Source organism: Pseudarthrobacter cremeus (assembly GCF_051857465.1).
GTDB lineage: Bacteria > Actinomycetota > Actinomycetes > Actinomycetales > Micrococcaceae > Arthrobacter.
This window is the reverse complement of the sequence record NZ_JBPZHC010000004.1, coordinates 57,672-171,814: the sequence shown is the minus strand read 5'-3', so window position 1 is coordinate 171,814 and position 114,143 is coordinate 57,672. Positions and strand designations below refer to the sequence as shown.

102 protein-coding genes, 2 tRNA genes and 1 riboswitch (2 of these 105 cut by a window edge) are annotated in these 114,143 nt (G+C 65.1%); of the genes, 61 read left to right on the top strand and 43 right to left on the bottom strand.

Going from position 1 to position 114,143, the window contains the following annotated elements; all coding sequences use genetic code 11:
* Positions 1-271: the 5' portion of an LLM class flavin-dependent oxidoreductase gene (locus ACS5PJ_RS09320; RefSeq protein WP_439434625.1), read on the bottom strand. Its footprint begins 770 nt before the window's first position; the window shows 271 of its 1,041 coding nt (coding positions 1-271); it begins with the start codon at positions 269-271; its stop codon lies beyond the left edge, outside the window.
* Between the two features lie 131 nt (positions 272-402).
* On the opposite strand from ACS5PJ_RS09320, the gene ACS5PJ_RS09315 reads away from it, so the two are divergent.
* The 6 genes from ACS5PJ_RS09315 (at position 403) to typA (ending at position 10,046) form a co-directional block, all read left to right on the top strand.
* Positions 403-2,175: an ABC transporter family substrate-binding protein gene (locus ACS5PJ_RS09315; RefSeq protein WP_439434624.1), complete on the top strand. Its 1,773-nt coding sequence runs from the start codon at positions 403-405 to the stop codon at positions 2,173-2,175.
* Positions 2,176-2,436: 261 nt separating this feature from the next.
* Positions 2,437-4,122 carry a peptide ABC transporter substrate-binding protein gene (locus tag ACS5PJ_RS09310; protein ID WP_439434623.1) on the top strand — a complete coding sequence of 562 codons (1,686 nt, stop codon included), beginning with the start codon at positions 2,437-2,439 and terminating at the stop codon, positions 4,120-4,122.
* Positions 4,123-4,248: 126 nt separating this feature from the next.
* Positions 4,249-5,178, top strand: coding sequence for an ABC transporter permease (locus ACS5PJ_RS09305; protein WP_354146105.1), 930 nt, complete (start codon positions 4,249-4,251; stop codon positions 5,176-5,178).
* On the top strand, positions 5,168-6,112 hold the full coding sequence (locus ACS5PJ_RS09300; RefSeq protein WP_439434622.1) for an ABC transporter permease: 945 nt from the start codon (positions 5,168-5,170) through the stop codon (positions 6,110-6,112). Before ACS5PJ_RS09305 ends, ACS5PJ_RS09300 begins: the two co-directional genes overlap by 11 nt.
* 11 nt (positions 6,113-6,123) lie before the next feature.
* Positions 6,124-7,830 (top strand): dipeptide ABC transporter ATP-binding protein, encoded by a 1,707-nt coding sequence (locus tag ACS5PJ_RS09295; protein WP_439434621.1) that lies wholly within the window; start codon positions 6,124-6,126, stop codon positions 7,828-7,830.
* A gap of 287 nt (positions 7,831-8,117) precedes the next feature.
* Positions 8,118-10,046, top strand: a complete 1,929-nt coding sequence (typA, locus tag ACS5PJ_RS09290) for a translational GTPase TypA (RefSeq protein ID WP_439434620.1) — start codon at positions 8,118-8,120, stop codon at positions 10,044-10,046.
* Positions 10,047-10,142: 96 nt separating this feature from the next.
* On the opposite strand, the gene ACS5PJ_RS09285 is transcribed toward typA, so the two are convergent.
* On the bottom strand, positions 10,143-10,382 hold the full coding sequence (locus ACS5PJ_RS09285; RefSeq protein ID WP_439434619.1) for a putative acetyltransferase: 240 nt from the start codon (positions 10,380-10,382) through the stop codon (positions 10,143-10,145).
* A gap of 134 nt (positions 10,383-10,516) precedes the next feature.
* Here ACS5PJ_RS09285 and fdxA point away from each other — a divergent pair, with 134 nt between their 5' ends.
* The 3 genes from fdxA to ACS5PJ_RS09270 all read left to right on the top strand — a co-directional run bounded on the left by fdxA (position 10,517) and on the right by ACS5PJ_RS09270 (position 13,518).
* Positions 10,517-10,840: a ferredoxin gene (gene fdxA, locus ACS5PJ_RS09280; RefSeq protein WP_108600463.1), complete on the top strand. Its 324-nt coding sequence runs from the start codon at positions 10,517-10,519 to the stop codon at positions 10,838-10,840.
* Positions 10,841-10,853: 13 nt separating this feature from the next.
* Complete coding sequence (gene dapC / locus ACS5PJ_RS09275; protein WP_439434618.1) at positions 10,854-12,002, top strand: succinyldiaminopimelate transaminase; 1,149 nt, start codon at positions 10,854-10,856, stop codon at positions 12,000-12,002.
* Between the two features lie 229 nt (positions 12,003-12,231).
* Positions 12,232-13,518 carry a citrate synthase gene (locus tag ACS5PJ_RS09270; RefSeq protein WP_439434617.1) on the top strand — a complete coding sequence of 429 codons (1,287 nt, stop codon included), beginning with the start codon at positions 12,232-12,234 and terminating at the stop codon, positions 13,516-13,518.
* Positions 13,519-13,667: 149 nt separating this feature from the next.
* On the opposite strand, the gene galE is transcribed toward ACS5PJ_RS09270, so the two are convergent.
* On the bottom strand, positions 13,668-14,681 hold the full coding sequence (galE, locus tag ACS5PJ_RS09265; RefSeq protein WP_439434616.1) for a UDP-glucose 4-epimerase GalE: 1,014 nt from the start codon (positions 14,679-14,681) through the stop codon (positions 13,668-13,670).
* Positions 14,682-14,746: 65 nt separating this feature from the next.
* Here galE and ACS5PJ_RS09260 point away from each other — a divergent pair, with 65 nt between their 5' ends.
* Both ACS5PJ_RS09260 and ACS5PJ_RS09255 read left to right on the top strand, forming a co-directional pair.
* Positions 14,747-15,367, top strand: coding sequence for a TetR/AcrR family transcriptional regulator (locus ACS5PJ_RS09260; protein WP_439434615.1), 621 nt, complete (start codon positions 14,747-14,749; stop codon positions 15,365-15,367).
* Between the two features lie 107 nt (positions 15,368-15,474).
* Entirely contained in the window at positions 15,475-16,086 is a 612-nt protein-coding gene (locus tag ACS5PJ_RS09255) for a hypothetical protein (RefSeq protein WP_439434614.1), read from the top strand.
* A gap of 24 nt (positions 16,087-16,110) precedes the next feature.
* On the opposite strand, the gene ACS5PJ_RS09250 is transcribed toward ACS5PJ_RS09255, so the two are convergent.
* Together ACS5PJ_RS09250 and dapD are read right to left on the bottom strand one after the other, a co-directional pair.
* On the bottom strand, positions 16,111-16,968 hold the full coding sequence (locus ACS5PJ_RS09250; RefSeq protein WP_439434613.1) for a transglycosylase SLT domain-containing protein: 858 nt from the start codon (positions 16,966-16,968) through the stop codon (positions 16,111-16,113).
* Positions 16,969-16,975: 7 nt separating this feature from the next.
* A complete protein-coding gene (gene dapD / locus ACS5PJ_RS09245) occupies positions 16,976-18,004 on the bottom strand; it encodes a 2,3,4,5-tetrahydropyridine-2,6-dicarboxylate N-succinyltransferase (RefSeq protein ID WP_439434612.1) in 1,029 nt (342 codons plus the stop codon).
* 50 nt (positions 18,005-18,054) lie between these two features.
* Between dapD and dapE the strand changes: the two genes are divergently transcribed.
* The gene (dapE, locus tag ACS5PJ_RS09240; protein ID WP_439434611.1) at positions 18,055-19,191 is read left to right on the top strand and encodes a succinyl-diaminopimelate desuccinylase; all 1,137 of its coding nucleotides are present in this window, start codon (positions 18,055-18,057) and stop codon (positions 19,189-19,191) included.
* Between the two features lie 74 nt (positions 19,192-19,265).
* Here the strand turns inward: dapE and ACS5PJ_RS09235 are convergent, their stop codons facing one another.
* The 4 genes from ACS5PJ_RS09235 to ACS5PJ_RS09220 form a co-directional block, all read right to left on the bottom strand.
* Entirely contained in the window at positions 19,266-20,114 is an 849-nt protein-coding gene (locus ACS5PJ_RS09235) for an amino acid ABC transporter permease (protein ID WP_439434610.1), read from the bottom strand.
* Positions 20,111-20,761, bottom strand: coding sequence for an amino acid ABC transporter permease (locus tag ACS5PJ_RS09230; protein WP_439434609.1), 651 nt, complete (start codon positions 20,759-20,761; stop codon positions 20,111-20,113). Before ACS5PJ_RS09230 ends, ACS5PJ_RS09235 begins: the two co-directional genes overlap by 4 nt.
* 92 nt (positions 20,762-20,853) lie before the next feature.
* A complete protein-coding gene (locus tag ACS5PJ_RS09225) occupies positions 20,854-21,741 on the bottom strand; it encodes a glutamate ABC transporter substrate-binding protein (RefSeq protein ID WP_439434608.1) in 888 nt (295 codons plus the stop codon).
* Positions 21,742-21,814: 73 nt separating this feature from the next.
* Positions 21,815-22,570 (bottom strand): amino acid ABC transporter ATP-binding protein, encoded by a 756-nt coding sequence (locus ACS5PJ_RS09220; protein ID WP_439434607.1) that lies wholly within the window; start codon positions 22,568-22,570, stop codon positions 21,815-21,817.
* Between the two features lie 116 nt (positions 22,571-22,686).
* Here ACS5PJ_RS09220 and ACS5PJ_RS09215 point away from each other — a divergent pair, with 116 nt between their 5' ends.
* The 4 genes from ACS5PJ_RS09215 (at position 22,687) to ACS5PJ_RS09200 (ending at position 25,610) form a co-directional block, all read left to right on the top strand.
* On the top strand, positions 22,687-23,469 hold the full coding sequence (locus ACS5PJ_RS09215) for an LOG family protein (RefSeq protein ID WP_439434606.1): 783 nt from the start codon (positions 22,687-22,689) through the stop codon (positions 23,467-23,469).
* A gap of 36 nt (positions 23,470-23,505) precedes the next feature.
* Entirely contained in the window at positions 23,506-23,961 is a 456-nt protein-coding gene (locus ACS5PJ_RS09210) for a DivIVA domain-containing protein (RefSeq protein WP_439434605.1), read from the top strand.
* The gene (locus ACS5PJ_RS09205) at positions 23,958-25,208 is read left to right on the top strand and encodes a putative hexosyltransferase (protein WP_439434604.1); all 1,251 of its coding nucleotides are present in this window, start codon (positions 23,958-23,960) and stop codon (positions 25,206-25,208) included. Before ACS5PJ_RS09210 ends, ACS5PJ_RS09205 begins: the two co-directional genes overlap by 4 nt.
* A gap of 234 nt (positions 25,209-25,442) precedes the next feature.
* Positions 25,443-25,610, top strand: a complete 168-nt coding sequence (locus tag ACS5PJ_RS09200) for a DUF3117 domain-containing protein (protein ID WP_009357720.1) — start codon at positions 25,443-25,445, stop codon at positions 25,608-25,610.
* A gap of 79 nt (positions 25,611-25,689) precedes the next feature.
* Here ACS5PJ_RS09200 and ACS5PJ_RS09195 read toward each other — a convergent pair whose 3' ends face one another.
* Positions 25,690-26,322, bottom strand: a complete 633-nt coding sequence (locus ACS5PJ_RS09195) for an O-methyltransferase (RefSeq protein ID WP_439434603.1) — start codon at positions 26,320-26,322, stop codon at positions 25,690-25,692.
* Positions 26,323-26,550: 228 nt separating this feature from the next.
* Between ACS5PJ_RS09195 and sigE the strand changes: the two genes are divergently transcribed.
* The 3 genes from sigE to ACS5PJ_RS09180 all read left to right on the top strand — a co-directional run bounded on the left by sigE (position 26,551) and on the right by ACS5PJ_RS09180 (position 28,508).
* On the top strand, positions 26,551-27,168 hold the full coding sequence (gene sigE, locus ACS5PJ_RS09190; RefSeq protein WP_439434602.1) for an RNA polymerase sigma factor SigE: 618 nt from the start codon (positions 26,551-26,553) through the stop codon (positions 27,166-27,168).
* 8 nt (positions 27,169-27,176) lie between these two features.
* Positions 27,177-28,022, top strand: a complete 846-nt coding sequence (locus tag ACS5PJ_RS09185) for an anti-sigma factor (protein WP_439434601.1) — start codon at positions 27,177-27,179, stop codon at positions 28,020-28,022.
* Positions 28,023-28,091: 69 nt separating this feature from the next.
* On the top strand, positions 28,092-28,508 hold the full coding sequence (locus ACS5PJ_RS09180) for a twin-arginine translocase TatA/TatE family subunit (RefSeq protein ID WP_439434600.1): 417 nt from the start codon (positions 28,092-28,094) through the stop codon (positions 28,506-28,508).
* A gap of 8 nt (positions 28,509-28,516) precedes the next feature.
* Here the strand turns inward: ACS5PJ_RS09180 and ACS5PJ_RS09175 are convergent, their stop codons facing one another.
* From ACS5PJ_RS09175 to ACS5PJ_RS09165, 3 genes are read right to left on the bottom strand one after another with little or no spacing between them, the layout of a single operon-like run.
* Positions 28,517-29,644 carry an Mrp/NBP35 family ATP-binding protein gene (locus ACS5PJ_RS09175; RefSeq protein WP_439434599.1) on the bottom strand — a complete coding sequence of 376 codons (1,128 nt, stop codon included), beginning with the start codon at positions 29,642-29,644 and terminating at the stop codon, positions 28,517-28,519.
* A gap of 11 nt (positions 29,645-29,655) precedes the next feature.
* Positions 29,656-30,468 (bottom strand): DUF1003 domain-containing protein, encoded by an 813-nt coding sequence (locus ACS5PJ_RS09170; protein ID WP_439434598.1) that lies wholly within the window; start codon positions 30,466-30,468, stop codon positions 29,656-29,658.
* Entirely contained in the window at positions 30,449-31,732 is a 1,284-nt protein-coding gene (locus ACS5PJ_RS09165) for a magnesium transporter MgtE N-terminal domain-containing protein (RefSeq protein ID WP_439434597.1), read from the bottom strand. Before ACS5PJ_RS09165 ends, ACS5PJ_RS09170 begins: the two co-directional genes overlap by 20 nt.
* Positions 31,733-31,808: 76 nt before the next feature.
* Between ACS5PJ_RS09165 and ACS5PJ_RS09160 the strand changes: the two genes are divergently transcribed.
* Positions 31,809-32,735, top strand: coding sequence for a YflT domain-containing protein (locus tag ACS5PJ_RS09160; protein ID WP_439434596.1), 927 nt, complete (start codon positions 31,809-31,811; stop codon positions 32,733-32,735).
* Positions 32,736-32,910: 175 nt separating this feature from the next.
* Here ACS5PJ_RS09160 and ACS5PJ_RS09155 read toward each other — a convergent pair whose 3' ends face one another.
* The 4 genes from ACS5PJ_RS09155 to ACS5PJ_RS09140 all read right to left on the bottom strand — a co-directional run bounded on the left by ACS5PJ_RS09155 (position 32,911) and on the right by ACS5PJ_RS09140 (position 38,013).
* The gene (locus ACS5PJ_RS09155) at positions 32,911-33,744 is read right to left on the bottom strand and encodes a carbohydrate ABC transporter permease (protein WP_439434795.1); all 834 of its coding nucleotides are present in this window, start codon (positions 33,742-33,744) and stop codon (positions 32,911-32,913) included.
* An 83-nt stretch (positions 33,745-33,827) separates the two neighbouring features.
* Entirely contained in the window at positions 33,828-34,814 is a 987-nt protein-coding gene (locus tag ACS5PJ_RS09150) for a carbohydrate ABC transporter permease (RefSeq protein WP_439434595.1), read from the bottom strand.
* 33 nt (positions 34,815-34,847) lie between these two features.
* Complete coding sequence (locus ACS5PJ_RS09145; protein ID WP_439434594.1) at positions 34,848-36,212, bottom strand: ABC transporter substrate-binding protein; 1,365 nt, start codon at positions 36,210-36,212, stop codon at positions 34,848-34,850.
* A gap of 214 nt (positions 36,213-36,426) precedes the next feature.
* Complete coding sequence (locus ACS5PJ_RS09140) at positions 36,427-38,013, bottom strand: aminopeptidase P family protein (RefSeq protein WP_439434593.1); 1,587 nt, start codon at positions 38,011-38,013, stop codon at positions 36,427-36,429.
* A 121-nt stretch (positions 38,014-38,134) separates the two neighbouring features.
* Here ACS5PJ_RS09140 and ACS5PJ_RS09135 point away from each other — a divergent pair, with 121 nt between their 5' ends.
* Complete coding sequence (locus ACS5PJ_RS09135) at positions 38,135-38,998, top strand: PHP domain-containing protein (protein ID WP_439434592.1); 864 nt, start codon at positions 38,135-38,137, stop codon at positions 38,996-38,998.
* Positions 38,999-39,092: 94 nt separating this feature from the next.
* Entirely contained in the window at positions 39,093-39,476 is a 384-nt protein-coding gene (locus ACS5PJ_RS09130; protein ID WP_439434591.1) for a hypothetical protein, read from the top strand.
* A 30-nt stretch (positions 39,477-39,506) separates the two neighbouring features.
* Here the strand turns inward: ACS5PJ_RS09130 and ACS5PJ_RS09125 are convergent, their stop codons facing one another.
* From ACS5PJ_RS09125 to thiE, 4 genes are all read right to left on the bottom strand, one after another.
* Complete coding sequence (locus ACS5PJ_RS09125; RefSeq protein ID WP_439434590.1) at positions 39,507-40,385, bottom strand: DNA-methyltransferase; 879 nt, start codon at positions 40,383-40,385, stop codon at positions 39,507-39,509.
* 8 nt (positions 40,386-40,393) lie between these two features.
* Entirely contained in the window at positions 40,394-42,109 is a 1,716-nt protein-coding gene (locus ACS5PJ_RS09120; RefSeq protein ID WP_439434589.1) for a DEAD/DEAH box helicase, read from the bottom strand.
* A 289-nt stretch (positions 42,110-42,398) separates the two neighbouring features.
* Positions 42,399-43,895: an RNB domain-containing ribonuclease gene (locus ACS5PJ_RS09115; RefSeq protein ID WP_439434588.1), complete on the bottom strand. Its 1,497-nt coding sequence runs from the start codon at positions 43,893-43,895 to the stop codon at positions 42,399-42,401.
* 78 nt (positions 43,896-43,973) lie between these two features.
* The gene (gene thiE, locus ACS5PJ_RS09110; protein WP_439434587.1) at positions 43,974-44,732 is read right to left on the bottom strand and encodes a thiamine phosphate synthase; all 759 of its coding nucleotides are present in this window, start codon (positions 44,730-44,732) and stop codon (positions 43,974-43,976) included.
* A 27-nt stretch (positions 44,733-44,759) separates the two neighbouring features.
* A riboswitch (TPP riboswitch) is annotated at positions 44,760-44,880 on the top strand.
* Here thiE and thiO point away from each other — a divergent pair.
* The 4 genes from thiO (at position 44,875) to ACS5PJ_RS09090 (ending at position 47,930) form a co-directional block, all read left to right on the top strand.
* Entirely contained in the window at positions 44,875-46,146 is a 1,272-nt protein-coding gene (gene thiO, locus ACS5PJ_RS09105) for a glycine oxidase ThiO (RefSeq protein WP_439434586.1), read from the top strand. (Overlaps the previous riboswitch by 6 nt.)
* Positions 46,143-46,379, top strand: a complete 237-nt coding sequence (gene thiS, locus ACS5PJ_RS09100) for a sulfur carrier protein ThiS (protein WP_439434585.1) — start codon at positions 46,143-46,145, stop codon at positions 46,377-46,379. The genes thiO and thiS overlap by 4 nt, the downstream gene beginning before the upstream one ends.
* 4 nt (positions 46,380-46,383) lie before the next feature.
* Positions 46,384-47,205 carry a thiazole synthase gene (locus tag ACS5PJ_RS09095; protein WP_439434584.1) on the top strand — a complete coding sequence of 274 codons (822 nt, stop codon included), beginning with the start codon at positions 46,384-46,386 and terminating at the stop codon, positions 47,203-47,205.
* 59 nt (positions 47,206-47,264) lie between these two features.
* Positions 47,265-47,930, top strand: coding sequence for a 4a-hydroxytetrahydrobiopterin dehydratase (locus ACS5PJ_RS09090; protein ID WP_439434583.1), 666 nt, complete (start codon positions 47,265-47,267; stop codon positions 47,928-47,930).
* Positions 47,931-47,982: 52 nt separating this feature from the next.
* On the opposite strand, the gene ACS5PJ_RS09085 is transcribed toward ACS5PJ_RS09090, so the two are convergent.
* The 3 genes from ACS5PJ_RS09085 to ACS5PJ_RS09075 are packed head-to-tail and all read right to left on the bottom strand — an operon-like array spanning position 47,983 to position 49,236.
* Positions 47,983-48,285 (bottom strand): hypothetical protein, encoded by a 303-nt coding sequence (locus ACS5PJ_RS09085; RefSeq protein ID WP_439434582.1) that lies wholly within the window; start codon positions 48,283-48,285, stop codon positions 47,983-47,985.
* 12 nt (positions 48,286-48,297) lie between these two features.
* Entirely contained in the window at positions 48,298-48,522 is a 225-nt protein-coding gene (locus ACS5PJ_RS09080; RefSeq protein WP_354146065.1) for a DUF3107 domain-containing protein, read from the bottom strand.
* A gap of 51 nt (positions 48,523-48,573) precedes the next feature.
* Entirely contained in the window at positions 48,574-49,236 is a 663-nt protein-coding gene (locus tag ACS5PJ_RS09075; protein ID WP_439434581.1) for a TetR/AcrR family transcriptional regulator, read from the bottom strand.
* Between the two features lie 84 nt (positions 49,237-49,320).
* On the opposite strand from ACS5PJ_RS09075, the gene moeB reads away from it, so the two are divergent.
* Positions 49,321-50,520: a molybdopterin-synthase adenylyltransferase MoeB gene (moeB, locus tag ACS5PJ_RS09070; RefSeq protein WP_439434580.1), complete on the top strand. Its 1,200-nt coding sequence runs from the start codon at positions 49,321-49,323 to the stop codon at positions 50,518-50,520.
* Positions 50,521-50,679: 159 nt separating this feature from the next.
* On the opposite strand, the gene ACS5PJ_RS09065 is transcribed toward moeB, so the two are convergent.
* The gene (locus ACS5PJ_RS09065) at positions 50,680-51,993 is read right to left on the bottom strand and encodes a glutamyl-tRNA reductase (protein ID WP_439434579.1); all 1,314 of its coding nucleotides are present in this window, start codon (positions 51,991-51,993) and stop codon (positions 50,680-50,682) included.
* Between the two features lie 157 nt (positions 51,994-52,150).
* Here ACS5PJ_RS09065 and hemE point away from each other — a divergent pair, with 157 nt between their 5' ends.
* Complete coding sequence (gene hemE / locus ACS5PJ_RS09060) at positions 52,151-53,269, top strand: uroporphyrinogen decarboxylase (protein ID WP_439434578.1); 1,119 nt, start codon at positions 52,151-52,153, stop codon at positions 53,267-53,269.
* Between the two features lie 4 nt (positions 53,270-53,273).
* Positions 53,274-54,770, top strand: coding sequence for a protoporphyrinogen oxidase (gene hemG, locus ACS5PJ_RS09055; RefSeq protein WP_439434577.1), 1,497 nt, complete (start codon positions 53,274-53,276; stop codon positions 54,768-54,770).
* Between the two features lie 324 nt (positions 54,771-55,094).
* On the opposite strand, the gene ACS5PJ_RS09050 is transcribed toward hemG, so the two are convergent.
* Positions 55,095-55,520: a hypothetical protein gene (locus ACS5PJ_RS09050; RefSeq protein WP_439434576.1), complete on the bottom strand. Its 426-nt coding sequence runs from the start codon at positions 55,518-55,520 to the stop codon at positions 55,095-55,097.
* Positions 55,521-55,822: 302 nt separating this feature from the next.
* Between ACS5PJ_RS09050 and hemQ the strand changes: the two genes are divergently transcribed.
* The 7 genes from hemQ to hemL all read left to right on the top strand — a co-directional run bounded on the left by hemQ (position 55,823) and on the right by hemL (position 63,150).
* A complete protein-coding gene (gene hemQ, locus ACS5PJ_RS09045; RefSeq protein WP_439434575.1) occupies positions 55,823-56,524 on the top strand; it encodes a hydrogen peroxide-dependent heme synthase in 702 nt (233 codons plus the stop codon).
* Positions 56,525-56,589: 65 nt separating this feature from the next.
* Positions 56,590-57,786: a ferrochelatase gene (locus ACS5PJ_RS09040; protein WP_439434794.1), complete on the top strand. Its 1,197-nt coding sequence runs from the start codon at positions 56,590-56,592 to the stop codon at positions 57,784-57,786.
* Positions 57,783-58,766, top strand: a complete 984-nt coding sequence (gene hemC, locus ACS5PJ_RS09035; RefSeq protein ID WP_439434574.1) for a hydroxymethylbilane synthase — start codon at positions 57,783-57,785, stop codon at positions 58,764-58,766. Before ACS5PJ_RS09040 ends, hemC begins: the two co-directional genes overlap by 4 nt.
* Positions 58,753-59,625, top strand: a complete 873-nt coding sequence (locus tag ACS5PJ_RS09030) for a uroporphyrinogen-III synthase (protein WP_439434573.1) — start codon at positions 58,753-58,755, stop codon at positions 59,623-59,625. Before hemC ends, ACS5PJ_RS09030 begins: the two co-directional genes overlap by 14 nt.
* Positions 59,622-60,602 carry a porphobilinogen synthase gene (gene hemB / locus ACS5PJ_RS09025; protein WP_439434572.1) on the top strand — a complete coding sequence of 327 codons (981 nt, stop codon included), beginning with the start codon at positions 59,622-59,624 and terminating at the stop codon, positions 60,600-60,602. The genes ACS5PJ_RS09030 and hemB overlap by 4 nt, the downstream gene beginning before the upstream one ends.
* A gap of 54 nt (positions 60,603-60,656) precedes the next feature.
* A complete protein-coding gene (locus tag ACS5PJ_RS09020; protein WP_439434571.1) occupies positions 60,657-61,775 on the top strand; it encodes an LLM class flavin-dependent oxidoreductase in 1,119 nt (372 codons plus the stop codon).
* 55 nt (positions 61,776-61,830) lie between these two features.
* On the top strand, positions 61,831-63,150 hold the full coding sequence (gene hemL, locus ACS5PJ_RS09015) for a glutamate-1-semialdehyde 2,1-aminomutase (RefSeq protein ID WP_439434570.1): 1,320 nt from the start codon (positions 61,831-61,833) through the stop codon (positions 63,148-63,150).
* Positions 63,151-63,268: 118 nt separating this feature from the next.
* On the opposite strand, the gene ACS5PJ_RS09010 is transcribed toward hemL, so the two are convergent.
* The 4 genes from ACS5PJ_RS09010 to ACS5PJ_RS08995 form a co-directional block, all read right to left on the bottom strand.
* Positions 63,269-64,006, bottom strand: a complete 738-nt coding sequence (locus tag ACS5PJ_RS09010) for an amino acid ABC transporter ATP-binding protein (protein ID WP_439434569.1) — start codon at positions 64,004-64,006, stop codon at positions 63,269-63,271.
* The gene (locus ACS5PJ_RS09005) at positions 64,003-64,767 is read right to left on the bottom strand and encodes an amino acid ABC transporter permease (protein WP_439434568.1); all 765 of its coding nucleotides are present in this window, start codon (positions 64,765-64,767) and stop codon (positions 64,003-64,005) included. Before ACS5PJ_RS09005 ends, ACS5PJ_RS09010 begins: the two co-directional genes overlap by 4 nt.
* Positions 64,768-64,780: 13 nt before the next feature.
* Positions 64,781-65,731: an ABC transporter substrate-binding protein gene (locus tag ACS5PJ_RS09000; protein WP_439434567.1), complete on the bottom strand. Its 951-nt coding sequence runs from the start codon at positions 65,729-65,731 to the stop codon at positions 64,781-64,783.
* 314 nt (positions 65,732-66,045) lie between these two features.
* Positions 66,046-66,756 (bottom strand): 3'-5' exonuclease, encoded by a 711-nt coding sequence (locus ACS5PJ_RS08995; protein ID WP_439434566.1) that lies wholly within the window; start codon positions 66,754-66,756, stop codon positions 66,046-66,048.
* A 63-nt stretch (positions 66,757-66,819) separates the two neighbouring features.
* Between ACS5PJ_RS08995 and ACS5PJ_RS08990 the strand changes: the two genes are divergently transcribed.
* From ACS5PJ_RS08990 to ACS5PJ_RS08980, 3 genes are read left to right on the top strand one after another with little or no spacing between them, the layout of a single operon-like run.
* Positions 66,820-67,236 (top strand): MGMT family protein, encoded by a 417-nt coding sequence (locus ACS5PJ_RS08990; protein ID WP_439434565.1) that lies wholly within the window; start codon positions 66,820-66,822, stop codon positions 67,234-67,236.
* Between the two features lie 59 nt (positions 67,237-67,295).
* Positions 67,296-70,664 carry an ATP-dependent helicase gene (locus ACS5PJ_RS08985; RefSeq protein ID WP_439434793.1) on the top strand — a complete coding sequence of 1,123 codons (3,369 nt, stop codon included), beginning with the start codon at positions 67,296-67,298 and terminating at the stop codon, positions 70,662-70,664.
* Positions 70,661-74,158 (top strand): ATP-dependent helicase, encoded by a 3,498-nt coding sequence (locus tag ACS5PJ_RS08980; RefSeq protein WP_439434564.1) that lies wholly within the window; start codon positions 70,661-70,663, stop codon positions 74,156-74,158. The genes ACS5PJ_RS08985 and ACS5PJ_RS08980 overlap by 4 nt, the downstream gene beginning before the upstream one ends.
* Here ACS5PJ_RS08980 and ACS5PJ_RS08975 read toward each other — a convergent pair.
* The gene (locus ACS5PJ_RS08975; RefSeq protein WP_439434563.1) at positions 74,145-75,371 is read right to left on the bottom strand and encodes a macrolide 2'-phosphotransferase; all 1,227 of its coding nucleotides are present in this window, start codon (positions 75,369-75,371) and stop codon (positions 74,145-74,147) included. The genes ACS5PJ_RS08980 and ACS5PJ_RS08975 overlap by 14 nt on opposite strands.
* A 153-nt stretch (positions 75,372-75,524) precedes the next feature.
* On the opposite strand from ACS5PJ_RS08975, the gene nudC reads away from it, so the two are divergent.
* From nudC to ACS5PJ_RS08960, 3 genes are all read left to right on the top strand, one after another.
* A complete protein-coding gene (gene nudC, locus ACS5PJ_RS08970) occupies positions 75,525-76,547 on the top strand; it encodes an NAD(+) diphosphatase (RefSeq protein WP_439434562.1) in 1,023 nt (340 codons plus the stop codon).
* 61 nt (positions 76,548-76,608) lie between these two features.
* Positions 76,609-78,744, top strand: coding sequence for an ATP-dependent DNA helicase UvrD2 (locus tag ACS5PJ_RS08965; protein WP_439434561.1), 2,136 nt, complete (start codon positions 76,609-76,611; stop codon positions 78,742-78,744).
* A gap of 50 nt (positions 78,745-78,794) precedes the next feature.
* Positions 78,795-79,367: a M48 metallopeptidase family protein gene (locus ACS5PJ_RS08960; protein ID WP_439434560.1), complete on the top strand. Its 573-nt coding sequence runs from the start codon at positions 78,795-78,797 to the stop codon at positions 79,365-79,367.
* A gap of 75 nt (positions 79,368-79,442) precedes the next feature.
* On the opposite strand, the gene ACS5PJ_RS08955 is transcribed toward ACS5PJ_RS08960, so the two are convergent.
* Positions 79,443-80,921, bottom strand: a complete 1,479-nt coding sequence (locus tag ACS5PJ_RS08955; protein WP_439434559.1) for a zinc-dependent metalloprotease — start codon at positions 80,919-80,921, stop codon at positions 79,443-79,445.
* Between the two features lie 130 nt (positions 80,922-81,051).
* Here ACS5PJ_RS08955 and ACS5PJ_RS08950 point away from each other — a divergent pair, with 130 nt between their 5' ends.
* The 5 genes from ACS5PJ_RS08950 (at position 81,052) to ACS5PJ_RS08930 (ending at position 86,847) form a co-directional block, all read left to right on the top strand.
* Positions 81,052-82,242, top strand: a complete 1,191-nt coding sequence (locus ACS5PJ_RS08950; RefSeq protein WP_439434558.1) for a YlbL family protein — start codon at positions 81,052-81,054, stop codon at positions 82,240-82,242.
* Positions 82,243-82,378: 136 nt separating this feature from the next.
* The gene (locus ACS5PJ_RS08945) at positions 82,379-85,381 is read left to right on the top strand and encodes a UPF0182 family membrane protein (protein WP_439434557.1); all 3,003 of its coding nucleotides are present in this window, start codon (positions 82,379-82,381) and stop codon (positions 85,379-85,381) included.
* A 79-nt stretch (positions 85,382-85,460) separates the two neighbouring features.
* Positions 85,461-85,534: transfer RNA gene (locus ACS5PJ_RS08940), tRNA-Met, on the top strand.
* A gap of 169 nt (positions 85,535-85,703) precedes the next feature.
* Positions 85,704-85,780 (top strand) — tRNA-Met (locus tag ACS5PJ_RS08935).
* A gap of 134 nt (positions 85,781-85,914) precedes the next feature.
* A complete protein-coding gene (locus tag ACS5PJ_RS08930; RefSeq protein ID WP_439434556.1) occupies positions 85,915-86,847 on the top strand; it encodes a cytochrome b/b6 domain-containing protein in 933 nt (310 codons plus the stop codon).
* A 13-nt stretch (positions 86,848-86,860) separates the two neighbouring features.
* Here ACS5PJ_RS08930 and ACS5PJ_RS08925 read toward each other — a convergent pair whose 3' ends face one another.
* The 3 genes from ACS5PJ_RS08925 to ACS5PJ_RS08915 form a co-directional block, all read right to left on the bottom strand.
* The gene (locus ACS5PJ_RS08925) at positions 86,861-88,312 is read right to left on the bottom strand and encodes a cryptochrome/photolyase family protein (protein ID WP_439434555.1); all 1,452 of its coding nucleotides are present in this window, start codon (positions 88,310-88,312) and stop codon (positions 86,861-86,863) included.
* A gap of 160 nt (positions 88,313-88,472) precedes the next feature.
* Complete coding sequence (locus tag ACS5PJ_RS08920; RefSeq protein ID WP_439434554.1) at positions 88,473-89,264, bottom strand: PspA/IM30 family protein; 792 nt, start codon at positions 89,262-89,264, stop codon at positions 88,473-88,475.
* A gap of 111 nt (positions 89,265-89,375) precedes the next feature.
* Positions 89,376-91,430 carry a TPM domain-containing protein gene (locus ACS5PJ_RS08915; protein ID WP_439434553.1) on the bottom strand — a complete coding sequence of 685 codons (2,055 nt, stop codon included), beginning with the start codon at positions 91,428-91,430 and terminating at the stop codon, positions 89,376-89,378.
* 284 nt (positions 91,431-91,714) lie between these two features.
* Between ACS5PJ_RS08915 and ACS5PJ_RS08910 the strand changes: the two genes are divergently transcribed.
* From ACS5PJ_RS08910 to ACS5PJ_RS08895, 4 genes are all read left to right on the top strand, one after another.
* The gene (locus ACS5PJ_RS08910) at positions 91,715-93,412 is read left to right on the top strand and encodes a S1C family serine protease (protein WP_439434552.1); all 1,698 of its coding nucleotides are present in this window, start codon (positions 91,715-91,717) and stop codon (positions 93,410-93,412) included.
* A 249-nt stretch (positions 93,413-93,661) separates the two neighbouring features.
* Positions 93,662-94,453, top strand: a complete 792-nt coding sequence (locus ACS5PJ_RS08905; RefSeq protein WP_439434792.1) for an electron transfer flavoprotein subunit beta/FixA family protein — start codon at positions 93,662-93,664, stop codon at positions 94,451-94,453.
* A gap of 14 nt (positions 94,454-94,467) precedes the next feature.
* Positions 94,468-95,421, top strand: a complete 954-nt coding sequence (locus ACS5PJ_RS08900; RefSeq protein WP_439434551.1) for an electron transfer flavoprotein subunit alpha/FixB family protein — start codon at positions 94,468-94,470, stop codon at positions 95,419-95,421.
* A 3-nt stretch (positions 95,422-95,424) separates the two neighbouring features.
* Positions 95,425-96,204 carry a PIG-L deacetylase family protein gene (locus tag ACS5PJ_RS08895; RefSeq protein ID WP_439434550.1) on the top strand — a complete coding sequence of 260 codons (780 nt, stop codon included), beginning with the start codon at positions 95,425-95,427 and terminating at the stop codon, positions 96,202-96,204.
* A 44-nt stretch (positions 96,205-96,248) separates the two neighbouring features.
* Here ACS5PJ_RS08895 and ACS5PJ_RS08890 read toward each other — a convergent pair whose 3' ends face one another.
* The 4 genes from ACS5PJ_RS08890 to ACS5PJ_RS08875 all read right to left on the bottom strand — a co-directional run bounded on the left by ACS5PJ_RS08890 (position 96,249) and on the right by ACS5PJ_RS08875 (position 99,386).
* Positions 96,249-97,112: an anti-sigma factor gene (locus ACS5PJ_RS08890; protein ID WP_439434549.1), complete on the bottom strand. Its 864-nt coding sequence runs from the start codon at positions 97,110-97,112 to the stop codon at positions 96,249-96,251.
* A 1-nt stretch (position 97,113) separates the two neighbouring features.
* Entirely contained in the window at positions 97,114-97,722 is a 609-nt protein-coding gene (locus ACS5PJ_RS08885; RefSeq protein ID WP_439434548.1) for a sigma-70 family RNA polymerase sigma factor, read from the bottom strand.
* A 209-nt stretch (positions 97,723-97,931) separates the two neighbouring features.
* Positions 97,932-98,399 carry a tRNA (cytidine(34)-2'-O)-methyltransferase gene (locus tag ACS5PJ_RS08880; protein WP_439434547.1) on the bottom strand — a complete coding sequence of 156 codons (468 nt, stop codon included), beginning with the start codon at positions 98,397-98,399 and terminating at the stop codon, positions 97,932-97,934.
* A 21-nt stretch (positions 98,400-98,420) separates the two neighbouring features.
* Positions 98,421-99,386: a J domain-containing protein gene (locus ACS5PJ_RS08875; protein WP_439434546.1), complete on the bottom strand. Its 966-nt coding sequence runs from the start codon at positions 99,384-99,386 to the stop codon at positions 98,421-98,423.
* Between the two features lie 126 nt (positions 99,387-99,512).
* On the opposite strand from ACS5PJ_RS08875, the gene ACS5PJ_RS08870 reads away from it, so the two are divergent.
* Positions 99,513-100,226, top strand: a complete 714-nt coding sequence (locus ACS5PJ_RS08870; protein WP_439434545.1) for a hypothetical protein — start codon at positions 99,513-99,515, stop codon at positions 100,224-100,226.
* On the opposite strand, the gene ACS5PJ_RS08865 is transcribed toward ACS5PJ_RS08870, so the two are convergent.
* Entirely contained in the window at positions 100,223-100,648 is a 426-nt protein-coding gene (locus ACS5PJ_RS08865) for a hypothetical protein (protein WP_439434544.1), read from the bottom strand. The two genes, ACS5PJ_RS08870 and ACS5PJ_RS08865, sit on opposite strands and share 4 nt — an antisense overlap.
* 90 nt (positions 100,649-100,738) lie before the next feature.
* Here ACS5PJ_RS08865 and ACS5PJ_RS08860 point away from each other — a divergent pair, with 90 nt between their 5' ends.
* Together ACS5PJ_RS08860 and ACS5PJ_RS08855 are read left to right on the top strand one after the other, a co-directional pair.
* The gene (locus tag ACS5PJ_RS08860) at positions 100,739-101,401 is read left to right on the top strand and encodes a helix-turn-helix transcriptional regulator (RefSeq protein WP_439434543.1); all 663 of its coding nucleotides are present in this window, start codon (positions 100,739-100,741) and stop codon (positions 101,399-101,401) included.
* A gap of 48 nt (positions 101,402-101,449) precedes the next feature.
* Positions 101,450-102,682: a cysteine desulfurase family protein gene (locus ACS5PJ_RS08855; RefSeq protein WP_439434542.1), complete on the top strand. Its 1,233-nt coding sequence runs from the start codon at positions 101,450-101,452 to the stop codon at positions 102,680-102,682.
* Here the strand turns inward: ACS5PJ_RS08855 and ACS5PJ_RS08850 are convergent.
* Positions 102,658-103,914 carry an NAD(P)/FAD-dependent oxidoreductase gene (locus ACS5PJ_RS08850; RefSeq protein WP_439434541.1) on the bottom strand — a complete coding sequence of 419 codons (1,257 nt, stop codon included), beginning with the start codon at positions 103,912-103,914 and terminating at the stop codon, positions 102,658-102,660. The two genes, ACS5PJ_RS08855 and ACS5PJ_RS08850, sit on opposite strands and share 25 nt — an antisense overlap.
* 203 nt (positions 103,915-104,117) lie before the next feature.
* Here ACS5PJ_RS08850 and mnmA point away from each other — a divergent pair, with 203 nt between their 5' ends.
* From mnmA to ACS5PJ_RS08815, 7 genes are all read left to right on the top strand, one after another.
* Positions 104,118-105,242: a tRNA 2-thiouridine(34) synthase MnmA gene (gene mnmA, locus ACS5PJ_RS08845; RefSeq protein ID WP_439434540.1), complete on the top strand. Its 1,125-nt coding sequence runs from the start codon at positions 104,118-104,120 to the stop codon at positions 105,240-105,242.
* Positions 105,243-105,411: 169 nt separating this feature from the next.
* Complete coding sequence (locus ACS5PJ_RS08840; RefSeq protein ID WP_439434539.1) at positions 105,412-107,052, top strand: ABC transporter substrate-binding protein; 1,641 nt, start codon at positions 105,412-105,414, stop codon at positions 107,050-107,052.
* A gap of 91 nt (positions 107,053-107,143) precedes the next feature.
* The gene (locus ACS5PJ_RS08835; protein ID WP_439434538.1) at positions 107,144-108,226 is read left to right on the top strand and encodes an ABC transporter permease; all 1,083 of its coding nucleotides are present in this window, start codon (positions 107,144-107,146) and stop codon (positions 108,224-108,226) included.
* Positions 108,226-109,224: an ABC transporter permease gene (locus ACS5PJ_RS08830; RefSeq protein ID WP_439434537.1), complete on the top strand. Its 999-nt coding sequence runs from the start codon at positions 108,226-108,228 to the stop codon at positions 109,222-109,224. The genes ACS5PJ_RS08835 and ACS5PJ_RS08830 overlap by 1 nt, the downstream gene beginning before the upstream one ends.
* The gene (locus ACS5PJ_RS08825) at positions 109,221-110,933 is read left to right on the top strand and encodes an ABC transporter ATP-binding protein (RefSeq protein WP_439434536.1); all 1,713 of its coding nucleotides are present in this window, start codon (positions 109,221-109,223) and stop codon (positions 110,931-110,933) included. Before ACS5PJ_RS08830 ends, ACS5PJ_RS08825 begins: the two co-directional genes overlap by 4 nt.
* Positions 110,934-111,032: 99 nt before the next feature.
* On the top strand, positions 111,033-111,419 hold the full coding sequence (locus ACS5PJ_RS08820) for a chorismate mutase (RefSeq protein ID WP_439434535.1): 387 nt from the start codon (positions 111,033-111,035) through the stop codon (positions 111,417-111,419).
* Positions 111,410-112,420 (top strand): uroporphyrinogen decarboxylase/cobalamine-independent methonine synthase family protein, encoded by a 1,011-nt coding sequence (locus ACS5PJ_RS08815; protein WP_439434534.1) that lies wholly within the window; start codon positions 111,410-111,412, stop codon positions 112,418-112,420. Before ACS5PJ_RS08820 ends, ACS5PJ_RS08815 begins: the two co-directional genes overlap by 10 nt.
* Before the next feature lie 3 nt (positions 112,421-112,423).
* Here the strand turns inward: ACS5PJ_RS08815 and ACS5PJ_RS08810 are convergent, their stop codons facing one another.
* The gene (locus tag ACS5PJ_RS08810; RefSeq protein ID WP_439434533.1) at positions 112,424-113,137 is read right to left on the bottom strand and encodes a DUF4166 domain-containing protein; all 714 of its coding nucleotides are present in this window, start codon (positions 113,135-113,137) and stop codon (positions 112,424-112,426) included.
* 43 nt (positions 113,138-113,180) lie between these two features.
* On the bottom strand, positions 113,181-114,143 hold the 3' portion of the coding sequence (locus ACS5PJ_RS08805; RefSeq protein WP_439434532.1) for a DUF58 domain-containing protein. The gene runs 330 nt beyond the window's last position; the window shows 963 of its 1,293 coding nt (coding positions 331-1,293); its start codon lies off the right edge, out of view; the stop codon is at positions 113,181-113,183.

Below are 114,143 nucleotides of genomic sequence, written 5' to 3'. Positions count from 1 at the left end.
GGCGCAACGGGTTTTCCCATCCCATCGGGGTGACGGCCGTTCCAAGCTCGATCCGGGAGGTGCGCTGGCTGGCCGCGGCCATGATCGCGATGGGGGAGGAAATGCCGAACTGCAGATGGCGGTGGCGCAGCCAGGCACTGTCGAATCCAAGCCGCTCGCCCAGTTCGATGATCTGCAATGTCGTTTCATGCCCCGCGGCTGGATCCGCAGGATCGAACAGGCCAATCGTGAGGAATCCGAGCTTGCGTAGCGGTCGTGAGGAGTCGGGCATGGCTTCCTTCAAGGATCGATATACGGCTGGCCCTCATGATATGCCGACATTCGTCCACGCCCTGAACCGCTAGAATTCAAGGAAAACGGGGACATTCAACGTCTGATTCCGGACAGGCAAAAGGAGACGGCATGCCCTTGGGGCGTTTGATTCAAGTCATCACCGGGGCCGTCGCTGCAGCCTTGGTCCTCTCAGGGTGCACTGGTTCCGGGGGGAGCGCTCCGGTGGTGGTTGGTGAGACGAACCGGAGCGGGAGCGTCACTGTGGCCGAGGTGAACGCCTTCACCTCCTTCAATCCGTTCAGCGCCGACGGAAATACGGACATCAACGCCAAGATCGGCCATATCACCCACTCCGGGTTCTTCTACGTCGATGACACCGCCAAAGTGGTCCGGAACGAGAAATTCGGCCGCTACGAAAAGATTTCCGACAAGCCTCTCAAGGTGAGGTACACGGTTAACGAGGGCGTGAAATGGTCCGATGGCGCTGCCATCGACGCCGGCGATCTGCTCCTGTCCTGGGCGGCCGGATCCGGCTATTTCGACGATGCCGACGCGCAAGCAGGGACCGGCACCACTTACTTCGCGGCAGCAGGCGACAAGACCGGCCTCGCCGCCACCGTCTTTCCCGAGATCGGCAGCGACGGCCGTTCCATAACCCTGGAGTACGCCAGCCCGTACGCGGATTGGGAGACGGCGTTCGACGTCGGACTGCCCGCCCACGTCGTCGCCGCGAAAAGCGGCCTGAGTGACGAGGCCGACCTCGTAGACCTGCTCAAAGAGTCACCCGGGGGCGACCCTACGGAGCCCGAAGTCAATCCGACACTGAAGCGAATCAGCGGGTTCTGGAACTCCGGCTTCGACGCCAAGACCTTGCCGGATGACCCTGCGATTTACCTTTCCAGCGGCCCTTACATCGTTCGGGACATCAATCCCGGCGCGTCGATCAAGCTGGTCCGCAACAGGGACTACGTGTGGGGACCCGAGCCATTCCTCGATGACATCACCGTCCGCTTCACCGGGGCCGTCCCTGCTGCGGTCGCCGCACTCAGGAATGGACAGGCGGATATCATCGCCCCTCAGCCATCGGCGGGTACCCAAAGCCTGTTCGACGGGCTGAAGGACCAAGGCAACACGGTCGTGCAGTACAGCCAGGCCGGTTATGACCATCTTGATCTCAAGTTCTCCGGACCTTTCGCCGACAAGGACGTCCGTCAGGCGTTCTTGAAAACCATTCCGCGCCAGGAGATCGCGGACGCAATTGCCGGGAGCGGGTCCGCGGCCGACGCCAAACCTCTTGATTCGCAGGTTTTCCTTCCGTCCCACCCCAAGTACCAGGACACCGTGAAAAACAACGGTTCGGACCAGTATTCCGAGGTTGACATCCCGCGCGCCAAGTCGCAGCTGCGTGGTGCCGCCCCGACCATCCGGATCCTGTACAACCGGGACAATCCCAACCGGGTACGGGCTTTTTCCCTGATCCGCGACTCGGCCCGGCTGGCCGGGTTCAAGGTGGAGGATGCCGGGCTGGGAAACTCCGACTGGGCAGCAGCGCTCGGAAGCGGAAACTACGATGCTGCCATTCTCGGCTGGATCAGCACCGGAGTCGGAGTCGGGCGGATCCCGCAAATCTTCAAAACCGGTGGGGGCAGCAACTTCAACGGCTTTTCCGACCGCGACGCCGACAAAGTCATGGAGCAGTTGGCGACCACCACTGATCTGGCCAAGCAGGACGAGCTGATGGCCGAGGTCGACCGGCGGGTGTGGGACAGCGCCTATGGCCTGCCGCTCTACCAGACTCCGGGGACGGTGGCTTTCAGCAACCGCGTGACGGGCGTCAAGCCCAGTCCGGGCCCCCTCGGCATCTGGTGGAATGTTGGGGAATGGCGGTTGAACAGGTCGTAGCGGATGCCTGAAGACTCCCAGCCAGGCCTCGATTCGCCGCATTTACTACCAAGAAGTAACATGTGACGTGCACAACTTTCGGCGCCCGGCTAGTTATCGGCGATTAACTGGTTACGGTTTGGCAACGGAGTACCAGCATTTGGACATTGTGCGGCTAGGCTTCTCGTATATGTAGGCTCCGTCACAGTGCAAACCTGTGACTGGCCTGCCGGGGAGCAAAAGATTTCCCCTGAATATCTCCCACAACTCATAGGAGGCGGAATGCGTTTTACGCGCACTTCCAAAGCACTCGGCATGGTGGCAATCGCCGCTCTTGCCCTGACCGGCTGCGGCGCTGGAGGCGGCAGCAATGACGGTGCCAGCCAATCTGCCGGCGACCCGAACAAGGTCATCACTGCCTACAACAGTGAACCCCAGAACCCGTTGCTGCCTGCGAACACCAACGAAACCAACGGTGGCCGCGTAGTTGAACTGCTCTTCGAGGGTCTGCGCGCCTACGACCCCGACGGCAAGCCGGTCAACGCCCTGGCAGAGTCCATTGAGTCGCCGGATGCCCAGAACTGGACCATCAAGGTCAAGCAGGGCCAGAAGTTCACGAACGGCGAGGCCATCACCGCCAAGACGTTCGTTGACTCCTGGAACTTCGCCGCGAACTCCAAGAACCTCCAGAACAACGGGTTCTTCTTCGAATCCATCGACGGCTATGAAGCGGTTTCCGCTGTCACCACCACCACATCGGCTGACGGCAAGAAGACAAGCACTCCGGCGCCCACCGCCGAAACCATGTCCGGCCTGAAGGCCACGGATGATTCCACCCTTACCGTGAAGCTGGCACAGCCGGAGGCCGACTGGTCGCTTCGCCTCGGCTACTCGGCCTTCTACCCGCTGCCGTCCGCAGCCTTGGCTGACCCCAAGACCTACGGCGAAAACCCGGTAGGCAATGGCCCGTACAAGTTTGAAAAGACCGGCGCCTGGGTCCATGACCAGTCCATCGCGCTGGTGAAGAACGCTGACTACAGCGGTCCCCGCGCAGCGAAGAACGGTGGCGTGACCTTCAAGTTCTACACGGACCCGAGCCCCGCCTACACGGACATTCAGGCCGACAACCTGGACATCACAGACGTGCTGCCGTCCAACGCCACGAAGACCTTCGCGACTGACTTCCCGGACCGCAACGCCAGCAAGCCCGTGGCCACCAACGGCACGCTGAACATCCCCGGCTACAACGTCAACTTCCAGGGCGAAGCCGGAAAGCTGCGCCGCCAGGCCCTCTCTTACGCGATCAACCGCGAAGAAATCACCAAGGTGGTCTTCAACGGAACCCGCACCCCGGCCAAGGGTTTCGCCCCGCCGGTCATCGATGGTTTCAAGGAGAACATCCCCGGCAGCGAAGTCCTGAAGTTCGACGCCGCCAAGGCCAAGGACCTGTGGGCACAGGCTGAAAAGATCAAGCCGTACGACAGCTCCAAGCCGCTCCAGATCGCCTCCAACACCGATGGCGGGCACAAGGAATGGATTGACGCCGTAGCCAACGGTTTCAAGAACAACCTCGGCATCCAGGCTGAAATCCAGCCCTTCGCCAAGTTCGCCGAAGTCCTCAACCTGCGCAAATCCCAGTCCCTCCCCGGTCTGACCCGCGCAGGCTGGCAGGGTGACTACCCGTCGCTCTACAACTTCCTCGGACCTGTCTGGGCCACGGGTGCTTCTTCCAACTACGAGAAGTACTCGAACCCCGAGTTCGACAAGCTCCTCAAGGAAGGCCTTGCCGCCAAGTCCACCACGGAGGCTAACGACAAGTTCAACAAGGCACAGGAGATCCTTTTCAAGGACCTTCCCGGCCTGCCGCTCTGGGATTACGCGAAGCCGATTGTGTGGAGCAACAACGTTGTGAAGGCCGAGACCGGCTGGAACGGCGGAGTCCTGTACTACAACATCACGGCCAAGTAATCACCACGATCTAACTTGCCGACAGGCGTTTTGGGGGTCCGGTCAACAGCCGGGCCCCCATTGTCCTGTACGGCAGGAAGGCACAAATGTCATCCCTTGCTTCCCTCCCGGAAGGCCGGTGATCCAGTGGTCCGCTTTATTCTTCGCCGGCTGCTCCAGGTAATCCCCGTCTTCCTAGGCACAACCCTGCTGGTCTATTACATGGTCTTCGCCCTCCCGGGTGACCCGATTGCGGCATTGTTCGGAGACCGCCAGCCTCCACAGGCGGTCATTGACACCCTGCGGACCCAGTACCACCTCGATGAACCGTTCTGGGTTCAGTACGGCATTTTCCTCAAGAATCTTTTCACCCTTAATCTGGGCAACGACTTCACCGGCCAGCCGATTGCAGCCACGTTGGGCAGGGTCTTCCCGGTCACGGCAATGCTCGCCGTCGAAGCCCTCATCATCCAGGCAGTCTTTGGGGTGGCCTTCGGTGTGTTTTCCGGTCTCCGCCGCGGCGGTTGGTTTGACTCCACTGTCCTGGTTGTCTCCCTTTTCGTTATCGCGGTCCCCACGTTCGTCCTGGGCTTCGTCTTCCAACTTGTCTTCGGCGTCAAGCTGGGCTGGGCGAAACCCACGGTGGGTGCGAACGCGGACTGGGGTAACCTGCTGTTGCCCGCCGTCGTTCTGGGCCTTGTGTCCTTTGCGTACGTGCTGCGGCTGACCCGAGCCTCGGTCAGTGAGAGCATGAACGCGGACTACGTCCGGACAGCCACGGCCAAGGGACTGTCCCGTCCCCGCGTCGTCATGGCCCACATCCTGCGCAATTCGCTGATCCCCGTGGTGACGTACCTTGGCGCGAACCTTGGCGGCCTGATGGGCGGTGCCATCGTCACCGAAGGCATCTTCAACGTTCCGGGGGTAGGAAACAAGCTCTACCAGGCCGTTCTCCGGACCGAGGGTCCCACCATCGTTTCGATCGTCAGCGTGCTGGTGCTCGTGTTTGTGGTGGCGAACCTCCTCGTTGACCTCCTGTACGCCTGGCTCGACCCGAGGATCCGTTATGACCAGTAATCACAACCACTTTGTGGCGCCCATCGACGAAACACCGTTGCTGGCAACTGACGCCGTAAAGAACGACCAGGCTCCGCTGAGCCTGTGGTCCGACGCCTGGCGGAAGCTTCGGCGTCGTCCGCTGTTCATCATTTCCGCGCTGCTCATCATTGCCCTGACCGTCATCGCACTGTTCCCGGGTCTGCTTTCGCAGGTAGCGCCGAACGACGGCTGCGAATTGGCCAATTCGGAGGCCGGTCCCACGGCCGGACACCCCTTCGGGTACACCTTCCAGGGCTGCGATATCTACTCCCGCGTCATCCACGGAACCCAGGCGTCGCTGTCTGTGGGCGTCCTGTCGGTGCTGTGCGTCCTGATTATCGGCGTGACATTCGGGGCACTCGCCGGTTTCTACGGCGGCTGGCTCGACATTGTTCTCGCCCGTCTCGGTGACATCTTCTTCGCGCTGCCTTTGATCCTTGGTGCCCTGGTGATCACCCAGCTGCCGCTGTTCCGGGAGAACAAGAGCGTCTGGACGGTCGTGCTTGTCATCTCGCTCCTCGCATGGCCTCAGATGGCCCGCATCACCCGCGGGGCGGTCATTGAGGTGCGCAATGCCGACTTCGTGACAGCCGCCCGTTCGCTCGGCGTCTCCAGGTTTGGCGCTTTGATTCGCCACGTCCTGCCGAACGCCCTGGCGCCGATCATTGTGCTTGCCACCCTGGAACTGGGTGTGTTCATTGTGGCGGAAGCGACCCTGTCCTTCCTGGGCATTGGGTTGCCTGAGGGTGTCATGTCCTGGGGGCATGACATCGCTGCAGCACAGTCCTCCATTCGGACCAAGCCGGAAATCATGCTCTACCCCGCGGCGGCCCTGTCCATAACGGTGCTGAGCTTCATTATGCTCGGCGACGCCGTCCGTGACGCCCTCGACCCGAAGAGCCGGCAGCGATGAAAGACAAGAAGATGACAATCCCAGAGATCCGCGTCGACGAGACGGGGTACGCAGGAACCAGGCCGCTCCTGGAAATCCGCGACCTCGCCATCACGTTCAGGACCAGCGGCGGCGACGTCCAGGCGGTCCGCAACGCCCACCTGACCATCATGCCCGGCGAAACCGTGGCCATCGTGGGGGAGTCGGGATCCGGTAAGTCCACTACTGCCCTTGCCGCCATCGGGCTGCTGCCGAACAATGGCCGAGTCTCCGCCGGTCAGATCCTGCTCGACGGCGAGGACATCGCCCATGCCACCGAGCAGCGCATGATCGAACTGCGCGGCAACACCATTGGCATGGTCCCGCAGGACCCCATGTCCAACCTGAACCCGGTCTGGAAAATTGGTTACCAGGTCAAGGAAACCCTCAGGGCAAACGGCCGGCCCAGCGGTCCGGATGACATCGCCAAGGTACTGTCCGAGGCGGGCTTGCCGGATGCCCACCGGCGTGCAAAGCAGTATCCGCACGAATTCTCCGGCGGCATGCGGCAACGTGCGCTGATCGCCATCGGCCTGTCGTGCCAGCCGCGGCTTCTGATTGCAGACGAGCCGACGTCGGCGCTGGATGTCACAGTCCAGCGGCAGATCCTGGATCACCTTGACACCATGACCACGGAACTGGGGACCTCCGTCCTGCTCATCACCCATGACCTGGGGCTTGCTGCAGAGCGCGCGGACAAAGTCGTGGTGATGTACCGGGGGCAGGTGGTGGAGGCCGGCCCTTCGCTGGAGTTGCTCCGGAACCCGCAGCACCCGTACACCAAGCGGCTGGTTGAGTCGGCGCCCTCACTGGCAAGCCGAAGGATCCAGGTCGCCAAGGAACAGGGTGTGGAGGCGTCAGACCTGCTCGCCCCCGCCGCCGTGACCTCCGTGTCGGAAAGTGTGCTGCAGATCCAGGACCTGCGCAAGGTCTACAAGCTCCGCCAGGGCCTGGGTAAAACGACGGACTTCGCGGCCGTGGACGGGGTGAGCTTCAACGTGAAGCGAGGCACCACCACCGCGATCGTGGGCGAGTCCGGCTCGGGCAAATCCACCGTGGCAAAGATGGTGCTGCAGCTGGAGAAGCCGACCGAGGGAAAAATCCTGTTCGACGGCGTAGACACGTCGCTGCTCAAGGCCAAGGAACTGTTCAAGTTCAGGCGGCGTGTGCAGCCGATCTTCCAGGATCCGTACGGCTCACTTGACCCGATGTACAACATCTTCCGTACCATTGAGGAGCCCCTGCGGGTTCACAAAATCGGGGACGCAGCCAGCCGGGAGAAGAAGGTCCGCGAGCTGCTCGACCAGGTCTCGCTGCCGCAGTCGACCATGCAGCGTTATCCGAATGAGCTTTCAGGCGGGCAGCGTCAGCGCATTGCAATCGCACGCGCCCTTGCACTCGACCCCGAAGTGATCATCTGCGACGAGGCGGTATCGGCGCTGGACGTTCTTGTCCAGGCCCAGGTGCTCAACCTCTTGGCGGACCTGCAGGGCAATCTCGGGTTGACCTACCTGTTCATCACCCACGACCTGGCTGTGGTCCGGCAGATTGCCGACCATGTGTGCGTGATGGAAAAGGGGAAACTGGTGGAAACGGGGTCTACGGACGAAGTGTTCGACTCCCCGCAGCAGGATTACACCAAGGCGCTGCTGAACGCCATTCCGGGAGCGAAGCTGATGCTTCCGCCCGAGGTGGCCTGACACTTCGCGTGATCCAAAGGTTGGAGCCGGCGTCCTTGGGGCGCCGGCTCCATCCTTTTTCGCCCACCAAGCCCCGGAGTCCCGTGAGCTTGGTCACCTAGGCGGCCGTGATGGGCGGCATCTAACCCCCGCGGAGGAGGGTCCGGCTGCGATTTTTAGGCCAATAAAACCCTCAGCGTCTAGAATGATGGAAGGCGCCCTGTGTTAATGGGCCGATCCGTCGTGCGTTCCGGTTGGAAATGCGGCGATACAACAGCTGACTTCACCACTGAATCGAGCAATAACGCATGTCTGAAACCACCACCAACACTGCGGTAGCCACTGCATCACGCAGTGACCTGCGTAACGTCGCGATCGTGGCCCACGTTGACCACGGCAAGACCACCCTGGTCGACGCCATGCTCAAGCAGACCAACTCCTTTGCCGAACACAACCACCTTGAAGACCGCGTCATGGACTCCGGTGACCTTGAGAGGGAAAAGGGCATCACCATCCTGGCCAAGAACACCACCGTGGCCTACAACGGACCGTCGTCCAACGGCGAAACCATCACCATCAACGTGATCGACACCCCCGGCCACGCCGACTTCGGTGGCGAGGTGGAGCGCGGCCTGTCCATGGTGGACGGCGTTGTGCTCCTCGTTGACGCTTCCGAGGGTCCGCTGCCGCAGACCCGCTTCGTGCTGCGCAAGGCCCTGGCCGCGCACCTGCCGGTCATCCTTCTGGTCAACAAGACGGACCGTCCCGACGCCCGCATCGAGGAAGTTGTCCACGAGTCCATGGACCTCCTCCTGGGCCTCGCCTCGGACCTCGCCGACGAAGTTCCGGACCTGGACCTCGACAAGATCCTTGAAGTTCCGGTTGTCTACGCAGCAGCGAGGGTGGGCCGCGCCTCCCTGGACCAGCCCGCCGACGGCTCCGCTCCGGACAACGAAGACCTTGAGCCGCTGTTCAAGACCATCATCGAGCACATCCCGGCCCCGACATACAACCCGAACGGTGTCCTCCAGGCCCACGTCACCAACCTGGACGCCTCCCCGTTCCTGGGCCGCCTCGCTCTGCTGCGCATCTACAACGGCACCCTGCGCAAGGGCCAGACCGTTGCCTGGGCCCGCGCCAACGGAGAGCTCAAGAACGTCAAGATCACCGAACTGCTGGCCACCAAGGCACTGGACCGTGTTCCCACCGAGTCGGCAGGCCCGGGCGAAATCGTCGCCGTTGCCGGTATCGAGGAAATCACCATTGGTGAGACCCTGACCGACGTCGACAACCCGCAGCCGCTGCCGCTGATCACCGTTGACGATCCCGCCATCTCCATGACCATTGGTATCAACACCTCGCCGCTGGCCGGACGGGTCAAGGGCGCCAAGGTCACGGCCCGCCAGGTCAAGGACCGCCTGGACAAGGAACTGATCGGTAACGTCTCCATCAAGGTTCTCCCCACCGAGCGTCCCGACGCCTGGGAAGTCCAGGGCCGTGGCGAGCTGGCGCTGGCAATCCTGGTTGAGCAGATGCGACGTGAAGGCTTCGAACTGACTGTTGGCAAGCCGCAGGTTGTCACTAAGACCGTCGACGGCAAGATCCACGAGCCGATGGAGCACATGACCATTGACGTACCGGAAGAGTACCTCGGTGCCGTCACCCAGCTGATGGCTGCCCGCAAGGGCCGCATGACCAACATGGCCAACCACGGCACCGGCTGGTGCCGCATGGAGTTCATCGTTCCGGCCCGTGGCCTGATCGGGTTCCGCACCAGGTTCCTCACGGACACCCGCGGCGCCGGCATCGCAGCCTCCATCGCCGAGGGCTACGAGCCGTGGGCCGGCCCGATCGAGTACCGCACCAACGGTTCGATCGTGGCTGACCGCTCTGGCGTGGTCACCCCGTTCGCGATGATCAAGCTCCAGGAACGCATGTCATTCTTCGTGCAGCCCACCTCCGAGGTCTACGAAGGCATGATCGTTGGCGAGAACTCACGCGCCGATGACATGGACGTGAACATCACCAGGGAAAAGCAGCTCACCAACATGCGTGCAGCGTCCTCGGACACCTTTGAGAACATGACCCCGCCGCGCAACCTGACCCTGGAAGAATCCTTGGAATTCGCCCGCGAAGACGAGTGCGTTGAGGTGACCCCGGAGTCCATCCGTATCCGGAAGCTCATCCTGGACGCCAGCGACCGCGCCAAGGCCACGCGCGCCCGCGCCAAGGTCTAATCGCTGAGAGCCAACAAAACTGCCGGTACGGCGAGCGGGATTCCCGCCGTCGTACCGGCAGTTTCTTTTTTGCCTGAAGCCAGCCGCGTGTGGAACTCAGCCGCGGGGCCGGCGCCGCGGCGGGGCGGGCGGCACTTCCTTCGCCGCCACCACGAGCTCCAAGGGGATCACGACGTCGGCCTGCCGCGTTCGGACGGTGCAGCCGCCGTCGGCGGTGCCCACCAGCAGTCCCAGGGCGTCCGTCAGGCCGCCTTCTATCCGGTAGCGGACCACCACCCGGGTTCCGGCGGCGGCAGTAGCCAGGAATTCCGCGGGCGAAGGCGTGGTGAGACTCACCACTTCATACTAAGCGGGCTGGCTAGGTTCGCGGGAACGGGCTGGGAGATAATAGGCTCAGTAGTCAACAGTCCGGCCCAACGTGCCGGATTCAGTGCCGGCGGCCGCCGGAAAATCGTGGAGAGGCAAGGGACGTGACGTACGTAATCGCGCAGCCGTGTGTAGATGTCAAGGACAAGGCATGCATCGAAGAATGCCCCGTTGATTGCATCTATGAGGGTGAGCGTTCCCTGTACATCCATCCGGATGAGTGCGTCGACTGTGGCGCCTGCGAGCCGGTGTGTCCGGTGGAGGCCATTTACTACGAGGATGACACCCCGGAAGAGTGGGCCGATTACTACAAGGCCAACGTCGAGTTCTTCGACGACCTGGGCTCTCCCGGTGGCGCTGCCAAGATCGGCAACACGGGCAAGGACCACCCGATGATCGCCGCCCTGCCGCCGCAGAACCAAGACTGACCCGGGCCCACCGTTGACCGCAGCCGTGAACAACTTTGGCCTGAGCCTGCCCGACTACCCGTGGGAGGCGATGGCGCCGTACCTCGCCAAGGCTTCGGAGTACCCTGGCGGGGCCGTGAATCTCTCCATCGGCACTCCGGTGGACCCCACTCCCGGGTTGATCCAGGAAGCCCTGAGGGCCGCAGCGGATGCCCCCGGGTACCCCACAGTCCACGGCACTGTCCCGCTGCGGGAAGCCATCGCTGCATGGTTCGGCCGGCGCCGGGGCGTTCCCGGACTGGACCCGAAGGACATCATGCCCACCGTCGGTTCCAAGGAACTGGTGGCGTGGCTGCCGCTGCTGTTGGGACTCAAGCCGGGCGACGTCGTCGTCCGTCCCAAAGTTGCCTACCCCACCTATGACATCGGTGCCACCTTTGCCGGTGTCACGTCGGTGGCAACGGACAACCTCGACGAGCTCGATGAGGCCACCCGCTCCCGCGTGCGGCTGATCTGGGTTAATTCGCCCGGAAACCCCACCGGCAGTGTCCGGGATGTTCAGTCACTGAAGGCCCTGGTGGCGCAGGCGCGGGACATCGGCGCCGTCGTGGCGTCGGACGAGTGCTACGCCGAGCTCGGCTGGGGCACTTGGGACACCCAGCGCGGCGGTCAGCCGGTGCCCAGCATCCTGGACCCCCGCGTGGCAAGCGGCTCCCACGAGGGGTTGCTCGCCGTTTATTCACTAAGCAAGCAGTCCAACGTAGCCGGTTACCGCGCCGCCTTCGTGGCCGGCGATCCGGTCATCATGGCCAACCTGGTCAACAGCCGCAAGCACGCGGGCATGATCGTTCCGTACCCTGTGCAGGAAGCCATGCGCGTGGCACTGGGTGACGACACCCACGTCCAGGCCCAGAAGGACCTGTACCGCGGCCGCCGGGAACGGCTGTTGCCCGCCCTGCAGGGATTCGGCCTGGAGATCAGGGAATCCGACGCCGGACTGTACCTTTGGTCCACCGCAGGCGAAAGCACGTGGGAGACCGTTGATCGCCTCGCCTCGCGGGGCATTGTGGTGGGGCCGGGTGTGTTCTATGGCGAGGCCGGCGACGGTTTTGTCCGCGTCGCGCTCACCGGCACTGACGAACGCATCGACGCAGCAGTGTCGCGGCTGGCTGCCACGCCGTAACAATGGTGTGACTCGCACCACAATGACAGCCTTTTGCGGGGGTTTCCGCCGTCGCCGATTAGTGGCACACGCCAAGGTAGCGGTACTTTTTAAGTGACTATCAATGGTGGCTTTCTACAAGAAGGCAGCCCGGGTGTTGGATTCCTGAATGAACAGGGACCGTGCGCGGCTCACCGGATGTTGGATCAAGCTTTCGACAGAGGCCCAGACGCCTCATGAAGGGGACTCCATGACTGAGACCAACAACAGCGCAACCCTGCACCATGCAGGTGGCGAGCTCAAGCTCCCTCGCATCCAGGTTGTTGAAGGAAACGAAGGCTACGACGTTTCCAAGCTGCTCAAGCAGACGGGTGCAGTCACTTTTGACCCCGGCTTCATGAACACCGCAGCAACCACTTCCGCTATCACCTACATCGACGGCGATGCGGGCATCCTGCGCTACCGCGGATACCCCATCGAGCAGTTGGCCCAGCACTCCAGCTTCCTCGAGGTCTCCTACCTGCTGATCTACGGCAACCTGCCCAGCCCCACCGAGCTGGAAGAGTTCGACCAGAAGATCCGCCGCCACACCCTGCTGCACGAAGAGCTCAAAGGCTTCTTCAGCGGATTCCCGCGCGACGCACACCCGATGCCGGTCCTGTCCTCGGCCGTCTCGGCGCTGTCCACGTTCTACCAGGACTCGCTGGACCCCTTCAACGCCGAACAGGTTGAGGTCTCCACCATCCGCCTGATGGCCAAAATGCCGGTCATCGCCGCTTACGCGCACAAGAAGTCCATCGGCCAGCCCATGCTGTACCCGGACAACTCCCACAACCTCGTGGAAAACTTCATGCGCCTGAGCTTCGGCCTCCCTGCCGAGCAGTATGAAGTGGACCCGGTCATCGCCAAGGCACTGGACCTCCTCCTCATCCTGCACGCCGACCACGAGCAGAACTGTTCCACCTCCACGGTGCGCCTGGTCGGCTCCTCCAACGCCAACCTGTTCGCTTCCGTCTCCGCAGGAATCAACGCCCTCTTCGGTCCCGCCCACGGCGGCGCCAACGAAGCGGTCCTCAAGATGCTCCGCCAGATCCAGGCCGACGGCACCAAGCCCGAGGACTACATGGAGAAGGTCAAGAACAAGGAAGACGGCGTCCGCCTCATGGGCTTCGGACACCGTGTCTACAAGAACTACGATCCCCGCGCCAAGATCGTCAAGGCCACCGCCCACGAGATCCTGACCAAGCTCGGCGGCAACGACGAACTGCTTGAGATCGCCCTGCGCCTGGAAGAGAAGGCGCTGAACGATGACTACTTCATCCAGCGCAAGCTTTACCCGAACGTGGACTTCTACACCGGCCTGATCTACAAGGCCATGGGCTTCCCGGAGAAGATGTTCACCGTGCTGTTCGCGATCGGCCGCCTGCCGGGCTGGATCGCCCAGTGGCGTGAAATGATCAGCGACCCCAACACCAAGATCGGCCGTCCCCGCCAGCTGTACATCGGCGAACCGGAGCGCGATTACCCGGTGCGCTGATCCACACCAACTGAATAACGACGTCGGCCGGTCACCTTCTCAGCGAAGGTGACCGGCCGACGTCGTTAAGCCCCACCAACAGCAACGCGGGGTCACTCCACGCCCAATAAACCGTCCTGGGAGGGCGTTAAGTGACCTCGCGTTGGTGTTTAGGAGGAGTAGCCCAGCGGGTTGTTCTTCTGCCAGCGCCAGTGGTCCTCGCACATCTGGTCGACGGTCTTGGTGGTGGACCAGCTGAGGTCCGCGAGGGCGGAGGTTGCGTCGGCCCAGAAGGCGGGAAGATCACCTGCACGCCGTTCGGTGATCTCGTAGGGGATCGGCTGGCCCACGGCCTTCTCGAAGGAGCGCAGGACCTCGAGGACGGAGGATCCCTTGCCGGAGCCAAGGTTCCAGCGGAACACGCCGGCACGCTCGGCTACGTGGTTGAGGGCGGCCACGTGGCCGCCGGCGAGGTCGACGACGTGGATGTAGTCCCGGAGGCACGTGCCGTCAGGCGTATCGTAATCGCCGCCGAAGACCATCAGCTTCTCGCGGCGCCCCACCGCAACCTGGGCGATGAAGGGCACCAGGTTGTTGGGGATGCCCTGGGGGTCTTCGCCGATGCGGCCGGACGGGTGGGCGCCCACCGGGTTGAAGTAGCGCAGCAGGGCGATGTGCCAGCGGGGATCGGCGTCGCCCAGGTCCGAGAGGATGTCCTCGATCTGTTCCTTGGTGCGGCCGTACGGGTTGTTGGCGCCAATCTCCATCTTCTCCACGTAGGGGATGGGATTGTGCTCGCCGTACACTGTGGCGGAGGAGCTGAAGACGATGGAGCGGACGTCGTGGCGGTCCATGACCCTGATCAGGTTCAAAGTGCCCACGAGATTGTTGTAGTAGTACTTCAGCGGTTCGCGGACAGACTCACCCACGGCCTTGAGCCCGGCGAAGTGGATGACGGCGTCGATCGACTGCCCGGCGAACACTTCTTCCACTGCTGCCTCGTCAACCAGGTCAACGTTGTGGAACTCAGCGGTCTTGCCGCTGAGTTCGGCAACCCGGCGCAGGGACTCCTCGCTGGAGTTCACCAGATTGTCGATCACCACCACGTCATGGCCGGCTTCCTGCAGGGACAAAACAGTGTGGGAGCCGATGTACCCGGTGCCACCTGTGACCAGAATTTTCATGCCCCCAACGCTATCCCACATCCGCGGATAAGTGGATTACCGCACAGGTGTGCTAAATAGTAGGAGTGCCTAAAATTGTTGATGCCGAAGCCCGGCGCTCGGAAATTGTTGCAGCCGTCTTCCGGATCATCGCAGTGGACGGGCTGGAGCGCGCTTCGCTGCGGGAAGTTGCAGATGAGGCCGGCCTTGCAGTGGGCTCAGTCCGGCACTACTTTGCGGGCAGCGAGGAACTGCTGAACTACTCCTTTGCCGCGGTGGTGGACCGCATCATGGTCCGGCTCGCCGGGGCGCTTCCCGCGCTGGACATGGCTGACGCCGGCACGGACGGGCACCGCGAGGCCGTATTAACCCTGCTGGGTGAATTCCTGCCGCTTGATGAAGAGCGGGCAGTGGACATCTGCGTCTGGATGGCCTTCCGCAACGCGGCCAGGATCCGTCCCTTCCTGACCGCCGTCGCCGATCGGAGCCACCGGGAGGTGGCTGCCGTCGTCGGAGAGGTGATCACCAGCGTGGTGAGGGACGACGGCGGGGGGCAGCACTCCCTGGTGGTCGAGGCCGAGCGCCTGCTGGCAACCATCGACGGGCTGTGCATGCACTCACTCCTCCAGCCCGAATGGATGACGGCGGTCATGTGCCGGGACGTCCTGGACCGGCATTTGACCAGCCTGGCTGTCCCGGCGGCCTGACCGTACTGTCGGGCGACACGTCCGGCGGCATCGGGAATAGACTGGGAGGCGGGGGAGCGCGGAGCCGGACACCACTCCGGATCAGGCAGGCCACAGGAGGAATAAGGATGAATCAAACTGGCGGTTCAGACTGGCAGATCACCACGGATACGTCCGGGCCGCTGATGATTGCACTGTTTGTCCGGGACACGGCAGGCCTTGACGGTGCCGGCCATCCGGCGTTGTCGCACGCGTCTCCAAAAATCCGGCCTGCAGACCACACGCATCTCACCGCCGAGGTAGGCGGGCTGAGCGCGCTCAAAACCGAGTGGGAAGCCTGGTGGGAGCAGCTACTGAAAGCTTATCCACAGACGTCCCCGGAGCTGACGCCGCCGGAGTTTGAGGCATTCGGCAATTCCCCGGCGCTCCAGCGCGTCCTGCAGGCCCACTTCGGTGCGGCACTGACCTGGGCCCGCGAACGCCGCAGTGAATATGCGCAGCTCGAAGCTGAACGCGTGGCCAGCGGATCAGACCAACTGCTTGGCGACATCGTCGGTGACCGGCTCATGGAGGTCGGCCGCAAATCTCGGGACTTCAACCTGACCATCATTGAACTGCCGCTCGATGAGCAGCGGGCCTGGTACCTGGAGCCGGACAAGATTCTCATGAGCCATGAGCTGATGTCCCAGCCCGAACTTTTCCGCAGCTACGTCCAGCCGGTTGTGGAAATCCTGGTCTGAGGAAGCCGTACCGGTTGATGGCGGTCAGGTGCCCGTGCCGGCCGGTGCCAGAGTAATCCGGACCTGGCCTTCCGCAGCGTCCGACGCCTGCCAGCCTTCCGTATCCTGACGCTGCCAGCTCCTGCCTGCGACATCCACCCGCGTGACCGCCAGTTCCTTGGCGTTGGCAACCGCCCAGTGAGCCACGGACCAGGCCTGGCTGCCGCTGGCCTCAACCACGAGCGATCCGCCCTCCGTCATGGTGGCAAGAGGCCCGAACGCCACGGCAAGCCCGGACTCAACCGCAGATGGCAGGCCGGCCGCCTGCGCGGCGCGAAGAGTGCATTGCACCGACTCCGGGGTTTGTCCGCTCAGGCCTGACGCGAAAAAGCGGCCCATGTCCTCATGCTGGGCGTACGCGAGGGGATAGGCCGAGCGCTGGACCCGTTGGGCGGCCTCGGTAATCTCCAGCGACTCATAGCCGGGAATCTTGACCAGCGCATCGTAGAAGGCGTTGGTGGCATAGACGGGATCCATGACCTGCGCCTCGGTTCCCCACCCCTGCGAGGGCCGTTGCTGGAACAGCCCGCGGGAATCGGGGCCGGCCTGATCGCCGTGCCCGATGTTGCGCAGCTTGGATTCCTGCATGGCGGTAGCCAACGCGATGCTGGCAGCCCGCGGTGGAAGCCCGCGCCGCACGGCCAGGGCCGTGATCAGGGCTGCATTAGCCGCCTGGTCGGTTGCCAGCTCCGCGCTCTGTGTGCCGACGTCGGCCGTGCAGCGCTCCGTAACCAGGGTTTCGGAGCGCTGCAGGAACGACACAGCCGTATAGATACCGCCACCCACCAGCGCCAGCGTCAGCAGGAGCACCGCAAGGCGACGCAACCCGCGTCCACGTGACACTGAGAGGTCAGTTAGCGTGGAGGGCGTCGTTGAGTTCCACGGTCTGGCCCTGGCGCGGCAGCGCCTCCACGGCGCCGGTGGTGGAGTTGCGCCGGAACAGGAGGTTGGGGACGCCGGACAGTTCGGCAGCCTTCACGATTTTTGTGGTGTCTTCGCCGACCTCATCCTTGGGACCGGGAACGCGGACACGGGTTCCGGCGGTGACGTAGAGGCCCGCCTCAACCACCGAGTCGTCGCCGATGCTGATGCCGACCCCCGAGTTGGCGCCCAGCAGGACACGGTCGCCGATGGAGATTTTTTCCTTGCCGCCGCCGGAGAGGGTGCCCATGATCGATGCGCCGCCGCCCACATCGCTGCCGTCGCCGGTGACCACACCGGCCGAAATGCGGCCCTCCACCATGGATGTGCCCAGCGTTCCGGCATTGAAGTTCACGAAGCCTTCGTGCATGACGGTGGTTCCTTCGGCGAGGTGGGCGCCCAGGCGGACACGATCGGCGTCGGCAATCCGGACACCGGAGGGCACCACGTAATCCACCATGCGGGGGAACTTGTCGATCCCGTAGACCGTGACGGCACCGCGGCGGCGCAGCTTGGCGCGGGTCAGTTCGAAACCCTCCACTGCGGCGGGCCCGAAGTTGGTCCAGACAACGTTGGGGAGCTTGCCGAAGATGCCGTCCAGGTTGATGGTGTTGGGCTTGACCAGGCGGTGCGAGAGCAGGTGAAGGCGGAGGTAGGCGTCGGCGGTGTCGGCCGGGGCAGCATCCAGGTGGATCTGGACGAAAACCACTTTCTGTGCGGTCCCGCGATCCGGGTCCGTGCCGTTCTCGGCAAGCTGAAGCAGGGTTTCGTCCGCGTTTTCGATAGCACGCAGCTTTTCGGCCGCTACCCCCAGAGCGGGCGCGGGGAACCAGACGTCAAGTACGGTGGCGCCGGCGGTACCGGTGGCGATGGTTGCCAGCCCAAAGCCGTAGGCGGAGCGGTCCTCGGTTGTGGTGTTCTGGTTTTCGGGCACGGCAGAAGTAGCGGTCTCAGTCATGGCCCCAGTCTAACGAGAGGCAGCCACCCGGTTCGAACTAGACTGGCAACGTGACTGCCGAAACCGCCCCCGAGTCCCTCACCACGCCTTTGGACCTGCGCCAGGACGTTGCCGTCCTGACTGCTGACCTGATGGACATCAACAGTGTGTCCGGGAATGAGACAGAGCTCGCCGACGCCGTCCAGGCGGGTCTGGAGAAGGTCCCTGGACTTCACCTCGTCCGCGACGGCGACTCCATCATTGCGCGCACCGAACTGGGGCTGCCGGAGCGGGTCATCCTCGCCGGGCACCTGGACACGGTGCCCTTACCCACTACCGGAGGTGCCCGCGGCACGGTGCCTTCCACGTGGGAGTCCGGCACGCCGGGGGAGGGCGTCCTGTACGGGCGCGGAGCCACTGACATGAAGGGCGGCGTCGCAGTCCAGCTCGCTCTGGCGGCCACGATGTTCGACGACGGCGCGTCACCGCAGCGGGACGTCACCTTCGTCTTCTACGACCATGAGGAAGTGGAAGCGGTAAAGAGCGGACTTGGCCGCCTGGTCCGTCACCATGGCGGCCTCCTTGATGGTGACTTTGCCATCCTGCTTGAACCTACCCACGGCACGGTGGAGGGCGGCTGCAACGGAACCATGCGCTTCGAGGCCACCACCGTGGGTGAGGCCGCCCACTCCGCCCGGGCCTGGATGGGCAGCAACGCCATCCACGCGGCCGCCCCGATCCTCAGGCGGCTGGCAGAATATGAACCGCAGACCATCAACGTCGACGGCCTGGACTACCGGGAAAGCCTCAACGCCGTGAAAATCAACGGCGGGACAGCTGGCAATGTCATCCCGGACCGCTGCGTGGTGGAAATCAACTACCGGTTCGCGCCGGACAAGTCCCCTGATCAGGCGGAGGCGCACGTCCGGGAACTGCTGGAAGGTTTCGATGTGGTCCGCACCGACAGCGCGGCGGGAGCGCGTCCCGGCCTGAACCATCCCGCGGCCGCGTCCTTCGTGGCCGCCGTCGGAGCGGAACCAAAACCGAAATACGGTTGGACCGACGTCGCGCGCTTCAGTGAGCTGGGGATCCCGGCGGTGAACTTCGGACCGGGTGACCCGCTGCTGGCGCACAAAGACAACGAACACGTGGATGCTGACGCCATTCGGGAATGCCTCCGGGCGCTCCGAAGCTGGCTTTTTGCCTGATCAACGGGGTGGCGTAACAGCAAAGGGTCCGCAGCCTTGAGGCTGCGGACCCTTTGCATGACCAGCCGGTACTGCTACTTCACATCCGGAAGTTCCGGAGCCACGACGGCGGTCGGCGCCTTCGCGACACCGCCCGCGGCCTTGTTGGATCCACGGCGTTCGATCCAGACAGCGATCCGGGACACGATGATGTTAATCGTGATGTAGATGGCTGCGGCAACGAAGAAGATCGGGAACAGGAAGGCATTCCCCAGGAAGTCCGCCATGACCTGGACGGCCCGAAGGAGCTCGCCGTAGGCCACGATGTAGCCAAGCGAGGTGTCCTTCAGGAGCACCACGAGCTGGGCAACCAGCGACGGCATCATCCGCCGGACAGCCTGTGGAAGCTCGATCAGCATCCGTGACTGGAAGCTGGTCAGCCCGATGGTCAGGCCTGCTTCCCGCTGACCCTTGGGCAGTGACTGGATGCCGGCACGGATGATTTCCGCGAAAATGGCCGAGTTGTAAAGGACAAGCCCGGCAATCACCGCGACGAACGAGCTGGTGCCGAACACCAGCAGCACGAACAGCATCATCAGGACCACCGGCATGCCACGCAGGAACTCGAGGACCACGCGGGTGGGGATCCGGATCCAGGCGACGAGGGAGATCCGCAGCAGGCACAGCATCAAACCCAGGGGGAAAGCGATGACTGCGGCGATGGCGGCCGCGCTGAGCGTGGCGCCGATGCCGTTGCCCAGGAGCCTCCATACGTCGGCGCGGGTGAAGATGGCCCAGCGGCGGCCTTCAAAAATGCCCTGCTGGGCCAACGTCATACCGATAAAGGCGAGCAGTCCGAGAATCAGGACAGAACCGATCACCGAACCGATCAGTGATACCCGGCGTGCTTTCGGGCCGGGAACGTCGTAAAGGACTGAAGTCATCGGGCAATCGCCACCTTTCGTTCCACCGTGCTGGCCAGGATGCCCAGGGGAACGGTGAGGAGCAGATAAAAGAATGCGACGCCGAGCAGCACTGCCATGACCTGGTCACCGTTGGCGTTGGCCAGCTGGCGGCCGTACCCAAAAAGTTCAAGCACGAAGAATGCGCCGGCCACCGAAGAGTTCTTGACGAGGGCAATCAGAATGTTGATCAACGGCGGGATCACCGTCCGGAGGGCCTGGGGCAGGATGATCAGGGAGAGCACCTGGCCGAACTTCATGCCGATGCTCCGTGCCGCCTCTGCCTGGCCGAGCGGAACGCTGTTGACGCCGGAGCGGACAGCTTCGGCAATGAAGGCGGCGGTGTACGCGCTCAGGGCAATAATGGCAGCGACCTCAAACTGCTCGAATGTCACGCCGAGGCGTGGCAGGACGATCGCCGCAAAAAAGAAGGCAATGGTCAGCGGAGTGTTCCGCAGGACTTCCACGTAAACGGTGCTGAACCCACGAAGGGCCGCAACGGGGGAGACCCGGGCTGCTGCCAGGAGTGTTCCCACGATCAGTGCGATGATCCCGGAGACGACAGAGAGGAAAAGAGTGCGGAGAAGGCCTTCCCAGTACAAGGGGAGGTTTTCAATGATGACGTCCATAGGATCCTTCGGCTCTGGGCGTTGGGGGCGAAGACAGGAAACGGTTGCCGGGACGAAGCTGGTGGCCTCGTCCCGGCAACCTCAGGGGCTGCTTAGTAGCGGTTGATCTTGGGCAGAGCCGGGGCCGTCTTGATGACGGTGCCCGCGGTGGCTTCCCAGGCCTTCTTGTAGGACCCGTCCTTGTCGAATGCCTCAAGCTGGTCGTTGATCCAGTTGCGGAACTCGGTGTCGCCCTTCTTCAGGCCGATGCCGTAAGGCTCCTTGGTGAAGGTTTCATCCGAAGCCAGCTTGAAGGCGTCAGGCTCCTTGTCCACAAAGCCGGCGAGGATCACGTTGTCCGTGGTGATGGCTTCAACCTGCTTGTTGCGCAGCGGCTCAAGGCATGCGGAGTACGTGGCCGCAGGAACCAGCTCGGCCTTGTACTTGTCCACAATGGTGGCAGCAGGGGTTGAGCCAGTAACCGAGCAAACCTTCTTGCCGGCGACGTCTTCAGGCTTCTTGATGGTGTTGTTGTCCTTGTTCACCATCAGTGCCTGGCCGGCCTCGTAGTACGGCCCGGCAAAGTCGACAACCGTCTTGCGCTTGTCGTTGATGGTGTAGGTCGCGATGACCAGGTCCACCTTGCCCTGCTCGATGAACGGTTCGCGGTTGGCAGAGACAGTCTCAGACCATTCGATCTTGTCAGCCGCGATACCCAGCTTGGCGGCGATCAACTTGCCCATCTCGACGTCAAAGCCCACCGGCTTGCCGTCAAGGCCAACCTGGCCGAAGAGCGGCTGGTCGTACTTGGTACCGATCTTGATGGTGCCTGCACTGGAAAGTTTCGCCATGGTGGTTCCGGCGGCAAAGGTGGGCTTCTCGGCAACCTTCGGATCGCTGGTGGTGCCGGGCGTGCTGCCGCCACATGCGCTCAGGGACAAGGCCAGGGCAGCGGTAGCCGCCACGAAGAACGACTTCCGCCGGGTCATAAATGCCTTCATGACATTCCTTTCATTGATCGGCCGTGGGTCACGGCCTGGGTGCGAACTGGAGTGTGTGTTCGTTTAGGGGGGATCAGTGGGTAAGCAGCTTGGACAGGAAGTCCTTTGCGCGGTCACTCTTGGGGTTGGTAAAGAATTCCTCCGGCGTGGCGTCTTCAACGATCTGGCCGTCAGCCATGAAGACCACGCGGTCCGCAGCCTTCCGGGCGAAGCCCATCTCGTGGGTGACCACCACCATGGTCATTCCCTCCTTGGCCAGCTGGATCATGACGTCGAGGACTTCGTTAATCATTTCGGGGTCCAGGGCCGAGGTGGGCTCATCAAAGAGCATCACCTTAGGCTTCATGGCAAGGGCACGGGCGATGGCCACGCGCTGTTGCTGGCCGCCGGAGAGCTGCGCGGGGAGCTTGGGCGCCTGGTGTCCCACACCCACCCGCTCCAGCAACGCCATGGCTTCCTTGTCAGCCTGTTGCTTGGGCACACCCTTGACTTTGATGGGCCCCAGCGTCACGTTTTCCAGGATGGTCTTGTGCGCGAACAGGTTGAAGGACTGGAAAACCATCCCGACGTCGGCCCGGAGCTGGGCCAGCTCCTTCCCCTCCTCCGGCAGCACCTTGCCATCGATGCTGATGCTGCCGCCCTCGATGGTTTCCAGGCGGTTGATGGCCCGGCACAGGGTGGATTTGCCGGAACCTGACGGTCCGATGACAACAACAACCTCGCCCTTGCGGACGTGCAGGTTGATGTCCTTCAGAACATGCAGCTGACCGTAATGCTTATTCACACCATTCAGGGAGACGAGCGCGTCGCCGGGCACAGGAGTAGTCATAAGAAGAATCTAGCGAACAATGGCTGATTATGAACTGAATCACCCCAAGTTCCCGCGGATCGTGATTCAAGAGATACCTGCCGCCATGGGCGCGGCCGTGGGGCTAGCCTTGGGAGATGAGCATCAACGCAGATCCGGCCAAAACTTCCCAGCCGCGCCGCAAGGGTCCCCTGGAACTCCGCCGCAAGCAGGCTGCGGTGGAAATGTCCGACCAGCATCTGCTTGATACCAAGGGCCCAGGCCAGTTCGTCCACACAGATCCTTGGCGGGTCCTGCGGATCCAGAGCGAGTTTGTTGAAGGATTCGGGGCCTTGGCCGACCTCGGTCCTGCTGTCAGCGTCTTCGGCTCAGCCAGGACCAAGCCGGGAAGCCAGTACTACGAGATGGGCGTCGAAGTCGGCCGGCATCTCGCCGCTGCCGGCGTGGCGGTTATTACCGGCGGAGGGCCTGGCTCCATGGAGGCAGCCAACCGGGGCACCGTCGAAGCCAACGGCGTGTCGGTTGGCCTGGGTATTGAGCTTCCCTTCGAGCAGGGCCTGAACCAGTGGGTGGACCTCGGCATCAACTTCCGCTATTTCTTTGCACGGAAAACGATGTTCGTGAAATACGCCCAGGGATTCATTGTCCTGCCAGGCGGACTGGGCACCTTGGACGAACTTTTCGAGGCCATGGTCCTGGTCCAGACCCGGAAAGTGACCTCGTTTCCCATCGTGCTGCTCGGCGTCGCCTTCTGGGGTCCCATGATCGAATGGATCCGGGGAACCCTGGTGGCAGAAGGGATGGTCTCGGAAAAGGACCTGGACCTGATCCAGCTTGTCGACGATCCAGCCGAGGCCGTGGACCGGGTGCTGCATGAGGGCATCACGCCCTCGCTGAATGGCGAGCAGCGGCCCGAATAGGCCATCCGCGCGGCCCGCCTGTCCGGATCTGGCACGATGGGTGCTGTGAGTTTTTTCCTGGTCTTCCTTGCCATAGTGCTGATCGGCGCCACTTTGTGGGCCGGCACCGGTGGCCGCCGCGGGATCCTCCGCAGCTTCCGCCGCGGCGGAGGACCGGCTGACGGTACCCCTGCCGCCGGAACGGGCACTGCCGGGGCGGATACAGCCGGAATGGACACTGCCGGGGCGACGGTGCCCGAACGTGGTCTCCTGACCGGCGGGTTCGAACAGCCCCCCGCCAATCTTCCGCCGGTGCTGCTGCCCGCAGCAGCTGCACCGGCCGACATCGACCGCGTCCGGTTTTCCCTCGGACTCCGTGGTTACCGGATGGACCAGGTGGACCAGGTCCTTGACGAACTGCGGGACCAGTTGGCCGCCAAGGATGAGGAAGTGGCCCGGCTCCGGACACGCCTGCTCGAAGCCGAACGCGCGCGGCCGGAGCCGGGCGCTTGAGCACTAACACCCGCGGCCGGACCGGCGCCGCGGCCTCGGTCAGTGCCTTTGCCGCCCGCACCGGGGATGCGCTCCGGCGCTGGCCCTGGTGGCTGCAGGTGGGTGCCCTTTACGTCGCCGCGAGGCTTGTCAGCGCTTGTGTCTTCATGGCTGCAGCGCTCCACCAGGGCCCCAATCCCTGGTTTCCTCCGACGCCTGACTACTGGAAGTTCATCAACATCTGGGACGCACGTTGGTATGGGCGGATCGTCACCGACGGTTATCCGTCCGTCCTTCCGACGGACGACGCGGGCAACGTCCAGGAAAATGCGTGGGCGTTCTATCCCCTTTTTCCGGCTCTGGGAAGGGCCGTGTCAGGGCTGACCGGGTGGAGCGCTGCCGCGTCGCTGACGGTCATCGCCGTGCTTTCAGGTTTGGCGGCGGCACTGGCGGTCTACAGCCTCTTCAGGCACAAGGCTCCGCACGGTACGGCCCTGTGGGGGGTCACATTCTTCGCGTCTTTTCCGGTCTCCCCCATTCTCCAGGTTCCTTATGCGGAGCCCTTGACCCTCTTCCTGCTTGCCATGGCGTTGCTGCTGGTTGTCAGGCATCGCTACCTCTGGGCTATGCCGGTGGTTGTCGTGTTGTGCCTTTCCCGCCCGGTGGGGGTCCCTTTTGCGGTAATGCTGGGGCTCCTGTTCATCTTCAGGCTGGTGGCGCGCATCCGTGGCGTTCAGCAGCCCTCCACCCCAGGCCTGCGAGAGCTGGCCTCGCTGGCCGGCCTGACCGCTGTGTGCGGCGCCGCGGCGCTGCTCTGGCCCGCCGCAGCATGGGCAGCCACCGGCGACATTGAGGCCTACACCAAGACCGAAACAGTGTGGCGCGGGCACGACCTTGTACTTTTTAAACCCTGGTTCGACACCGGCGTCGACCTTTTCGGGCCCGTCCTGGGAGTGGTGGCGCCATTTGTCTTTGCATCGCTGTTTGGGCTCATGCTGTTCATCCCGCCCGTGGTCCGGCTCGGGGTGGAGCTCCGCCTGTGGTGTGCCTGCTACATGGGTTACCTGTTGCTGTTCCTGCACCCGCAGACCAGCACTTTCCGAATGCTGCTGCCGCTGTTTCCGATGGCCTTGGGCGCCGCCCTGCTGTCCCGGTCCCGTGCCTACCGCGGCACTGTGGTGACCATGTTTGTGCTGCTCCAGATCGTCTGGGTCGTCTGGCTGTGGGCATGGGCCCAACTGCCCGGTGGCGGCGATTATCCGCCGTGACAGCGGGCGGCGCCGGGCCGGTCATTCGCCGAATCCGACGCGGCCGGAAATGTCCATCGATTAGCTACGTGCGGGTAATTACGGGATAATAGTTAGTAAGCAAGGACAAAATCATTCAGAAATGTTCAGCCATGGCGGCATCAGTACGTGCCGCCATAGCGGCTTGATATGACCATGCGGACACAGCCCGCCCGGGCTGCTATGTCCTGGGACTAAATGGAGGGGAAATTCCTCATGGCGGCTATGAAACCACGCACCGGCGACGGCCCTATGGAAGTCACCAAAGAGGGCCGCAGCCTGATCATGCGCGTTCCGCTCGAAGGCGGCGGACGGCTTGTGGTCGAACTGAACGCGGCGGAGGCGGCCAACCTTAAGGAATGCCTCGTGGGCGTTACCGAATAATTCCGCGTTGCCAGGGCCCGCAGCTTGAATGCTGCGGGCCCTGTTTTATTTCAGGCCCTGTTTTTATCGGGGGCCTGTTCTATTTCTTAACCGCTACCAGCAGGCCGTCGCCGGTGGGAAGCATCGCCGATGCCAGGCGGTCGTCGTCGCGGATGGCCTTGCCCACCTGGCGGAGGACTACAGTATTGGCATCCCTGGCAGCGGGGTTGGCAACGCGGTCCTTGTCCAAAGCGTCATTGATGATCAGGAGGCCGCCGGCCTTCAGGAGCCGGACCGCCTGCTCAACATAGCCGGGCAGGCCGGGCTTGTCGGCATCGACAAACACCAGGTCATAGGCGGCGTCGGTCAGCCGCGGCAGAACGTCGCCTGCGCGGCCGGAGATGGTGCGGGTGCGGTTGGCCGGGCTGCCGGCCTCCGAGAACGCTTCGCGGGCGGCCTTCAGGTGCTCGACGTCAACGTCAATGGTGGTCAGCACGGCCTGCGGGCCGAGGCCCCGAAGGATGCAGACCCCGGAGACGCCTGCACCTGTTCCGATTTCGACGGCGGTCTGGGCCTTGGATCCTGCAGCAAGCACCGTGAGGACCGCTCCCACACCCCGGCTGATGGGTTTCACCCCCAACTCGAAAGAGCGCTCCCTCGCCCGAAGCATGACCTCGTCCTCTGCGGGCAGATCTTCTGCATAGGACCAGCTCGTGGACTTGTCGGCGCTCATGGGGGATTCGCTTTCTGGGCGGCAGGGGAGTGTTTAGTACAGCCTACTGTGTCTGCGCGTACCATCCGGGGAGGGTAACCGGTTGCGCCTTTGGCTGAAAACACCTCCGGTCAGGTAATTCCCAGCCAATTTTGAAATGATTGGTATCCGGTCATCCGCAAGGCGGCCGGCGCCGAACCAGAGATGTCAAATTATCCGGGCGCAAGCAATGCACGAGGGGAGTGGACGATGTCAGCATCAGGCGTGGCACCTGTCCCTGCAACACAAGATTCCGCCGCGGACTGGGTCATGCCCACCTGGGAAGAAGTGGTGGCCAACCACTCCGCCAAGGTCTACCGGCTGGCCTACCGCCTGACCGGGAACAAGTTCGACGCCGAGGACCTCACCCAGGAGGTATTCGTCCGCGTTTTCCGCTCGCTTGAGAACTTCAAGCCGGGGACGCTCGACGGCTGGCTCCACCGCATCACCACCAACCTGTTCCTCGACCAGGCCCGCCGCAAGAGCCGCATCCGGTTCGACGCGTTGGCGGAGGATGCAGAGTCCCGGATTCCGGGCCGGGAACCCGGACCGGAACAGAGTTTTGAGCTGAACAACCTTGACCTCGACGTCCAGGCCGCACTTGAGGAGCTGCCGCCGGACTTCCGCGCCGCCGTCGTCCTGTGCGATCTTGAAGGACTGTCCTACGACGAGGTGTCCGCCGCACTCGGCGTCAAGCTCGGCACGGTACGGTCACGTATCCACCGTGGCCGCACCATGTTGCGCGAAAAGTTGGCTCACCGGGATCCCCGCCCCCTGCAGGGACGGAAGCCAAAGCTGTCGCTGCCGCGCATCGCCGGCATTCTCTGATCGGCACCATGACGCCCCAAAACCCCTTCGGCCGGCGGCATCACCGCAGCGCCGATCATGTGCGGACCTGTACAGAGTGCGCCGCGGCAGTGAACCGCGAACGCCAGTACATTGAACGGCTCCGGGAAGCGGCAGTGCCGCCGGCAAGCGGGGACCTGGCGGCACGCCTGCTGGCCAGGACCGAGTTGCTCGCGGCCGCTCCGGACCCTGCACCGGTCCGCCATCCTGCTGCCCGGGTCCTGGCGTTGACTGCCGGCGGAACCGCGGCCGCTGCCGGAATTTTGGCTATCAGTGCGTTTGCGCTGGCGGGGGACAACCTCCCCTTGGCCGGGACAGCCATGAACGGCAATCTTGTCCAGCATGCAACCCAGCTGCCCGCTGACGGCAGGGAGCTCAGTGCGCCCCAGTTGGCCGCCCTGCGGTCCGAGGGCTGGGTCTGCCCTGGCCTTGAGTCGCTCGGCTTCCATCTCCAGACGGCCAAGGCAGTTACCGTCAACGGCGGCCCGGCCGTGGAGATGCACCTGTGGGACGGCCAGCACTACGCCACGGTCGTGGAACAGCATTCTGCGGTGGCTGGGCCGAAGGTGGGCGAGCTGGTGGTCAGCGGCGAGGCTCCCTGGACCGCCAGCTACAAGACCGCGGCCGGCACGTTCCTGGTGACGTCCGACCTCCCGCCTGGGCAGGCTGACGACGCCGTTCCCCTCCTCCAGAGGCTCAGTGAGCTTACTGTCGAGGGCATCAACGCCGGTGCCGGCACGGAGACTGCCACGACGCAGGCCACCGCCCCTGACGAATCCCCGGCTGCCCGGCTGGAGCGGGGAATCCGCAAAATCGGAGAAATGCTGGGGTCGTGATCGGGACTGGTCCAGCTGCCCCGGTGCAGGAATCGTCAGTGGAGCTCCGGAGAGGGTAATCTTCCTAAAGTGTTTGGAATCAACGGCCCGGAGTTCTTCCTCCTGCTGATCATCGGCATCCTCGTGATCGGTCCCCAGAGGCTGCCCGAATACACCCAGAAACTTGCAAACCTGGTGAAGGAAGTCCGCCGCATGGCTTCCGGTGCTAGGGAACAGATCAAGGAAGAAGTGGGGATCGACATCGACGATGTCGACTGGAAGAAATACGATCCCCGCCAGTACGACCCCCGGCGCATCATCAAGGAAGCCCTCCTTGACGACGACACCAAACCTGTCAGTTCCGGAGCGCCCGCAGCTGTTGCGGCTGTCGCAGGCACTGCCGCTGTGGGCGCAGCCGCGGCATCCGGACCCTCCAGCCGTCCGGAACGGGTTGTCCAGGTGCTGCCCCCGGGAGAAGCGGCCCCCTTCGATACCGAAGCTACCTAGACGTCCGATTACCGCGGCTGTAAGCCCAGCTTCATCCCCGTCAGGCCCCGCGGCCGGGCCGCCAATTTGCCCGCAATCCCTGTGAGGGCGATGGCTGCAGGAGTCTCCGGCCGCCCAAGGACGATCGGCAGACCGGCGTCGCCGCCCTCACGCAGCAGGATGTCCAGCGGGATCTCGCCGAGGAGCGGCACCGCGGCACCCACCGTCGCGGTGAGCCTCTCGGCGAGAACTGCTCCGCCGCCGCTTCCGAACAGCGCCATTCTCCCGCCGTCGGGCATCTCCAGGTAAGACATGTTTTCGATGATGCCGGCCACAGACTGCCCGGTTTGAGTGGCTATCGCACCGGCGCGTTCGGCGACGTCGGCTGCGGCAGCCTGCGGCGTGGTGACCACCAGGATCTCGGCTTTGGGGAGCAGTTGCGCTACGGAAATAGCGATGTCTCCGGTGCCCGGCGGCAGGTCCAGGAAGAGGACGTCGAGGTCGCCGAAGTAGACGTCAGTCAGGAACTGCTCCAGGGCGCGGTGGAGCATGGGGCCGCGCCACGCAACGGGCTGGTTGCCTGTCACGAACATGCCGATCGAGATCACTTTGACGCCGTAGGCGACAGGGGGCAGGATCATGTCATCCACGCGCGTGGGCGCCTGTGTGATGCCCATCAGGGCAGGGACGGAGAAACCGTAGACGTCGGCATCCACGATGCCCACCCGCAGTCCCTGGGCGGCCAGGGAGCACGCCAGGTTGACGGTGACGGAGGACTTACCGACGCCTCCTTTTCCGCTGGCCACAGCGAAAACCTTGGTGAGGGAGCCCGGCTGGTTGAACGGAATGCCGCGCTGGCCGCCGGCACCCCGCAGCTGTTCCTTCAGGGCGTCCCGCTGTGCCTGATTCATCACCTTCAGTTCGACCTCAACGCCGGTCACTCCGGGAACTGCGGACAGCGCCTTTTCGGAATCCGCCGTAATGGTGCCTTTGAGCGGGCAGCCGGCGATGGTGAGCAGGACGGTAAGCCTGACACGGCCGTTGCCGGACACCTCCACGGAGTCCACCATGCCAAGTTCGGTAATGGGGCGGCGGAGCTCAGGATCGATGACGGTTGCCAGGGCAGCATGTACTGACTGCTCCAAGGTGGGACTCATTCGGGCAGTACTCAGCTTTCGGGAATAGGGGGCAGCTTGGGGGTGCCGGGGTCCTCCAGGACCGGTTCCCGGCGGGCTGCTTCGGTGAGGGCCGCATCTTTGACGGCGGCGTCCAGGGGGCTTTCGTCCTTGTATGCGGCGTGGCTCGGTTTCACCTTGGGAATCTGCTGCGTGCGCGGGTTCCGCTGCTTGTCGCGCTTTTCCTTGAGCTTCTCCTTGACCTTCTCCCGCGGGGACTCGTTGCTGCTGGCCCTCGCAGGATCGTGGGTCCGCAGTTCCTCCTGCGCCTCCAGCAGGTCCTCAAGAAGCGAGCGCAGTTCTGCCCGGACGTAATCCCGGGTGGCCACTTCGCGCAGGGCGATCCTCAGCGACGCCAGCTCCCTGGTGAGGTACTCGGTGTCCGAGAGGTTCCGTTCGGCGCGCTGCCGGTCCTGCTGGAGGGAGACACGGTCCCGGTCGTCCTGCCGGTTCTGGGCAAGCAGCAGGAGGGGCGCCGCGTACGAGGCCTGCAGCGAGAGCATAAGCGTCAGAAGGGTGTAACCGAGGAGACGGGAGTCGAACTGCCACTCCGTTGGTGCCCAGGTGTTCCAGACCAGCCAGACGACAACGAACACGGTCATGTACACCAGGAACTGCGGCGTACCCATAAACCGGGCGAAACCTTCAGTGGCGTGGCCGAACGCGTCCGGATCGGGTGAGAACTTGGGCAGGATGCGCTGGCGGCCGCTCAGCGGGGTGTCAAGGCCGCCCTTGTCTGCTTTCCTGGCGGCGCCCGGCCGGCCGGGATTCTTAGGGTCGCTGGTCTCAGCCAATGCGGCCTCCAAGCTTTCTTATCGGGGCTTCGCCATCATAGGCCCGCCAGTCATCGGGCAACAGATGATCCAGAACGTCATCAACAGTCACCGCCCCCACAAGCCGGCCGGCGTCGTTGACCACCGGAAGGGAGTTCAGGTTGTAGGTTGCCAGGGTGCGGGCCACTTCGCTGATGTGGGCCTGGTCCGACAACGGCTCAAGGTTCTTGTCCAGAAGATTTCCCAGCGGTTCGAACGGGGGGAACCGCAGCAGTTGCTGGATGTGGACCACGCCCAGGAACCGCCCGGTGGGGGTTTCCAGCGGCGGCCGGGCGATGAAGATCGACGATGCCAGGGCAGGGGAGAGCTCTTCGCGCCGGACGTGCGCCAGAGCTTCGGCGACTGTTGCTTCCGGGGGCAGGATGACCGGAACAGGGGTCATCAGGCCGCCGGCGGTGTCCTCGTCGTATTCGAGCAACCGCCTGACGTCTTCGGCACCTTCGGGTTCCATCAGCTGCAGCAGTTGCTCAGCCTGGGCGGACGGCAGTTCGCCGAGGAGGTCGGCGGCGTCGTCCGGGTCCATCTCCTCCAGGACGTCCGCCGCACGCTGGACGTCCAGGGCTGAGAGGATTTCCACCTGGTCATCTTCCGGGAGCTCCTGAAGGACGTCGGCCAGCCTTTCATCCTGGAGCTCGCTGGCAACTTCGAAGCGGCGTTTATCGCTCATTTCCTGCAGCGCCTCGGCGAAGTCAGCAGGTTTGAGGTCTTCGTGCGTGGCCACGAACTGGGTAGCGGCCTGCGGTTCGGTCCGCGCACCCTGCAGGGCGTCGGCCCAGTCGATGATCAGCGTTTCGTTGCGCCGCAGCCGGCTCAGGGGGGACAGTGAATGGCCGCGCCGAACGAAGAGCTTGCTGACGAACCAGTCGCGGGACCGGTGCTGGTCCATGGCGATGTCTTCGATGGTGGCGTCACCGCTGCCGTCCCTGAGGGTGACCCGGCGGTCGAACATTTCCGCCACGACCAGTGTCTCGGCGCCGCGCTGCTCAAAGCGGCGGAGGTTGACCAGGCCGGTACAGATGATTTGTGTCTGGTCGATGGACGTAATGCGGGTCATGGGCACAAAGACGCGCTTTTTACCCGGAACCTCGACGACGATACCCACCACGTGCGGTGCACCGCGGGTTCCGCGCGAGAGCACAACGACATCACGCAGCCGGCCCAGCCGGTCACCCAGCGGGTCGAAGACGTCGAGACCCAGAAGGCGCGCCACGAAGACGCGTGTAGGAGTTGTACTCACCTCTACAGGCTACCGAGTCTGCTCACTTTTAGCTGAATTACAGGCGGCACACATGCAGATGGGCAAGAATGGGAGTATGTCAAACATTTTTGGTGCTCCCAAGGCCGGTGGCCCCGCCGGGCCCGACGACGCCCGTGCGGTTCCTGCCGGTGACACCGTCGGTTCGTACACCTCCTACCTGGATGCCCAGAAGGCGGTGGACTACCTGGCCGACCAGCAGTTCCCGGTTCACATGGTCTCCATTGTGGGCAACGAACTCAAAATGGTGGAACGGGTAACCGGCCGCCTCAGCTACCCGCGGGTGGCTCTTTCGGGAGCGCTCAGCGGTATGTGGTTCGGCCTGTTTGTTGGCGTGATGCTCTCCTTCTTCGCGCCGTCACCGGGCTATTTCTCCATCCTGGCATCTGTGCTGATGGGTGCAGCCTTTTTTATGCTGTTCGGCATCGTCACGTACGCCATGCAGCGGGGAAAGCGGGACTTCACCTCCACCAGCCAGGTGGTGGCCACCAACTACGACGTCGTGGTCTCAATGGAAGCTGCCCACGAGGCGCGCCGGCTCCTTCAGCAGCTCCCGATGACCCGCTCCGATGCGGCAACGGGTGCCTACCGTTCGCAGGGCTACCAGAACCAGCCCTACAACCAGCCCGGCCACCACGACGCGCAGGGCCAGCAGGATCAGACTGATCACCAGCCCGGCGCCCAGCAGGGTCAGGCCCCCGTCCGTCCCGCCAGCTGGAACGATCCGTACGGGCAGCAGGGCGCAGGCAGCACCGCCGTTCCGGAAGCGGGCCAGCACCCTGTCCAGCAGGAAAATGCTGCAGCCCAGCCGGCCAAGGCGCCGGCCGCAGTCCGCTACCCGGACCTTCCCGACGGCCGGCCACAGTACGGCGTCCGGGTCACGGAGCAGCCCGCGTCAAGCCAGCCGGCCCAGGCGCAGCCCGTGGCTGACCAGTCCAAAGCACAGCCGGATTCTGCCAAAGACGGCGGCGGAGCCACGCCGTAGCGGCGAATCGGCTAAGCGGCGACGCGAGATCTTACGCACCAACGCGTCAGGCCCGGGGGAGGGAATCCAACCCCGGGCCTGACCCGTTAAGCGACTGGCGCTCCTTGTGTTTGTGCAGATGCCCGTAAGGCTCCCTGTTTGACGCCGCCTATCTGGCGCCGGCCCTTGGCGCCGCCTACTTGACGCTGCCGGCCGTCAGGCCGCCCACGAGGTACTTCTGGAACATGAAGTACAGGACCACCACGGGAGCGGCGCAGACCAGTGCAGCGGCCATCAGCTGGGAATACACCGGAATCGCTCCACCCTCAACGGCGGAGGCGAAGACCTGCAGTGCAACCGCCGCGGTATGGGTGTCCGGTCGGGTGAATACGGAGGCGAACAGCACGTCATTCCAGCCGAGCAGGAACGCGAAGATGGCCGAGACGATGATGCCGGGCCAGCTGAGCGGGATGATGATCCGGAACAGGATACCGATATTTGAGGCGCCATCGATGCGGGCCGCTTCCTCCAGCTCCCGCGGCAGGCCGCGGAGGTAGGTGACCATCACCCAGGTTGAGAACGGCAAGGCGAAGGTCAGGTAGGCGATGAACAGGCCCCAGAGTGTTCCGATCACCGTCACACCCAAGTAGGTGCCCGCGGACGAGAAGAGCACGAATACCGGCAGCAGCATGAGGGTTCCCGGGATGGACTGGAGCCCCAGCAGTCCGCGCAGCACCGTCAGGCGCCCCCGGAACTCAAAGCGGACCAGCACGTAGGCCGTGCCGATGGCCATGATGGCCGAGACGACCGCCGTCGCACCGGAAACAATCAGGCTGTTGCCGATGGCCTTTGCCAGCCCCACGGAATCCCAGATCTTGCTGTAGCTGTCCAAGGAGAAAGTGCTTGGCCAGAACTCGCCACTGGCCACCCCCACGTCCGTGTTGAGCGAGGCGAGGAAGATGTACGCGATTGGCGTCAGGACCAGGGCGCACAGCAGGACCGTGAGAATGGCCAGCAGCGGCCGCGGCATGAGGCGTGTGACTTCCAGGGCCGCATCACGCCGGATGGGCTGCTTCTTCTGCTGCCCGATCGGATTCGGAGGGGCGTCGAGGGTCATTTCTTTCCTCCTTCGTGCACGTCAAGCCGGACCGCACGCAGGTAGATGAAGAGTGGGATGGCAATCAGGATCAGTGACACAACTGCCATGGCGGCGCTGAGGCCAAACCGGAAGCTCTGGAAGCTGGTGACGTAGACCAGGATCGGGAGCACGTTCACGTCCGACGGGGCCGGTGCTCCAAAGAGGACATACGGAAGGGTGAAGTTGTTGATGTGGTTCAACGTGGCCAGCAGGAAGGCAAGCGAGACGGGGCCCTTAAGGTAGGGGAAGATCACGTAACGCAGCTTGTTCCACCACAGTGCCCCATCAAGTGCCGATGCCTCGTGGACCTCGTGATCGACCGCCTGCAGGCCGGACAGCGCCAGCAGGTAAATGAAGGGCCAGGCCGCCCAGATTTCCACCCACACCAGCGTCCAGTACGAGTTGGGACCGTTAAGCCACAGTCCGCCGCCCATTCCCATGTTGTTCAACGTCACATTCACGATGCCGTCCGGCTGCAGCATGGTGCGCCACACGCTGGCCACCACAAACGACGGCAGGACGTAGGGGATGAGGAAAATTGAGCGCACCAGTGCGCGGCCGCGGTAGGCGTTCTGGGTGACGACGGCGGCAGCCACGCCCAGCGGGATGGTCACCACCGTGGAAATCACCGCGAACGAGACCGAAAGCCAGATGGAGCGGAGCAGGTCGCTGCTGAGCGCGGCTTCAATGTAGTTCTGGACGCCAATGAACTCGGCACTGACCCACTTGCGAAGTGTGTACTGGTCCAGATCGATCAGGGACATCCAAATGCCCATGGCCAGCGGGATGAGGATGACAACCGTCATCAGCAGTCCGCCGGGTATCAGGAGCCACAGAGGCCTGTTTTTCTCGCTGAGCCCTTTGCGCCGCTTCCCTGGCGGGGTAATTTCGCCCTGTCCGGCGGCCGCCCCGGCCGTCGGACTGCTGTCCGACGGCCGGGGCTCGGTAACGCTGCTAGCCATTTTCGGTAACCTTCCGCAGCTGTTCTGCCGGGCTTACTTCTTGGCCCGGTCCAGGGCTGTCTGTGACTTGGCCTGCTCGTCCTTGAGCCGCTGGGCCAGGTTGCCATCGCTGACCGAACCGGCGGAAAGGTCAGGGATGGATTGGACAACGACGTTGGTCAGGGACAGCTGGACATCGCCCCAGGCGCCGCTGAACGGCGTCGCCACAGACTTGGCGCCGGAGTCCAGGGCCGGGGCGATCACCTGATTGCTTGCAAGTTCCTTGGCAGCTGCCTGGTTGGCGGGCAGCTGGCCGAAGACCTTGAAGTAGTTGAGCTGGACGTCCTTGTCGGTGATCATCTTGATGAACGCGAAGGCGAGGTCCTTCTGCTTCGAGTAGTCCGCTACCACGAGGTTGTCACCGGAGAGGATGCTGGTGGCCGGCTTGCCGCCGGAGGGGTTGGACTTCTCGCCCGGCGGAACGGTGGGCATCAGGGCGTACTTGTACTTCCCCTTGACGGCGGATGCATCCAGGGCCGGGATGGACAGCGGAGAGGTCATGGGGAAGTAGGCTGCCTTGCCGGCTGCGAAGGCAGCCAATGCCTGCGGGTTAGCCCAGCCGACGGCCGAAGGATCGACCACCTTGTCCTTGGTCACCCAGCCGAAGTAGGTCTCGTAGGCCTTTTTGGTGATGGGGTCGTCGAGGCGGACCTTGCTGCCGTCAATGATGGGGTTGCCGGCCTGGATGGACATGCCCCAGATGTACTTCCAGGGGTCGAAGTTGTCCTTGTAGGCAACGGCGATGCCGTACTGGTCGCCCTTGGTGAGCTTCTTTGCCTGCTCAGTGAATTCATCCCACGTGGTTGCGGGCTTTTCAATGCCGGCAGCAGCCAGCAGCTCCGTGTTGTAGGCCATCACGAAGGGCCTGCTCACGAAGGGAATCCCGATCTGGTTGGACTCGTCGGGGCCGGAGATGCCCAGTGCCGCCGGAACGAACCTGTCCTTGCCCCCAAGCTGGTTCCACTCGTTGTCCCCGAGTTTGACGAAGGCTCCGGTGGAGTATGCCGTGGGCGTGAACGTGGTGCCAAGGCCGTAGACATCCGGGCCCTGGCCCGAAACAACAGAGGTCTGGATCCGGGTCATTTCGTCATTCGCGGAAGCGAACGTTTCCCACTGGATGTCCGCCCCGGTTTCGGTCTTGAACTTGGCGCTCATTTCCTTGAACCAGGCCTGCTGCTCCTGGGGATACTGCGCGGTGACGTTCATCAGCACGTTCAGCGTCTTACCGGTGCCGTCCACCTTTCCGGGTGTGGCCCCGGAGGTCTGGCCCGAAGATCCGCCTGAGCCTCCGCACGCGGCAAGCATCAGTGCGGAGATGGTCGCGGCGGCGATTGCACCGATCCGACGTGGTCGTGACATACCCATGAAACTTCTCCTTTGAAGGCATAGATTGGCAGAGAACCGAAACTGAACCCAGTCTACGATTTCTTTCTCCGGGCCAAGCGTATTCATCAGGATTCCCATTGGCAAGCGATTGCCAAGGAATTGTTATCGGAGCTTCACCAAGGGTTGCCAGGATTGCGGGTATTCCGCGCCATTGCGGGTGCCAAGGCCCTGTTGCCAGGGCCTTGGCTCAGTTGCCAACCTGGTGATTGACCTCGCGGTAGATGCCTTCCATCCAGGATTCGACGTCTTCGGCCGTGCGTGGCAGCTCAGCGCTGAGGTTGACCGGACCGTCGGCCGTCATGAGGATGTCGTCCTCGATCCGGACGCCGATCCCGCGGTACTCCTCGGGGATGCCCAGGTCTTCATTCTTGAAGTAGAGGCCGGGTTCGATGGTGAAGACCATGCCCGCTGTCAGGACGCCGTCAAGGTAGAGCTCCCGTTTGGCCTGCGCGCAGTCGTGCACGTCCAGGCCAAGGTGGTGGCTGGTGCCGTGCGGCATCCAGCGGCGGTGCTGCTGACCCTCGGGGCTCACGGCTTCCTCCACGCTCACGGGCAGCAGGCCCCACTCGGCGAGGCGTTCGGCCAGCACTGTGGTGGCTGCGGTGTGGATGTCCCGGAATTTCGTGCCGGGCCGGGCCGCTGCGAAGCCGGCATCCGCGGCATCCAGGACGGCTTCGTAGACCTTCCGCTGGACATCGCTGAACCTGCCGTTGACCGGGAGGGTCCGGGTGACGTCTGCCGTGTACAGCGAGTCCGCTTCCACTCCGGCGTCAAGCAACAGCAGTTCGCCGGCATTAACCATGCCGGTGTTACGGGTCCAGTGCAGCACGGTGGCGTTATTGCCGGCGGCGGCGATGGTGTCGTAGCCCAGTTCGTTGCCGGCTTCGCGGGCACGGGCAAAGAAGGCGCCTTCGACGACCCTTTCGCCGCGGGCATGGGTCAGTGCACGGGGAAGGGCCTTGACCACTTCCACGAATCCCTCCACAGTTGCGGCCACCGCAGTCTTCATCTGCTCGATCTCCCAGTCGTCCTTCAGGAGCCGGAGCTCGGACAGGGCTTCGGAGAGTTTTTCATCCAATGCGTCGAGGACGGCGAGGTCAAGGTTCTCGGGATCCTTGGCGGTGTTGTACCGGGCGGTGTCCACCAGGGCATCAATGTTCTCGTCGACCTTGCGGACAAGGCGGATGGAGATGCCGCCGATTTCGGGGGCACCGACATTCTTGGTGATGGCCGATTCGAGTTCATCGATGTGGGCCGTCGCCAGGCCAAGGCGGGCTTCGAACTCCGCGAGGGTCGGCCGCGCACCGATCCAGAACTCGCCGGAACGGGAGTCGGCGTAGAACTGCTCTGTATCCCTTCCGGCGAGGGGCCGGAAGTACAGCGTGGCCCGGTGGTGGCCGCCGCCGTCGCCCGTTCCCTCCGGGACAGGTTCCAGGATGAGCACGGCATCAGGCTCGTGGTCCAGGCCCAGTCCTGTCAGGTGGGCGAAGCCTGAATGCGGGCGGAAGCGGTAGTCGCAGTCGTTGGAGCGGACCTTGAGGGGGCCGGCAGGAAGGACCAGGCGTTCGCCTTTGAACAGGCCCGAGATGGCCTTGCGCCGGTTAGCGGCATGAGTGGCGACGTCCTCACGCTCGGGCAGTTCCTGGCTGGATGGCGCCCAGTTGCTGGCCATGAAGGCCTTGAAGGCCTCGGAACTGGGCCGCTGCGAGCGGTTGTTGACGCGCTCGTCGAGGGGCTGGGATGCAGAGTCAGGGGTATTTTCGGCAAAGTTCACCGCACCATCGTCTCACCAGCAGCCTGGCCGGGCCACCACACCCGAGGTGGTGCCACAGCGGGGCGCGCTCCTGCGGGCCGCGCGCCCGCGCCAGGCTGACGGGGTGAACTAGGCTGGGCTGGTGAGGATCGACCTGCATGCCCACTCCAACGTTTCCGATGGCACGGAAGCCCCCGCTGATGTGATGGCTTCGGCCGCCCGGGCAGGCCTGGACGTCGTCGCGCTGACGGACCACGACTCCACCGACGGCTGGGCGGAAGCATCACGCGCGGCCTTGGAGTGCGGGGTGGCACTTGTACCGGGCATGGAGGTTTCCTGCCGGACTGAGCTGGGCATCAGCGTCCACCTCCTGAGCTATCTCCATGATCCGGCCCACCCGGGGCTGCTTGAGGAAATCACCAAAGCCAAGGACGCCCGGCTGACGCGGGCTGAGCGCATGGTGACCCTCCTGGCAGAGGACTACCCGCTGACCTGGGATGACGTCATCCACCACGTGGCGCCGGGCGCCACGCTCGGGCGGCCGCACATCGCCGACGCCCTGGTAGCTGCCGGAGTGGTCTCGGACCGGGCCGAGGCTTTCGCATCGATCCTGACGTCGCGTTCGCGCTACTTTGTCCAGCACTACGCACCCGACCCCGTCACCGCCGTCGAGCTGGTCCGCGCGGCCGGCGGTGTCCCCGTCTTCGCGCACCCGGTTGCTTCAGCGCGCGGCCGGATAGTTGGCGAGCGGACCTACCGGGACATGATCGACGCCGGCCTGGCCGGCCTCGAGATCGACCACCGGGACAATCCCGCGGAAGGCCGGGCCTTCCTCCACAAGCTCGCGGAACGCCACGGGCTCCTCGTTACGGGTTCCTCGGACTACCACGGCACGGGCAAACCCAATCTCCTGGGGGAAAACCTGACGGCTCCGGCGGTGCTGGCCCGGATCGAGGAGATGGCCACGGGAACGCCGGTGGTGCGCGGCGAAACTACAGCATCTTGACTAAGAGCCCCGGCTGAGTAACCTTGCGATTGCCGGGGTGCGGCTGTTCGAACCGCGACAAGTGTTCGGTCTCTCATCAACTAGTGGAGACATCATGATCAGGAAATTTCTAGCCATTGGCGCGGCAGCGTTCGCGCTGATGTTTGTCGCTCCTGCCGCACAGGCACTTCACTGTGAGAACGTCAGCCGCCCTGTGGACACATCCCATGCGAAAGCAGTCGTTTTGGACTTCGGCACCGTCTACGTGCAGGGGAACTGGGTAGTGCTCCCCTTCGAACCGGATGTTTGGATTTTCGTTCCCCCGGGAACGTTGTCGCTCATCGGCGTGACAGACTCGGTGACACCCGCCGGTCAACAGGGCAATTACATGAACGGTGCGGGGCTCACGCTGCTGGCAAACATGTGTGCAGGCAACGGGCTGGCTTTGGATAACCGCCAGACTGGGCATGGCATCCAAGTGGGATGTGCTGCTCCCTGACCGCGAGAGCCCGCATGAGGGATCAGGCTTTCACAGCTCTTTTGCCGGGAACGAAGTGAACTCTGCGTGGCCCCCGAGCCGCTTCGCCATCACATCGATGGCAGGCTGGTTCTGGTCCACGCAGACAAACTTCCGGTCCAGCTTGGCCGCTACGGCCCCCAGGGTTCCCGAGCCGGCGAAGAAGTCCAGGCACCAGTCGCCCGGGCGGCTTGAGGCTGCCACCACGCGGCGGATGAGCCCCTCGGGTTTCTGGGTGGGGTAACCGGTTTTTTCCTTGCCAGTGGGGGAGACAATGGTGTGCCACCAGACGTCTGTGGGCAGTTTTCCGAGTTCGCGTTTTGCAGGGGTGACCAGGCCAGGGGCCATGTAGGGCTCGCGGTCCACTTCGGCGCTGTCGAAGTGGTACTTCGCCGGATTTTTCACGTAGACCAGGATGTTGTCGTGCTTGGTGGGCCAGCGGAATTTCGCGCGCGCGCCGTAGTCGTAGGCCCAGATGATCTCGTTGAGGAAGCACTCCCGGCCGAAGATGGCATCGAGCATGACTTTGGCGTAGTGGACTTCACGGTAGTCCAGGTGAAGGTAGAGCGTGCCGTCGTCGGCCAGCAGGCGCCACGCCTCCACGAGCCGTGGCTCGAGGAAGGACCAGTAGTCGCTGAACGCATCGTCGTAGCGGTGCAAGGCGCCCTTGATGGTGTCGTAGGAGCGGCCCTTGAAGCCCACGCGGTCGCCGTCACCGTCGGTGGTGAGCACCATCCGGGTTTCCTGGCGCTTCTGGACCCTGCCGGTGTTGAACGGCGGGTCAACGTATATCAGTGTGAAGGCGCCGTCCGGCAGCGTGGGGAGGAACTCCGCGTTATCCGCGTGAACCACCAGGTTGCTGCCGTCCGGCGCCCAGACGGTGTCAGTCATTGAGGTTTTTAGGCCTCGGTGCTGCCGGGAAGCGAGCCGTTGTCCGCACCGGCCACCACTTCGCCGTTGCGGCGGCGCGTCCGTGTCCGGCTCCGGCGGGTACGTGAGGGCTGCTCGGCCTCGGACGGTGCCGTTGCCGGGCTTTCGACGGCTGGGCCGGTCCCTGCCGCCGCGGCTTCTGACGGACGACGGCGGCGCTCACCTGAGCGGCCGGCCGAATCGCCGGTGCCGCGGGAGCTCCGTACGCGGTCGCGGCTGGTGTCACGGGCACCATCGCGGGCGCCGTCACGTGGGCCGGCGGACCGTGTGTTGCTGTCCCGTCCGCTGCTGCGCGTGTTCTTCTTTCCGGTTTCGCCCAGGTCCTCCAGGACCTCGGCATCAACCCCGGCGAGGGTGCGCTTATTGCGGGGGAGGCGCCCCTTGGTTCCCTCCGGAATGTCCAGTTCTTCGAAGAGGTGCGGCGACGAGGAGTACGTCTCCACCGGCTCAGGGACGCTCAGGCCCAGTGCCTTGTTGATCAGGCCCCAGCGGGGCATGTCGTCCCAATCGACGAAGGTCACTGCGGTACCCTTGTTGCCCGCGCGGCCGGTGCGGCCCACACGGTGCAGGTAGATCTTTTCGTCCTCGACGCACTGGTAGTTGATCACATGCGTCACGTCGTCGACGTCGATGCCGCGGGCGGCTACGTCTGTGGCAACGAGAACGTCAACCTTGTTGTTGCGGAACGCGCGAAGGGCCTGCTCGCGGGCGCCCTGGCCGAGGTCGCCGTGGATGGCTGCGGCGGCGAAGCCGCGGTCCACGAGTTCCTCTGCCACCTTGGCGGCGGTGCGCTTGGTTTTGGTAAAGATGATGGTGCGGCCACGGCCACGTGCCTGCAGGATACGGGCAACAACTTCGATCTTGTCCATGCTGTGGGCACGGTAGATGAGCTGGCGGATGTCGCGCTTGGTCAGACCCTCGTCATCGGGGTCGGCGGCGCGGATGTGGGTGGGCTGCGTCATGTAGCGGCGCGCCATGGCAATGACGGGGCCGGGCATGGTGGCGGAGAACAGCAGGGTCTGGCGGACCGCAGGGGTACCGGCGATGAGGGTCTCGACGTCGGGCAGGAAGCCCAGGTCAAGCATCTCGTCAGCTTCGTCCAGAATGACGATCTTGACGTTCTTCAGGCTCAGGTGCTTCTGCTTGTAAAGGTCGATCAGGCGGCCGGGGGTTCCCACCACAATCTCGACGCCCTTCTGCAGGGCCTCCACCTGGGGCTCATACGCACGGCCGCCGTAGATGGTGGTTATGCGGGCGTTGCGCTTGCGGGACGCGGTCTGGAGGTCGTTGGCCACCTGCACTGCCAGCTCGCGGGTGGGGACGATGACCAGGGCCTGGGGGGCGCCCGGGACGGCGAGCTTGTCAAAGCCGGCGTCGTCCGGTCCCACCACGCGCTGCAGTGCGGGGATGCCGAAGCCGAGGGTCTTGCCGGTGCCGGTCTTGGCCTGGCCGATGATGTCATGGCCTGACAGTGCCACCGGCAGGGTCATGGCCTGGATGGGGAAGGGGTGGGTGATCCCGGCGTCAGCCAGGGATTCCACGATGTCGGCGCGGACGTTGTAGTCCGCGAAGGATTTCTCCTCGATCTCGTGCGGCTTCTCGTCCGAGATGATGGTCTCTTCCGGTTCGAGGGTCTCGATGCCGGAGTCGTCAGTCAGCAGTTGGTGGGTATGCAATTCACTCACAGGGGAGTTTCCTTATTCATTTGGGCATTGGCGCTGCCTGCTCAACGGGCCGGCCGAAGCCGTTCCGGAGCACGCTCGAAGCGCGCAAGCAAATCCAGTGGAAGCCGATCGCGGGCTATCTAAATGCTGGCACTGGTGACCAACTGGTACATCTCAAGATCGCGTAGGGGCGGGCTTGTTGAATTCAAAATCAAGGAAATCAACGACCGGGCATCCATTTCTACTTCTTCAGTCTAGCCGTAAGGACCCCGAATACCGGTTTCAGCCACTTCAAACCGGGCGCGGAAGGCTATGCCAGCAGTTCGAAGTGGACCTCACGGGCGGCGATGTCCGAGGAGATCAGGCGGACCCTGACCTTGGTGCCGGATTCCATGTCACCGGCGCACCGGGCTGTCACGGCGGGTTCGGCGATCTGGATGATCCCTGAAGGCCCATTGCCGTTCTTCCCGTTTCCGTTCTTCCCGTTGCTGCTCTTTCCGTTCCCGATATCCTTCTGCGGTTTGGAACCCGAAATCACAATCGCATCAAAGTCCTGCCCGATGTGGTTGACCAGCAGGGCAGCCTCCACGGTGTCCAGGGCCATGCGCTCCATCCGCGCCGCCAGCTGATCAGATCCTGCCATGATCTCCGGCAGGGAGGGCAGTGCCTCCCGGGCCCAGTCCGGAACCGGCCGGCCGTTGCTCAGGGCCTCGCAGATCACCAGGACAAAGCGGTCGATCAGCCTGCGCAGCGGTGCAGTGGTGTGGGCATACGCGGCGCCGATGGCCGACTGGATGGCGTCGTCCGGGACAGTTCCGTCGAACGCCGTGTAGCTCGCACCACGGAACAGCATGCCGGCGGAGTGCAGGATGGCAAGCTGCCGGGGGTGGGTCGGATCGAGGCTGCGGAGGTATTCGCCGTAGCTGGTTTTCCCGTCCCACGGCTTGCCCAGGGCCTCGGTCTGGATCCTGAAATGCCGCAGCGACCTCTCGTCCGGGGCCGGCATGGTGCGCAGGATTCCCACTTTCCCGTCAAGCATCAGCTTGGCGGCCGCCATGCCGGTCATCAGCGAAATCTGGGCATTCCAGTCCTCCACCGGAAGCTGGGGCGCCGCGGCAATCCGGTAGCCGCCGTCGGGCAACTGGACGATTTCCTGTTCGGGCATGTTCAGGCTCGCACCGCCGCGCCGGCGCTCCAGCTCAACGCGCTTCAGGCCCACTTCCTTCAAGAGCTGCAGCACCGGGTTGTTTGATCCGGCATCGAGTTCGGCCTGGACGCCCTTGTAGGAGAGCTTGGCCCGGCTGGACATCCTGGCCCGCCGGACGGCCACAGAAGATACCTGTGCGGCGTCGTCCAGTTCAAACTCCCAGACAAACGCCGAGCAGAGCTGGCCGGCCAGGAGGCTCCCGGCCCCTTCGCTGATGACCTCCGGGTGCAGCGGGATACGGCCGTCAGGGGCGTAGAACGTCTGGCCCCGCCGTCGCGTTTCGGCGTCCAGGCCGCCACCGGGGCGGACGAAGGAAGGGACGTCGGCGATGGCGTACAGCACGCGGTACCCGCCGCCGTCGCGCTCGATGAACAGCGCCTGGTCCAGGTCGGTGGACGACGCCGGATCGATGGTGAGGAACTCGATGTGCGTCAGGTCGGCTTCGGGCAGTTCGTGGGAGGCGACGGCGTCCTCGGCATCCCGGACGGCCTCCTCCGGGTAGGGCCCCGGCAGTTCCAGCTCAGTCCGAAGCGCACTTAGAGCCGCCTCAAGGGCGTTGGTGTGTTCGCGGACATAGGGAGCCAAACGATGATGTGACACAAAAGTCAGATTAGCCCGGTTTCCTCAGATCGTGCACGCGTTGACCCGCCGCGCGGGGGATTGTCAGGCAACGCGGTGTCAGGCGGCACCCGCGTCCAGAGCAGCCAGGAGTGCCGCGGCCGCAGCCGCCGGGTCCGTGGCCTCTGTGATGGCACGCACCACCACAATCCTGCGCGCCCCGGCCGCCACCACCTCTTCGACGTTGCCCAGGTCGATTCCACCGATCGCGAACCAGGGAACGGTTTCCTGGTCCCCGCCGGCCGCCCGCACGGCCTCGGCTGCATACTCCACCAGCTCCAGCCCGACGGCGGCCCGGCCGGGTTTGGTGGGTGTTGCCCAGACCGGCCCGACGCAGAAATAGTCCAGGCCGCCGTCGGGCGCTGCCAGTGCCGACGACAGCCGAATGGCGCCTTCCACCTGTTCCGGGGTATGTGTCGAAAGCCCGATCACTCCGTTTCCGCCAAGCAGCGAGCGGGCGGATGCCACCGGCAGGTCCTGCTGTCCGATGTGGAAGACCGGCGCGCCGGACAGAAGGGCGATGTCCGCGCGGTCATTGACTGCCCAGAGGCGCCCGTGCCGCTCGGCCGCCGCCCGAAGCACCGCCAGCAGCTCCAGTTCCTCGGCGGCCTCGATCTCCTTGTCGCGGAGCTGGATGATGTCTACGCCGCCGGCAAATGCCGCTTCCACGAACTCGCCGAAGTCCCCCCGGTCCCGGCGTGCATCGGTGCAAAGGTACAGCCGGGCGCTGCGGGGGAGTCCGCTGCCGGAATCCGGTGTGGAGCCCGCCGTGGAAGGAACGGCGGAGGGACCTGAAGAGGGTGTGGAAGTCACGTTCATGGAAGCCAGCCTAATTCCCCTAAACTGGGCGGGTACTGCGGGAGCCCGTTGCAGCCGTCATAAAGCTGCCGGGCTGAGAGGGCGTCACAGCCGACCGCTTGACCTGATCCGGCTAATACCGGCGTAGGGAAGGAACCCCTTGATGCTTCACGCTGAGAAGACACTTCGGGCTGACGTGGCCGTGATCGGCGGCGGAGTCATCGGCCACTGCATTGCCTGGGAGGCGCGGCGCTCGGGACGTTCCGTTGCCCTGATTGACGACGCCCCGGGGCAGGGCGCCAGCTGGGCGGCTGCCGGCATGCTGGCCGCGGTGAGTGAACTCCACTACCAGGAGGAAGACCTCCTGGAGCTGATGCTCGAATCCTCAGGACTCTGGCCTGCTTTTGCAGCGGACCTTGCCCGCGCAGGAGCAGCGGATACCGGCTACCTGACGACTCCCACCCTTGCTGTCGGGGCGGACGCTGCGGACCGGCGGGCCCTGATGGACCTGCGCGCGGTGCAGCAGGCCCACGGCCTGCAGGTTGAACCGCTCACCGTCCGCGGCGCAAGGCTCAAGGAGGGCCTCTTGAGCCCCGCCATTTCCTGTGCCCTGGAAATTGCCGCTGACCACCAGGTGGATCCGCGGAAACTGGTGGTGTCCCTGCGGGAGCTGCTTGCCACCCATGGGCCCGGCGCCGTAACCGCAGTTGACGGGGCCACCGGAGGATTCGCCGTCGATGAGCGCGCCGGGTCCCTTCTCTGGGAGAACGGCCGCGTCGCAGGCGTGGGCCTGGGACATGGCCGAACAGTCCAGGCCACGGAAACCATTGTGGCCAACGGGTTGCAGGCGCCGACCCTGGGCGGCTTGCCGGCGGGACTGCACCTTCCCCTCCGGCCTGTCTACGGCGACATCCTGCGGCTGGCTGTACCCCGGCACCTCCGCCCGCTGGTCACTTCCACCGTCCGAGGGCTGGTCCGGGGCGTGCCGGTCTACATCGTTCCGCGGCAGGACGGCTCAGTGGTGATCGGGGCCACCCAGCGGGAAGATACCGTGTCCGCTTCGGAGGAGTCCCTCACAGCGGACACCGCCGTCTCAGCGGGCGGCGTCTACCAGCTGCTGCGTGACGCCCAGGTCCTGGTCCCTGCGGTCTCGGAGCTGGAACTCCTGGAATGCACGGCCAGGGCGCGGCCCGCCACCCCGGACAACGCACCGCTCCTTGGCCGCGTACCCGAGATTCCTGGGCTGATTATTGCCACCGGCTTCTTCCGCCACGGCGTGCTCCTGGCTCCGGCGGCGGCCGTCATCTGCCGTGAGCTCATGGACGGCCGGGAGGACCGGCGCTGGGCCGCCATGAGCCCATCAAGGTTTTCACGCCCGGAGACCCCCGGCCACGACGTGCCGGACGCGATCGACCACCAAAAGGAACCAGCATGATCATCACCCTCAACGGTTCGCAGCATGCCGTAGCCGACGACGCCTCAATTTCCACCCTGGTCAGCCAGATCACCGGCCGGCCGCTCGCCGCCAATGGCCAGGCGACTGACGGGAAGAAACTCGGCGTCGCCGTCGCGCACAACTCCGAAGTAGTACCCCGCAGCCAGTGGTACGTCACAGCGCTCGCCGAAGGTGACGACGTCGAACTGGTCACCGCAGTCCAAGGAGGCTGACACCATGACAGAAACCGGCACCATCCCAACACAGGGAACAGAACAGCCAGTGCATGGCGACCCCCTGATCATCGACGGCGTCGAGCTCGGCTCCCGCCTCATCATGGGCACGGGCGGAGCCCCCAGCCTGGACGGGCTGGGCGCAGCCCTGCTGGCGTCCGGGACCGAGCTGACCACCGTGGCGATGCGCCGCTATTCGCCCGCCGAATCGGGGTCGTTGTTCCAGCTCCTGGTGGACCACGGCATCCGGATCCTGCCCAACACTGCGGGCTGTTTCACCGCCCGCGACGCGGTGATGACGGCAGAACTGGCACGCGAAGCGCTGGAGACCGACTGGCTAAAGCTGGAAGTCATCGCGGACGAACAGACCCTGCTGCCGGATGCCGTCGAGCTGGTGGATGCCACTGAACAGCTCGTGAACCGTGGCTTCAAGGTGTTCGCCTATACCAACGATGACCCCGTCCTTGCACTGCGCCTGGAAAACCTGGGTGCCACCGCCGTGATGCCGCTGGGCGCCCCTATCGGCACCGGCCTGGGCATCCTTAACCCGCACAACATCGAACTGATCGTCTCGCGTGCCTCGGTTCCGGTGGTCCTTGACGCCGGCATCGGGACGGCGTCGGACGCCGCGCTGGCCATGGAACTGGGCTGCGATGCCGTGCTGCTGGCCACTGCGGTAACGCGCGCCCAGAACCCGGCCCTGATGGGCGAAGCCTTCAAACACGCCGTTATCGCCGGTAGGCTGGCGAAAGCGGCCGGCAGGATACCGCGCCGTGAGCACGCCTTGGCATCATCGGCCATGGAAGGCCGGGCAGAGTTCCTCTAGGCCGGCCCCTGGTGCCGTCCGCCGGGCCGGGCTCTGGAGTACTAGCCGAGGAGTCCGCCGTGGCCGGCAAGGAAGACATACTCACCCGTGAACGGATCGACGCTGTCCTGGCTGCACTGCCGGACTGGCGGTACCGGCTGGGCGGGCTGGTGACTGTCTACAAGGCGCCGACGTCGGCCGCCGCACTCGAGCTGATTGCCGCCGTCGGACGTTCCGCGGAAGAACAGAACCACCATCCCGACCTGGACTGGCGGTACAACCGGGTGTTTATCCGCTTGACGTCCCACGACGCCGGGGGCCAGGTCACCGAGCGGGATGCGGCTGCTGCGCAGGCAACGAGTTCCGTGGCCGAAGAGCTAGGGGCAGAGGCGCAGCCGGGGCTGTTCCGCACGGTGGAGATAGGCATCGACACCGCGGACCCCGGCGAGATCGCCGAAGTGTGGCGCGTGGCGCTGGGGTACAGGAAGGGGCCCGGCGGGGACCTCGTGGACCCGTACGGCCGTGGGCCCAGTGTGTGGTTCCAGGAAACGCCCACGCCCAACAGCAACAGGCTCCATGTGGATGTCCACTGGAGCCTCGCCGAATCCGCGCCGGTCCTGGACAAGGCGGCGGCAGCCGGAGCCTTAATGAACCGTGACCACGCACCTGATTGGGTGGTGGTCACGGATGCCCAAGGAAACCGGCTCTGCCTGTGCACCGAGGCGGGGCACCAGCCGGAGCACTGATTCCGGAGCATTGATTCCGAAGAAGTGCAGCCTGCTTTACAGCCGGTTCCAGCTACAGCTTGAGAGCCTGCGTCAGCCGCATGGTGTCCTGGCGGGTGCGCGTGCGGCCAAGGTAGATGACAGCTCCGATGGCTGCTGCGGTCCCCAGGACCATGGGCAGAATCCAGGGGATCCATGTCAGGCCGGGCAGGTAGCCAAAACCTGCGGCCATGAAAATGATCCAGCTGAACGCGCCCACGGCAACGGCAATTCCTGCGGGCAACCCCATGCCGTACCTGGTATGGCGTTTGTCATTGGCCCAGACCACAAAGCCTGCAGCCGCGCTCACGAGGACAACTATGGTGAGTGAAAGCATGGGTGCCCGCGGTCAGAACTGGCCGAAACCGACGCGGCGGGACTCTTCGGCACCGATTTCCACGTAGCCCAGGGCATTGCCGGGAACGATGATGACGCGGCCCTTGTCATCCTTCAGGCGAAGCTCGCTGCCCTTCGTAATTGCCTCCTCGACAATTTTGGCAATGGCGTCGGCGTCCTGGTTGGATTCCAGGATGATTTCGCGGCCAATATTCTGTACGCCGATCTTAATTTCCAATGCAGGGCCTCCCAGCCAATCAAAAATTTATTAGTGTCTCTTATTTGTAGTCTAGGTCTCTTTGGGAAAGCGCGAGATTCCGCGCCAAGCTAAACGGTAAATGAGGTCGCTGGCCACATCCAGGTCAAGATCACCGTCTGTTTCCAGCCAGTAGCGGGCGCTGACCTGGGCCATTCCGGCCAGTCCGCGGCCCAGCAGCTGGGCTTCCAGGTGCGGGAGCTTGGTGTCCTCGGCGATGACCCGGGCCACGGCATCAGCGAAAGTCTTGTTGAACGTTTCGAGCCTGGAGCTGACGTCGGGATCGTTGATGAGGTCTGATTCAAAGACCAGCCGGTGGGCCTGGTCGTCGCTGGCGATAAAGCGGTAATACGCCCGCATCACGGCCTGGACGCGTTCGTCGTTGTCTGTGGTGGAGTTCAGCGCGCCAAGCATCAGATCCGTCAGGGATGCGAGATGGCTGTCCAGCAGGGCAATGTACAGCTCGCGTTTGGAAGGGAAGTGCTGGTAAAGCACAGGTTTGCTGACATGGGCCGTCTCGGCGATCTCGTCCATGGCGGCGCCGTGGTAGCCGTTGGCTACAAAGACCTCCTGGGCCGCGGCGAGCAGCTGCGCGCGGCGCTCATCCCGGGGAAGCCGGGCCGATCGTTGTCCGGTGCGCGGAGGTACGGCAGGTTCGCCGCCGGACGCCCGGTCAGCCCGTGCTTCGTGGACCACAGTTGTCCTACTTTCGCTTGCAGTTATCTCCACTTTACTGTGCGGTAATATGACCGCGCGGTATCTGGGGGCATACATTGAAGTATGGCTTCAACATTGACCCCAAATGTCTCCCCTGTTTCCCTCGAACCGCTGGTGGAGCCCGCCGGTGAACTTACTCCGGCCGAGGTGGAACGCTATTCCCGGCACCTCATTATTCCTGAAATCGGGGCTCTGGGGCAGCGGCGGCTGAAGAACGCCAGGGTCCTGGTCATCGGCGCCGGGGGACTCGGCTCGCCGGCGCTCCTCTACCTGGCCGCCGCCGGCGTCGGGACGCTGGGAATAGTTGACGACGACTCCGTTGACCTCAGCAACCTGCAGCGCCAGGTGATCCACGGAGTTGCTGACGTGGGCCGGCCCAAAATCGAATCCGCCCGGGACGCGATCGCCGCGCTGAACCCCCTAGTGGAAGTCCGCCTCCATCACCTCAGGCTTGACGCCTCCAACGCACTGGAGCTGTTCGAAGACTATGACCTGATCCTGGACGGGGCAGATAACTTTGCCACCCGCTACCTGGTCAATGACGCCGCGGCCATCCTGGGCAAGCCGTATGTGTGGGGCTCCATCTTCCGTTTCGACGGCCAGGTCAGCGTCTTCTGGGAAAAGCACGGACCCACCTACCGCGACCTGTACCCGGAGGCGCCGCCCGCCGGGTCCGTGCCGTCCTGCGGTGAAGGCGGTGTGTTCGGGATGCTCTGCGCGGCCGTGGGATCCCTGATGGTGACTGAAGCGGTGAAGCTGATCACCGGCGTCGGGCGTTCCCTCCTGGGACGCGTGGCCCTGTTTGACGCCCTGGGCGGCAGCTGGCGTGAGATCCGCGTGTCCAAGGACCCGGCGGCTGAACCCATCACGGAACTGACGGATTATGACGCGTTCTGCGGAATCGCGCCGGCCGCTGACACCGATACCGAGCACACCGTCACTGCCACGCAGCTGGCCACCATGCTGGCATCGCGCAAGGCCGGCCTGAAGGACTTCGAACTGGTGGATGTCCGCGAAAGCGGCGAACACGAGATTGTGAACATCGACGGCTCGGTGCTGATCCCGCAGGGCCGCATTCTGGCCGGGGAGGCCTGGTCAGAGCTGCCGCAGGATAAGGACATCGTGTTTCACTGCAAGGCCGGAACCCGGTCGGCCAACGTCCTGGAAGCCGCGAGGAAGGCCGGCTATCAGCGCGTGAGCCATCTCGACGGCGGCATCCTGGCCTGGGTTCGTGACGTGGAGCCGCAGAAGCCGGTCTACTAGCCACACCCAGTCAGCAACGCTCTCTCATTTAACGTCGGTTAAGCAGCAACGCTCTGGCACTTTCCGCGGCCCGATCGGTAACGCTCGCGCACTTTTCTGACGGAAGTGAGAGAGCGTTGGCGAGAAAGGCGCAGGAAATGAGAGAGCGTTGGCGTGCGCTCAGGCGGTTTCGAGGCCTTTGTGGTCCACCGGGCATTCCGCCGGGGCCGGAACAGCCGGCTGCTCGACGGTGATTCCGTAGAGGGTCTCAAGGGCTGAGACGTAGTCGTCCTGCTGCCCGTTGGCCGCCAGCTCGCGGGCACGCACCGTGGGTACGTGCAGCAGCTGCTTGACCATCCGGCGGAGGGCGAACTCCACTTCCTCGGCGGCCGCTGTGCAGCCATGGCGCGCACGAACCTTTTCCATTTCGGCGTCGAGGACATTCATGGTGTGCCGTCGGAGCGCAACGATGGCCGAGTCCACTGACCGGACCTCCCGCTCCTGTTCAAAGGCCCGGGCTGCGCCGGAAACGATGCCGCTTGCCTGGGACAGCGACTCGGCCTGTTCCTGCGGTGCCGCCAAACGAACCGATTCCAGCGTGAGCAGCTCAACGCCGTCGAGCTCTCCCACTTCCGGGTCAAAGTCGTGGGTGAGGGCAAGATCAATGGCGATCAGCGGCTGCGGTGACTGCGCGCGGATCTGGGCCAGCTCTTCAGCCTCCACGCGGGTGTCGGAACCGCTGCAGCCGATCATGACGTCTGCGGCCGCAACGGCCGGCCGGAGCGATTCTGAATCCAGCGAGGTGCCGCCGCGGGTGGCGACAAAGCCCTCTGCGCGGCCTGAGGAGGAGAAGACAGAGATGTCGGTGCAGCCGCGTTCACGGAGGAGTGCCATGGTGGCACCCGCGTACGCTCCCGTACCGAACACCACGACTTTCTTCGCTGACCAGTCGGGGTTCTCGGAAAGGTCCGTCGCAAGGTCCAGGGCGACGGAAACGATCGAGAGTCCCCGTGATCCGAGGGCGGTCTGGGCCCCGACGTCCTTGGCGGTTTTGGAGGCGGCCTGGAAGAGGCGGACAAGGCCCGAACTTGCGGTGCCTTCGTGCTGGGCGGTGATGAGGGCGCGCCGGACCTGACCCGCGATTTCGCGCTCACCGACGACGGCGGAATCCAGCCCGGCGCTGACGGCGAAGAGGTGCTGGGTGACCTCGGAACCGGTCCGGGTGCTGAAGGAGCGCGAGACAAGTTGTTCGTTCAGGCCGCTCAGGCCGCTGATCTGCGAAACGAGGGCCGCCCTGGCCGCTTCGACGTCGTCCGGATGAGGCGCCTCGCCGTAGATTTCGTAGCGGTTGCAGGTGGCAAGGACCACCGCACCCGTCACTGCCGGCGATCCGGAGAGAGCGGATGTGGCGACCTCTGAAGCACCGTTGCTCAACTGAGCAACGGTCTCAAGATCGATGTCGGCGTGTGTAGCCACCAATGAGAAAAGAACCACAGCAGATCAATCATAGCTTTTTCGTTGCCCGGTAGAACAACCATGGAACGTGGGACCGGCAACAGGGCTCTGTGATTCATGCCACTGGCCGGGCCGGGAAGGGCGGGGTGACAGGTTGTCGTTATCTTTTGCGCCCGAATTTGGGGACAATCGGAGCATGACTTCCAGCTCCGCCGTGTCCCACGCCGTGTCCAATGCCCTGCCCGACGGCGGCGCCCTTCCCGACGGCCACCCGCTGATGGACGGGCGCACGGCGGATTCCCCGCTGATCACCGCGTACCGCGGCGGCAAGCCGTCCCGGCGTCCGGTGTGGTTCATGCGGCAGGCCGGGCGCTCCCTTCCGGAATACCTGAAGGTGCGCGAAGGGGTGGCAATGCTCGACTCCTGCCTGCGGCCTGAGCTCGCATCCGAGATCACCCTGCAGCCCGTCCGGCGCCACGACGTTGATGCTGCCATCTTCTTCTCGGACATCGTCATCCCGCTGAAGCTCGCCGGCGTCGGCGTGGACATTGTTCCCGGCGTGGGACCGGTGCTGGAGAAGCCGGTGCGCACCGCGGCCGATGTTGCCGCCCTGCCGCAGCTGACCTGGGAAGCGCTGGAGCCCATCCGGGAAGCGGTCCGCCTGACGGTCGCGCAGCTCGGCAAGACCCCGCTGATCGGTTTCGCCGGCGCACCCTTCACGCTCGCGGCGTACATGGTGGAAGGCAAGCCGTCCCGCGACCACCTGGGCCCGCGCACCATGATGCACGCGGACCCCGAAACCTGGACCGCCCTGGCCAACTGGGCAGCCGACGCCTCGGGCATGTTCCTGCGTGCCCAGCTGGAAGCAGGCGCGTCCGCGGGTCAGTTGTTTGATTCGTGGGCCGGTTCCCTGGGACTGGCCGATTACACCAAGTACGTGGCGCCCGCTTCGGCGCGCGCCCTGGACCACGTCCGCCACCTCGGCGCCCCGCTGATCCACTTCGGCACCGGAACCTCCGAACTGCTGGTTGCCATGCGCGACGTCGGCGTGGATGTGGTGGGTGTGGATTACCGCCTTCCGCTGGACGAGGCCAACAGGCGCCTTGGAGGTACCGTCCCGCTGCAGGGAAACATCGATCCTGCCCTCCTCTCCGCACCGTGGGAGGTCCTTGAAGCCCACGTACGCGAAGTGATAGCGGCCGGAGCCGCGGCACCCGGCCACGTGCTGAATCTCGGCCATGGCGTGCCGCCCGAAACCGACCCCGCCGTGCTGACCCGGGTGGTCGAACTCATCCACTCCATTTCCCCGGAGTAGACCTGTGGGCAGCCCGACGAAGCCCGCCCGGACAGCGCTCGTCCTGGGCGGCGGAATCTCCGGCCTGCTGGCCGCACGGGAATTGGCCGCTGCGGGCCTCACCGTAACCGTTGTGGAAGCGACGGAAAACTGGGGCGGCTGCGTGGGCAGCCATGTTGTGGCCGGCCTCACCCTGGACAGCGGGGCCGAGTCCTTCGCCACGCGTTCGAGTGCCGTTGCGGATCTTGTCCGTGAGCTGGGGCTCGCGGGAAAGATCGTTGAGCCCCGGCCCGGCGGTGCCTGGGTGCAGCTTCCCGATGGGCCGAGAGAACTGCCAAAGACCGGGGTGCTGGGTATTCCCGCCAACCCGTGGGATCCCGAGGTCCGCCGGTCCCTGGGGTTTGTCGGTTCGCTGCGGGCGTCCTTGGACAGGTTCCTGCCGGCCTCGGTTGGCGCGTCCAAGGATGTCAGCAGTGTCTCGGCGTTGGTGCGCGCACGGATGGGACGCCGGGTGCTGGACCGGCTTGTGGCGCCGGTGGTGGGCGGAGTGCACTCCGCGGACCCCGGCCTCCTCGACGTGGACATGGTTGCTCCCGGCCTGCGCGCCGGAATCCGCAGCCATGGTTCCCTCGCCGCCGCGGTGGCCGCCCAGCGGAGCAGGCCTGCTGCCCTGCCGGCGGCGCTGCCGCCGTCGGGAGCTTCCGGTTCCTCCGACGCCGGCAGGCGGCCACTGGCCAAGGCGGGTTCCGCCGTCGCGAGCCTCGAAGGCGGCATGCACACCCTGATCTCCGCCCTCGTCGCCGACCTGCAGGGCCGCGGCGTCACGCTGAAGAGCGGCTCAGCCGCTAAAAATGTCGCACGTGCAGGGGACGGGTGGCGTGTTACCGCCGCGGACTCAACGTACGACGCCGGCCTGCTGGTGGTGGGCCTCCCAGGCCCGGCCGCCGTCGGGCTGCTTCAGGCGGCCGTGCCCGCGCTGGCCGGCAGAAGTCCGGAAAGCGGTCCCGATGTCCGGCTGGTCACCCTGGTGGTGGACGTACCTGAGCTGGACTCACGGCCGCGGGGCACCGGGATCCTCGTTGCGCCCCAGGCTCCGGGCATTGAAGCGAAAGCCCTCACGCACGCCACTGCGAAGTGGGACTGGCTGGCCGCCGCGGCAGGTCCCGGAACCCACGTGCTGCGGCTCTCCTACGGCCGCCTGGAAGGACCTGCCACTGCCGGTGTCCGGGCAACTGGTCCAGCGCCGGCCAGCGACCCGGAGCTCCTGGCTGCAGCCCTGAGCGACGCGTCGGCCCTGCTGGAGGTCCAGCTCGACCGGAAAGACGTCGTTGACTGGGACGTGGTCAGATGGGAAGGGGCGCTGCCCTTCGCGGCCGTAGGGCACAAGGCGCGGGTGGCCGAGGTTCGGGCCCTCTGCGCCGAACAGCCAGGCGTTGCCATCGTTGGCGGGTGGGTGGCCGGCAACGGACTCGCCGCCGTGGTGTCCGACACACGCCAGGAAATTCAAAAACTGCTCGGCTGACCATCGCCCCTGTTCAACGGAAGGTTGGGCCTGCGGGGACGCCGGCGCTGGGTTTTTACGGTTTTCCCTCCTCCCGCCGGTGTGGCTAATGTCGGTACCTATGGTTATTGACAGGTCCGCATTTTCCCGTTCGCGGACCGGTATCCATGGGGGACTCCGGCGTAGCGCTGCAGCGGCTGCCGTCGGAGCGGTACTGGTCCTTTCCGCAGGGGTGCCCGCTTCAAGCGCGGCCGATGACAGCCTGCCTCCCGCCCCGCCAGAACAGGCAGCCGCTTCCGGCAAGAACCCTGCGGAAAGAGGTTCCTTGAAGGACCGGCTGGGCCTCTACAAAGGCTCTGCCGACGCCACAGATACAGCATCGCCGGTCCCGGCACCGACGTCCCCGCCCGCTGCCTCTTCGGATACCGCCCGGACCCCGGCCGCCGACACGCCATCGCCGGTCCCCACGGCACCGGAGCCTTCTTCCACCGCAACGGCCCCTTCCGGCGCCGCGTCGGCTTCCCCGGGGGAGGCAGGTTCCGGTGCGGCCCCCCAAAGCCCGCTGATCCCGGCCGCGGCCGTTGGGTCGCCGTCAGATACTGCTGCTGCTTCGGATCCGGGTACAGGTGCTGCCGGAGGTTCTTCTGCAGCCGATGGCGGTTCCGCTGTGCCGGCAACGGAGCCGAAGAATCCGGCCCGGCCGGATTCCGCAGCTGCCATCACGCCCACCGAAATCCCGTCCTCATCCAGTTCCACGAGTGCCCGCGCCACGCCGGCCGCTGGTGGAGGAACCGCCGGAAGCCCGCCGTCCAGGAGCGCAACGGCGGCGGCCGCAGACGCTGAACCGGCGCCCGAAGCGGCGAAGGTCTGGCTTGGTGTGGGGCTGGTGGGCTCCGCTGGAGCCGCCGGACTCGTTTTCGCCCGGATCCGCCGGATCTAAGGCAGCCCGGGAGGCGGCCCGGAAACGCCTGCGGGTTCCGCGCAGCGGATGGTGATGTGAAGTTCGCCACTTCTACGCCTTGTAGAAGTCGTTGGTTTCGACTTGCTGGTTCGGAAGGGGCAAACTGGTAACCATGAGCCACACTTCTGCCGAATCTGTCACTAAAACCGAAGAATCAGCCGAGCAGTTCTTCACGCTGTGGACTGTTTTCAAACGGTCCGAGAATCTCGTGCGCAGCGCTGACGCTGCCGCCGACTTCGAGGCATTGCTGTCCCGGCTGGCCGAAGCGGGCGTGACGCATCGCGGAAGCTACGACGTCTCAGCCATGCGCGCGGACGCCGACGTGATGGTGTGGCTCCATGGCCCAAAGCCCGAGGCGCTGCAGCAGGCCATCCGCGACATCCGCCGGAGCACGCTTTTTGCCGGAACCGAGATTGTCTGGTCCGCCATGGGCGTCCACCGGGAAGCCGAGTTCGCCAAGAACCACACCCCCGCCTACTCCCGTGGCGTGGCGCCTGCTGAGTGGCTGTGCGTGTACCCCTTCGTCCGCTCCTACGAGTGGTACATCCTGCCCGAGGAGGAACGCGGCAAGATGCTGCGGGACCACGGCCTGCTCGGCCGCGACTTCCCACAGGTCATCTCCAACACCGTTTCCTCCTTCGCGCTGGGCGACTGGGAGTGGATCCTCGGTCTCGAGGCTCCCGAGCTGGTGGACCTGGTGGACCTCATGCGGCACCTGCGTTCCACCGAGGCCCGCAACCACGTCCGTGAGGAAATCCCGTTTTACACCGGCCGCCGCATCAGCGCATCCGAGGTCGCAGAGGTCCTCGCGTGACCCCGCTGGATGCCCGGGCAGGCTCCGGAGTCACGGCCGTCAACCCGGTCACCGAGGCCGGCCGCATGCCGCCCAAGGATTATGACGCGGTCCTGCTCGCCTCCTTCGGCGGACCGGAAGGCCAGGAGGACGTCCTCCCGTTCCTGCGGAACGTCACCCGTGGCCGCGGCATCCCCGATGAGCGGCTTGAAGAGGTCTCCCACCATTACCGCGCCAACGGCGGCATCAGTCCCATCAACGAGCAGAACCGCCAGCTGAAGGCGGCCCTCGAGGCTGAGCTCGCCGCCCGCGGCATTGAACTCCCCGTGCTCTGGGGCAACCGCAACTGGGACCCCTACATTCCGCAGACGCTGCGGGACGCGTACGACGCCGGCCACCGCAAACTGCTGATGGTCACCACCAGTGCCTACTCCTGTTACTCCAGCTGCCGCCAGTACCGCGAGGACATCGGCGTTGCACTGACCGAGAGCGGGCTGGACGGCCGGCTCGAGGTGGACAAGGTCCGCCAGTACTTCGACCACCCGGGCTTTGTGGAACCGTTCATCGAAGGAACGGCTGCGGGCCTCGCGGATGTCCGAGCACAGCTTGCCGCCGCCGGCACCCCGGACGCCCCGGTGCACATCCTTTTTGCCACGCACTCCATCCCCACCCGGGACGCCGAGGCCGCCGGCCGGTCAGAGGCCGAGCCGCGCGAATTCGAGGAAGGCTCGGCCTACGTTGCCCAGCACCTCGCCACCGGCACAGCGGTCATCGAAAGAGTCAAGGCTGAATCCGGCCTCACCGCACCTTGGTCGCTCGTGTACCAGTCCAGGTCCGGTGCCCCGCACGTGCCGTGGCTCGAACCGGACATCAATGACGCCATCGAGGAGCTTGCCGGCCAGGGCGTCAAAGGCATCGTCATCGTCCCCCTCGGTTTCGTCAGCGACCACATGGAAGTTGTCTGGGACCTGGACACCGAAGCGCTGGAGACCTGCCGCAACCTGGGGCTGGCCGCTACCCGGGTTCCCACCCCGGGCACGCACCGCAAGTTCGTGAACGGACTGGTGGACCTCATCTCGGAACGCACCCGCGCCAACAACATCAGTGACCGGCCCGCCCTGACCAGGCTCGGCCCGTGGTACGACGTCTGCCGGCCAGGATGCTGCGCGAACTTCCGCGGCGAGAAGCCCACCATAGCGGGGGCTGACACCAGCGTTGGTACCGGACACGACCCCTACCCGGCAGCGTCAGCTGACGCAGCCGGGGGAGCAGGCGCCCGGTGACGGTCAGGATCGGAACGAGGGCCAGCAAACTTGCCCTGACCCAGACCCAGCAGACCGCGGACCAGCTCTCCGCCGTCGGGGGCTTCCCCGTTGAGCTGGTCCGCATCACCACTGAGGGTGACGTCAAGACCGGCTCGCTGTCCCAGATGGGTGGCACCGGAGTGTTCGTCGCTGCACTGCGGGACGCCCTGCTGCAGAACACCTGTGACGTTGCGGTGCACTCGCTCAAGGACCTTCCCACGGGCGCTGCGCTTGGCCTCACCATTGCGGCGACCCCCAAACGGGTGGACGTCCGCGACGTGCTGTGCGCGCGCGACGGCCTGAAGCTTGCAGACCTGCCTCAAGGCGCCAAAGTCGGCACGGGCTCGCCACGGCGCGCTGCCCAGTTGCGGGCTGTCCGCCCGGACCTGGACGTCCAGGACATCCGCGGCAACGTGGATACCCGGCTGGGACGCGTGCCCGGACTGCCTGGCAACGCACCCGGCGCTCCCGGAGACCTGGATGCCGTGGTGCTTGCCGCTGCCGGGCTGGAGCGGATCAGCCGGCTGGATGTGGTGAGCGAGTTCCTCGAGACCGATGTCATGCTGCCGGCCCCCGGGCAGGGTTCGCTGGCGATTGAGTGCCGGACGGCCGATGCCCCCGGCGGTGCCGGTCCGGCCGGGGGTTCACAGGGCGTGCTGGCCCAGGCCCTGGCCGCACTCAACGACGACGACACCCGGCTGGCTGTTACCGCCGAACGGGCCGTGCTGGCACGGCTGGAGGCTGGTTGTGCTGCCCCGGTGGGTGCATTCGCGTACCGCAAGGGCAGCATGCTCTACCTCGAAGCGGTAGTGTGCGCCGTGGACGGAACCAAGACAGTGCGCGAGAAGAAGGCCACCGACGGTCTCACCGAGATCGGCGCGACGCTGCTCGGCATCGAGGTGGCCGAGCTCCTGCTCGCTGCCGGCGCCGCGGAGATCGCGGATCTTGCCGCGTCCTGATGACCCGGGCGTCCTCGCCGGCCGGCGGGTCCTGATTACCCGGAGCGCTGACCGGGCACGCCCGCTGGCCGCCCTGCTCAGCAGCCTCGGGGCCGAACCGCTGCTCCTGCCGCTTATCGACTTCGAACGGGCAACGGACCAGCCGGCGCTGGATCACGCCCTGGACGATCTGGCGGCCGGCGCCTTCGACTGGCTCGTGATCAGCAGCATCACCACGGTACGCATGCTGGTGGAAAAGGCCGCCGAGCGCGGAACCACACCTGCTGCCCTGGTGCCGGCCGGAACGCGCGTGGCCACGATCGGGCCGTCCTCCCGGCGGGTACTGGAAGCTGTGAGTGTCCCGGTGGCGCTGGCCCCGGAGGGCATCCAGTCCGCAGAGGGGCTCGTGGACCTCTGGACTGCCGCTCCGGCGAGGGTACTGTTGCCGCAGGCGGACATCGCTGCGCCTGCCCTGCGTGAGGGGCTGGCCGCCAAAGGCGCTGCCGTCACCGCCGTCGTCGCGTACCACACCGTCGATTTTCCGGCCCGGCCGGAGCTCCGGCTGCTGGCCGAACTGCCTGCCGCCGTCGGTGGTTCCACCGCCGAGGCACCGCAGGAACTCAGCCCGTTGCAGACCAGAAGGGAGCTCGACGGCGGGACGATCGACGCCGTCGTGGCCGCCTCGCCCAGCGCCGCACGCCGCATCGCAGCGGCACTGCTCCCGCTGGGTGGTTGCCGTTTTATCGCCATCGGGCGTCCGACGGCGGCAGAAGCTGCCGCGCTCGGCATCCCGGTGGCAGCCACCGCCAAAGTACCCACTCCGGACGGCATTGTGGCCGCCCTGGGCTCCGTATTCGCCAACGAAGGGACCACCCGATGAGCTTTCCGAACCACCGCCCGCGCCGGCTCCGCACCACCCCGGCCATGCGCCGGCTCACTGCGGAGTACCGTCTGGCCCCGGCAGACCTGATCCTTCCTGCGTTCATCCGCGAAGGCATCAGCGAGCCCGCCCCCATCACCTCCATGCCGGGCGTGGTGCAGCACACCACCGAATCCCTCAAGCGCGCCGCGGCGGAGGCTGTGCAACTGGGAGTCGGCGGCATCATGCTCTTCGGTGTTCCGGCCGTGCGCGATGCCCGCGGCACCGCGTCACTGGATCCTGACGGTGTCCTTAACAAGGCCATCCGCGACGTCCGTGCCGAAGTGGGCGATGACCTGGTCATCATGGGCGACGTCTGCCTCGACGAATTCACCGACCACGGCCACTGCGGTGTCCTCGACGCCGACGGATATGTGGACAACGACGCCACCCTGGAAATCTACGGCCAGATGGCCGTCGCCCAGGCCGACGCCGGTGCCCACGTCCTGGGCCCGTCCGGCATGATGGACGGCCAGATCGCCGTTATCCGCCAGGCACTCGAGGAATCCGGCCACAAGAACACCGTCGTCCTCGCCTACGCGGCGAAGTACGCCTCCGCCTTCTACGGCCCCTTCCGTGAAGCCGTGGACTCGCAGCTCAAGGGCGACCGCCGCACGTACCAGATGGATGCCGCCAACCGCCGCGAAGCCATCCTTGAGGTCGAACTGGACCTTGAAGAAGGCGCCGACATGGTCATGGTGAAGCCGGCCATGAGCTACCTGGACATCCTGGCGGACGTTGCCGCGATGAGCCCCGTGCCGGTGTCCGCCTACCAGATCTCCGGTGAATACGCGATGATCGAGGCCGCCGCCGCCAACGGCTGGATCGACCGGCGCGGTGCCATTATGGAGTCCGTCCTCGGCATTAAGCGTGCAGGTGCCGATACCGTGCTGACCTACTGGGCTTCCGAGCTTGCAGGCTGGCTCAAGGAATCCTGATCCGATTCCTGGCAGGGCGGGAATGTTTCCGGACGACCCGTGGTTTGTATGCGTATGCATGAAAACAGTGAGCTTCCTGTGACCAGCCCTACTACCAAGGGCAACCCCACCGCCCCCGTCCCGGCGGACACCATCCTTCTGGGCGTCAGCACGTTCGGTGACGTCGACCCCGACGCCGACGGCACCCCCAAGCACCACGCCCAGGTGCTCCGCCAGGTGGTGGAACAGGCCAAGGTGGCTGACGCCGTCGGGCTTCATTCTTTCGGTGTGGGGGAGCACCACCGCAAGGACTTCGCCATTAGCGCCCCGGAGGTGGTGCTGGGGGCCATCGCCACAGCCACGGTGAATATCCGGCTCGGAAGCGCGGTAACCGTGCTGAGCTCCGACGATCCCGTCCGCGTTTTCCAGCGGTTCGCCACCCTGGACGCTCTCTCCAACGGCCGCGCCGAAGTGATCCTGGGCAGGGGCTCCTTCACGGAATCCTTCCCCCTGTTCGGGTACGACCTTGGCGACTACGACGTCCTGTTCGAGGAGAAGCTGGACATCTATGACCGCGTACGATCCCAGAACCCGGTGAACTGGGATGGCCGGACCCGGGCCAGCCTCCGCGGACAAATGGTGTACCCGCACGTTGAAGGGCGCCTGCTTCCTACCTGGATCGGCGTGGGCGGCTCACCCCAGTCCGTGGTCCGCACCGCCTCCTACGGTTACCCGATGGTCCTGGCGATCATTGGCGGCGAGCCGGAACGGTTCCGCCCCTACGCGGACCTGTACCGGCGCACCCTCGCCGAGGCCGGCAAGGAACCGCAGGCATTGTCCGTCCATTCGCCCGGATATGTGGCCGAGACTGACGAGCAGGCGCTTGAGGAGTACTACCCGCACTGGCTTGCCACCAGGAATAAGATCGGGGCGGAGCGCGGCTGGGGGCCGGCCGGGCGCGGCGAGTTCGAGGCCGCGGCGGACGAGGACGGCGCGTTGTTCATTGGTTCCCCGGAAACGGTGGCAGCGAAAGTGGTCAGGCTCAAGGGCACCCTTGGCGCGGACCGATTCGAGATGAAGTACAGCAGCGGCACCCTGCCCCACAGCCAGATGGTGCGCTCCATCGAACTGTTCGGTTCCAAAGTGGCGCCCCTCGTCGCAGACATGCTTGCGGACATGCCCGCGGACCGCTGAGGCTCACCGGCTGCGCCATGGGAAACGGGCGACGCAGGGATGGGAGAATAGGGGCATGACTCGTTCCGATGACCTCTTTGCCCGTGCCCAGACCCTGATGCCCGGCGGCGTCAACTCGCCCGTCCGGGCCTTCGGCTCGGTGGGCGGGACGCCGCGGTTCATGGTTTCTGCCAAGGGGCCGTACCTGACGGACGCCGACGGCACCGAGTACGTGGACCTGGTCTGCTCCTGGGGACCGGCACTGCTTGGCCACGCCCACCCTGCCGTCCTTGATGCGGTCCACGCCGCCGTGGACCGCGGACTGTCCTTCGGCGCTTCGACCCCTGACGAGGCCAACCTGGCAGCCCTCGTGCAGGAGCGTGTGCCGGCCGCCGAGCGGGTGCGGATGGTGTCCACCGGCACCGAGGCCACCATGACTGCGGTCCGGCTGGCCCGTGGCTACACCGGCCGGAACCTCATCATCAAGTTCGCCGGCTGCTACCACGGCCACCTGGACGGCCTGCTGGCCGCGGCAGGATCCGGTGTTGCCACTCTGGCGCTGCCGGGCTCGGCCGGCGTCACCGAAGCCACGGCCGCCGAAACCCTGGTGCTGCCGTACAACGACCTCGCCGCGGTAGAGGCCGCGTTTGCTGCGCATGGGCCCAACATCGCTGCTGTCATCACTGAAGCCGCCCCGGCCAACATGGGCGTTGTCACTCCGGGGGAGGGCTTCAACCTGGGGCTGTCCCGCATTACCCGCGAGCACGGTGCCCTGCTGATCGTGGACGAGGTCCTGACCGGCTTCCGGACCGGCTACTCGGGATACTGGGGCCTGACCGGCGGGGCGCCAGATGCGGCCGAGCCGTGGACCCCGGACCTGCTCACCTTCGGTAAAGTCATCGGCGGCGGCATGCCGGCGGCGGCCCTCGCGGGGCGTGCGGACGTGATGGACCATCTGGCGCCGCTCGGCCCGGTCTACCAGGCCGGGACTCTGTCCGGTAACCCGGTGGCCATGGCAGCCGGAGTTGCCACCCTGACGCATGCCACCCGCGATGTCTACTCTTTTGTGGACGTCCGCTCGCTTGAGCTCTCCTCGGCGTTGTCCTCGGCCCTCGACGAAGCCGGCGTGGACCACTCCATCCAGTTCGCCGGAAACCTCTTCTCCGTGGCCTTCGGAACGTCGGCCAACGGCGTCCACAACTATGCAGATGCCCAGGCCCAGGAGACCTACCGGTACGCGCCGTTCTTCCACTCCATGCTGGACTCCGGCGTTTACCTGCCACCGTCCGTCTTCGAAGCCTGGTTCCTCTCGGCGGCGCACGACGATGCGGCCATGAACCGGATCTTCGACGCCCTGCCGGCCGCAGCGAAAGCCGCCGCGGCCGCGCAGGCCTAGGGCCGCCGTCGGGCGTTAACAGCACCTGAAAGCAAGAAATCCCCGCCTCCCGGACCAAGCCCCCGCCTCATGCGAGGGGGAATGGTCCGGGAACGCGGGGATTTTTCGTCGATGTGCCCTACAGGACGTCCGAGAGGAAGCCCTTCAAACGATCGGTTTCAGGGGCTGTGAAGATCTTTTCGGGCGGACCCGATTCCACTACAACACCAGCGTCCATGAACGTCACAGTGTCAGAGACGTTGCGGGAGAAGCCCATCTCGTGGGTCACCACCACCATGGTCATGCCGCCCTTGGCGAGATCGGTCATGAGCGCCAGGACGCCCTTGACCAGCTCAGGGTCCAGGGCTGAGGTGGCCTCATCGAAGAACATCACTTCCGGCTTCATGGCCAGCGCGCGGGCGATTGCCACGCGCTGCATCTGGCCGCCGGAAAGGTTGGCCGGACGCACGTCCGCCTTGTGTTTGAGGCCCACCAGGTCCAGTTGGCCGAGCGCTTCTTCCCGTGCCTTGTCCTTGGACATTCCGCGCAGCTTCCACAGGGCCAGTGAGACGTTCTCCACCACGGTCTTGTGTGGAAACAGATTGAATTGCTGGAAGACCATGCCGATCCGCCGACGCAGTTCATCCGGGTTGTCCTTGAGTACCGAACGGCCGTCCAACAGAATGTCGCCCTGATCAGGTTCGATGAGCCGGTTCATGACCCGAAGGAGCGTCGACTTTCCCGAGCCGGAAGGGCCGATGACAGAAGCCGTGGTGCCCTTCTCGACGTGCAGGTCGATGCCTCGGAGGACCTGGTTTGACCCGAAAGCCAGATGGATGTTCCGTGCCGTCAACGTTCCGGAAACGAATTCGCTCATGCCTGGGCTCCCTTTCCGACGACAGCGGCTGCCTCGTCCGGTTCTTTTTTCTCCGGCCGCCCGGAGCGCAGCCGGCGGTCAATCCAGTTCACGAAGTGTGTCAACGGGACCGTGAGCACCAGGTAGAAGACGGCAGCCGCCACGTACGGCGACAGGTTGCCGCTGTTGGACGCTGCGTCCTTGCCGATCTGGAAGATTTCGCGTTCCGTGGCCAGGAGGCCGAGCATGAAGACCAGGGACGATTCTTTGATCAGGGCAATGAACTGGTTGACCAGCGCCGGCAGGACCCGCCGGACGCCCTGGGGCACGACGACCAGGCGCATGGCCGGGCCGTAGCCGAAGCCCAAGGCGCGGGTGGCCTCGAGTTGCCCCTTATCGACACTCTGGATCCCGGAGCGAAATATCTCGCCGATGTAAGCGGCCGACATCAGGGAGAGAGCTGCGATGGCCATCGGATACGGGCTGCTGGATCCGGTGATCTGACGGAAAATCGGTCCGAAGCCAAGCCCGATCACCAGGATGGTGAGGATGGGGGGCAGCCCGCGGAGCACATCGGTGTAGATGCGCGCAATCCAGCGGGCGGCTGCGTTCCGGGAGATCCCCATGAGGGCAAGCACCATGCCAAGTGCTGTCCCGATGACGCCCGAGGTAACCGCCAAAACGAGCGTGTTCGGCAGCCCGACGGCGAACATTTTGGGCAGGACTTCGCCGATCGCCTTCCAATCCAGGAAGGTATCAGAGAGCAGTTTGAAGATATCCACGAAACGGGCCCGCTTACTTCGCGGGAACCTGGACGGCCTTGCTGCCCGGCTTCCAACCCTGCGGGGTCTGCTCGGCAAGCGTCGGGCGGTCCGTGTACCACTGGGCGGTGAGCTTGGTCCATGTGCCGTCGGCGATCACGGCGTCGAGGCCGGCATTGAGGGCATCGATCAGCGGCTGGTTGTCCTTGTTGACTGCATACGCTGTGAAGTTCTGCGTGTTGACGACCTTTTCGGCGATCTTGGTGTTGTCCCCCTCTTTGACCTGGCCCGTGGCCTGCTGCGAGGGCGCCACCCAGGCGTCCACCTGGCCGCTCTTCACGTTGGCGTACACGGTGTTGTAGTCCGGGAAACGGACCGGCTCCAGCTTGAGGGTGTTGGTGACGTAGTCGTCCTGCACGGTGCCCTGGACAACGCCGATGCGGACGCCTTCCTTCAGGTCGGCGAAGCCCTTGACTTTGGCGTCGCTCTTGGTCACAACGGCCATGTAGCCGAAGTCGTAGCCGTTGGTGAAGCCAACGGTCTCGCGGCGCTTGTCCGTGGTGGAGATGGAGGAGGATCCGACGTCGAACTGCTTGTTCTTGACCTGGGACAGGAGCGCGGAGAAGTCGGTGGACGCAAACTCCACCTTGAGGCCCAGCTTGTCGCCGATCGCCCGCAGTAGTTCGTTGTCGTAGCCGGTGAACTTGCCCGACGGGTCAATGAAGATGTTCGGCGGCGCGTCCGAGAGGGTGCCGACGCGCAGGGTGCCATCGGTGATGAGGCCGAGCTTGGACTTGTCGATCTTGTCCAGAGCGGTGACGTCTTTCGTGGTGTATTTGTCCAGCGTCTGCTGGTCGCTGCCTGCGAGGGCATCAGTAGGAGTGCCGCTGGGCTGGGCCGCGCCCGAGCCGCAGGCCGCCAGCGAGACCGCCAGGGCCACCGCTACCGGAACGGTGGTCAGCCACTTCATGGCTTTAGTCTTCATGAGGTAGTCACTTTCATCTGAGTTCTAAGTTCAACCGGGCCGAAGCCGAAAAGGCTGCGCGTGTGGCGTCTGGAGCCTTGCTCCCAGAATGCCGGCCGGCCGGGACGGGATTACCGCAGAACTTAATCATCTCATTTTCCACTTTTGGGCATTTCACACGAAGTAAAGGTGGAGATTACTTCAAAACGTCGAATTTAATGCAGTCCCTGAGACTGGGAGAACATCAATTGAATGGATATTGACCCAGGAAACGAATCCCGTGGAGGCGGTCGGACCGCTTACCCACTATGGCCCAAGCGTGAGTTAGCTCTCAGCTAGAAATCGCCGCGCCCGCCGTCTTCCGGTGGCAGTACCGGCCATTCGCCCTCGATCACGGCAGCAGGCTTGGTCTTTCGGAGGTAGTTCTGGAAATCCGCGGCCTGGCTGACAGCCCAGTCCTTTTGCAGTTCGTGAAGCTGGCTGGCTGGCATTTTGAGCTTGGGAAACTTGATTGCCATGGCATCGAGCATCCGGAGCGTTGCCAGGGCGTCGGCGGCAGAGGTGTGGGCATTGTCAAGCGTGATGCCGTATTCCTCGCACAGGGCCGTCAAGGTGCGTTTGCCCTTCCGGTACCTGTCCACCTGCTTGTTCATGATGTAAGGATCCAGGACGGGGAACCGGCTGAGCTGCCGGACCCCGTAGCGGGCGGACTCTGCCGCGAGGACCGTGAAATCGTAGCTGGCGTTGAAGGCGATGACCGGAATACCGGCGTCGAAAAGTTCCTGCAGTACGGCAGCGAGTTCGCCGGTGACTTCGCGGGCAGGCCTTCCCTCGAGCCGGGCCTGCTCCGTGGTGACGCCATGGACATCGCTGGCCTCGGCAGGAATCTCGACACCCGGGTCGGCGAGCCATTCGTGTTCCTTGATCACATCGCCCTTGTGGTCGACCACTGTCACTGATGCTGTGACAATGCGCGCAGCACGGGAATTCCGGCCGGTGGTTTCAAGGTCGAAGGCTGCACGGGGGAGGGTGTTCCAGGTGGTCATGTTTCAACGCTACCGGCCGGCACCGACAGGATCCGGGACCGCCACTGCCGCTAATCTGGATCCATGCGGATTGAGTACGTCGAGGCGGTGCTGGCGGTGGTTGAGCTGGTTCCGTCCGGTACCGCCGTGGCCTACGGGGATGTTGCCGAGCTCTTGGGCTCCGGCGGGCCCCGGCAGATTGGCTCTGTCATGAGTCGCTACGGCGGCGGCGTCCCCTGGTGGCGGATCCTCAAATCCAGCGGGCAGGCGCCGGAAGGCCACGAAGCCAGGGCCCTGCGGCACTACCTGGAGGAGGGCACTCCGCTCCGTGGCGATCATGATGGCTACCTGCGCACCGGCGAGGGAAGGTGGCGGGTGGACCTGACGGCAGCGCGCTGGGCGCCGCGTGAGGACGAATTGGACCGTGTTGATGCCATTGCGGAGCGGCTCGAGCGGCGGCTGCACAGATTGTCAGTGGCTGATGATGGAATGTCTGTGTGACCGCAACAATCCCTGATGTCGAACCCCTCGAGGGCTCCCAAACCGGCTCCGAGCCGGGTATCGTTTCCGGACGCGCCGGCGGGACGGGCCTTCGCCTCCTTCCGCCCCGGCAGGTCCACCACGGGGTTCCGGTGTTGTCTGCGGACCAGCGGGAAGCTGTTGAGGTGCCGCACGGTTCGGGACCCGTCCTCGTTCCGGGCGCTCCCGGGACCGGAAAATCCACAGTACTGATCGAAGCAGCCGTCCGCCGCGCCCGGAAGGACGGAGTGGATCCGGAACGGATCCTTATCCTGGCCCCGGGACGCCTCGCCGCCGACTCGCTCCGGGACCGGTTCACGGCGCGGCTGGACAGAAGCCTGAGTACCACGCCGGCCAGGACGTGGGCTTCATACGCGTTTGACCTGATACGCCGGGCCAAAGCGGAAGGAATTCTTCCGCTTCCCCGGCAGCCCCGCCTCCTCTCGGGCCCGGAGCAGGACCTGATCATCCGGGAACTCCTGGAAGGCCACCGGATGCCGGGGCTGGAACTTCCCTGGCCTGCAGACCTGGAAGCGGCACTTGAGACCCGCGGCTTCCGCCAGGAGGTTCGGCAACTGTTCGACCGCATCATCGAATCCGGCCGGACGGCAGAGGACCTGGCGGAACTGGGCCGCCAGTGCAGCCGGCCGGACTGGATCGCCGCCGCGGCACTGTACGCAGAGTACCGCGACGTCCTGGACCTGCGGATGCCCGAGGCGTTCGACCCCGCCGGGATCATCACCACGGCGCGGCAGATCTTCCAGGACGTCCCCGGCTTTCTGGCGGCAGAACGGGAACGCCTGCAGCTGGTCCTCGTGGACGATGTGCAGGAAGCCAATCCTGCCGTCTTCGAGCTGCTGGCTGACATCACCGCGGGCAAAGACTGCTACGTGGCCTTTTCTCCGGACACCGTGGTGCAGGGCTTCCGCGGTGCCCGCCCCGATCTCGTCGCAGACCTCCCTCGGCTCCTTTCCTTGGAAGGCAGCGTCATCGAGCGGCCCCTCTGGCATACCCACCGGCATGCCCCGGCCATCGCCCAGGCATGGCTCGGCGTCGCAGGGCGGATCTCGCAGCGGGCCGGGGGGCAGTTGGCCCGGCGGCTGGAGCAGCCGGAGCCCAAGGCCCAGCCACTGCACGGGTCCGTCGCCGGCCTCCAGCCCCACACACGGGCCGCTGGCGCGGTGGAAGCACACCTTGTTCCTTCTCCGGTCCACGAACTGCGGTACGTTGCCCAGCGCATCCTGGAGCAGCACGTCAACCACGGACGGGATCTTGCCGAAATCGCAGTGATCGTGCGCAACGGCGGCCAGCTCAGCGAGCTGCAACGCTATCTATCGGGCCAGGGGATCCCGGTGAGCGTCCCGGTGGCTGAGTCCGCTGTCCGCGACGAAGTGGCGGTCCGCCCGCTGCTGGATGCCTATGCCGTCGCGCTGGACCCCGCGCTGCTTACGCCCGAAACGGCCGTCGCGCTGCTCACGTCCCGGATCGGCGGAGCCACCTCCATTGAGCTTCGCAGGCTCCGGCAATCCCTCCGGCAGGAGGAGCTTCAGGGCGGTGGCGGGCGCACCAGTGATGCCCTGCTGGTCGAGGCACTTTTGGAGCCGGGCGCATTGGGGAGCCTGGGCATGGAAGGCCGTGCTGCCCGTCGCACCGCCCGTATGATCCAGGCCGGCCGTGCTGCGGCAGCCGGGCCGGGAGCCAATGCCGAGTCTGTGCTCTGGGCCCTGTGGCACTCCACCGGACTGGCCGGCGCATGGACAGAATCGGCTTTGTCCGGGGGGTCCCACGGCGCGCGGGCGGACCGGGACCTGGACGCCATGATGGCTCTCTTCCATACTGCCGAGCGCTACGTGGACCAGATGCCCGGTGCCGGGCCCGAGCAGTTCCTCGAATACCTCCTGAACCAGGAACTGCCCATGGACACCCTCGCGGCGCGGGCCCAGGTGGATGACGCCGTGGAGCTGATGACGCCCGCCAGCGCTGCAGGGCGGCAGTGGCCTGTGGTCATCCTGGCGGGTCTGCAGGAGGGCGTGTGGCCCAACACACGGCTCCGCGGTGAGCTCCTGGGCAGCAGCCTGTATGCCGACGCAGTTGAGCATGGCGTCAGCTACGCGCTGCAGCTGGACCCCCTGAGCCGGTTGCGGGAAATCCGCTACGACGAACTCCGGAGCTTTTCCACGGCGGTTTCCAGGGCCTGCGAGATCCTGATCTGCACGGCCGTCTCCTCCGAGGATGACCAGCCGTCGTCCTTCCTGGACTACATCGCGCCGCTTGAGCCGGGCGTGGAGGGCCGCGGGTTTACGGCGGTTGAGCGGCCCCTGACCGTGCGTGCCCTGGTCGCGGAGCTGCGCCAGTACGCCCAGCTGGACGGAAAGTATGAGCCCGAGGCCGCCGAGGCTGCCAGGGTTCTCACCATGCTCGCCTCGGCCGAACCTCCCGTCCCCGGAGCCCACCCGGACAGTTGGTGGGGCCTGTCGCCGCTGTCTTCCTCCGAACCCGTTGTCCCCGTCGGGGGGACCGTTCACGTATCACCGTCGAAGGTGGAATCCGTCCAGAAGTCCCCGCTTGACTGGTTTGTGCAGGCCGCCGGCGGAGAGGCCGCCACCGATTTCGCCCGCAGCCTGGGTACCCTCGTCCACGCCATCGCGCAGGACATGCCGGATGCTTCGGGAGGCGAATACGTGGCCGAACTCGTCCGCCGCTGGCCCGCGTTGGGCATGAAGGACAACTGGGAAGGCAAGCTGGACTTCCAGCGGGCCGAAACCATGGTGCGAAAGCTCGCCCAGTATGTCCTCGTCATGCGCAGTGAAGGGCGCACCTTGCTGGGCGTGGAGCAGGATTTTGCAGTCCGTCTCCCCGATGTGGCTGTGGCGCAGTCCGCAGACGGGCACGGCGCCGGCGCAGAGGCCGACGGCGCCCCGGCGCCTGGCGACGAGGGCGCGGCGGCCGTTCCACGCGGGGCCGTTCCACGCGCCGCCGTTCTCCGCGGCCAGGTTGACCGGCTCGAGATCGATGCGGAGGGAAGACTGGTCATCGTTGACCTCAAGACAGGCAAACGCCAGCCAGGAAAGACGGAGCTGTCCCGGCATCCCCAGCTTGGCGCGTACCAGGCTGCGGTCCTGGCGGGCGGCTTCGGCGACGCAGTCGGGGTACCCGCCACGGCAGCGCCGGGCGGGGCCGTGCTGGCACAGCTGGGGACCACGACCAAGAGCCCCGGCATCCAACAGCAGCAGCCCTTGGATCCGCAGGAGAACTGGGCGCTTGAAATGGTCACCGGGGCAGCCGCCGTCATGGCCGGCAACAGCTTCGAGGCACGCCATGATCCATCCAAGAGCGCCCATGGCGGCCATGGCTGCAGGCTTCCGGAGGTTTGCCCGCTGTGCGTCCGCGGAAAGCAGGTCACGGAATGAGCCCGAACAACTCTCCCTCGCCCCTTTTCAGCCCGGAGGAGCTCTCCGGGTTGCTCGGCGAAAAAAACACACCCACCCCTGAACAGTCCGCCATCATCTCCTCACCGCTTTCCCCTCGGCTGGTCATCGCCGGGGCAGGATCCGGGAAAACCGCCACCATGGCCGACCGCGTTGTGTGGCTCGTGGCAAATGGCTGGGTCAGGCCCGAGGAAGTCCTCGGCGTCACCTTCACCAGGAAGGCGGCCGGTGAGCTGGCTACGCGGATCCGCGCCAAGCTCGCCTCGCTGCAGCGCGTAGCCGCCCAGGATACCCGGAACGCCGTCTTCCCTGCGGGCCTCCTCAGCACCGACGCCCTCGAGCCCAAAGTGTCCACCTATCACTCGTTTGCCAGCGGAATCGTGTCGGATTACGGGCTGCGGCTCGGGGTGGAACGGGACGTCGTGCTGCTCGGCGGAGCGCAGGCCTGGCAACTGGCCAGCGAAGTAGTGGAGGCGTTCGACGGCGACTACCGCCACTTCAGGGCGGCCAAGTCGACGCTGGTCAAGGCAGTCATCCAGCTCGCCGGCGAATGCGCCGAGCACCTGCAGGAGCCGGCCGACGTCGAAGCCTGGCTCATGACGCGCCTTGCCGAATTCGAGGAGCGCCCCTATCTTGCCGGCACCGCCAAGAACGCCCCGCAAGGCGTCGCCGAACTGGCGGCCATGCTGCGCACCAGGGCCAGCGTCGCTGACATGGTGGGCCGGTATTCAGCTGCCAAGAGGGCGCGGGGTGCGCTGGATTTCGGTGACCTCGTGGCCCTCGCTGCCCGGGTGGCCAGGGAGATTCCGCTGGCCGCCCAGACGGAGCGGCAGCGGTACAAGGTGGTCCTGCTGGACGAGTTCCAGGACACCTCCTACGCCCAGCTCGTTCTGTTTTCGAGGCTCTTCGGCGAGGGGCATGCCGTCACCGCCGTGGGTGACCCCAACCAGTCGATCTACGGTTTTCGCGGGGCATCTGCAGGGCAGTTGTTTCACTTCGTCCGTGAGTTTCCCGTGCGGGTGGAGGAAGGAGTGGACGGTGACGGCCAGGTGCGTTACACACCGGCCCCGACGTCGTATCTCACGACTGCGTGGCGCAACGGGCGGGCCATCCTTTCTGCGGCCAACATCATGTCCGAAGCCTTGGGCCGGGCGGAGGAACAGAAGGCACCGGCAGGAGGGGGCGGAACGTCTGCCGCCGCGAATGTACCAGCACTGCAGCCCAGTCCCTTCGCGGTAGCCGGACAGGTGGTGCTGGGCCGTTTCGGCACCGACGTCGACGAGGCCGCAGCACTCGCCGGGGATGTCCTGAGATACCGGGTCACCGACTTTGAGCACGGGGCCGACGGCACTCCGGTGCCGCCGGCCCTGGCAGTCCTGTGCCGGCGCCGCGCACAGATGGAGACGATTCGCCGGGAGTTCGAGTCCAGGGGGATCGCCTACGAGATCGTGGGACTCGGGGGACTGCTCGATACTGCCGAAATCGTTGACCTCGTTGCAACGCTTCGAGTGCTGGCCGACCCCGGACGCTCGGACTCTTTGATGCGCCTGCTGGCCGGCGCACGGTGGCGGATCGGACCGGCCGACCTGATGGCCTTCCGGGACTGGTCCAGCCAGTTGGCCCGCCGGCGCGGATACCTTTCTTCAGCCAGTCCTTCGGAGGACATGGCTGCCGACGGTTCCGAGGACGCTGTCATTGAGAGCGACCTGACTGATGGCGCCAGCCTGGTGGAGGCCCTGGACTGGCTTCCGCGCGAGGGCTGGACGTCCTCCCATGGCAGGACGCTGACCGGAGAGGCACGCGAACGCCTCGCCAGGCTCTCAGCCGAACTAAGGCAGCTGCGCGGCTATCTCGGAGATGACCTGACAACACTCCTCGGCGAGGTGGAACGGGCCATGCTGCTCGACATTGAAGTTGCCGCACGCCCCGGAACCAGCATTCACCAGGCGCGCCGCAACCTGGATGCGTTCCAGGACGCCGCGGCCGGCTTCCTGAGGACCTCACACCGGGTGGACATCCTGGCGTTCCTCGCCTGGCTTGAGGCTGCAGCGGTCGAGGAGAACGGCCTCGAAGCTCCTGCCCCGGACATCAACCGCGAGGCCGTGCAGCTGCTGACTGTCCACGCCTCCAAGGGCCTCGAATGGGATGTCGTCTTTGTCCCTGGCCTCAATAACGGCGCCTTTCCCAGCAACAAGGACTCCCGATGGAGCAGCGGAGCGGCAGCCCTGCCCTGGCCACTTCGCGGGGACCGTGCGGATTTGCCCCAATGGGATACTGACCAGCCCGACCAAAAGGGCTGGCTTGATGCTGAGAAGGACTTCAAGTCAGCTGTCCAGGTCCACGTGGAGGGAGAGGAACGCCGGCTCGCCTACGTCGCCTACACCAGGGCGAAGCACATCCTGTGGGTCGCCAGCGCGGCCTGGGTCGGTTCGAGGGCAGGGCGCGCGGAGATGTCTCCGTTCCTGGCCGAGCTGGAAAGTCTGGTCACGTCGGCGGAAGGAATGGCGGGGGCAGCAGTGGTGCACCCCGCTTCGGTGGACGAAGCTTCGCTGCCTGAAAAAAGTCCATTGACCGCCGGCATGGAGGTGGCGGGATGGCCCTATGACCCGCTGGAGGGGCCGGTGGATCCGCGGACCGGGGAGCGCCTGCGGCTTGTACCGGGAAGGCGGCTGGCGATGGAGCGCGCCGCCACACGTGTCCGGGCGGGCCTTGCGGGCTGGAACCGGGCCACCGGACCGGCGGCGGAAGGCACCCCGGCGCCCCCTGGAGGCATTTCGGCCAGAGAGCTACGGGGCAACGCCGCTGGCTGGGCCGCCGAAGCTGCCCTGCTGCTGGAGCGTCGTTCCAGGCGCGCGGGCGGCCAGGATGTGCACCTGCCCGGCCACATTTCTGCCTCTACCTTGGTAGACCTCGGCGAGGATCCCCAAGGAGTTGTCGGCAGGCTGCGCAGGCCCGTACCACGAGAACCCGGCATGTCAGCGCGCAAGGGGACAGCGTTCCACAGCTGGGTGGAGGAGTACTTTGGTGCCGCCGGAATGCTCGATCTCGGCGAGGCGCCGGGCTCGGACGGCCATATCGACGCAGCCTACGACCTCGACGCCATGGTGGCGACCTTCAAGGCCTCAGAATGGGCCAACCGGTCTCCGGCCTTTGTGGAGGTGCCGGTGGAAACCCGGGTGGGCGACGTCGTGGTCCGTGGGCGCATTGACGCAGTCTTCCGCGACGCCGATGGCGGGTGGGACCTCGTGGATTGGAAAACCGGACGGAGGCCCTCCCCGGCCCAGCTCCGGACAAAGTCAATCCAGCTCGCCGCGTACCGGCTGGCATGGGCCCGGTTGAAGGGCGTGGCCCTGGACGACGTCAGGGCCGCCTTCTTCTATGTTGCGGACAACCAGGTGGTGCGGCCACACGACCTTGGCTCGGCCGAGGAACTCGAGCAGATTGTTGCCGGCGCCCTCGGTGTCAGTGCTTCCTGACGTTGACGATGCTGATGGCAGCGGTGGATGTGTCGTCGGCGGACCGGGCCGCCGGTTCGTCCGCTGCCGGTCCCGCCGTAGGGGAGGGCGCCGCAGTTGCGTCGCTTGCCGGCGTCGGGTCCGCAGGGATGGGGCCGACCTCAACGGCGGGCAGGACCGAAACAGGCTGTTCCGGCAGTACGGGTACCGGGACGACTGTTACAGCCGGGGACGGCGCGACTGTCACCGCCGGCGTCGGGACGCTTGCCGCAGCCGGCCGTTCCTGGCCAGGCAGAGGTTCGACGCTGATTGCCTGGCCGCCGTGTTCTTCGATGTCGGACGCCAGGGTCTCCAGCATGCCTTCAGCCTCGGCCACCATCGTGGCGTCGCCGGCGGCAATGCCCTTCACCAGGTATTGGGCAAGGGCGAACTCGGCCGACAATGCCGCACGGCGGAGCAGGTGCTGATCCGGAGCGTCACGGCGGGCCTGGGTGTAGCTGCCCAGGACCGAATCGACGAAGTCCTGTTCGTTGGAGGCAACCAGCCACGCGAAGTCATCTGCGGGATCCCCGATCCGCAGGTCGGTCCAGCCGGTTACGGCGGTGACGCGGCCGCCTTCTATGAGCAGGTTGTCCTCATGGAGGTCGCCGTGGACCACGCACGGGTTGAACCGCCACAGCGAGACGTCCTCCAGCGCGTGTTCCCAGCGGATCAGGAGCAATGCCGGAATTTTTCCGGTGGTGGCCGCCTGGTCAAGTTCGTTCAGCCGGCGCTGCCGGAATTCGTTCGGGGTGTAGCTGGGCAGGTCTGCGTTGCTGACCAGGGTTTGCGGCAGATCGTGGATTGCGGCCAAGGCCATGCCGATTTCCCGGGCAAGCACGTCCGGACCCGCCGTGAGTTCCTCCACGCTCCGCGTACTGCCGGCCAGGTGCGAGTACACAAACGTGCTCAGGCTGCCGAGCCGGACGCTGCCGGCCACGGTGGGCATCAGGAAGGGCAGTTCAGCCCGAATGGCTGGCGCGAAGGCCCGGAGTACCAGGAATTCCGTTTCCAGCCTGGCACTGGCCTCGGCGTGCCGGGGCGACCTTACCCTCCAATGCTTGCCTTCCGAGTCAAGGAGCAGGGCGGAGTCGAAATCCGCGGGATCGTCCGCAGCGGAGCTAACGGCGGTTGGCGTCAGCCCGGGGACGGCCGCGGTTGCAACGGCTGCCAGTTCGATCGGTTTTCTTCTCACCATTCCACGGTAGATTGAGTCGCGCCCCAGCGGACGATGTGCGGGCGGCGAGTCTGAAGATAGGCGCCAAAACTCCATGTTCCGGGCCGGGGCAGGCCCGGGACGGCGCCCCGGTAAATGTAAATTGTCGGTTCGAGTCAGTACGGTGGACACATGAGCCATGCCGAGTCCGCAACACCGGCCTACCCGCTGCAGGCACGCGAGCTGCCGGCCAACCACTTGTTCGACACCGTACTTCCGGTGCGGCCGGCCTTGATTGACCGCGGATCGGCTGAACGTGTCCGGCCCGGCATGGTGGACGGACTGACCGCCCGCGAAGGCACCTTGGCCTTGGTCCTTTCCGGGCGGCAGGCACTGGTGCAGGGAGACGCGCTGTGGCTTGCCTCAGCTCCCCGGCTGCTCGCCGGCCTGCATGATCTTGGCTCAACCCCGGATCTGGTCATCTACCTCGGCGCGGCCCTGGCCGGCCCGGATCTCCCCGCGGGCACCGAGGTGGTCCTTTTTGTCCTGCCTGAACAGCTGGATCCGGGTTCGGCAGGGATCCCGGCGGATGCTGCCTGGGCGGGATTCCGGGACGTGGCATCAGCCCTCGGTTCAACCGATACCGCCTTGTTTGTTGAAGCCAGTGCCATCGCCAACTGGCATGCAGGCCACACCCACTGCCCCCGATGCGGAGTCCCCACTATCGTCGAGGCCGGCGGTTGGGTCCGGCGTTGCCCACAGGACGGCTCCGAGCATTATCCGCGGACAGATCCGGCCATTATCGTCACCGTTGTCGGTCCGGACGGGCGGCTCCTGCTGGGCGGCGGCGGCCCGGTTGACGCCAAGAATTATTCCACCCTCGCCGGCTTCGTTGAACCCGGCGAATCCCTTGAACAGGCCGTGGTCAGGGAGATCCGCGAGGAGGTTGGCGTCACGGTAACCGGATGCCAGTACCTCGGATCGCAGTCGTGGCCCTTCCCCGCCTCCCTTATGCTTGGATTCACCGCTGTCACGGCAGATCACGAGGCAACGCCCGACGGCGTGGAAGTGACCCGTGCGCGTTGGTTCAGCCGGGAGGAACTCCAGGAAGCAGTATTGGCAGGGGACATCACCATCTCCAGCCGGCTGTCGATTGCCCGCTCGCTGATAGAGCACTGGTACGGCGGCCGGATCCTGGACCGCGCCGACGCCTGAACAGGCAACACCCATTGGTTAGACGCCAGCACGTGGCCGTCGCGATAACAGAGCAGCAGAAGTGACCACAGAGAATTTTGACAGCACGGAGTCCCTCGAGGACCGCATCCTCGGGGGACTGGATGCCGAACAGCGCGAGGTCGCCAGCACACTCAACGGGCCCTTGTGCGTTCTAGCCGGCGCCGGCACAGGAAAAACCCGGGCAATCACCCACCGGATTGCATACGGTGTGCATTCAGGGGTGTACAGCCCGCAGCGGCTCCTGGCTGTGACGTTTACGGCGCGGGCGGCAGCGGAAATGCGCAGCAGGCTCCGGGACCTCGGGGTGGGCAACGTGCAGGCCCGCACCTTCCACGCGGCCGCCCTCAGGCAGCTGCAGTTTTTCTGGCCGCAGGCCGTGGGCGGCACACTGCCCAACCTCCTGGACCATAAGGCCCAGATAATCGCCGAAGCATCCCGCCGGCTCAGGCTCAGTACCGACCGCGCGTCCATCCGCGACCTCGCCTCGGAAATCGAGTGGGCCAAGGTCTCCATGCTGACCCCGGCCAACTATCTCGAGAACGCACAGGGGAGGGGGACACCGGGCGGGTTCGATCTCACCGCCGTCGCCCGTGTGTTCCAGTCTTATGAGGACGTCAAGACCGACCGGAATGTCATCGATTTCGAGGACGTTCTCCTGATAACAGTAGGCATCCTGCAGGAGGACCAGAAAGTCGCTGCCACGGTCCGGGAACAGTACCGCCACTTCGTGGTGGACGAGTACCAGGACGTTTCCCCGCTGCAGCAGCGGCTCCTTGAACTGTGGCTCGGCGGCCGCGACGAGTTGTGTGTTGTTGGCGACGCCAGCCAGACCATCTACTCCTTCACCGGTGCCTCGCCGAAGCACCTGCTGGGCTTCAAGGCACAGTATCCCGACGCCAACGTGGTGAAACTCATCCGCGATTACCGCTCTACGCCGCAGGTGGTCAAGCTTGCGAACGATCTCCTGGCCGCGCGGCGCAGCGGCGGGCCGGTCGCCGATGCTGCCTGGGCCGCTCCGCTGCAGCTCGTGGCGCAGCGGCCGGCCGGGCCGGTGCCGCAGTTCACCGAATGCACTGACGACGAAGCAGAGGCCGCCACCGTGGCCATCAAAGTCCGGGAACTGCTCGACGCCGGCACGCCCGCCAGCCAGGTCGCTGTCCTCTTCCGCACCAACGGGCAGTCCGAAGCCTACGAGCAGGCACTTGCTGCGGCGGGAATCGGCTACCAGCTTCGTGGCGGTGAGCGGTTCTTCGCACGCAAGGAAGTCCGTGACGCCATCCTTCAGCTGCGGGCCGCCACCCGGGCAGTCACCGAAACCGCATCGCCGGAACCGCTCGGCCAGTTGGTCCGGGATATCGTTGCCTCGCTTGGGTACACGGACGCAGCTCCCCACAGCGGCGGCGCCTTGCGCGAACGCTGGGAATCACTGGCAGCGCTGGTGGCGCTCGCGGACGAACTGGTCCAGGTCCGGGGCGGGCAGTTCAGCCTTGCGGACTTCGTCAATGAGCTTCAGGAACGGTCCCTGGCCCAGCATGCGCCAACTGTCCAGGGCGTGACTCTTGCATCGCTCCATGCAGCGAAAGGCCTTGAGTGGGACGCGGTTTTCCTGGTTGGCCTCAGCGAAGGCCTGATGCCGATCTCTTTCGCCGATACTCCCGAGGCCGTGGACGAGGAACGCCGGCTCCTCTACGTGGGGATTACCCGCGCCCGCGAACACCTGGCCTTGTCCTGGTCCACGGCGCGCACCCCGGGCGGCCGGGCGAACCGCAAACCCTCACGCTTCCTGGACGGACTGCGGCCCAACTCCGTGGCCAGCTCCAGTGCCCGCGGCAAGGGCCCGGCGCCGCGCCGGAAGGCTGCGGCCCCCGCCACCTGCCGGGTCTGCGGGAGCATGCTCGGCAGCGGCGCGGAACGAAAGGTCGGGCGCTGCAACGATTGCCCGCCCAGCTACGAGGAGCAGACCTTTGAAGCACTCCGGCAGTGGCGGAAGGAAACTGCACTGACAGCGGAGGTCCCCGCGTTCGTAGTGTTCACGGACGCCACGCTGACGGCCATCGCAGAGGCCAAACCATCCACGCTGGAGGAACTGGCAGCGCTGGCGGGCGTTGGCCCGTCCAAGCTCGAACGCTACGGCGAGGACGTCCTGCGCGTACTTGTTGAAAGCACCACCCTGTGAGGCGCGTCCAAGGTGCCCAGCCTCAGGCCCCGTTGACCACACATGACGGTATGCCGGTAGAGGTCCGGCGGTCCGCCCGCAGGACAAGGACCGTCGCAGCATTCTGGGAAAACGGGACTGCCGTCGTGGCCATCCCGGCCCGGTTCACGCTCGCCCAGGAGTCGGAATGGGTCCACCGCATGCTGGACAAGCTGCACCGCCAGGGCACGAAACGCGCCCAACAGGGGAAGCGGAGGCCGGCCACGGACGCCGCGCTGGCGGCCCATGCCGCCGACCTCTCCACACGATATTTTGGCGGCCGGGCAGTTCCGGCGTCGGTCCGCTGGGTCAGCAACCAGAACTCACGCTGGGGCTCGGCAACGCCGTCGGAAGGAACCATCCGGCTCTCCGACAAGCTAAGGCCCATGCCGCAATGGGTGATCGACTATGTGCTGCTGCATGAGCTCGCGCACCTGCTGGTGGCCGGGCACAATGCGGCGTTCTGGAAACTGCTGGAAGCCTACCCGGACACTGCGCGGGCCAAAGCCTTCCTGGAGGGCGTTTCGTTTGCCACCGGCCGTGGCCTCGGGCCGGACGGTCCGGGGCCCGACGAACCCTGGCCCGGCCAGGCAGACGCCGACTAACGGTCCGGCGAGCAGGCGTCCCGGCGACCAGAGGTCCCGGCGGCCACCGCTCCGGCGTCGGGGATGGCCGGCCGGCTACCCCTGCGGGTTCCCGCCGTCGGTCTTCTTTTCGTCCGGCTTCTCATCCTCGGCCGCGGGCTGCTCCCGGACGCCGGTGTCAGTACCGGCGTCGGTAGTATCGCCAGTACCGGCATCACCCTCCGGCACGTTGTCGAATCCGCCGCTGAGCAGCTTCTGCAGCGCATCATCGACTTCGCTGTCGCTGGCCTCCGCCAACTGGCGGCGGCCGCTGAAGCCCTTGGGGTCATCCAGGTCCTCGGCGGTAGGCAGGAGGTCCGGGTGCTGCCAGATGGCGTCACGTCCGGCAATGCCCCGTTCGTCCTTGAGGGTGGCCCACAAAGCGGCTGCCTCGCGCAGGCGCCGGGGACGCAGCTCGAGCCCGACGAGCGAGGAGAAGGCGTGCTCCGCCGGCCCGCCGGTGGCTCGGCGGCGCCGGACGGTTTCCCGAAGGGCGGCGGCCGACGGCAGGAGCTTCTCGGTGGCAGCGGCACTGAGTTCGTCCACCCAGCCTTCCACGAGGGCAAGGGCAGTCTCCAGTTTTTCAAGAGCCTGTTCCTGCGCCGGAGTCCGCTGCGGCATGAACACACCCTGGGACAGGGCCTCCTGGATGCCTTCGGGATTGCCCGGGTCCAGGTCCCTGGCCAATTCCTCAATACGGGAAGTATCAATGTGGATCCCACGGGCGTAGGCCTCAATGGCTCCGAGCAGGTGTCCCCGCAGCCAGGGAACCTGGACAAACAGGCGCGCGTGGGCTGCCTCACGGACAGCCAGGAACAAGCGGATATCGTTCGCCGGCAGGCTCAGGCCCTCCCCGAAGGACGCCACGTTTGAAGGCAAAAGGGCCATTTCGAGGTCGGCGAGCGGCACGCCGATGTCAGTGGAGCTGACCACCTCGCCGGAGAGGGCGCCAATGGCCTGCCCCAGCTGCATGCCGAAGATCGCACCACCCATGTTCTGCAGCATGGAGGACGCCCCGCCCATCATGGACTTCATCTCTTCGGGCATCTGCTCGGTCATGGCGCTGGAGAGCGCATTGGCAATGCTGTTGGCCACGGGCTCGGTCAGCCGCTTCCACGTGCCGAGCGTGGCCTCCACCCACTCAGCGCGTGACCAGGCCCGGCCAATCAGGCCGGTTGCCGGGAGGTCGGTCACCGGGTCCAGCCACAGTTCGGCGAGCCGCAGCGCCTCGTCCACTTCCCGGCTCTGCTGAGAGGTGACGGAAGGATCCGCGCTGCTGGCGGCGACACGGCGGGCATTCTCGTGCGCGAGCTGCCAGTTCACGGGACCTTCCGAGGGCGCGCTCATCATGGCCTGGACCTGTGAAAACATCTGCGCCAGAAGATTGGGGTCATCCGGCAGGCCGGCGGCCTTCGCCAGCTCGGCGGGGTCGAAGTTTTCCATGCCCTTGCCGCCCATCAGGTTCTGCAGCATCTCTGCCAGCGGATCCTTGGGCGTTTCGTCGCCGTTGGACGGATTGAGTGGGTTGGAGGTCATGATCCCGCCGATCGTCGGTTTGACTGTTCAACTTTCACGGTACCCCGGGCCGGGACTACTGTCTGCCGGAGAAGCGTTTCGTTCGCTGTAGGCAAAGCTGGCGGGGACGGCACCGCGTAGAGTTGGTTCGGTGACTACAACCCGTGGCGTACACCCCAGCGAGGACCACGCTCCCAAGCTCGACGCCGGCGCAACAGCGAGTGCCGCACCCCCTGAAAACCACCCGGCCAGCGCCGACAACGGGCCCATTTTTCCGCGCCGGCACCGGCCCGAGGACAAGCGCGTATCAGTGATGATGCTCTCGGGAATTCTCGCACTGGGGCTGGGCATCGCCGTCGGCACCGTTCCGGTGCCCTATGTCATCGAATCCCCCGGGCCCACCTTCAACACCATTGGGCAGGCCCAGGGCGGCCCCGTCATCAGCGTCACGGGCCACGAGAGCTATCCCGCCGCCGGCAATCTGGATTTGACCACTGTATATGTCGACGGCGGCCCTAACGGCCCGGTCAGCATCCTGGGTGCCTTCTCCGGGTGGCTGGACGGGTCCAAATCCGTGTACCCGGAAGAACTGATTTATCCCACCGGCACCACCAAAGAGCAGGCCGAAGAGCAGAGCTCCGTGGCCATGACCACCTCACAGGAGAACGCGGTCGCATCGGCTCTCAAGGAACTCGACATCCCGTTTGGCCAGCAGCTCCAGGCGGCCGGGCTCTCGGAGGGTTCGCCGTCGGCGGGCAAAATCAACAACGGTGACATCTTCGAATCCATCAACGGCCGGCCCGTAACGTCGTTGGCTGTCATCCAGGAGGAGCTGGCGGCCGGCAAGGGTGCCCCTGCCACGGTGGCCGTGCAGCGGGCAGGGGAGTCCGTCACGCAGGAGATAGTACCCACCGACAACGGCAACGGCCGGTACATCCTGGGCGTCATGCTGAAGTACCTCTTCACCTTTCCGTTTGATGTAAAAATATCCCTTGACAAGGTGGGCGGGCCCAGCGCCGGCCTCATGTTTTCGCTGGGCATCATTGACACCGTGACGCCCGGTGACCTGACCGGCGGCAAGCACGTGGCAGGGACAGGCACCATCACCCCGGACGGCACCGTGGGGCCCATTGGCGGGATCCAGCAGAAGATGCACGGTGCGCGCGCCGGGGGAGCCACGTTGTTCCTCGCCCCTGCGGCAAACTGCGACGACGTTGTGGGTCATGTTCCGGACGGTCTGCAGGTCGTAAAAGTGGAGAATCTCGACCAGGCCCGCCGCGCCGTCGAACTCTCCGGTTCGGGGCAGGACACGTCCGCCTTGCCCGTCTGCACCAGGAACTAGACTGAGCGCAGGAACTAAGCTTTACCGCCACTCGTGGCAGATATGACGGACGATGCCACACGCTTGACCGGTGCCGGACGTCAACCGCACGCACGCTCTCAATGTAAATCTGACGACCAGCTATGAGGTACCGAGTTTGTCCCGTCCCACCAGCCCCATCCCGCCCCCCTCAAGACGCGGTGCGCTGACGCCGACGCTGATCGTCGTTGCCCTCGTAGTAGTGGGCTTCATCTTCTTCGCTAATGTCTGGACTGATGTCCTCTGGTACCGGCAGCTCGGCTATTTCGAAGTGTTTGTGACCGAAAACCTTGCCCGGATCGGGATCTTCCTCGCCGGCTTCGCCGTGATGTTCCTTGCGGTCTTTTTCGCGATCCGGATTGCCTACCACTCCCGGCCTGTGTACGCGCCGGATTCCGAAATCCGTGACAACCTCAACCGCTACCAGGCCCAGCTGGAACCGGTCCGCCGCGTCGTCATGGTGGGCCTGCCCATTCTGTTCGGCCTTTTTGCCGGAAGTGCGGCGGCAAGCCAATGGCAGAAGGTTCTGCTGTTCTTCAACCAGGAACCCTTCGGACAGCGGGATCCTGAATTCGATATGGACATCAGCTTCTACCTGATGAGCCTGCCGTTCTTCGGCTTCATCACAGGGTTCCTCATCAGCGTTGTGGTGGTGGCGGGCATTGCCGGAATCCTCACCCACTACCTTTACGGCAGCATCAGGCTCATGGAGCGCGGCGTGTTCACCAGCCGTGCGGCGCAGATCCACCTTGCAGTGACCGGCGCGGCATTCCTGATCCTGCTTGGCACCAACTTCTGGCTGGACCGTTACGCTGCCCTGCAGAACAACGGCGGTCGCTGGGCAGGTGCGCTGTACACGGACATCAACGCCGTCATCCCCACCAAGTCGATCCTCGCGGTGGCCGCAGGCCTGGTGGCCATCCTCTTCATTATTGCTGCGGTCATTGGCCGCTGGCGCCTGCCCGTCATCGGCACGGCCATGCTGATCATCACCTCAATCCTGGCCGGCGGAGTGTACCCCTGGGTCATCCAGCAGTTCCAGGTGCGGCCCTCCGAGCAGACCCTGGAAAAGGATTACATCGAACGGAACATCGCCAACACCCGTGCAGCGTACGGCCTGGACAAGATCCAGGTGAACCGGTACGACGCCACCAACACAGCGAATGCGGGCGCACTCGCCCCCGACGCCCAGACCACGGCCAACATCAGGCTGCTGGACCCCAACCTCATCTCCGACGCCTTTGCCCAGCTGGAGCAGTACCGCCCGTACTACCAGTTCCCGAACTCTCTGAACGTCGACCGGTACGAGGTCAACGGCAAGGTCCAGGACACGGTCATTGCCGTCCGCGAGCTGAATCCCACCAACGTCGCCACCAACCAGCAGGGCTGGCTCAACCAGCACGTCGTCTACACCCACGGCTACGGCGTCGTAGCGGCCAAGGGAAACAAGTTCACCGTTGACGGCAAGCCGGACTTCCTCCAATCAGGGATCCCGTCCACTGGTGTCCTGGGTGACGATTCCACCTACCAGCCACGGATCTACTTCGGCGAAACCTCCCCCGAGTACTCGATAGTCGGCGCACCGGCGGGCGCCACCCCGCGTGAACAGGACCGGCCCTCCGGCAAGCAAAGTGAAGGCGAAACCCAATACACCTTCACCGGCAATGGCGGACCCAACGTGGGGAGCTTCTTCAACAAGGTTCTCTACTCCATCAAGTTCCAGTCCTCTGACCTGCTGCTCTCCGACGGCGTGAACGAAGCATCCCAGATCCTCTACGACCGCAATCCGCGCGATCGCGTAGAAAAAGTCGCCCCGTACCTTACCGTGGACGGCAACGCCTACCCGGCAGTGGTCGATGGCCGCGTCAAATGGATCGTGGACGGCTACACCACCAGCCAGTACTACCCGTATTCGCAGCAGGAGCAGCTCTCGGCTGCCACCACCGATTCCCAGACCACCTCGGGACGGACGGTTGCGCTGCCCAACAGTTCAGTGAATTACATCAGGAACTCCGTGAAGGCCACTGTTGATGCCTACGACGGCTCAGTGACCCTGTACGCCTGGGATGATCAGGACCCGGTGCTGAAGGCGTGGCAGAAGATTTTCCCCACAACCCTGAAGCCCTTTTCTGAGATGTCCAGTGATGTCATGAGCCACGTCCGGTACCCGGAGGACCTGTTCAAGGTCCAGCGCGAGCTTCTGGGCCGCTACCACGTGACCGAACCCGGCAGCTTCTACCAGGCCAAGGATGTGTGGAGCGTACCGAACGACCCCACCGTGGACACCGACGTCAAGCAGCCGCCGTTCTACATGTCCCTGCAGATGCCCGATCAGGATAAGCCCGCGTTCCAGCTCACCTCTTCCTTTATTCCGCAGATCGTCAACGGCACTGCCCGGAACGTCCTGTACGGGTTCCTTGCTGCTGACTCAGACGCAGGGAAAGAGAAAGGCGTGAAGGCCGACAGCTACGGCCAGTTGAGGCTCCTGCAGATTCCGCCGGAGATCCAGGTTCCCGGGCCTGGCCAGGCCCAGAACAAGTTCAACTCGGACCCAACGGTCTCCCAGGCGCTGAACCTGCTCCGCCAGGGCGCTTCCGAGGTCCTCAACGGCAACCTGCTGACACTTCCCGTGGGCGGCGGCATCCTGTATGTCCAGCCGGTCTACCTGAAGTCGACGGGCGAGACGTCATATCCCACGCTGCAGCGCGTGCTGGTGGCCTTCGGTGACAAGGTCGGCTTTGCGCCCACCCTGGACGGAGCGCTCAAGCAGCTCTTCGGCGGGGATTCCGGCGCGGCGGCCGGCGACTCGGATAACACGGGCCAGACACCCGCGACTCCGGGGACCACGCCTCCCACGGTCAGTGCAGGCGCCCAGGCTGACCTGAAGGCAGCGCTGAACGAGGCGAACGCCGCGATCAGGGCAGGCCAGGCCGCCTTGGCGGCCGGCGACTTCGCGGCCTATGGGGAACAGCAGAAGAAACTCTCCGCTGCCCTCCAGAAGGCCACTGAGGCTGAGAGCAGGATCCCCGTACCGGCCCCTGCAGCCGTACCGGCCCCCGAAGCCACGCCGTCACCTGCAGCCACACCGTCGGCGACGCCATCCCCGGGGGCCAGCAGCTGATGTCCTGACCCAGCGAGACGCACATCACGCCACCAGGATTTGGCCTCCCGTTCACCGGACGGTAGAGTTGATCTTGCGACGCGGGGTGGAGCAGTTCGGTAGCTCGCTGGGCTCATAACCCAGAGGTCACAGGTTCAAATCCTGTCCCCGCAACTGGTGAAAAGTCCGGATCCTGGCAACAGGGTCCGGACTTTTTTGCTTAACCGTCGGGCCTTTTTGCCCATGCCAGGCCTGGCTTTTGCCGATGCCAGGCCACTGGCGTGCCGGCCCGTTTCAGGCCGGTATTTGTCCCCTTCAAAGTAGGGTAGTGTTGATCAAGCGACGCGGGGTGGAGCAGTTCGGTAGCTCGCTGGGCTCATAACCCAGAGGTCACAGGTTCAAATCCTGTCCCCGCAACCATGTGAAAGACCCCGACCGGCAGTTACGCCGGCCGGGGTCTTCTTTTGCCCGATGGGTGCTGGTTCCTAGTATTCTCGTTCGCAGAGCCTCACATTTGAGCACTGGTCAGTCATTCTCGAGAGGAATGTTGTTCGATGTCCACACCCACGAAGAAGCCCGGCTCTGCGACGGGCAAGCGGTCCGGAATCTACTGGGGTGTTCCCGTTGCCCTGGTGGCGCTGGTGCTGGTGGTGCTGCTGGCCAGATGGATGACAGACCTTCCACCGCTGCGCTCATTCCTGGCTGACTACCCGGGCCACTCTGAGCTTCCTGGAAGCGCGCCGGTCGGGTTCCCGGCCTGGCTGGGCTGGCAACATTTCCTGAATGCCTTCTTCCTGCTGCTCATCATCAGGACCGGCTGGCAGGTGCGGACCACCACCCGCCCCAGCGGGCACTGGACCCGCAACAACAAAGGCCTGATCAAGACCAAGAACCCGCCCACCAAAATCACGTTGGAACTCTGGTTCCACCTGACGCTGGATGCGCTCTGGGTTCTGAACGGACTCGTGTTCGCAGTCCTGCTGTTCGCCACCGGACAGTGGATGCGGATCGTTCCCACGAGCTGGGATGTCATCCCCAACGCGCTCTCTGCTGCCCTCCAGTACGCATCCTTGGACTGGCCCACCGAAAACGGCTGGGTGAACTACAACGCGCTGCAGTTGCTGACCTACTTCGCAACGGTTTTCATCGCGGCGCCCCTTGCTTTTATCTCCGGAATCCGGACCTCACCGGCCTGGCCCAAAAAGGCAACCGCCCTGAACAAGGCGTATCCCATGGAGCTGGCGAGGGCCATCCACTTCCCGGTCATGATCTACTTCGTCGCGTTTATTGCGGTGCACGTTTTCCTGGTCCTGGCCACAGGGGCGTTGCGGAACCTGAACCACATGTATGGCGCGAGTGACGGCGAGGGCTGGCTGGGCTTCTGGATTTTCCTCGCGTCGGTAGTCGTCATGGTGGCAGCGTGGTTCCTGGCGCGGCCCATCTTCCTGCGCCCCATCGCGTCCCTCATGGGCAAAGTCAGCCGCTGACAGCACGGGCCGGTTAGTCCGGCGCCGGGACGCCCTGGTTGTCCTTGAGCTTCTGGTAGGTCGCCAGGGCACGCTCCCTGGACTCGGGAAGCCCTACTACCGGCTCGGGGTAGCCATTGGTATCGGGCAGCTTCCACGGCTCGTGGATGGCCTTGCGGTCCAGGTGTGCGAGTTCCGGAATGAACTCGCGCAGGTAGCGGCCTTCGGCATCGAACTTCTTGCTCTGGGTGACAGGGTTGAAGATCCGAAAGTACGGGGACGCGTCGGCTCCTGAACCTGCCACCCATTGCCAATTGGCGGGATTACTGGCCGCATCTGCGTCCACCAGGGTGTCCCAGAACCATGCCTCGCCCAGCCGCCAGTCGGCCAGAAGGTTCTTGACGAGGAAGGAAGCGGCGGCCATCCGGACCCGGTTGTGCATCCAGCCCGTCCGCCAGAGCTGCCGCATGCCCGCATCAACCAGGGGATAGCCGGTGTGGCCCTGCTGCCACGAAGCCAGCTCCCCCCGCGTGAGCGACTGCCATTCGAAGCGGTCGAACTCGGGGCGATAGTTTCGTGTGGCCAGCTGCGGGTTCACATAGAGAAGCTGCCAGCAGAATTCCCGCCAGCCCAGCTCGGACCGGAAGATCCCGACGTCGGGACTCTCGTGGCGGGGGAAACGGCGGCGAAGCTCATGCCAGACAGTGAACGGGCTGATCTCCCCGAACCGGAGGTGGGGGGAGAGCCTGCTGGTTCCCTCAACGCCGGGCACGTCCCGCCCGGTACCGTACGTCTCTACCGGGCCGTCCAGGAAGTCTTCGAGCCGGTGATGCGCCCCGGGTTCCCCGGGCTCCCAGGTTTCCGCCAGGCCGCCGCTCCAGTCGGGGGAGACGGGAAGCAGGGACCAGGCCGCCAGGTCTTCGCTCACTGCATGCTTTTTTGCGCCGGCTCTGGCGGGGGCAGGGAGGCTTTCCGGCCGCTCGACGGGACGCCGGGGTTCCCCGGACGAGGTACAGGCGCGCCAGTAGGGCGTGAAGACCTTATAGGGACCGCCGCTGCCTGTGGTGACGGTCCACGGTTCGAAAAGCAGGTTGGCCTGGAAGCTGGCCGCTTCGATACCGTTCCCCTCCGCCCAATCCTTGACGGCTGCGTCCACGGCCCGTTCGGGACCGCCATAGCGGCGGTTCCAGAGGATATGCCGCGCCCCCGTTTCCTCTGCCAGGCTCCGGATCACGTGCCCTGCAGGCCCCCGCCGGAGGGTGAGGATCGAACCGGCTTCAGCAAGGGCCTCCGAGAGGGACACCAGGGACTGGTGCAGCCACCATCGGGCGGCGCCTCCGAGGGGACGGATCCCGTCGGATTCCTCGTCGAGGATGTAGACCACTGTGAGCGGCAGACCAAGCTCTGCTGCCCGGGACAGCGCCGGGTTATCCTCCATTCGCAGGTCATCGCGGAGCCAGACAATTGACGATTCGGGGGATGCCATGGCCCCTACGCTACACACCGGCCCCAGGCACGGAACACTGGCGGGCAGCGGCCGGCCAGCATGGGAAAGGACTGGATATGGGAAGGACCGGGCACGGGAAAGGCCGGAGCTCTTCAAGAACCCCGGCCCTGCCAGCCGCCCAACAGCGGGGCGACAGCTGTTAAAGCTTGTCGAAGTCCGCCTCATCGACCGTGGATTCCGACCGTGCCGAATTGCCGGAGGCACCGATCGCAGGCTTGGCTCCGCCGGACTTCAGGGCCGCCAGGCGTGCCTCGATTTCCACCTGCTCGCCGAGGTCTTCGAGCTGGTTGAACTGTGCGTCCAGGCTCGATGCGGCGAGCTCCTGCTGGCCGCGGACCTTGGCCTCTTCACGGCGGATCTTCTCTTCGAAGCGGCCCACTTCGGACGTGGGGTCCATGAAGTCGATGCTCTTGATGGCATCGTGAACCTGGGACTGCGCCGCGGCCGTCTTGGAGCGGGCCACCAGTTCGTTGCGCTTGCTGGTGAGCTCGTTGAGCTTGCCCTTCATCTGGTCAAGGCCGGTCTTGAGCTTGTCCACCACTTCGCGCTGCGAGGAAATGCTGGGCTCTGCCCCCTTGGCCTCGTTTTCCGCGGACATCTGGCGCTGCAGGGCCACCTTGGCGAGGTTGTCAAACTTCTCAGCGTCCACGCTGTCCCCGCTTGACCGGTATTCATCAGCCTTGCGCGAGGCTGCGAGGGCCTTGTTGCCCCAGTCGTGCGCGTTCTTGATGTCCTCGTTGTAGTCGTCCTCGAGCATCCGGAGGTTTCCGATGGTCTGGGCAACAGCGGACTCGGCTTCCGCGATGTTGTTCGTGTAGTCCCGGACCATCTGGTCCAGCATCTTCTGCGGATCTTCAGCGTTGTCCAGCAAGGTGTTGATATTTGCCTTTGCAAGCTGTGCGATCCGGCCGAAAATGGACTGCTTAACCATGATGTATACCTTTCGTCCTGCTCAGTGGTGGCCACTGAAATCAGTGAACAGTTGTTGTACCGCTTCTATCCGCCGGAGTGGTGGCAACGACCGGCGCCTAGCCTTAGTGGGTCAGAAACTTCCGGAGTCGCCCCCGCCGAAGTCTCCGCCGCCGAAATCGCCCCCACCGAAGCCGCCGCCGTCGCCGCCGCCCCAGCCACCGCCGTCGCTGTGGCCGCCTCCCCAGCCTGCGCCACCGCCGCCGTTGAGGATGGAATTGATGAGGATGCCGCCGAGGATGGCGCCGCCGAGGCCGCCGCCGCCCCCGCCGCGTCCGCCGAACATGCCGCCGCCGCCAAAGCCCTGGTTGGCATAGCCGCCAAAGTTGTCGACGTCGGCCTGGGCCAGCTGCGCGGCCTGCGCCGCGAGGGCGTGGGCCTGCTGTGCGTAGGTAAGGGCTGTGACGGGGTCATTCCGTGAGATGGAAAGGGCGTAGTCAAGGTTGCGCTGGGATTCTGCCAGCCGGGTACGCGCTTCGGTGCCAACCCCGCCGCGGCGGGCGGTGATGTAGTCCGAGGTGGCACTGATCTGGGCCTGCGCGGACATGATGGTCTGCTGCAGTGAAGCCTGTGCGCGGCGGGCCTGCTCCTGCTTGTCCCGGATACCGGTGAGGGACTGGTCGAGAGCCTGGTGGGCGGTCTCGACGCGCTGCAGGGTAGCGATGGGGTCGATCTTCCCGGCCTGGATTTCTGCCTTGACCTGAGCAAGGGCCTGTTCTACTCCCGCGACGGGGCCGGCCAGTTCCGGGTGTTCTCCGGACTGGATCATGGCCTTCGCCTGGGCCAGGTCCTGGGAGGTGTCCACGACGGCTGCCTCCAGCCCCCCGCGGGCCTCGTCCAGATTTGTGGACACCTTGGCGATGGCGTCGAGCAGGACGTTGGTCTGGTGGAGGCTCTCTTCGGAGGCCCGCACAGCGACAGCAGCGAGGCTGCCTTCGCCGGCCGCCAGCTTTTCCTGGGCCGTGGCCGTGGCGTTCTGGACAAAGGCAAGGCGTTCCTTGGCCTGGGTGATGTTATCCGCCACCTGCACCAGCGCGCTGTCCGCATACTTGGAGCGCAACGACGTCAGCGACTGTTCCGCATTGGCAATCTTGGCGTCGGCTTCCTGCGCGCCGGCACTGACGGCGGCCAGGGCTTGAGGGGCGTTCTTCTCGAGTTCTCGGAGCGAATCGAAATCGGCTTTCTGCTCCTGGAGCGACCCTAGCGCCGCCTCGGAACGGCGGATGATTTCACCGAGCCAGCTGCGCTGCTGTTCCTCTGTGTCCGGAATGTGGTCGTCAAGCTGCTGCTGGAGCTTGAAGGATTCGGACATGTGGGCCTTGGCTTCGGCAAGCGCCTTGGTGAAGTTTCCTACTGCGGCATCGCCGTACTGGGCCTGGGCGAACCCGAGTTCCTGCTCGCTGGACTTGATGGCGTCGTCCGCTTCGATGATCAGGGAACCGCTCCTGCGGCGGAGTTCCTCAATGCTGAGCGAGGCAAGCGGGTCCAGCTCGGCGCCCTGGGGGCCGTAGCTGGCGCTGGATGCCTGCGCCGCCTTCTTCCGTTTGTTGCGGAAGTACAGGTAAGCGCCGGCGCCGCCGGCAGCTACAACGCCCGCGCCGACAAGAACTGAGGCGCCGGCTCCGTCACCAGGGACATTTCCGCTGCCGCCGCCAGCGGCATCGCCGACTGCCTTCGCGGTGTCAATGGCCGCCTGGGCATAGTCTTTTTTGCCACCGGCAAGATTTGCCGTGACGGCATTCTGGCTGATGTTGGACTGCTTGGACCTGATGGCGCTCGAGGCGTCGGTCGCGAAATAGAACTGGCCCGCTGTCGAAATTGCCAGCAGCACATCGGCCTTGCCCATGGACTTCTGGGTTGCAACAGCCTTGCCCCAGTCTTCGGGCTTGGCAGGGTTCTCAAAGGAGTTCACCGTGACAACGTAGAGGTTGTACTTGTGGTCCTTGAGCAGCGTCTGGATGGCTTCCTGGACCTCGCCCTTACGGCTGCCCAGGACGTTCGCGTTATCCACGATGTTCGTGCCGGACGGAATGGTCACCGGAGGCTCTGCCCAGGCTGCAACGGCAGGCGCCGCCAGAAGCCCGGTCAGGCCGATCACGGCGAGAATACGCTTGAACTTTGACCGCATGTGCAACCCTTCAGCACGCTTGACACTGATTCGGGACGAATCAGTCGTCTCAGAATGCAGCAGCGCCCCCACGCGTGAACTTAAGCCGCAGGTCGCTGTGGCAATTCAATTTGATTCTATGGTGCACCAGGTAGTGCGTCCACATGGCTGAATATGCCACCAGCGAAACCCCGAAGCTGTCCGGACCAGCGGGCCGCAGCTCTCAGGAACCTCCCAGCCAACGTTCGCCCCAGGTTCAGCCGGACGGTCCATAGTTAATGCAGACGAGGATGAAAGGAAGTCCAATGACTGAGAATCCCACCCCGGGTGCAGCGCCTGAGAACCGGCATCCGGCTGAGAACCCGGCTGCCGCACAGAACGCTGCGGAGGACCGCAGCGACGCTGCCGGTCACGGCAATCCGACGGAGCGGCTGGACCGTCCCGGGGCTTCTGAAAACCCCACCCAGCAGCTTCCGGGCGCACCGCGGCCGGTGTACCCCCGCCGCGAACCGTTCTACGGCGAGCAGGCACCGGGCCAGCAATCCCCGGGACAGCAGACGCCAAACCAGCAGACCCCAAACCAGCAGACCCCAAACCAGCACACACAGGGCCAGCAGTCGCCCAACCCGCAGCCTTACGGGCAGCCCACCCAGAACGCTCACGGCGTGACGCCCTACAGCGCCGGTCACCGGACCCCCGACCAGCCGTACGCGCAGCAGAATCCGTATTCGGCGGCTCCCGCGGGGTACGCGGGTCAGTACAACTCCGCTCCCAGCCCGGCAAATACTCCGCGCCGGAAGGCTTCCTTCGGAGTGGGTACCCTCGTGGCCAGCATTCTTGCAGCCGGGTTGGTGGGCGGCGGGGTGGCAACAGTGGGCACCGGCGCGTTTTCCGGCAACGGCTCGCCGGTCGCCTCCAGCAGCAACAGCCAGCCGGGTACGGTCATCGTCAATAACCAGGACGACGTCAACGCCATTACGGCCGCAGCGCTGAAGGCGTCGCCGTCGGTCGTGACCATCAGCGCCACGAGCGGCGGTTCAGGCGGCACCGGATCCGGCATCGTCCTGGACGGGGAGGGTCACATCCTGACCAACACCCACGTGGTCACTTTGGATGGCCAGACCGCCTCCGCAGCCCTGGAGGTCCGCACCAGTTCGGGCCGGGTGCTCAAGGCGACCCTGGTGGGCACGGACCCGCTTTCTGACCTCGCAGTGATCAAGGTGGACAACGCGTCCGGCCTGACCGCCGCCACCCTGGGAGACTCCGGCAAGCTCAACGTGGGAGACACCGCCATTGCTATCGGCTCGCCCCTTGGCCTGACCGGCACGGTCACCGACGGGATCGTCTCGACCCTGAACCGGACCATCAGCGTGGCATCCTCGGCAGCTCCAAAGGAAGGCGACACTTCCCAGGGCGGTGACCAGGGCTTCCAGTTCGCGCCCCCGGGCGGCGGATCCGGCCAGAGCACCGCGGCCAAAGGGTCCATCTCCATCAACGTGATCCAGACCGACGCCGCAATCAACCCCGGAAACTCGGGCGGAGCGCTGGTTAACAGCAAGGGCGAGATCATCGGCGTCAACGTGGCCATCGCCTCGGCGGGGTCGGATTCCTCGTCCTCCTCGTCCAGCGGCAACATCGGTGTGGGCTTCAGTATCCCCATCAACCATGCAAAGCGGGTGGCGCAGGAGCTCATCGACACCGGGAAGGTCTCCCACGGCCAGCTTGGGGTCAGCGTCAAGGACAAGTCCTCCGGTGGATCGGCTTCACAATTCTCCGTGGGTGCAGACGTGGCCACGGTTGAGGCCAACTCAGCTGCCGCCAAGGCCGGCATCAAGGTGGGGGATGTGGTGACGAAGTTCAACGACCTCGTCATCAGCGAACCAAACCAGCTCACCGCGGCCGTCCGAGAGCAGGCCGGTGGCTCCACCGTCAAGCTCACGGTTCTGCGCAACGGCCAGGAACAGACGCTCGACGTCACGCTCGGCACGGCGGCGGACCAGTAACCCGGCGCTGCCGGGGAACAGAGCGGGCGACGGCGGCGGTCACCCCCCAACGTGACCGCCGCCGTCGGCCATTAACCCCTGGACCGGACGGTCAAGCTCCGGTGACACAGGCGTTAACGGGACGGCAACGGGCCGCGGCTATATGGTTAGCTAGGATCTACCCGTACCCCGGGCGTTCCGCGGCCATGACCTCACCCGGCTGGCTATCCACAAGCATGGAAGGCTGCTGTAAATACAGTGGAAGAGACATTGAAGATCATCGTCCTGGTCAAGCACGTGCCGGATGCGCAGTTCGACCGTCACCTCAACGGAGAGGGCTACACCACCGACCGGGATGAAAGCATCCTGTCGGAACTGGATGAATATGCTTTGGAGGCGGCGCTGCAGCTGGCTGAGGCCCGTGGCGGTGCCAAGGCGGGCAACCAGGTCATTGCCCTGAGCATGGGCCCCGCCGGCGCCGTCAACGCCGTCAAAAAGTCGTTGCAGATGGGAGCCACCGAGGGCGTGCATCTCACTGACAGCGCCCTGGCGGGCTCCGACGCTGCGGCCACGTCCCTGGCGCTCGCGGCCGCGGTCCGCCACCTCGGTGCAGTGGACCTCGTCCTCACCGGCATGGCGTCCACCGACGGCGAAACCTCCCTGGTGCCCGCGCAGCTCGCCGAACGCCTCGGCCTGCCCCAGGTCACCTTCGCGTCGTCGCTGACGGTCGACGGCGGCCGGCTCACCGCCCGCCGCGACGCTGACACCTACTCGGAGACCGTGGAAGCCGCGCTGCCGGCCGTCGTGTCCGTCACCGACCAGATCAACGAGCCCCGCTACCCGAATTTCAAGGGCATCATCGCCGCCAAGCGCAAGAGCATCACCACCCTGTCGCTGGCAGACATCGGCGTGGATCCCGCGCAGGTGGGCCACAACGGTTCGTGGACCACCGTGACATCGGCCGAAGAACGCCCGCCCCGCACCGCCGGCACCATCATCACCGACGACGGCGACGCCGGCATCAAACTGGTGGACTTCCTGGCCGCCCAGAAGCTGCTCTAAGAGGGATCACAGATATGGCAAACGTACTCGTATTCATTGATAACCCGGGCCAGGCCCTGAAGAAGAGCAGCCTCGAACTGCTGACCCTGGGCCGGTCCCTGGGTGAGACCGCCGTTGCCGTGAACGGGGACCTCAGCGATGGTGTCTCGGCGGCTTTCGCCGAGTACGGCGTCAGCGCGGTATTCCGCCCGTCCGCCGCCGACCTGGACGACTACCTTGTGGCACCAAAGGCTGCCTACCTCGCGGCCGCGGTCGCCGCTTCCGGCGCAGGGACCGTCCTGCTGGACAACTCACCTGAGGGCAAGGAGATCGCAGGTCGCCTGGGCATCCGCCTGAGCGCCGGCGTCATCACCGACGTTGTGGCGGTCGACGCCGACGGAACGGCGCACAAGTCAGTCCTCGCCGGTTCCTACACCACCGCCGCGAAGACCACCACGCCGGTCACGGTGCTGAGCGTCAAGGCAAACAACGTCAACCCGGAGCCGGCTGCCGCGCCGAGCAGCCCGGAGACCTCCACTGTGGAGGTGCCCGCGGATGCCACGGCCACAGCTGCCCGGATCACGGCCCGCGAGCAGAAGGTGGCCAGCGGCCGCCCTGACCTGACCGACGCACGGATCGTCGTGGCAGGCGGCCGCGGAGTGGACGGCGACTTTGGCCCCGTCGAGCAGCTTGCAGATGCCCTCGGCGCGGCCGTTGGTGCATCCAGGGCAGCCACTGATGCCGGCTGGATCAGCCACGACGCCCAGGTGGGACAGACCGGCAAGACGGTCTCACCCCAGCTGTACATTTCAGCGGGAATCTCCGGCGCCATCCAGCAGAAGGCCGGCATGCAGACGGCCAAGGTTATTGTGGCCATCAACAAGGACGCCGAGTCCCCGGTCTTCGAGATCGCAGACTTCGGCATCATTGGAGACCTCTTCGACGTCCTGCCCCAGGCCACGGAAGAAATCAAGAAGCGAAAAGGCTGATCCTTGACCCCACCAGCTGCTGCAGCACAGAGCCCGTTCAACCCGGCCACGGACCGGGTTGGGCGGGTGCTCTGTTTCGCGGCCCACCCTGACGACATCGACTTCGGCGCGGCCGGCACCATCGCCGCCTGGACTGCCGCCGGCGTGCAGGTCAGCTACTGCATCATGACCGACGGCGACGCCGGGGGCTTCGACCCGGCCCACCGGGCGGAAATCATCTCGCTCAGGGCCGCCGAGCAGCGGCGGGCCGCCGAAATGGTGGGCGTGACCGACATTTACTACCTGCACGAGCGGGACGGCTACCTCGAACCCACCCACGAGGTGATGAAGGGCGTGGTGAAGCTGATCCGGGAAATCCGCCCCGACGTCGTACTGGCCATGCATCCCGAGCGGAACTGGAACCGGCTGCAGAAGAGCCACCCGGACCACCTGGCCGTGGGGGAGGCCGTGACACGCGCCGTCTACCCGGCGGTGGAAAACCCCTTCGCGTACCCGGAACTGGCCGCGGCGGGGCTGGAGGCGTACAAACTCCCCTGGCTGTGGCTATACGCCGGGCCGGAGGAGCGGGAGAACCATTTCGTGGACGTCACAGACCACGTTCCCGCCAAGCTCGACGCCATCCATGTGCACGTCAGCCAGCACCCCGACGTCAAAGCCATGGAAGCCGCTGTGCGGAGCGGGATGACCGTGAACGCACGGCGTGCGGGCATGGCCGAGGGCCGAAGCGCCGAAGCGTTCCACGTCGTGGCCGTCAACGGCCCGGCGACCATCGCCGGCTTTTAGCCCACCGCCCCTGGCGTACGGGCGCGCCGGGGGCTCGGGACGGGTCAGGCTCCCAGTGTCGCAGCGGCCACCACGGGCATGGTCGGCTTGGCTGAGCCGCCCGTCGGTTCAACGGTGATCCCCAAGGCCGCCGCCGAGGCGATGCCCTTCACGAGGGCAGGCTTGGATAGTGCTTCTTCGTCCATCAGGCCCTGGGAAACCGGCGCGGAGCCGTCCCTCGGGATCAGCCACATCTGATAGACCTTGCCTGCCGGAGGTGCAGGCACGCCGTTCATCTTGACGACGAGCGAATCCTTCGAAGCCGACACCAGGACTGTTGCTGTTCCGCCGGCAGTCACGGGCACGGACGCTTCACGGACGTCCCCGGCACGGACCACCTGGTTCAGCGGGTCGTTTTGGTCGGCAACGTAGGCTCCCACGCCAACTCCGCCAAGCGCGATCACGGTGGCGGCCGCAGCGCCGAGGAGCCAACGGCGTGCCCCGCCGGGCTGGCGTCGTTCTTCCCTGCGCTGCCGCAGCTCGGCGAGTTCATCGATGCCCCCTGCCGAAACTTCCGGAGCGGGTGCCGGCGCAGCCGAGGGAGGGGCGACGCCCTCCATCGGCAGCTGCGCCAGCGATGGCAGCTGCGAAACAATGCGCGCAAAAAGATCCGCCGGTGGTTCCGCCTCAGCTGTGAACGAGGCGGCCAGCGTCTCCCTGGCCTGGCGGACGCGCTCAAGGAAAGAGTTGCGCTCTGCGGGGGACGCGGTGGAGATGTAGCGGTCAATGGCGGCGCGTTCAGCGTCCGTGACCGCGTCCAGGGCGTAGAGCTCGGCGAGGTCGACAGCCCGGCCTGAATCCAGGTCCGAAGCGATCGAATCGCCAAACGAACCGGGACGGCGGCCTCCGGGACTATTCATTTCTGTCATCTCAACTCACCCCCAGACATGTCTTCAAGCGGATCAGTCCGTCGCGGATGCGGGACTTGATGGTAGGTACTGCGGCATTGAGCTTTTCCGCTACCTCGCGGTATGTCAGGCCGCCGTAGTAGGCCAGTCTCACGGATTCCTGCTGCGTATCGGTCAGCGTTTCCAGGCAACGGACCACCGCCTCGGCTTCGAGCCTGGTGTCCACCTCATCGGAGACGGAGTCGTGGTCCACGTCCTGGCTGCTGGCGCCGTACCTCGCCTCACGGTCAGTGGCCGACTGCGAGGAACGGACCTTGTCCACCGCCCGGCGGTGCGAAATCGTCATCAGCCACGACAACGGGCTGCCCATCTCCGGGTTGAACTTGCCGGCGTTCTGCCAGACCTGGAGGAACACTTCCTGCGTGGTGTCTTCGCTGAGTTCGGGGTCGATGAGGACGCGGCGTGCCATTCCGAAGACCCTGCGGGAGGTCAGCTGGTAGAACTGGGCAAACGCGGCCTGGTCACCGCCGGCGATCCGGGCAAGCAGCCCTGCCAGACGCTGGCTGAGTTCCGCCGGTGAGTCGGTGACCGTAGGCGGAGCCTCGGAGTTCGGCGCGTTGGGAGTTTCCATCACTACCAAGCATAGGTCGCCCGGCGGACAATCCGGGGCATCACGGCCGTAACCACCGAAGGCGGCACGCAGGCCAGGCTGGACAGTGGAACGGCTTGCCTGCACCAGTGTCACCTGCCGCTCCTTCCCTCGCCCTGATTTTGCTGTCAGGAGTGATTCGGCGCAGGTAGCGCTCCGGATGGGCGGCCGGCCGGACTGAAGTGGGATGCTCAGATGCGGGCGCCTGCAAACCCCTGCTGCCGCCATGCCTCATATACGGCAATGGACGCCGCGTTGGCAAGGTTCAACGAACGCAGGGACGGCAGCATGGGAAGCCGGACCGTCGCGGTGACATGCGGGTCGGTCTTGAGTTCCTCGGGAAGCCCCACGGATTCCTGGCCGAAGAGCAGGACGTCGCCGGGCCGGTAGGCAATGTCCGCGTAGCTGGTGGTGCCGTCCGAGGTGAAGGCATAGACCCGCTCCGGCTGGAGTTCGCGCCAGGCATCTTCGATGCTCTGATGGACCGTGACGACGGCGAGGTCATGGTAATCGAGGCCGGCGCGCCGAAGCTTGGCATCAGAGAAGTCAAAGCCGAGAGGTTCCACAAGGTGCAGTTCGGCGCCGGTGATGGCGGCCAACCTGATGGCGTTGCCGGTGTTGCCAGGGATTTCGGGGGCGTGGAAGAGGATTCGGAACACGGTCCAATCCTAGTCAAATCATCAGTGCATGCCGCGCAGCAGCCTTGCCAGTACGGATACATTGACCGCATTCGGTGTGGGCCCGGAGGAAAGGAAGTGTTTGAGGCCGCGGACCAGACCGGCTGCATTGACCACCTGGATGGTGTCGCTTGACCCGGCGGCGCGCCGGTGCCGGTCGATGACGGGCTCGTGCAGGTTGCCGTCGGGACTGTGGATAACTGTCCAGCCGGTGACGTTCAGTTCGGGAAAGATGTCCTGCATGGCCCGCACGATGTGGGCGAGCTGCGGCGGTGCGATGGAGCGGCCCCCGTGGTTGAGGGTCTGCCCGTCCCACGCATAGGCGCCTTTCGGCAGGAGCATCGAATTGATCAGGGCCAGCCGGTATCCGGACAGCAGCGCGTGGTCGATGTGGTTGCTGTCGGCTGGGGATTGGAGCCCGTTGACCAGCCGGGCCGCAGGAATGGCGGGCAGGACCTGCCTGGAGATGAGTTGCACCGTCCGCATCTCACGCTGGATCCGGGCTTCGGCGCCAAAGATGCCCCGCTTGCGCGGAGCGCCGTGGACCTGCTGGCTGGCCTGGCTGAACGGGATGAGGGGGACCGTCCCGGCGGCCTCAAACGCTGCCGCGTCATAGGGCGGAACATAGAAGGGCGCGTCTCCGGCGGTGCTGCGCGGCGTGCCGGGCCTGTGAACGGAAGCGGACGCGTGGCTCCCTGCGGCAGGTGCATCAAAGTGCGGACCCGCGGCGAAATCACCTGAACCGTTTCCGCCCCTGCCCGCGGCGTAGGAGCGGTCGTAGGCCTTCCTGCGTTGCGGATCCATCAGGGTTTCGTAGGCTGCTGTCACCCGCCGGAAGGCGGCGGCATCTCCGCCATGATCGGGATGGGCCTTACGCGCGGCCCGGCGGTAAGCCACCTTGATTTCCTTCTCGGAGGCCGTCACGGCGACGCGGAGCACCTCGTAATAGGAGCTGCTGCTCTCGGTCAAGCACCCATCCTTCTTTTGGTCTGGCCAGTCCACGGCAGGCAGTCCGGTCGGCCCAGTTTAGCCGCCTGTCCACATAACGTTTGCGCAGGACCGGGTGGTTCCCCGGCTGGCATAAACTCTTGAAGGATGACGGCAGGCATGGCCGTACGGGGCGATCGTATTGGGGTGGACGTGAACGCACAGGCTGCGGCGGGACTGTGGGCAGGGTCTCTGCTGGCTGTATCGGCGCTCACCGGATGCAGTGTCGGCGTGCCGGATCCGGCCGCGCCAAAAGTCGAGCAGGCCGTAACCGCACTTGCCACCCCTACCATCACGCCGGGCCACGACGCCGGGGCGGTGGCCGCCAAGGACATGCCTTTCTCCGCGGGCGGCACATTGGCCAGGGGTGTCCCGGTGGGAATATCGGACGGGCTTAAGGACGCGCCCGGATGGAAACCGGTCAAGCAGAATGTTGCCGGTGAGAGCCAGTATCTGAAAGCCGACAGTTGCCTGGTGGCTGCCAAGGTCCGGACGAACCAGTCGCCGCTGGCGTTGGCGGATGACAAAGAGTCAACTGTTGGCCTCTTTGCTTACCTGGATCCGAGCATCCTGCCTGGCTATTTGAAGACGTCCACTTTGAGGTGGGGTGGCGAGCCTGCCCGGCCAGGACCAAGGGCCGAGGTACTGGTCCTGGGAAAGCCTTCGCTTCCGGGCGCCAGGTCCACGGCCGTCATGGCCCGGTTTTTCGGCACTGCGGCATCGTCTGTCTATATCTCAATCGCCTGCCCGGACGCCGGAAGCCTTGCGGCGGCGCAGGCCGACGTCGTTGAGCGCCTTGTGTTGGTTCCGCCTGCAGGTTAGTGGTTCAGACGGCCGGACCCCGCGGGCGAAAGCCGGTTCAGTGCCACAGCCGCAACCATCAGCCCGAAGTCCCGGAGCGCCACATCGTAGAAGCTGCCCAGGACCAGAAGGTTGACGATGATTCCAAGCAGCCAGACGGCCACGAGCAGGGAACCGAAACGGGGACGGACGGCCACTGCGATCCCGGCGACAATTTCCACAACGCCTACAACGTACATAAAGGTCTGGGCCGGGACCGGCACCACCGACGTGGCAACCGGGGCGAGGTAGATGGTCCAGTCGGCAAGGATGTTGGTGAACTTGTCCAGTCCGAAGATGATCGGCGCGACGGTGAACACTGTGCGGAGCAGGAAAAACGCCTGCCGGTCCGGTGTCGTTACCAGTGCCCGGCCGCCGGACCTGGTTACTCCTGTGGTTTCCATGGTGCACTCCTTCTAAAAGTAGGTATAGTCATTTTAGAAAGTTCCGCAGGTTTAAGCAATGGATTTTGTTTTTAGAATGAGGGGTTCGGAATGCGCAGGCTTCCTTGGGTCCGCCGGATGGCCGCCGTCGCTTCCCTGGGCGACGACAAACGCAGGCAGCTCTTTGAACTGATTGCGTCCTCGGACGCAGCTGTGGGCCGCGACGACGCAGCCCTGGCCCTGGGGGTCCCCAGGAGTACGGCATCGTTCCATCTCGACAAACTGGTCCAGGACGGACTGCTGGCCGTGGAGTTCCGTAAGGCGGCAGGAAAGACCGGTCCCGGCTCAGGCCGTCCGGCCAAGATGTACCGTCCGGCAGCGAGCGAGGTGGGCGCTTCCGTGCCGGACCGGAATTACGATCTTGCCGGTGAACTGCTTGCCGCGGCGATCGAGGATTCCACGGCCACCGGCGGTGCAGTAGGCGACTCGCTCAGGACGACGTCGTACCGCAAGGGCCAGGAGCTCGCCGCAGGGGCCCCGGGCCTGGCGGAGTTCGTTGCGGGGGAGGGTTACCGGCCCGAGCCCGATGGGGCCGGCGGGCTGGTCCTCATGAACTGTCCGTTCCATCGGCTGGCCGGCGGCCACCCGGACGTGGTCTGCGCCATGAACGGTTCCTTTCTGCAGGGTGCAGCCGCGGCGTGCGGAGAACCGGAGGACCGGGTGGCGCAGAATTCCGTGCCCGGCCAGTGCTGCGCCAGAATCACGCCTCCGTGAGTCATTGAGGGCCGTCCCGATGAGGGCAGGCGCCGCTAGAATTGATGGGTGCCCGTTTACCTCGACCATGCAGCCACCACGCCACTTTCTCCGGAGGCGCTGGCAGCCTTGACCCGGGAGCTGTCCCGCACCGGGAACCCGTCATCCCTGCACGGCTCGGGCCGCCGCGCCCGCCGTTCCGTGGAGGACGCCAGGGAGGCCATCGCGACGGCGGCCGGCGCCCACCCCTCCGAGGTCATCTTTACGTCCGGGGGCACTGAGTCCGACAACCTGGCGGTAAAGGGCCTGTTCTGGTCCCGCACCGGCGAGAACCCGTCCCGGCGGCGCATCCTGTGCTCCGCCGTCGAGCATCACGCCGTACTGGACACGGTGGAGTGGCTGGAACGCCACGAAGGCGCCGAGGTCACCTGGCTGCCCGTGGACGCCGAGGGCGTGGTGGACCTCGAAATCCTTGCCGCCGAACTCGCCCGCGATCCGCAATCCATTGCGCTGGTGACGGTCATGTGGGCCAACAACGAAGTGGGCACAGTCCAGCCCGTCCACAGGATTGTCGAGCTGGCGCACGAGGCCGGAGTTCCGGTCCACTCCGACGCCGTGCAGGCGTTTGGCTCGTTGCCGGTCGATTTCAAAGCTTCCGGGCTGGACGTGATGTCGGTGTCCGGGCACAAGATCGGCGGGCCGGTGGGCGTGGGTGCCCTGCTGCTGGGGCGGGCCGTCAAGCTCACCCCCGTGCAGCACGGGGGCGGCCAGGAGCGGGACGTACGCTCCGGGACCCTTGACACGGCGTCCATTGCGGCGTTTGCGGCAGCTGCGGAGGCCGCCACCGCCCGGCTGGCCGCGGAGACTGCCCGCATCTCGGCCCTGCGCGACCGGCTGATCGACGGCGTCCTTGAACGAGTGCCTGAGGCGGTGCTGCGGGGCGCGCCGGGGGAGGGGCGCCTGCCTGGCAATGCGCACTTCACCTTCCCGGGCTGCGAAGGCGATTCACTGCTGTTCCTGCTGGACCTGGCGGGGGTTGAATCCTCCACCGGGTCCGCCTGCACCGCCGGCGTGCCCCGCCCGTCCCATGTCCTGCTGGCCATGGGGCTGGACGAGGAAACGGCACGGGGTGCCCAGCGCTTTACGCTGGGCCACGCATCAACCGACGCCGACGTCGATGCTCTGCTTGCGGCCCTGCCAGGGGCTTACGCCCGCGCCAGGCAGGCGGGCATGGCCGGGCACGAGTCCTCCATTCAGACGGCGGGAACTGTGGCGCGTCAGGCCGCTTCCGGCAGGAGCTGACCGAGCGCAGCGGACGGATCGGCGAGCCGGCTGGCTGAAACGGGTGTTTTCGCGGCGATGAGGGCTTTGATGGTCTTCTGCGCTCCGGGCTGGTCTTTCCGTGGCCAGTTGACGCTCATGCCGGCCACCACACGCGAGTCCTGCTGCCAGAACGCAATGAACTCCTTAGCCTCCAGCGATCCCCGGATCACCGGTTCGGTACCGGCTGCCAAAGCCGGGAAGCCCGAGTACTCCATGCTGACGTCGAACTGGTCTGTATAAAAGTAGGGGATGGCGCTGTGGGTCGCTTCCAGGCCAAGCATTGCCTTCGCTGCCACCTTGCCGCCGTTGAGTGCGTTGGACCAGTGCTCGCTGCGATGGTGCAGGCCGGTGAACGGATGCAGGGCGTTGGCAACGTCGCCCGCCGCAAAAATTCCGGGCACGCTGGTCCGGAGTGAGGCGTCCGTGAGGATCCCGTTGTCCACGGACAGTCCGGCGTCCTGGGCCAACGCCACGTCGGGAACGACGCCCACAGCGACGATCACGATGTCCGCCGGCAGCGTCTCGCCTGAGTCCGTGGTGACGCCGGTGACCAGCCCGGCCACCCCCGTGATCTCCCGCGCGGAGGAGGGCAGCCGGAAGCTGACGCCGTTGGCTTCGTGCAGCCCCCGGAAGAACCGTCCCAGGTCCGGGCCGATGGCGGCCGCCAGGGGGATCTCTTCAAGGCCCAGCAGTGTGACGTGGTTGCCGTATGTTGCCGCCGCGGCCGCCAGCTCCATGCCGATCCAGCCCGAACCGATCATGACCACGTTCTTTCCGCCTGCGGCCAGGGCACTGCGCAATCTGCGGCTGTCATCCAGCGTGCGGAACGTAGAGACGCCGCCCAGATCGCTTCCGGGCAGGCGCAGTGCCCGCGGCGCTGCCCCGGTGGCCAGGAGCAGGGAGCCGTAGTCCAGCAGGCTTCCGTCATCCAGCTGCACCGTGTGGGTGTCCGCACGGATGCCGGTGACCCGGACGCCGAGGCGGAGGCCGACGTCGTTCTCCGCGTACCAGCCTTCCGGCACCACGGGGACGGCGTCCTCGCCGGCCTTGCCCAGCAGGTACTCCTTGGACAATGGCGGCCGCAGGTAGGGGTGGTGGCTTTCGGCACCGACGACGGTTACCCGGCCCGTGTACCCCTCTGCCCGCAGCGTCTTGGCCGCGGTGGCGGCGGCCAATCCTCCGCCCGCTATGACGATGTTCTGAACAGTCACTCCGCTCGCCTCCCGTTTCCCGCCCCGGTTCTAAAACTGTTAATCCTGACTTTAGAAGCGGCGGCCGGCGCAGTCAAGGTCTTTTGGGGGAGCATTCGGCGTGCCGATACAATGGTGCGGCAGGCATTGTGTTGTCTGCGGCCGCCTGAATGGCACCCAGCCCTCAGTTCCTGCCGCCCCCCGAACCCCAAAAGAAAGCCAGTATGCGAGTCTTAGCAGCCATGAGCGGTGGAGTCGACTCCGCCGTTGCCGCAGCACGTGCCGTCGAAGCCGGACACGACGTCGTCGGCGTTCACCTTGCGCTGTCACGCATGCCTGGCACCCTGCGGACAGGCAGCCGCGGCTGCTGCACCATCGAAGACTCCCGCGACGCATGGCGGGCCTGTGATGTGCTCGGCATCCCTTACTACGTCTGGGACTTCTCGGAGCGCTTCAAAGAAGACGTGGTCCAGGACTTCATCGACGAATATGCTGCCGGGCGGACGCCCAACCCCTGCATGCGCTGCAACGAGCGGATCAAGTTCGCCGCCCTGCTGGAAAAGGCAATTGCCCTGGGCTTCGACGCTGTCTGCACGGGACACTACGCCAAGGTCATCCAGGACGCGGACGGAAACCCCGAACTGCACCGGGCCGCCGACTGGGCCAAGGATCAGAGCTACGTGTTGGGCGTGCTCACACACGAGCAGCTTAAGCACTCGATGTTCCCGCTTGCCGATACCCCCTCCAAGGCCGAAGTGCGGGCCGAAGCCGAGCGGCGTGGACTCTCGGTAGCCAACAAGCCTGACAGCCACGACATCTGCTTCATCCCCGACGGCGACACCGCAGGCTGGCTGGCTGAGAAGATCGACATGACCACCGGCGACATCGTGGACGAGACCGGCTCGAAAGTGGGTGAGCACCCCGGGGCCAACGCCTTCACGGTGGGCCAGCGCCGCGGCCTGAAGCTGGGCACCCCCGCAGCGGACGGCAAGCCCCGCTTCGTCCTGGAGATCAGGCCCAAGGAAAACAAAGTAGTGGTCGGCCCGCAGTCCCTGCTGGCCATTGACGAGATCCGCGGCATCAAGGTGTCCTGGGCGGGCCCGCCCATCGCCGAGATCGCCACCGGGGAAGAATTTGACTGCTACGCCCAGGTCCGCGCCCACGGGGACCCCGTGCCGGCCACCGCCCGCATGGTGCCCGGCCCGGATTCGGAACAGCTGCTGGTGACACTGACGGACCCGCTCCGCGGTGTTGCTCCAGGCCAGACCGTGGTCCTCTACCAAGGCAGCCGGGTGCTTGGGCAGGCCACCATCGACGCCGCGCGATCGCTGCAGCGCGCCGAACTTTAGGAAGGGCACCATACCGTTCAGGTAAATTTTGTGTCTCAACTCACTAAAAAGCCGGTTGATGAGCCCGGCGTCTGATTGAATCTACGCATCAGGACAGCGCGCTGCCCGCTCGAGTTATACACCCCTAAGCGGGCGGCGAGCGCGTACTCATCGAACAGAAAGTTCACAGATGACCAAGAGCACTAAAGCCTTGCGGAGCGCAATCGCGCTTGCAGGCGTTTCCGCCTTCGCACTGACTGCCTGCACGGGCCCCTCCGGCGGTGGCGGAACCAGCACCACAGGCGGGGGCACGGCGAGCAGCACCATCACGTACGGCACCACCGACAAGGTCACGGCTCTGGATCCGGCAGGCTCGTATGACAACGGTTCGTTCATGGTGATGAACCAGGTTTACTCGTTCCTGCTGAATTCCAAGCCAGGCGGCGCGGAGCCCGTCCCGGACCTCGCGGAATCGTCCACGTTCACGAAGCCCACGGAATTCACCGTCAAGCTCAAGAGCGGCCTCAAGTGGGCCAACGGCCACGACCTCGATTCCAAGGACGTCAAGTTCTCCTTCGAGCGCCAGCTCAAGATCAACGATCCCAACGGCCCGGCATCCCTGCTGACCAACATCGCCTCAATCGCCACCCCGGACGCCACCACTGTGGTGTTCACGCTCAAGCAGGCCAACGACCAGACGTTCGCCCAGATCCTGCAGAGCCCTGCGGGGCCCATTGTTGACGATGAAGTCTTCCCGGCGGACAAGCTCCTCAGCGACGAGGAAATTGTCAAGGCCAACGCCTTCTACGGCCAGTACGTCATCGACTCCTACAGCAAGAACACGCTGGTCAGCCTTAAAGCCTGGCCGGACTACAAGGGTGTTCTGGGCAAGCCGTCCAACGCCGGTGCAACGATCAAGTACTACACCGATCAGACCAACATGAAGCTGGAAGTCAAGGGCGGCCAGATTGACGTCGCCAACCGCAGCCTGAGTGCCACCGACATTGACGACCTCAAGAAGGACTCCAACGTCACAGTCAACGTCGGACCGGGCGGCGAGATGCGCTACATCGTCTTCAACTTCGACACCATGCCCTTTGGCGCAAAGACGCCCGAAGCGGACCCGAAGAAGGCGCTGGCCGTCCGCCAGGCCGCAGCCAACCTCATCGACCGCCAGGCGATCTCGGAGCAGGTCTACAAGGGCACGTACCTGCCCATGTGGTCCAACGTGCCGTCCGGTTTCCTCGGCGCCAATGAATCCTTCAAGCAGGCCTACGGGGACGGTTCCGGCAAGCCCAGCGCGGACAAGGCCAAGAAGGCCCTGACCGACGCCGGCATCACCACCCCGGTGACCATCAAGCTGCAGTACAACCCGGACCACTACGGCAAGTCATCCGGTGACGAATATGCCATGGTCAAGGACCAGCTGGAGAAGAGCGGACTGTTCAAGGTAGACCTGCAGTCCACTGAGTGGGTTACCTATAACTCGGCTTCGAAGAAGGACAGCTACCCGGTGTTCCAGCTTGGCTGGTTCCCCGACTTCAGCGACCCGGACAACTACCTGACGCCGTTCTTCCCCAAGGGCGGTTTCATGAACAACCACTACTCCAACGCGACCGTCGAAGCGCTGATCGCCAAGCAACTGGTCACCGCTGACAAGTCGGAGCGTGAGAAGCAGGTCCAGGAGGTCCAGAACCTGCTGGCCAAGGACATCTCCACGCTGCCGCTGCTCCAGGGCGCCCAGGTGGCCGTTTCAGGGAAAAACGTGAAGGGCGTGGATTCCACCCTGGACGCATCGTTCAAGTTCCGGCTCGGGCAGGTTTCCAAGTAATTCCAAAGCATCAACCTGGGAGGTGGGGCCGGTTGGCCCTGCCTCCTAGGCGTTCCCACATTTTCCTCGTTCCAAAACAAGCAGGGACAGCATGGCCACATTAATTGATGCGCCGCCGCCAACGGTTGCGACGCCCAAATCCAAATCCGCGGGAGGTGGCCTCGGGAAGTACATCCTGATCCGCTTCCTGCTGATCTTCCCGACAATCTTCATCCTCGTCACCCTGGTTTTCTTCCTGATGCGGATCACCGGTGATCCCATCACGGCGGCCCAGGGCGGCCGACTGCCGCAAGAGCAGATTGATGCCTTGGTCCGGCAGGCCGGCTACGACCGGCCCCTGTTCATTCAGTACCTTGAGTATCTGGGCCAGATCATCACCGGCAACTTCGGCCGGACCATTTCAGATGGCAGGCCTGTGGTGGAAATGCTCACCAAATTCGGCGCCGCCACCCTGGAGCTGGCCGTCAACGGCCTGGTTGTGGCGCTGCTGATAGGAATCCCCCTGGGAATGGTCGCGGCACAGAAACGCGACAAGATCCCGGACGCTCTCCTGCGCTTCTTCGCCATCCTGTGCTACGCCACCCCTGTCTTCTTCGCGGGCCTCTTGCTGAAGCTCGTATTTTCCGTGGGCCTGGGCTGGTTCCCGGTGGCCGGCCGCGCTTCCACCACCACTGAACTGGCGATGGCCCGGCTGTCGGCGCCAACCGGCATCTACTGGCTTGATGCACTGCGGAGCAGCGACCTTGCCGCCTACGGTGACGTCGTCCACCACGCGGTTCTCCCGGCCGTTGCGCTGGGACTATTGACCGCCGGCGTCTTCCTTCGCCTGGTCCGTACCAATGTGATCGGCACCCTGGGCAAGGACTATGTGGAGGCAGGACGGTCCCGCGGAGTCAGCGAATACCGTCTGGTGACCAAGCATGCCTACAAGCCTGCATTGATCCCCATCATCACTGTTATGGGCCTCCAGATCGCGCTGTTGCTGGGCGGTGCAGTGCTGACCGAGACCACTTTCGAATGGAAGGGCCTCGGCTACCAATTGGCGCAGTACCTGACTGCGCGCGACTTTGTCGCTGTCCAGGGCATCGTCATGCTGCTGGCCGTTATTGTGGCCATCACCAACTTCGTCGTGGACATTGCTGCGGCCCTGATTGATCCACGGGTGAGGTACTGATGAGCGCGGAAGCATTCACGCCAAAAAAGAAGTCGTTGCTGGACAGGCTGCCCGTGACGTCCCACATCCGGCGCAGCGTTGGCCTGCAGCGGACCATGCTGCTGATCGGGGTAGTCCTCTGCGCAGGGTTCCTGGTGACTGCACTGTTCGCCCCCCTGCTGGCCCCCTACGGGTATTCGCAAATCTCCGACGACGCCGGGACCTTCCCTGCGCAGGCCGGGCCGGGTGGCAAGCACCTCTGGGGAACAACGGTGGGTGGCTACGACGTGCTCTCCAGAGTCATCTGGGGATCGCAGACGTCGGTGACGGTGATCGTGGTTGCTGTCCTCATGGCCATTTTCCTCGGAGTCTTCCTCGGCCTGATCAGCGGCTACTTCGGTGGCTGGCTGGACCGAATCCTGGTAGTCATCGCTGATGCCATCTATGCCTTTCCCACCCTCCTCCTGGCCATCGTGGTATCCATCGCCATCAATAAGGGCCAGTCCGGCTTCTGGGGCGGCATCCTAGCCTGCGGGTTCGCCATCACGGCTGTCTTCGTGCCGCAGTATTTCCGGGTAATCAGGGCAGAGACCATCCGCCTCAAGGCGGAACCGTTTGTGGAATCCGCCCAGGTGGTTGGTGCGTCCAGCGCCCGGATCATCGCCCGGCACATCTTCGGCAACGCGACCCGCACCCTGCCGCTGATTTTCACGCTCAACGCCTCCGAGGCGATCCTCACGCTGGCCGCCCTGGGCTTCCTGGGCTTCGGCATCGAACCCAGCTCGGCGGCAGAATGGGGCTTCGACCTGAACAAGGCCATGTCCGATGCGTCGTCCGGCATCTGGTGGACAGGTGTCTTCCCGGGCACGGCGATCGTGCTCACCGTCCTGGGCCTGACACTGGTGGGGGAGAGCATGAACGACCTCAACGATCCCCGCTTGCGCGGCCGCAAACGGGCCGGTTCGGGTGCCAAGAGCAAGGCCCCCAACGTGACGAAGCAGAAGGAAGTGTCCGCATGAGCGGCCCCAAGATCATCGAAGCAGGCGCCGGGGACGGCACCGGAAATGTACTGGAAATTGACCATCTTAAGGTCACCTTCGCCACGGACGGCGGCGACGTCTATGCCGTCAAGGATGTAAGCCTGGACGTCCGTGCCGGTGAGGTCCTGGCAATCGTCGGCGAATCGGGTTCCGGCAAGACCGTCACGGCCAAGACCATCCTGGGTCTCCTTCCCGAGACCGCCACCAGCGGCGGCGCCGTCCTCATTAACGGGAACAACGTGATCAGCGTCAGTGCCTCGCAGCTGAGGCAGATCCGTGGCCGCGATGTAGCCATGGTGTTCCAGGAGCCTTCCACGGCCCTGAACCCCGTCTTCACCGTGGGCTGGCAGATTGCCGAAGGCATCCGGGCCCACGCCGGCGGACCGGGCGGAAAGCGGGTCTCGGCCAAGGATGCCAAAGCCCGGGCCATCGAGGCCCTGCGGAAGGTCGGCATCCCGGATCCTGAGCACCGGGTCAACTATTATCCTCACCAGTTCTCCGGGGGGCAGAAACAGCGTGTGGTGATCGCCGCCGCCCTGGCCCTGAACCCCGGGCTGATTGTGGCGGATGAGCCCACCACGGCGCTGGACGTCACCGTGCAGGCGGAGATCCTGGAGTTACTGAGGAACCTCCGCGACACATACGGGACAGCGATCGTGCTGATCACCCACAACATGGGCGTGGTTGCCGACCTCGCTGACCGCGTAGTGGTGATGTACCAGGGCGACGTCGTGGAGGAAGCGCCGGTGCGGGTGCTGTTCGCGCAACCCAGGGAGGATTACACCAAGAAGCTGCTGGCCGCTGTGCCGCACCTGGGCAGGAACTCGGCCTCGGAAGGACTGAAGGAACGCGCCCACCAGGGCGCTCCGGTGCTGGTGGAGGCAACCAACCTGACCATTGAGTACCCCGGCCGGCTGGGTACCCCCGCCTTTAAGGCCGTGGACGGGGTCAGCTTCACCGTCTCGGAAGGTGAGGTCTTCGGCCTGGTGGGCGAGTCCGGCTCAGGGAAGACCACCATCGGCCGCGCGATCGCCGGCCTGAACCGGACCACGGGTGGCAGCCTGAAGGTGCTTGGCTACGAAATGCTGAACATGAAGGAGCGGACGTTCAAGCCGCTGCGGAAGGACATTGGCTTCGTCTTCCAGGACCCGGCCGCGTCATTCAACCCGCACCTGACCATCGGCGACTGCGTGGCGGAGCCCATGATCATCCACACCAACCCCAGCCCGGCGCAGGCGCGCAAACGCGTTTCCGAGCTGCTCGAATCAGTCCAACTGCCGGCGTCGTACGCTGAACGCTTCCCGCACGAGCTCTCCGGCGGGCAGCGTCAGCGGGCTTCACTGGCACGCGCACTGATCCTGAACCCGAGGCTCCTGATTGCGGATGAGCCGACGTCGGCCCTGGACGTTTCCGTGCAAGCCAAGGTCCTGGAGCTCTTCAAGGAGATCCAGGCCGAGTTCGGGTTCGCGGCGCTGTTCATCAGCCACGACCTCGCCGTGGTGGACATCCTTTCGGAATGGATCGGTGTGCTCTACAAGGGGAAGCTGGTGGAGCAGGGGATCGGCAGCCAGGTAATGGGCGCGCCCCAGCACGACTACACCAAGCGGCTGATCGCCTCTCTTCCGGTCCCTGATCCGGACGAGCAGGCGCGGCGGCGCGAGGAGCACCGGGCACTGCTCGCCACCTAGGCCGGCAATAGAGGTTGTCTGGGGCCCGTCCTGAGTCACTTGTGAGTGTGCAGGGACGCAGAGCGGGCCCCACCACGCGGCTGCCCATAGACTTGGATCATGACGCAGCAAAACCATGATGTTCCCGAAACCGACACTTTCGATCCGGCCGCGAGTTCGCTGGCCGGCCAGGTGAACGATTCGGTGATGGCGGAACTGCTGTCCATCCGCTCCAGCATCGACAACATCGATGCCACCCTCGTTTACCTTCTGGCCGAACGGTTTAAGGCGACCCAGAAAGTGGGCTTCCTCAAGGCCGCACACAGGCTCCCGGCAGGTGACCCCGGGCGCGAAGCAGCCCAGATCGCGCGGCTCCGCCGGCTGGCAGAGGACGCCCACCTTGATCCCGCTTTCGCGGAAAAGTTCCTTAATTTCATCATCGGAGAGGTCATCCGCCACCACGAGGCCATCGCCGAGGACCATCAGGCTGCCGCAGAGTGGAAGTAACCGCCACCGGGCTGGGTCCCTGGCCGGGGGAGGACCCCGTGGAGGCCGCCCGCATCATCCGGGGTGAGCTCGGCAGCCCGCACCTGCCGTTCCTGGCGGAACTTCCGGAGCGCGGCGTCGGCTCGGACGCCCTGGGCCGGACTGCATCGCTTCTGGTAGAGCTGGCAGTTGATGTCCAGCCCTACGGCTGGCGTCTGGTGGACCGTCCGGGGAAGGATTTCCGCCGCGCCGCCTCTGCGCTGTCAACGGACATCAACGTCCTGGCTGACGTAGCCGGCACCGAGGATACTCCCGCCGCAGAGTTCAAGCTCCAGCTCATGGGACCGCTCAGCCTCGCGGCCGGACTGCACCTGCACAACGGCGAACGCGCCCTCCTGGACTACGGAGCCCGCAGGGACATAGCGGCCTCGCTGGCCGCCGGCGTGCAAAGCCACCTGTCCAGGGTCTCAAGCGCGGTTCCCGGCGCGCGGCTGGTGGTCCAGCTCGACGAGCCTGACATCGCCGCCGTTCTTGCCGGCACCATCCCGACCTCGAGCGGTTACCGCACGCTGCGCGCCGTGGGCGGCCAGGAGGTCACCGAATCCTGGCGTCTGGTGATCGAGGCCCTCCGCGCCGCGGGGGCAGCCGAAGTGGTTATCTCGGTCCCGGAGATCGAAGCGCCGATCGACCGAATTGTTGCGGCCGGTGCGGACGGAGTAGCCGTTCCACTGAAAGCCCTGACAACGAAACAGTGGGAGCAGCTGGCCCCGGCAGTGGAAGCGGGCAAGCGGCTCTGGGCAGGCGCCCTGGACCTCAGCAACGGCACGCTGCCCAGGGTTGCCGAAGCCGTGGACGCCTTGTGGCGGCCGTGGCGCCAGCTGGGCCTGCCGGCGTCGTCCTTGGGCCTTGTGCGGGTGACCCCCTCCGCGGGACTGGCCCGCCACACGCCGTCCACCGCCACCGCGGTACTTGCCCGGCTCACCCAAGTGGCTGACGGGCTGAACCAGCAGGCCCACGGCTAGCCCCTACACGCGGTTTTCCCACCGGTCCGGCTGGGCGTAGCGGGGCAGGAAACTTTCCGCCGAGCTGCCGCCGAGGTAAGGGCGAAGGCGGTACGTGAAACTGCCCGCATACACCAGCACCTGGCCGATCTGGGGCTGGATGACCTTGACCTGGATCCGGTGCATCCCATGCTCTCCCGCGTCTGCGTCCCACCACTGTTCGGCGTAGGCCTTTGCGTCAACGGTTGCAGGCAGCGGCATCCGGAGCGGGCCAAGGAAGAGCCTGGAGTCTTCGGAGACCCCGCGCAGCCTCCCCCCGGCGGTCACGCTGACATTCAGGTCCGTCACCATGCGCCGGAACCTGCCCAGGTAGTCCACCAGCCGCGGCCCGTCAGCAGACTCCATCAGACTGGTGGTGTCCTGGAAAATCCGGCTGTGGCTGGGGAAGCGGATCTCGCGCCGGGCGGTCAGGCTCGAACGGCCGAACGGATCCCGGTGCGCGTGGTTCTCGATCCTGAACGGGATGTTCTCGCCGTACTCGGGGAAGAAAGCCTCCTCCCCGGACGTGAGCTTCAACAGCGGCCGCAGCCACGCCTGCCGGCAGCCAACCACGTCGAAAACGCCTTCGCCCACTCCGTAGTGTCCGGAGCCGGGGACCAGCGAAAAATACTCCTGGAGTTCAGGCTGCAGCCGGTGGAAGTCTTCGCCCAAGGCCTGTTTATAGATGGAATCGTTCATTGTTGACCTCCTGGTCGGTACCGCCGGCCGCGCTGCGGTTGGTTCACAATCTACCTGCAGCTTTGAGGCGGATGTACATGTCAGCCAGCTGCGGAGGCAGTTGGTGCGGTTCCGCATCCACCACTTCGACGCCGTGGTGCCGGAGTTCGGCCGCAACGGCCGCCCGTTCCAGGAGTGCGCGTTCAGCCGATGCCGCCCGGAAAACGTCCGTGGCGTTCGTGCGTTCCTCGAGCATCTGCCCCAACACGGGATCGCGGACGGCGGCCACCACCACAACGTGCTGCCGCGCCAGCTGCGCAGCGACCGGAATGAGTCCTTCCTCCGGTGCGCCGCCGTCCAACGAAGTCAGCAGTACAACCAGGGACCTGTGGGCGGAGACGGTTCGGATCTGGCCCGGGATGCTCGGCCAGTCAAGTTCGATCAGCTCGGCTTCCAGCGGTGCCATCGCCTGCACCAGCTGCCCCAGGAGGTTACCGGAGGTGGCGGATCCTGCCCTGGCGCGCGGGCGGCGGTCATAGGCGAGGAAGTCCACCCGGTCACCGCCGCGTTCGGCAAGGACCGCCAGCAGCAACGCCGCTTCCATTCCGGTGTCCAGGCGCGGCTCGTCCTCGATCCTCGCCGCCGAGACCCGGGACGTATCGAGCATGATCACCACCCGCCGGTCGCGTTCCGGCCGCCACGTGCGGACGACGACGGCGGAGCGTCGGGCGGTTGCCCGCCAGTCGATTGAACGGACGTCGTCCCCCCGGACGTAGTCCCGGAGCGAATCGAATTCAGTGCCTGCACCGCGGATCTGCACCGCGGCCTTGCCGTCGAGTTCCCGGAGCTTCCTGAGCTTGGACGGCAGGTGCCTTCGCGAATGGAACGGCGGCAGCACCCGCAGGACGCCTGGACAGGCAAATGTCCGCTGGCGTGCTGCGAGCCCCAGGGGCCCGTGGGAGCGCACGGTAACGTGCGGAGCTTTCACGTCACCGCGTCGTGCGGGCTGGAGCCGGACGCTCATGCG

What these genes read in the sequence shown, in the direction of transcription:
- ACS5PJ_RS09315 (WP_439434624.1), top strand. Translation starts at nt 403, where the DNA reads ATGCCCTTGGGGCGTTTGATTCAAGTCATCACCGGGGCCGTCGCTGCA.
- ACS5PJ_RS09310 (WP_439434623.1), top strand. Translation starts at nt 2,437, where the DNA reads ATGCGTTTTACGCGCACTTCCAAAGCACTCGGCATGGTGGCAATCGCC.
- ACS5PJ_RS09300 (WP_439434622.1), top strand. Translation starts at nt 5,168, where the DNA reads ATGACCAGTAATCACAACCACTTTGTGGCGCCCATCGACGAAACACCG.
- ACS5PJ_RS09295 (WP_439434621.1), top strand. Translation starts at nt 6,124, where the DNA reads ATGACAATCCCAGAGATCCGCGTCGACGAGACGGGGTACGCAGGAACC.
- typA (WP_439434620.1), top strand. Translation starts at nt 8,118, where the DNA reads ATGTCTGAAACCACCACCAACACTGCGGTAGCCACTGCATCACGCAGT.
- ACS5PJ_RS09270 (WP_439434617.1), top strand. Translation starts at nt 12,232, where the DNA reads ATGACTGAGACCAACAACAGCGCAACCCTGCACCATGCAGGTGGCGAG.
- galE (WP_439434616.1), bottom strand. Translation starts at nt 14,681, where the DNA reads ATGAAAATTCTGGTCACAGGTGGCACCGGGTACATCGGCTCCCACACT.
- ACS5PJ_RS09255 (WP_439434614.1), top strand. Translation starts at nt 15,475, where the DNA reads ATGAATCAAACTGGCGGTTCAGACTGGCAGATCACCACGGATACGTCC.
- dapD (WP_439434612.1), bottom strand. Translation starts at nt 18,004, where the DNA reads ATGACTGAGACCGCTACTTCTGCCGTGCCCGAAAACCAGAACACCACA.
- ACS5PJ_RS09235 (WP_439434610.1), bottom strand. Translation starts at nt 20,114, where the DNA reads ATGACTTCAGTCCTTTACGACGTTCCCGGCCCGAAAGCACGCCGGGTA.
- ACS5PJ_RS09230 (WP_439434609.1), bottom strand. Translation starts at nt 20,761, where the DNA reads ATGGACGTCATCATTGAAAACCTCCCCTTGTACTGGGAAGGCCTTCTC.
- ACS5PJ_RS09225 (WP_439434608.1), bottom strand. Translation starts at nt 21,741, where the DNA reads ATGAAGGCATTTATGACCCGGCGGAAGTCGTTCTTCGTGGCGGCTACC.
- ACS5PJ_RS09220 (WP_439434607.1), bottom strand. Translation starts at nt 22,570, where the DNA reads ATGACTACTCCTGTGCCCGGCGACGCGCTCGTCTCCCTGAATGGTGTG.
- ACS5PJ_RS09215 (WP_439434606.1), top strand. Translation starts at nt 22,687, where the DNA reads ATGAGCATCAACGCAGATCCGGCCAAAACTTCCCAGCCGCGCCGCAAG.
- ACS5PJ_RS09210 (WP_439434605.1), top strand. Translation starts at nt 23,506, where the DNA reads ATGGGTGCTGTGAGTTTTTTCCTGGTCTTCCTTGCCATAGTGCTGATC.
- ACS5PJ_RS09200 (WP_009357720.1), top strand. Translation starts at nt 25,443, where the DNA reads ATGGCGGCTATGAAACCACGCACCGGCGACGGCCCTATGGAAGTCACC.
- ACS5PJ_RS09195 (WP_439434603.1), bottom strand. Translation starts at nt 26,322, where the DNA reads ATGAGCGCCGACAAGTCCACGAGCTGGTCCTATGCAGAAGATCTGCCC.
- sigE (WP_439434602.1), top strand. Translation starts at nt 26,551, where the DNA reads ATGTCAGCATCAGGCGTGGCACCTGTCCCTGCAACACAAGATTCCGCC.
- ACS5PJ_RS09185 (WP_439434601.1), top strand. Translation starts at nt 27,177, where the DNA reads ATGACGCCCCAAAACCCCTTCGGCCGGCGGCATCACCGCAGCGCCGAT.
- ACS5PJ_RS09175 (WP_439434599.1), bottom strand. Translation starts at nt 29,644, where the DNA reads ATGAGTCCCACCTTGGAGCAGTCAGTACATGCTGCCCTGGCAACCGTC.
- ACS5PJ_RS09160 (WP_439434596.1), top strand. Translation starts at nt 31,809, where the DNA reads ATGTCAAACATTTTTGGTGCTCCCAAGGCCGGTGGCCCCGCCGGGCCC.
- ACS5PJ_RS09155 (WP_439434795.1), bottom strand. Translation starts at nt 33,744, where the DNA reads ATGCCGCGGCCGCTGCTGGCCATTCTCACGGTCCTGCTGTGCGCCCTG.
- ACS5PJ_RS09150 (WP_439434595.1), bottom strand. Translation starts at nt 34,814, where the DNA reads ATGGCTAGCAGCGTTACCGAGCCCCGGCCGTCGGACAGCAGTCCGACG.
- ACS5PJ_RS09145 (WP_439434594.1), bottom strand. Translation starts at nt 36,212, where the DNA reads ATGTCACGACCACGTCGGATCGGTGCAATCGCCGCCGCGACCATCTCC.
- ACS5PJ_RS09130 (WP_439434591.1), top strand. Translation starts at nt 39,093, where the DNA reads ATGATCAGGAAATTTCTAGCCATTGGCGCGGCAGCGTTCGCGCTGATG.
- ACS5PJ_RS09125 (WP_439434590.1), bottom strand. Translation starts at nt 40,385, where the DNA reads ATGACTGACACCGTCTGGGCGCCGGACGGCAGCAACCTGGTGGTTCAC.
- thiE (WP_439434587.1), bottom strand. Translation starts at nt 44,732, where the DNA reads ATGAACGTGACTTCCACACCCTCTTCAGGTCCCTCCGCCGTTCCTTCC.
- thiO (WP_439434586.1), top strand. Translation starts at nt 44,875, where the DNA reads ATGCTTCACGCTGAGAAGACACTTCGGGCTGACGTGGCCGTGATCGGC.
- thiS (WP_439434585.1), top strand. Translation starts at nt 46,143, where the DNA reads ATGATCATCACCCTCAACGGTTCGCAGCATGCCGTAGCCGACGACGCC.
- ACS5PJ_RS09095 (WP_439434584.1), top strand. Translation starts at nt 46,384, where the DNA reads ATGACAGAAACCGGCACCATCCCAACACAGGGAACAGAACAGCCAGTG.
- ACS5PJ_RS09085 (WP_439434582.1), bottom strand. Translation starts at nt 48,285, where the DNA reads ATGCTTTCACTCACCATAGTTGTCCTCGTGAGCGCGGCTGCAGGCTTT.
- moeB (WP_439434580.1), top strand. Translation starts at nt 49,321, where the DNA reads ATGGCTTCAACATTGACCCCAAATGTCTCCCCTGTTTCCCTCGAACCG.
- hemE (WP_439434578.1), top strand. Translation starts at nt 52,151, where the DNA reads ATGACTTCCAGCTCCGCCGTGTCCCACGCCGTGTCCAATGCCCTGCCC.
- hemQ (WP_439434575.1), top strand. Translation starts at nt 55,823, where the DNA reads ATGAGCCACACTTCTGCCGAATCTGTCACTAAAACCGAAGAATCAGCC.
- ACS5PJ_RS09040 (WP_439434794.1), top strand. Translation starts at nt 56,590, where the DNA reads ATGCCGCCCAAGGATTATGACGCGGTCCTGCTCGCCTCCTTCGGCGGA.
- hemB (WP_439434572.1), top strand. Translation starts at nt 59,622, where the DNA reads ATGAGCTTTCCGAACCACCGCCCGCGCCGGCTCCGCACCACCCCGGCC.
- ACS5PJ_RS09020 (WP_439434571.1), top strand. Translation starts at nt 60,657, where the DNA reads ATGCATGAAAACAGTGAGCTTCCTGTGACCAGCCCTACTACCAAGGGC.
- hemL (WP_439434570.1), top strand. Translation starts at nt 61,831, where the DNA reads ATGACTCGTTCCGATGACCTCTTTGCCCGTGCCCAGACCCTGATGCCC.
- ACS5PJ_RS09010 (WP_439434569.1), bottom strand. Translation starts at nt 64,006, where the DNA reads ATGAGCGAATTCGTTTCCGGAACGTTGACGGCACGGAACATCCATCTG.
- ACS5PJ_RS09000 (WP_439434567.1), bottom strand. Translation starts at nt 65,731, where the DNA reads ATGAAGACTAAAGCCATGAAGTGGCTGACCACCGTTCCGGTAGCGGTG.
- ACS5PJ_RS08995 (WP_439434566.1), bottom strand. Translation starts at nt 66,756, where the DNA reads ATGACCACCTGGAACACCCTCCCCCGTGCAGCCTTCGACCTTGAAACC.
- ACS5PJ_RS08990 (WP_439434565.1), top strand. Translation starts at nt 66,820, where the DNA reads ATGCGGATTGAGTACGTCGAGGCGGTGCTGGCGGTGGTTGAGCTGGTT.
- ACS5PJ_RS08980 (WP_439434564.1), top strand. Translation starts at nt 70,661, where the DNA reads ATGAGCCCGAACAACTCTCCCTCGCCCCTTTTCAGCCCGGAGGAGCTC.
- nudC (WP_439434562.1), top strand. Translation starts at nt 75,525, where the DNA reads ATGAGCCATGCCGAGTCCGCAACACCGGCCTACCCGCTGCAGGCACGC.
- ACS5PJ_RS08960 (WP_439434560.1), top strand. Translation starts at nt 78,795, where the DNA reads ATGCCGGTAGAGGTCCGGCGGTCCGCCCGCAGGACAAGGACCGTCGCA.
- ACS5PJ_RS08955 (WP_439434559.1), bottom strand. Translation starts at nt 80,921, where the DNA reads ATGACCTCCAACCCACTCAATCCGTCCAACGGCGACGAAACGCCCAAG.
- ACS5PJ_RS08930 (WP_439434556.1), top strand. Translation starts at nt 85,915, where the DNA reads ATGTCCACACCCACGAAGAAGCCCGGCTCTGCGACGGGCAAGCGGTCC.
- ACS5PJ_RS08925 (WP_439434555.1), bottom strand. Translation starts at nt 88,312, where the DNA reads ATGGCATCCCCCGAATCGTCAATTGTCTGGCTCCGCGATGACCTGCGA.
- ACS5PJ_RS08920 (WP_439434554.1), bottom strand. Translation starts at nt 89,264, where the DNA reads ATGGTTAAGCAGTCCATTTTCGGCCGGATCGCACAGCTTGCAAAGGCA.
- ACS5PJ_RS08915 (WP_439434553.1), bottom strand. Translation starts at nt 91,430, where the DNA reads ATGCGGTCAAAGTTCAAGCGTATTCTCGCCGTGATCGGCCTGACCGGG.
- ACS5PJ_RS08910 (WP_439434552.1), top strand. Translation starts at nt 91,715, where the DNA reads ATGACTGAGAATCCCACCCCGGGTGCAGCGCCTGAGAACCGGCATCCG.
- ACS5PJ_RS08900 (WP_439434551.1), top strand. Translation starts at nt 94,468, where the DNA reads ATGGCAAACGTACTCGTATTCATTGATAACCCGGGCCAGGCCCTGAAG.
- ACS5PJ_RS08890 (WP_439434549.1), bottom strand. Translation starts at nt 97,112, where the DNA reads ATGACAGAAATGAATAGTCCCGGAGGCCGCCGTCCCGGTTCGTTTGGC.
- ACS5PJ_RS08885 (WP_439434548.1), bottom strand. Translation starts at nt 97,722, where the DNA reads ATGGAAACTCCCAACGCGCCGAACTCCGAGGCTCCGCCTACGGTCACC.
- ACS5PJ_RS08870 (WP_439434545.1), top strand. Translation starts at nt 99,513, where the DNA reads ATGACGGCAGGCATGGCCGTACGGGGCGATCGTATTGGGGTGGACGTG.
- ACS5PJ_RS08865 (WP_439434544.1), bottom strand. Translation starts at nt 100,648, where the DNA reads ATGGAAACCACAGGAGTAACCAGGTCCGGCGGCCGGGCACTGGTAACG.
- ACS5PJ_RS08860 (WP_439434543.1), top strand. Translation starts at nt 100,739, where the DNA reads ATGCGCAGGCTTCCTTGGGTCCGCCGGATGGCCGCCGTCGCTTCCCTG.
- mnmA (WP_439434540.1), top strand. Translation starts at nt 104,118, where the DNA reads ATGCGAGTCTTAGCAGCCATGAGCGGTGGAGTCGACTCCGCCGTTGCC.
- ACS5PJ_RS08840 (WP_439434539.1), top strand. Translation starts at nt 105,412, where the DNA reads ATGACCAAGAGCACTAAAGCCTTGCGGAGCGCAATCGCGCTTGCAGGC.
- ACS5PJ_RS08835 (WP_439434538.1), top strand. Translation starts at nt 107,144, where the DNA reads ATGGCCACATTAATTGATGCGCCGCCGCCAACGGTTGCGACGCCCAAA.
- ACS5PJ_RS08830 (WP_439434537.1), top strand. Translation starts at nt 108,226, where the DNA reads ATGAGCGCGGAAGCATTCACGCCAAAAAAGAAGTCGTTGCTGGACAGG.
- ACS5PJ_RS08825 (WP_439434536.1), top strand. Translation starts at nt 109,221, where the DNA reads ATGAGCGGCCCCAAGATCATCGAAGCAGGCGCCGGGGACGGCACCGGA.
- ACS5PJ_RS08820 (WP_439434535.1), top strand. Translation starts at nt 111,033, where the DNA reads ATGACGCAGCAAAACCATGATGTTCCCGAAACCGACACTTTCGATCCG.
- ACS5PJ_RS08810 (WP_439434533.1), bottom strand. Translation starts at nt 113,137, where the DNA reads ATGAACGATTCCATCTATAAACAGGCCTTGGGCGAAGACTTCCACCGG.